This is a genomic window from Parvularcula lutaonensis, assembly GCF_014651915.1.
Classification (GTDB): domain Bacteria; phylum Pseudomonadota; class Alphaproteobacteria; order Caulobacterales; family Parvularculaceae; genus Parvularcula; species Parvularcula lutaonensis.
Genome location: NZ_BMXU01000002.1, coordinates 315,507 through 428,568, shown reverse-complemented (window position 1 = coordinate 428,568; position 113,062 = coordinate 315,507). Strand labels below are relative to the sequence as shown.

Here is a 113,062-nt window from a genome sequence, read left to right as displayed (position 1 = left end):
CCTCTATCACGTCGTCCTTGTCTAAAACGTCGCGGAGCAGTGCGGGCTCATCAGCCGTCGAGGGAATTTCTCCAGACCCCGCGAAAGCATCGAAATAGACCCTAGAAAAGCTCTGATTCTTGAGCGCAATATTGTATACCTTAAGGTACTCAGCGATAGCGTTGAGTTTTCTAGATGTATGCGTTCCGCCGAAAGGTTTCTGGGCCATGGCCCGTTAGAAACAAAACACGAACGCAGGTCAATCCTCTTACTCACTCCACATCCAAATAAAGCTCAGACCCCTTCTCGCGGTAGAGCTGGCTCATGTCCTCCATGCCTTTCTTCCGCTCGGCGTCGGACATGGCTTCGAGGTCGGCCTTCTCGTTGTCGCTCAGCCCACCTGCGTAATCGCGGACGTCTTGGGTGATCTTCATGCTGCAGAATTTGGGGCCGCACATGGAGCAAAAGTGGGCGGTCTTGTGGGCCTCTTTGGGGAGGGTCTGGTCGTGGAAGTCCCTTGCCGTTTCGGGGTCAAGGGAGAGATTGAACTGGTCCTCCCAGCGGAACTCGAAGCGGGCGCGGCTGAGCGCGTCGTCGCGGAGCTTGGCCGCGGGATGGCCCTTGGCGAGGTCGGCGGCGTGGGCGGCGAGCTTATAGGTGATGACGCCCACCTTGACATCGTCCCTGTTCGGAAGACCCAAATGCTCCTTAGGCGTCACATAGCAGAGCATGGCCGTGCCGAACCAGCCGATCATCGCCGCGCCGATGCCTGACGTGATGTGGTCATAGCCGGGCGCGATGTCGGTCGTCAGCGGGCCGAGGGTGTAGAACGGCGCCTCGCCACACTCGCGCAGCTGCTTGTCCATGTTCTCCTTGATCTTGTGCATCGGCACGTGGCCGGGGCCCTCGATCATCACCTGCACGCCATGGTCCCAGGCGATCTTCGTCAGCTCACCGAGGGTTTCGAGCTCTGCGAACTGGGCGCGGTCATTGGCGTCGGCGATGGAGCCGGGGCGCAGGCCGTCACCAAGGGAGAAAGTGACGTCATACTGGCGCATGATTTCGCAGATCTCCCGGAAATTGGTGTAGAGGAAGCTCTCCTTGTGGTGGGCGAGGCACCACTTGGCCATGATCGAGCCGCCGCGGGAGACAATCCCCGTCACACGATCCGCCGTCAGATGAATATAGGGCAGGCGCACGCCGGCGTGGACGGTGAAATAATCGACGCCCTGCTCGCACTGCTCGATCAGCGTGTCGCGATAGACCTCCCAGGTGAGGTCCTCGGCGATGCCGCCCACCTTCTCCAGCGCTTGGTAGATCGGCACGGTGCCGATGGGGACCGGCGAATTGCGCAGGATCCACTCGCGGGTGTTGTGGATGTTCTTGCCGGTGGAGAGGTCCATCACCGTGTCCGCGCCCCAGCGGGTGGCCCAGACCATCTTGTCGACCTCTTCCTCCACCGATGACGTGACGGCGGAGTTGCCGATATTGGCGTTGATCTTGACCAGGAAGTTCCGGCCAATGATCATCGGCTCAGCCTCGGGGTGGTTGATGTTGACCGGGATGACGGCGCGGCCCTTGGCGATCTCGTCGCGGACGAATTCCGGGGTGACGAATTCAGGGATGGCGGCGCCGAAGCTCTCTCCGTCAGCAGCGCGCAGGGCAGCACCTTCGGCCGCCTGCTTGCGGCCGAGATTCTCCCGGATGGCGACGTATTCCATCTCCTCCGTGATGATGCCGGCGCGTGCATATTCGAGCTGGGTGGCGAGCTTGCCGGTGAAGCGCTTCGGTTGCGGCACGTTGGGGAAGGCACGCGCGAGGTAGTCGCCTTTTGCGCCGCCATTGTCCTCAGGTTTCACATCGCGGCCGGTGTAGCTCTCGTGCTCACGCCGGGCGATCCACGGCGCGCGGACAGGGGGCAGGCCGCGCTCGACATCGGCGACGAAGCCTTCCTCCGTATACGGGCCTGAGGGATCATAGACCGGGAGCGGCGCTTCGCCTGAAGACGGGTGCAGGATGATGTCACGGACGGGGGCCTTCACGTCCGCGAAGCGGTCCGACTGGACGTAACGCTTGATCGATGAGGGGAGCGGGCCGGTGGTGACCTTCGGGGTCTCGAAATCGGATTGCTTGGTGGGCTTGTTCATGGATTGACCCCTTTATGCGTGGTCTGAGAAAGTGGTGAAGGTCGTGCCGCAGGCGGCGAGAAGCGCCGCTCTGCCCCAAGACAGAGGGAACGGGGGAGTGCCCCGGAATGTCGCGCAAGGCTGCGCGGCTTGGTCCATCATGGCCGTTCCTCCGCCGGTCTTAACCGGATCAGGTTCTAAGGGTGCGTCTCAACCCCTGAGTGGGGTGCCCCTCGGCGAGTGCGGGGAGTAGCGCTTCGCGCAGCGGGAAGCAAATGCGACTGTCAGCCGCCAGTGCCAGGGCGACAGGGCGCGGCGGGCTTATGCGGCGGCGGCCTTCGCGAGGCGGACCGCTCGCGCTGCCGCGCTCAGGAGTTCGCTGCGCCGGACCGGCTTGGCGACATAGCCGTCAAAACCGACACCGAGGAAAGCCTCGACGTCCTCGGGCATGGCGTGGGCAGTCACTGCAAGAACCGGGGGCATCTTGTCCTCGCCGCGCATGGCACGCATCCGGGCGAGGACTTCGGGGCCGTCGAGCTGGGGCATCGAGATGTCGAGGAGGACGACGTCGAACTCGGTCGCCTGGAACAGCTCGAGCCCATCGAGGCCCGAGGACGCCGTCGCGATCTTGGCGCCGGTCGGCGTCAGCAGGGTCTCCAGCACCTTGAGGTTCACCGCATTGTCGTCGATCGCGAGAATACGGCAGCCATCGAGGGGCTCGCTGGGGTCTTCGTCCGTAGCCTCCGGCACCGAGGCCAGGGACTCCCTTTTCGCCACCGGCAGGGCGAGGTCGATGATGAAGCGCGAGCCCTCGCCCTTCTTCGTTTCGACCCGCAGGGTGCCACCCATCGCTTCCACGAGGCCGCGCGTAATCGTGAGACCGAGGCCGGTGCCGCCGTAACGGCGGGTCGTCGAGCTGTCAGCCTGGGTGAAGGGCTCGAAAACGCGCTCGGCTTCCTCGGGCGTCATCCCGATGCCCGTGTCCTCGACGGTGATGAGGACATCATTGGTCCCGCGCTCTTCCACCCGGAGGGTAATGGACCCGGATTCGGTGAATTTGACGGCATTGCCAGTGAGATTGTGCAGGACCTGAACGAGACGGTGCTCGTCGCCGATGCGACGGTCCTGAAACCGATTGTCGACCTCCACACGAAGGTCGAGCCCCTTGCGCTGCGCCTCGGCGGCGTAGAGCGCGGAAACCTTTTCAACCACGTGACGGAGCGAGAAGGCCTCGGCTTCGAAGGCAATGCGGCCAGCCTCGATCTTCGACATGTCGAGGACATCGTTGAGAAGGACAAGGAGGAGGTCCGAGGCCTGCTGCATGACCTTGATCTTGACCTTGGCATCCTCGTCCAACTCTGCCTCCTCGAGTGCGGCAGCCATGCCGATGATGCCGTTCATGGGGGTACGGATCTCATGGCTGAGGGTGGCGAGGAAGTTGGTCTTTGCGGCGCTTGCCGCCTCGGCGACCTTGCGGCGCTGTTCAGCTTCGAACTGCGCGTTGCGCAGCTCGCGGCTTGTGTTCTGGTAGGTGCGGAAGGCCACGGCGAAATGGCCGATGAAGACCGCGGTCGCAAAAAGAAGCGAGCCCGTCGTGGCGAGCGAGACCTGCGGACCACCGAAAAAGGCCAGCAGTGGGAGAGTTACCGTGGTGATCGCGTGGGGAAGGAAGCTCGAGTAGAATGTCGTGGTCTCGTGATGCATGTGGAGCATCACGTGGACCATGCAGCCCGACAGCCAGAAACCGGCGAAAATCTTGAACCCCGGATCGGGGCTGAACCATGCAAGAACGCCAATACTGCCGTAGATGAACGAAGCCTGGATATTCGACAGGCATAGAATCACCATCTCCCGGGTGGACACCGGCTTGATGCGAAACTCCGGCAGGATACGGCGACGAAGGATTGTGTCGAAAGCCTGGCTGACCAAGAGGATACCCAGCCCGATCGCGGGAATCTTCCATCCGAAGCTGAGGCTTACGAAGCCGAAGCCGATGACCGCGATAATGATGCGGGTCGGCAGCTGCGCTTCACGGGCGCGCGCCGTTGCCTTGAGACTGGAAAGCCGTTCCAGCTCCCGGTTGCTGCTGCCCTGGTCCCCAGACATCGGTCCTCTCCTCGACACTCTAATGTTGCAGAGGAGCGTTAATCGCTACTGAACCCGGCGGCGAAAAGTTCACCTATAGCTTGAAGTCAACTTTCGAAAGGATCCTTCATCAGGATGACGTCTTCCCGCTCGGGCGAAGTCGAAACCAGCACCACCGGGCGATCCAGGAGCTCTTCGATCCGCCGGACATATTTGACCGCTTCGGCAGGAAGGTCGGCCCATGAGCGCGCCCCGGCGGTGGAGCCGCTCCAGCCGTCAAGCTCTTCGTAGATCGGCTCGGCCTTGGCCTGCTCGGCGGTGCCCGCGGGGAGGTAGTCGATCTCGCGACCGTCGATCCTGTAGCCGACGCAGACTTTAAGCTTCTCGAAGCCATCGAGGACATCGAGCTTGGTCAGGGCCACGCCGTCGATACCCGAGGTGAGCAGGCTCTGCCGAACGAGCGCCGCATCGAACCAGCCGCAACGGCGCTGGCGTCCGGTGACAGTGCCGAACTCGTGGCCGCGCTCGCCAAGCCTCTGGCCAATCTCGTCATGAAGCTCGGTCGGGAATGGGCCGGAGCCAACGCGGGTGGTGTAAGCCTTGACGATGCCGAGGCCGTAAGCCTGGCCCGCCGAGCCCATGCCCGTGCCGGTCGCCGCCTGGCCCATCACCGTGTTGGACGAGGTGACGTAGGGGAAGGTGCCGTGATCGACATCGAGAAGGACGCCTTGGGCGCCTTCGAAAAGGATGCGTTTGCCCGCCCGGCGTGCCTCTGCGAGGAGCTGCCAGACAGGGGTGGCGAAGGGCAGGAGCTGCTCCGCCGCATGGCGCAGGCTCTCCATGACCGAGGCGGGCTCGATCGGCTCGGCGCCGAAGCCTTTCCGGAGCGCGTTGTGGTGGGTCAGGAGGCGCTCGATGCGGCTCTCGAGACCGTCGAGGTCCCGCAGGTCGGCGACGCGGATGGCCCGGCGGCCAACCTTGTCTTCATAGGCAGGGCCGATGCCGCGGCCCGTGGTGCCGATCTTTCCGGCACCGGCGGCTTCTTCGCGCAGGCGGTCGAGCTCGCCATGAAGGGGCAGGATGAGGCAGGCATTCTCCGCGATAGCGAGGTTCACCGGCGTGATCTTCACGCCCTGGCCTTCGAGGCGCTCTTTCTCGCTGGCGAAGGCCACGGGATCGATGACGACGCCTGAGCCGATGACCGACAGCTTGCCTTCACGGACGATGCCGGAGGGCAAGAGCGAGAGCTTGTAGACCTTGCCGTCGATGACCAGCGTGTGGCCTGCATTATGGCCGCCCTGGAAACGCGCGACGACTTCCGCCCGCGCCGAGAGCCAGTCGACAATCTTGCCCTTGCCCTCGTCGCCCCACTGGGCCCCGATCACCGCGACATGCGCCATTGTTTCGCCACTCCTATCAGTCGCCTGCGCCCTAGGCCGATCACGCACGGAATGAAAGAAGCCTCCTGGCTACTTTTCAGCCATCGGGCCGCCGAAGGTTTCGGCAAAGAAGTCGCCTGTGTTCCAGACAGGCGTCTGCTCGACATCGGCAACACCGCGAATGACCTCCGTGTTGAGCGCAGCGAAGAGGGCGAGCTGGTCAAACATGACGAGATCGATCTCGTCAGAGGGCTGATGGTAATGGGTGGAAAGGAACTTGGGGAATTCCTCCGCCCCCTCGCCGCCGAAGCCGGTGAAAAGGAAGACCGACGGCACGCCCTGCTTGACGAAGCTGAAATGGTCGGATCGTGTAAAGATGCCCTGCTCCGGGATCGGATCGGGGACGAGCGGGATGCCGAGCCCCTCCCCTGCCCGCGCCACGATGGGGCCGAGGGAGGAGCGGTCGCTGCCGAACGCCACGAGATCGACGAAGGGGAACGTCAGGACCGGCATGTCGAGATTGATGTTGGCCACGACCTCCTTGCCCAGCAGGACAGGATTGCGGGCGAGATAATCCGAGCCCTGAAGGCCTTTCTCTTCCCCCGTCAGCGCTGCGAACATGACCGTGCGCTTGGGCGGGTTCGCCGCCAGCTCGCGGGCGGCTTCGAGGAGCGCTGAAACGCCGACGGCATTGTCCATCGCACCGTTGTAGATGCCGTCACTGCCATCGGGCTGGGGTTTCATGCCCACATGGTCGAGATGCGCGGTGACGACAACGATCTCGTTGGCAAGCTGGGCGTCCGTTCCCGGTAGGATACCGATGACGTTGGGGCTTTCGAAATCGGAGACCGTGTTGTCGAAGCGCATCGAGGCCTCGATGCCGAGATTGACGGCCTCCACCAAAGCTTCTTCCGAGGCGATCCCGGCCGTCACCTGCTCCCAGTCATGGCCTGCCCTCTCGAAGAGCTTGCGGCCACCTTCCGCGCCCATCACGATGGTCCCCGCAAGGCCGGGGGCTTCGGTCCAGGCCCGGCCGCCAGCACCGACCCAGGTGACGGGGTCCTCCGAAAGAGCACCCTCAGCATACCGATCGAAATTCCGGACGTTCTCTTCGTATTCCGGAGTAAGGATCTGGACCAGCCCGAGGGCACCCTGCTCCGCTGCCGTGCGGGCCTGCATGCGAGAAAAGGTGGCGCGCTCTTCGCTGCCGAGGAAGGACGGCGCGCCGCGGAACACGGCGACGATGGCACCTTCGGCTTCGATGCCTTCATAGTCATTGCGCCCGTGACGATCGGAAACGAGGCCAAAACCTGCATAGACGACGGGGGCGTTCTCGACCGAAGCCTGCTCGGTCCGGGACAGGCCGACGAACTCGAAGCGCGGCTCGAATGGCTCTCCGTCCACCGAGAACTCCGCCCCGCCATCGAGATTGGATGAGAACCTGCGCAGCGGCACCTTTTGATAGTAGCCCTCGGCCTGGGAGACCGGGTCGAGGCCCAAAGCGAGGAAGCGCTGGGCGATGTAGAGGGCTGCGAGCTCATGGCCGCGGGTGCCTGCCTCACGTCCTTCGAGGAGGTCATCGGCGAGGAAACGGACATCCGCCTCGAGCCTCGCCTCGGCTCCGGGCCACCTTTCGTCTTCGGCCATCTCGATGACTGCAGGCTCCGCATCAGGCCGGGCTGGCTCCGAACAGGCGGCGAGAGCCATCGCCGCCGTGCCCAGCATCACAAAACGCATACCGCCCTCCCGCGGGAACTTTCGGAAAAGCGGCGTAACACTCTTTGCTCCGGGGAACAGCTAAAGCCCTGTCATGCGCGGATGCGGCAGCTTGTGCAGTGCACCCGCGCGGCCTAGCTGGCGCGGATGGCCGCACCCGCTCCCATCTCGAAACCGACCCGCGCCGACTGGTTCGGATGGGGTATGGTGGCGCTCGGCGGCGGGTCCGCGCCCTCGGCGATCAATCTTGCCATCGAGACAGCACCGCCGACGGTGGTCGCGACGGTCAGGCTCTGGTCCGCAGCGGCGTTGCTTCTGGTCTACATCTTGGCAACCGGAAGGCCGATGGCCTCGCCGCTCTCGAAAGAGGGCCGTTCGGTCTGGCTCTACGCCATCGCGGCGGGGTTCATGGGATACGCCATGCCGTTCCTCCTGTTCCCCTACGCCCAGCTCCAAGTCAGCTCGATCATGGCCGGGATCGTGATGGCATTCCTGCCCGTCATGGCAGTCATCATGGCTGCGGCCTTTGCCGGGGAGCCCATGACCAGGCGGTCGCTCACCGGCGTGCTGGTCGGCTCGACAGGGGTCCTTTTCCTGATCGGTCCTGCCTTGCTCGGCGGGGCCAGCGGAACCGTGGCGGGCATCGTGATGCTGCTCATGGCCGTCTTCGGTTACGCGTCGCTCGGCGTCATCATGCGGCGGGCACCGGAGTTTCCGGCGCGCAGCTTCGCCGCGATGATGATGCTGGCGGCGGCGATCATGTCGACGCCGGCGATCTTCATCTCGGACCTCGAAGGCATCTCTGCCGCAAGCTGGGCGGCCATCGCCTATCTCGGCATCGTGCCGACAGGGATCAACGCGATCCTGATCGTCGCCACGGTCAGGCGGGCCGGTGCCGCCTTCCTGTCGACAAGCGCCTATGCCTCTCCGGTGCTGGCCGTCTTTTTCGGGATCCTGTTCTTTTCAGAGCCGCTTCACCTTTATCAGGTCCTCGGCCTACTGACGATCCTGACCGGCATCGCGCTGACCCAGAACGCCTTCGCAAGGCTTCAGAAGACCATCGTGCCGCGCATTGTCACAACGGCATTTCCGAACAGAAAAACGCGGTCACCGGAAAGCAGGCAGGAGGCATCTCCGCCGCGGGCGGATGCCTGATGGGCCGTGATCTCGGTCTTGCCGAGTTTTTTTGACCAGTAAGGCACCAGCATGGCGTGGAGAGATCCCGTGAAGGGGTCCTCGGGGATGCCGAGCTTAGGCGCGAAGAGACGGCTGACGATATCGGTCTTCTTCCCCGGCGCCGTGATCCCCAGTTCGGGCACCGGCAACGCTTCGATCGCAACCATGTTGGGCCGGACGGCGCGGACATCCTCCTCGGTGGGAAGAACGGCGAGCCAGAATTGGCCTTCAAGAACCTCGAGTGGCTCGGTTCCAATGGCATCCGCGAGGCTGGGCGGATTCTCGACCTTCTTGGGCATGTTGGCGGGCAGGTCGAGCGAATAGCTCTCGCCCTTACGGCCCACCGCCAGTGTCCCCGACTTCGTCTCGAAACGGATGCTTTCGGCTTCGATGCCATGTTCCGTGAAAAGAGCGAACCCCGACGCGAGGGTGGCATGGCCGCAGAGGGGAACCTCTCCACCGGGCGTGAACCAGCGAAGGTCGTAATAAGCGTGCTCACGCTGAACGAGGAATGCGGTTTCGGAGAGGTTATGCTCCTGCGCGATCTTCAGGAGCGTGGCGTCATCGTAGAACCGGTCGAGCACCATGACGGCGGCAGGATTGCCTGCGAAGGCTTTGTCCGTGAACGCATCGACGACGGTGAATTCATGCTCCGTCATGCCGCTTCACGCTCTGCCATGACCTTTTCATAGGCTTCGTTGATTGCTGCCATGCGGTGCTCGGCAATGGAGACGAGCTCTGCGGGCACCCCGCGGGCAAGCATGGCATCGGGGTGATGCTCCTTGGCAAGCTGGCGATAGCTTTTCTTGAGTTCATCCGTAGGCATATCATGTGCAACGCCGAGAACCGCATAGGGATCGTCTTCGTCAAGGCCCACATGGGCAGCTTTCACGCGGCGGAAGCAGGCTTCGGAAATGCCGAAGGCATCTTTGATCCGGTGCAGGAGCTCAAGCTCGCCCGGATGCAGCACGCCGTCGGCCATCGCGACGTGGAACAGGCAATCGAGCACGTCCTCGAGCACAGCCTCCTCGCCGCGGAAGAGGCGTCCGACCTGCTTGGCGTAGCTCGCATAGCCAGCCACATCGGCCTTGGCGAGATCGTAGACCAAGCGGACCTTGTGCTCTTCGGCTGGGGGGACCTCGAAGAAGTCACGGAACGCCGCGAACTCGTCCTCCGTGGCAATGCCGTCCGCCTTCGCCATCTTGGCGGAAAGGGCGATAAGCGCGATCGAGAAGACGGCGGCATCGCGACGGCGCTTCCTTTCTTCGATCGCATCCATGACGGCGCTGAGGGTCGCATCCCTCGCCGATTCAAGAATGGCGGCAATTCGTTCCCACAAGGTCATCGGAGCGTTCTGCACCAAGAACCATGACGGTTCCAACACCCGAAAATGACTGAGTGGACAGGATAGGGATGCCGGCGTGCCGCCGGGCGCTGGCAAAGGCGCTGGGCGGGCACGGGAGGAAGGGTATGTAGAAACCATGAGCATTCAAAGCCGCAACCCCGCCACCGGAGAGGTGCTGGAAACCTTCAGCGCCCTTTCAGACCATGCCATTGAGGACAAGATCGCCCGCGCCGCGGAGGGCGCCGAGGCGCTGCGCCTCCTGCCCGTGAAAGACCGGGCGAGGCTGCTCGAGAAACTGGCAGGCCTCCTGGAGGAAGGATGCGAGGATCTCGCGACAATCGCGACGATGGAGATGGGCAAGACCCTCGCCGCCGCGAAGGCCGAAGTGAAGAAATGCGCCTGGGTCTGCCGCTACTACGCCGAGCATGGACCCGAGTTCCTGCGCGATGACCCTGTCCAGATCGACGAGGGGTCGGCCTATGTCGCGCACCTGCCGCTGGGCCCGATCCTCGCGGTGATGCCCTGGAACTTCCCCTACTGGCAGGTCTTCCGCTTTGCCGCGCCCGCGCTGGTAGCGGGAAATCCCGGCCTCCTGAAGCACGCTTCGAACGTCCCGCAGTGTGCGCTGGCGATAGAGGATCTGATCAGGACGGCGGGTTTCCCGAAGGGCAGCTTCCAGACGCTGCTGATTGGTTCGGACAAGGTGGAGAAAGTGCTCCGTGACAAGCGGGTGCGCGGCGCGACGCTCACAGGCTCGGGACCTGCGGGATCCGCCGTGGCTGCACTGGCTGGCGAGGAGATCAAGCCGTCGCTGCTGGAACTCGGTGGCAGCGATGCCTTCATCGTCATGCCATCGGCTGACCTCGATGCGGCAGCGCAGGCTGCCGTGACAGGGCGAACCCAGAACAATGGTCAAAGCTGCATCGCCGCGAAGCGGTTCATCATTCATACGGAGGTCTATGACGGGTTCCGCGACAAGTTCGCCGAGCGGCTGAAGAGCTTGAAGATCGGCGATCCGATGGCGGAAGATACCGATATCGGGCCTCTCGTCTCTGCCGATGCCAGGGACGATATCCTCGAACAGGTCAAGCAAAGCATCGATGCTGGCGCGAAGCTCTCCTTCGGCGCGGAGAAGGTGGAAGTCGACGGCTTCCCCAACGGCGCCTGGTTCTCGCCGGGGATGATGGAAGACATTCCTGAGAATGCGCCTGCCTATCGGGACGAGATTTTTGCCCCTGTCGCGCTGATGTTCCGCGTACCAAACCTCGACGAGGCCATCGAGCTTGCCAATAACAGCGATTTCGGTCTCGGCTCCGCCATCTTCACCAAGGAGAAAAGCGAAGTCACCCACGCGGTACGGCGCCTCGAGGCGGGCGCGACAGCGGTGAACCGCATCGTCGCGTCTGATCCGCGGCTGCCTTTCGGTGGCGTGAAAACCTCAGGCTACGGACGGGAGTTGGCGAAGGACGGCATGATGGCGCTCGTCAACAAGAAGACCGTGACCATCAGCGGGCTGTAGCCTGTTGTTGCGCCCGGCGGCGCGGCCTCTAGGATCGCGCCGGACATCGGGGAGGCAGATTCGATGCTGACGACGACTCTCGCAGCCGCTCTCGCGCTGACGGCGCAGGGGCCCACGGACTACACGGTCGAAATTCTCTACCAGGAAAAACGGTTCCTGCTGAGCCGCACCTACCAGGTGAGCGAGGAGATTGACCTGCGCGATGGCTCCTTCGAGGTGCCTGACCCTGCCAATGGAGAGGGACCCCTCCTCTCTGGTGAGGTCAAGCTGCAGGGAGGCGAGGTGCTGGCGGTGATGGAAATCTGCGCGCCGGGATCCGACCCCTGCGAAGTGGCCGGTGAGCCAGAGTTGCGATTCTCTCTCGGAGCAAGGGCGACGATCCGGGAGAGCACGGGCCGTGCTGTCTGGCGTGTGGTCTTCAAGCCAAACTAAGCGCGGGGATTGAAGCCCTCGGGCGCCATCTCGAAGCCTGAAAACTCGAACCCCGGCGCCACGGTGCAGCCGACGAGGGTCCACGCGTCGGTGCTCTCGGCAGCCTGCCATGCGCCAGCGGGCACGACAGCCTGGGGGCGCTCGCCTTTGAGAATGTCCGGGCCCAGACGGATGTCCTCGTCACCGATCCGCAAGATGAGCGGCGCGCCTGCATAGTAGTGCCAGATCTCTGCAGCATCGACCCTGTGCCAGTGCGAGCGCTCGCCCTTGCGGAGGAGGTAGTAGATCGCGTTTCCGACGGATCGTCCGTCTACAGCGCGCGGGTCACGGAAGGTCTCAGCGAAATGGCCGCCTTCGGGGTGGGGCTGGAGACCGAGAGCTCGGATGATGTCGTCGGGGGTCGGTTTGGATCGCCTGTGTGCGACCAGAAATCGCTTGGCCCAGCGCGTGATCGCACCCGCAGTGGAGGTCCTGAACAGAAGCGTATGCAGCTCGATACGTCCACGCCGCGTATCGCCATTTTCCGCGAGGACTTCTGCGAACTCTTCCCACCCCGGATCAGTTCTGCCGGAATCGCGGCAGGCCTTCTGTGTGGCTGCAAAGAAATCACCCGCCGTGACAGCTTCGAGCAAATCGTCGTCACCGAACTCGAAGCCGAAAGCCTTCTCGACGTCCTTCACGAGATCGGCGTCGTCACCATCACCGACGATCCCAAGGTCGAGAAGCGTCTTCTCACCCATAATCCTTCAGCAGGCGTTGTTTCTGCCTGCCCCATTCGCGGTCTTTCTGGGTCTGGCGTTTGTCGTGGAGCTTCTTGCCTTCGGCGACAGCGATGTCGAGCTTCACGCGGCCGTTCTTGTCGAAGACCATCCGTAGGGGGACGATGGTCCGGCCCTGCTTCTCGACCGCGCCGACGAGCTGGTTCACCTGGCGGCGGTGAAGGAGGAGCTTCCTGTTCCTCTTGGGCTCGTGGTTCTCCCGGTTGCCGCCTGAATATTCGGGTATGTTGGCGTTGATGAGCCAGATCTCGGGGCCATTGGGGCCGTTCTCCGGCGCGCAGTAGCTCTCGGCGATGTTCGCCTTGCCTTCACGCAGGGCCTTCACCTCGGTCCCGGTCAGGACGATGCCGGCCTCGATCGCGTCGTCGAGCTTGTACTCGAAACGGGCTTTCTTGTTCTCGGCAATGAGCTTGCGCGTGGGTTCGGTTTTCTTGGCCATCAGGCGTCAGAGATCGAGCGTGGCCAGCGCCTCGTCAACCAGCCTGCGCGCTTTTTCATTGGCCGGGACCAGCGGCAGGCGCAGCTCCTCTTCAAGAAGCCCGAGCTTTGCCAGTGCATATTTCGCCGGTGCTGGCGAAGCATCGGAGAACATCGCGTCGTGGAGCGGCGTGAGCTGGTCCTGGATTTTCAGCGCCTCCGCATAGTCACCGCGCAGGCAGGCATCCTGCATCCGGGCGCAATGGGCCGGCGCGACATTGGCGCTGACCGAGATGCAGCCCTTCCCGCCCATGGCGTTGAAGCCGACGGCGGTGATGTCCTCGCCGGACAGGAAGACCATGTCTTCGGGGCAGGTGATCCGGTGCCGCGCCATGCGCGCGAGGTCGCCTGACGCATCCTTGAGCGCGACAACGGTTGGCAGCCTGGAAAGCTCGGCGATCAGGTCCTCCTTGAGGTCCGATGCCGTGCGGCTGGGCACGTTATAGACAATGAGCGGCAGGTCGGTGGCCTCGGCCAGCTTGGTGTAGTGGGCCAGCAGCCCAGCCCGTGACGGCTTGTTGTAGTAGCCCGTGGTGGCCATCAGCGCCTGCGCACCGACGCGCAGGCTTTCCTTGGCGAGGGTGATCGCGTCCCGCGTCACATTGGCGCCGACGCCCGCGATCACGGGGATCCGGCCAGCGGCGATGTCCACCGACATGCCGATCACGCCGATATGTTCCTCCTCAGTCATCGTGGCGGCTTCACCCGTGGTGCCGGCAATGACGAGCGCCTTGGTGCCGCCCGCGATCTGGCGTTCGATCAGCGCTTTCAGGGCCTTCTCGTCCACCTTGTCGCCGGAGAACGGGGTAACGAGGGCGACCATCGAGCCGGAAAGCCATTCGGGCGTCATGTGTTTCTCCTTCCGCGGAACGCGCGCGGGGCGAGGGCTACGCCCGCCAGCCTTTCCCCGCAAGTTCTCCGGAGTTTGATGCGAAGAAATGGATGCGTTGGCGCAAGATTTGATTCAGGATGGGGTCATGAGCTTGAGGCATCTCGTCACCGCTTTCGCGATCTTGTTCCTGGGCGCTGCCGCGGCGGCCCCTGCGCCCTCGCTCAAGCCTCCAGCGCCCGTGTCTCCCTATATCGCGCAGGACCAGGCGCAACGCCTGCGGGCCGTGTTCGAGAACCTCGACGACCGCCAGTACGAGGCGGCCCGAGCGGCCCGGATCGGGATCACCGATCCACTGGCCCGCACCATCGCGACCTGGGCGATCCTGCATTCCAACGATGAGACGACGACGATCGAGGAGATCGATGTCTTCCTCGATGCGCATCCAGGCTGGCCGAACCCGCTGACCCTGCAGCGCAAGGCCGAGCGGATGCTGGATGACGAGACCCCGACCTCGACGATCTTCACTTTCTTCGACACGCGGGACCCGATCACCGGTTTCGGCAAGGTGCATCTTGCCCGTGCACTGCTCGATCTGCGGCGCGAGGACCTCGCCCGGGACTATATCCGCAAAGCCTGGATCGAGCATAACTTCAACACATCCGACAGCCAGCAGATCCTCGAGCGCTATGGCCGTTACCTCACCGAAGAGGACCATTTCGCTAAGGCCGACCGGGCGCTTTTCCGCCGCTCGACGGGCGGAGTCGAAGATGTCCGCGGCCTGCTCAGCGAGACCCGCGCCAAGGAGGTGCAGGCGCGCTACGAACTGATCCGCGGGCGGCGACACGGCGTGATCCTGTTCGAGGCCCTGCCGCCGCAGAGCCAGCGCGATTCAGGTGTGCTGCATGCCATCGTCCGCTACCTGCGGCGGGCCGATCTCGAGGAAGAGGCGATCGAGCTTGCGGGCCTCGCCCCACTGAACCCCGAAAAACTGCGTGATCCCGATGGGTGGTTCTATGAACGCAAGCTGCTTGCGCGTTGGGCCCTTAAAGAGGGCCGGTTCGCGGATGCCTACAACCTGTCAGCCTATTCCGGCCTCGAACAGGGAGCGGACTTCGCCGAGGCGGAATTCATGGCCGGGTGGACAGCGCTGCGGTTCCTCAACGACCCGGCACGGGCACGGGCACATTTCGATTTCCTGACTTCAGGCGTGACTTCGCCGATCAGCCTCGCCCGCGGAAACTACTGGCTGGGCCGTGCCTACTCGGCCATGGGCGACGAGGTCCGGGCACGGGCACATTATCTCGTGGCGGCAGATTATCCCTATACATTCTATGGCCAGATGGCGATCGAGACGCTTGGCTCGGCGGCGCCGGTCTTCGCGTTTCCCGAGGCGGTCCCCGTCACGGATGCCGACCGGAAGGCCCTCGACGACCGTGACCTCGCCCGGGCGATGCGCATTCTCGACCATATCGACCAGAACCTAACCTTCCGGCGCTTTGCACTGGCGCTCGATGACCAGCTCGAAAACGAGGGCGAGGTTCGCGCCTATGCCGAACTTGTCCGGCAGGCGCATGAGTTCGACCTGATCGTCCGTGCAGGGAAGACGAGCCGCCGCAATGGTGCCGGGGTCGCCGAGGTCGTCTACCCCCTCGTCCCGGTGCCCCAGACGGCGACGGCCTTCGTGGAGGAACCCCTGATCCTTGGCCTCAGCCGGCAGGAATCGGAATTCAAGGTCGATGCCTACTCCTCCGCCCGCGCGAAGGGGATGATGCAGCTTCTCGATTCGACGGCGCGGATCACGGCACGGAAGGAAGGGATCCCCTGGGAACGGGATCGTCTGCTCACGGACCCTGTGTACAACATGACACTCGGAGCGGCGCATCTCAGCCACCTCCTCGACCGTTTCGGCGGCAGCTATGTCATGGTTCTGGCTGCGTACAATGCCGGGCCGCACAGGGTCGATGACTGGGTCGAAACCTATGGCGATCCGCGCGATCCGTCCGTGGATCCGATCGACTGGGTCGAACTGATTCCCTTTTCCGAAACCCGGAACTACGTCATGCGGGTTCTCGAAAACACCCAAGTCTACCGCTCACGGATCACCGACCTGCCGCTTGGCCTTCAGCTGACGGAAGACCTTACCCGAGGCAGCGCGTCGAGTTTCGCTTCGATCGGCCAACCGGTCCCTGCACCCAATCTGTGGCTGGCTGCCGATGTCTCGGGCCCGCCGATCATCACGCAGCCTCAGCTGGACCGTCACCCGATGGCGCTGGTCCGCGCAGAAGGGCTCATCCCGCCCGTTCCCACCGTCCCTCCGGCGACTGCCGCCAATAGGTGACCACAAACCCTTCGGCCTTCAGGGACTTCCAGCGTTCCCGCGCCTCAGGCGCATCCTCCGCCATGAACAGGAGCACCGAACGCTGGAAACGCTTCATGCCCTCGGCGGCCATGTCGGTGCCCGGCGTGAGGAAAAGCGCATCAGCACCATTTTCGGCTTCATCGCCAGTGGTCAGCAGGACGGGCTCCTCCGCACCGCTTGTCCCGTGCGGCAGGAAACTCTCGTCGCGATAGGTCCAAAGCGCCTCATCCAATGCCTCCATCGCTGCCTGGTCGCGGCACTTCACCAGTGCCCGCCAGCCCCGTTTCAACGTCTTCTCGAGAAGGCTCGGCAACACCTTTGCAGGCAAGGAGCGCTCGAGATGGTAAAAGAAGACCTCGCTCATGGTAAATCCGCGTTAGAGTTAACGGCTTCGCTTCCTTTTAGGTCTATCAACAATGGCGACCGACCGGGCAAGGGCACCGGACGGGTTGGAACGGGAGGCGCCTCGTGCAGAACAAACTTGGGCTTCAGAAGGGACGCGCTGCGGAACAGACGCCGCGCAAACGCAGGGTTTCCGTGACCGATATGCGCCGCATCGTCGTCTGGGCCGTCAGTGATGGCCGCGCCGGGATGGAGAATCAGGTGCTGGGCATTGCCGAAGCGATCCAGCGCCGCATCCCCGCGTCAATCGTTACCAAGCGGATCGAGATCGACCCCAAGTTCGAGAACCTCCCCCACTTCATGTGGGGCAACCCTTTCGAACGCCTGACCGAGGACAGCGACAAGCTGACCGCGCCCTGGCCCGACGTCTTCATCGGTTGCGGGCGCCGTGTCGTGCCTTTCGCGAAGGCTCTCAAGCAGCACTGCTTCACCGTGCAGACCCAGGATCCGCGGTCCAATCCCGAACATTTTGGCCTTGTCGTCCCGCCAGCCCACGACCGGCTCAAGGGCAAAGGCGTCATGCCGATCCAAGGCAGCCCGAACCGGCTGTCGAAAGAGCGCTTGAAGCTGGAAGGCCAGCTCCTCAACATGTCCCTGCCCCGGGACATCCAGTTCAAGACGCCCTATTGCGCGGCCCTGATCGGGGGTCCCTCCAAGGCCTATCGTTGGAACAGTGCCGCCGAGGATGCCATCGTCGGCGGCATCGCCGCAGCGATCCAGGCCGGGCATTTCGTTCTCGCAACGACCTCGCGCCGGACGCCGCAATCCTTTGTCGAGCGGCTCCGTTACAGCTTCAAGCCGTCAAAGCTCTGGCTTTGGGACGGCGAACCGGTGGGACCGATCGACAATCCTTATTTCGGGATGCTCGGCCTTGCCGAAAGGATCCTCGTCACGGAGGAGAGCGCCAACATGATTACCGAGGCAGCTTTCACCGGCAAGCCGGTGCATCTCCTGCCATTGCCGGGCGGTGGTGCGAAATGGCGCCGCTTCCATGAGGGCCTCGTGGCCCGCGGCGTGCTGCGACCCAATGCGACGCTCGGCGAGACCTGGACCTACCCGCCCCTGAGAGAAACCGACCGGGTGGCCGACGAGATCGTCAAGAAGCTCACGCTCCGCGGGGTGATCGAACCGGGCGCCTGACGCCCGCTGCGAACAAGACACAAAGAAAGCCCGGAAGCATCGCTTCCGGGCTTTCTTGTTGTGCGGTCCTCGGGAGAAGGACGGGCGGAGCGAGGCTCCGCCCGGTCCCGCTTAGAGGTTGGCGTTCAGGCCGATGAAGAAGAAGCGGCCGCGCGGACCAGCAGGGCGCGACAGCGAGCCGAGATACGGCTCTTCTTCGAAGGCGTTGTTGATACCGCCATAGACTTCGAAACGATCGCTGATTTCGTAATTGACCGAGAAGTCGTGGACGAAGGCACCGTCGTTTTCGATGATGTTGGCGAAGTTCGGATCGCTTTCGATGTCACGGTTCGTGATACCGACCAGGAGCTGCGAGCTCTCGTAACGACCGCGCCAGCCGAGGGTCAGGCTTTCACCGAGATCCCAGTCAGCGTTGAAGTTGACGATCCATTCCGGACGCGTCGCCTCGCCAAGGACGTCAAAGACATCGTCGGGCTGCGCCGGGTCGCGAACTTCCTCATTCTTGAGGAAATGCGTGCCTTGCGAGCTGACACGGACCGACGAGGCCATGCCGCCGACATCGGGCGTATCGAAGGAGTAATCGACGCGCCAGTCGAGACCCGAAGTCTCCACCGAGCCGAGGTTGATGAGGCCCGAGCGGAAGCCCGTGATGAAGCCATTGGTCGGGTCACGATCGATGGCGTCACAGAACGGGTTGTTCAAGTCCGGAAGGTCAACACAGTTCGAAGCGATCTGGAACGCGGAAAGCGAGTCGATCAGACCTTCGATCTCGATGTCGTAGTAGTCGAGGGTCACGATCAGGCCGTCCAGCGCGCCGCCGAACTCACCGGCCGGCTGCCAGACCGCACCGACAGTGAAGGTATCAGCCTCTTCCGGAGCGAGGTTCGGGTTACCACCGCTTTGACCCGGAATACGCGCCGAGACGAAGTTGGTGGAGTTGTACGAACCGATGTTCGGGATCAGCGCCGCACAGTTGGCAGCACGGAACTGCGAACCGGCGTTGATGAACTGCGGGTTACACGGATCGTCACCAGCGCCGATGAAGGCCGTGAAGGTCGGAGCGAACGCTTCGCCGATGTTCGGGACACGGACCGCACGCGACTGCGTTGCGCGAAGGGTCAGGTTCTCGAAGATCGACCAGCGGGCACCGACGTTCCAGGTGTCGGTTTCATCAAACGCGCTGTAGTCGGAGTAACGATACGCGCCATTGACCTCGATACGCTCAGCGAACGGAAGGCCTTCAACGACAGGAACGCGAATTTCGCCGAAGAATTCGTTGACGTCGTACTCGCCGCCCGACGGGTTCACCGGACCACCATTCGAACCAATGGTGCCGAAGGTCAGGCCAGCACGGGTCAGCGCGTCAGGCGTGTAGCTCGACTGCTCTTCGCGCCATTCGTAACCGATGGCGTACTGGATCGGGCCAGCGGGAAGCGTGAACCACGGCTCCGAGTCACCAGCGAGCGTCGCGAGGAAGTCACGCTGCTCGATGTCGTTGCGGTCGACAACTTCCTGGAAGATGAAGTCCGCCGCTGCACGGGTGATGGAGTTGTCGCCAAACAGGTTGACCGGAACACACTGTCCATCGCCCGGCTCGAAGGTCGAGATCTGGAAGTTCGAGTTCTGGGCCGGGAACGGCGAGGCCGGCGGGACCACGGCGTTGGGATCGATGTCCGAACGGCAGACAATGTCGCCGGTGTTCGGATCGACGACAGCGTCGATCGCGGCGAAATAACGGTCCTCGACACGGGCAAAGGACGAAATGTCCGCATCCGTACGGCCGTAGTTGAACGAGACCTCGTAATTCATGTTGAGGTCTTCGAAGGCGCCTTCGATGCCGCCGACGATCCGGAAGGTCTGGCGACGCGCAACCGGGTTCGAACGGGTGGTGGCGTCAAGGACGTCACGCGACATGACGAGGATCGGGTCGATGCCCTCGTTCTGCAGCTGTGTGATCTGGGCGCGCAGCGGAGCAGGGATGAACGGGTTCGCGAGATCGATCGGGATATCGTCGTTGAAGCCGTTGACCTGGTTCGATTCCTGGGTCCGCGTGGTGACGAACTTGGCATCGAAGAAGGCGTTCATCCAAGGCAGCAATTCGTACTCGGAACGCGTCTGGAAAAGCACGCGGTTGCTTTGCGGCAGCAGGATCTCGTCATCCGGCTCGGCCGAAACACCGTCACCGCCCTGGGCATCAAACGGCCCTGCGTAGATTTCGCCGACATCGAATGCGCGCAGAACGCCAGTCGAGCGCTCATAGAACTGACAGGTCGGGATGTTCTGCGAACCGATGGTTCTACAACCATCCTGGCCACCGCTGCTGACGACCTCGACAAAGGCGCTGGAGAAACCGGCCGTGTTGCCATCGCCGAGAGCGATCACGCCACCCGAAGAGGAAATCGGCAGGCGCTGGTCAACGAGCCAGACATTGCTGAAGGTCGGGTCAGCAGCGTCGCCGGTCGCTGGAGCGAGCCAACCACGGCCGAAGCCTGCGAAGTCGCGGTCGCCGGCGAGGATCGATTCGGTCTGCTGGTATTCAACCGCAAAGACTGTCGAGCCGCGGCCGTCGGCGGTTTCGAAGCCGTTGGCGATCGAAAGGAAGACTTCTTCCGCGTCACCATCGTCGGTCACGCCGGCCTGGGTACGGATTTCGAGGCCATCGAAATCGCTGGCGTCGCGCATGACGAAGTTGACGACGCCCGAAACAGCGTCTGCACCGTAGATCGACGATGCACCACCGGTCGACACTTCTACAGCGCCGAGCAGCGCGGTGGACATGGTGTTCACGTCGACAGCGGCGGTGCCTTCGATGCCGGCCACGTGGCGGCGGCCGTCTTCGAGAACCAGGGTCCGCTCTTCACCGAGGGCGCGGAGGTTGAGAAGCGATGCACCGAGCGGGGTGCCATTGAAGGCCGAGAATGAACCCGGAAGCGAAGCCTGCAGCTGCGGCGATTCACGCAGCAGGGCGGCAATGTCGATCTGGCCCGAGTCACGGATGTCTCCGCCGCCGAAGGCCACAACCGGGCCGGAGGCCTCGAGCGTGCCGTCGGTTGCAAGGCGCGAACCCGTGACGACGATAACGTCGCTATCGTCCACATCGTCTTGGTTGTCTTGCGCGATCGCGGTCGATGCCGTCGCGATGGCGATGGCACTGGCTGCGACGCCGAGATGAAGCATTTTCATACGGATAGTCCTTCCACCGTTCTGGTGACCAATGGCCGCAGGAAGGACGCGCGGGTGCGCGCCCCAACCTACCCCGGACCGAAGGTCACGTTGGTGTCATGTAACGAGAGCGCGGGGTTAACGCGCAAGGCTTTTGCTGCGCCGCGGAGCACCTGGCTGCGCCTTCCTGACAATCTGTTGCATTAAAGACACGAAATCTAAAGCAGCGGATTATAGCGCACTCTGCCGTAAAAATAGCAGACGGCTGCACTTCACGCTGCGCCGCACCAGAGCGCCCTGCGGATAGCAGTTTCCGGGATCGCCCCACTCCCTCGAACCGATCGCGGCCACGCGGGCCATCGGCAAAGGCGGCAGGGCACCGTCGGGCATCACCATTGCGCGTTTCAGCCGCTTGAAGGAATCGCACCCTGCCTTCACATAGCCGGTCTTGACGAATTCGAGGCTGACCATGGCAGAGACCAAGCACCGCAAACTCCTTATCATCGGTTCCGGTCCGGCGGGCTACACCGCCGCGATCTACGCGGCGCGCGCCATGCTGGAGCCGACGATCGTCCATGGCCTGCAGCCTGGCGGGCAACTGACCATCACCACGGATGTCGAGAACTATCCGGGCTTCGCCGAGGTCATCCAGGGGCCGTGGCTCATGGAGCAGATGCAAAAGCAGGCTGAGCATGTGGGCACCGAGATGATCAACGACGTCATCATCGAAGCTGACTTTTCCAAGCGGCCCTTCACCCTCAAAGGGGACAGCGGCGACACCTACACGGCCGATGCTGTCGTCATCGCCACCGGTGCGTCGGCGAAATGGCTCGGGCTTCCCTCCGAGCAGCATTTCCAGGGTTTCGGCGTTTCGGCCTGTGCGACCTGTGACGGTTTCTTTTACCGCGGCAAGAAAGTCGCTGTCGTTGGCGGTGGCAACACGGCCGTGGAGGAAGCCCTCTTCCTCACCAATTTCGCGGAAAAGGTCGTGCTCATCCACCGCCGCGACTCCTTGCGCGCCGAAAAAATCCTCCAGCAGCGCCTGCTCAACCATCCCAAGGTTGAGGTGCTGTGGAACCGCGAGGTGGAGGAAGTGCTGGGCGAGGAAGAGCCGCGCGGCGTCACCGGGCTGCGGCTCAAGTCGACCGTGGGCGAAGACACCATCGAGATTGACTGCCACGGCGTCTTCATTGCCATCGGCCATGCGCCGCAGACGGACATCTTCAAAGGCCAGGTCGAGATGAAAGACAGTGGCTACATCATCACCGCGCCCGACTCGACCGCGACCTCCGTGCCCGGTGTCTACGCGGCGGGCGACGTCACCGACGAGACCTACAGGCAGGCGGTGACGGCTGCGGGCATGGGTTGCATGGCGGCGCTCGAAGCGGAGAAATTCCTCGCGGCGCAGGAGGAGCTCGGTCAGCCTGCGGCGGTGGAACAGCACGTCGCCGAGTGATCGGGTCGCGTTGCGCGGAAACCTCTGCGCCGCCGCTTCCTCAGAAAGCGTCGCGCAGGCGGTCGATCGTCCGCTCGTCCGTGAGCTGGAGATGGAGCGGCGTGATCGCCACGTGCTTGGTCCAGACTGCGTGCAGGTCCGTGTCAGGAAGCGGCTCGCCAGGCTTCCCGCCGAAACCGAACCAGTAGTAGCGGCGCTGGCGCATATCCATCCGCTCTTCGACGAAAAGCTCGAGGTTTTCTCGCCGCCCCTGTCGCGCAAGCTTGACCCCGGCCACCTCCTCCGGAGGGCAGTTGGGAAAATTGATGTTGATGACGACATTGTCGTCCCAACCCTTGTCCAGGAGCTTCCGCAGGATGTCCGGAGCCAGCGCGGTCGCCGTTCCGAAGGGGGCCTTGTTGCGGTCGGCCCGTGCCTGGCTGAGCGCGACCGAAGGAATGCCGATGGTCATGCCCTGGAAGGCAACGGCGATGGTGCCCGACATGGTGACGTCTTCGGCAAGGTTCTGGCCGTTGTTGACCCCCGAAAGAATGAGGTCGGGCCTTTTGTCCTTGAGGAGCTGCTCGACACCGAGCTGGACGCAGTCCGTCGGCGTGCCATCCACAGCATAACGCCGGGGCGCGACCTTCCGGATCCGCAAGGGCCGGGTCAGGGTGATCGAGCGGGCCATGCCTGACTGGTCGACCTCCGGCGCGACGGTCCAGACATCGTCCGAGAGCTGGCGCGCGATCTCTTCGAGGGCTTCAAGCCCCGGTGCGTTGATGCCGTCATCATTGGAGCAGAGAATGCGCATGGGCCGTCCTTCGTCGCTTGAAGCCTCGTTAACCACTCACCGCGCAGGCTGCGCAAGGGTGGCATAAACCGCCTTGCCTTGGGCCAAATTCGGCCTTGCGGAGGACGCAGGACAATCCCCATATCGTCGCCCCATACCTTGGAGACCGCTGATGTTCGACGAGAAGAGCTTTGAAGACCTGATGCTGTCGGGTCTCGTGGTGTCCTCGCGCATGTGGCGCGTGGCCAGCGGACACCCCGGATCAAGCCGCGAGTTGGAGCGGATGGTCACGGAGAAGGTGAAAGCCGCGACCGAGGGCTATTGGGGCCTTGCAGCCGGCCTGATGACTGGCGACGCGAAGAGCTGGCAGGACCCGGCCGGAAAATTCGCCGAGCCGGGCCGCAAGACGCTGCGCAAGAACGCCAAGCGCCTCGCAGGCTACGGCAAATAGCCTCAGCCCGCCGAAATCACGTCTTTGCCCATCACGGGCTTGAGAACATCCGGCACGGCGATCGAGCCGTCCGCCTGCTGGTAGTTCTCGAGGATCGCCACCATGGTCCGGCCCACGGCGAGGCCCGAGCCGTTCAGCGTATGGACGAATTGCGGCTTCTTCTCGCCTTCGCGGCGGAAGCGGGCGTTCATCCGGCGCGCCTGGAAGGCGCGGGTGTTCGAGCAGGAGCTGATCTCCCGGAACTGTCCCTGCCCCGGCAGCCAGACCTCGATGTCGTAGGTCTTCGCAGCACTGAAGCCTGTATCGCCCGCGCAGAGCACCATCGTCCGGAACGGCAGGTCGAGGCGCTTGAGGACTTCCTCGGCACACGACGTCATACGTTCGTGCTCTTCGTCCGACTGCTCCGGCGTCGTGATCGAGACGAGCTCGACCTTCGAGAACTGGTGCATACGGATCATGCCGCGCGTGTCACGGCCAGCCGATCCGGCTTCCGCGCGGAAACACTGCGTCCACGCGGTCATGCGCTTGGGGAGTTCTTCTTCGGTAAGGATTTCGTCGCGCACGAGGTTGGTGAGCGTGACCTCGGCGGTTGGCGTGAGGTAGCGGCCATCCGTGGTCTTGAATGCGTCGTCCTCGAACTTCGGCAGCTGGCCCGTCCCCGTCATGGCGTCAGCGCCCACAAGCACCGGCGGCAGCACCTCATCATAGCCAAACTCCTCCGTGTGAAGATTGAGCATGAACGTCGCGATGGCCCGCTCGAGCTTGGCGAGATCTTTCTTGAGCACGACGAAACGCGAGCCCGAGATCTTTGCCGCGGCTTCGAAGTCCATCATGCCGAGAGCTTCGCCGAGGTCGTAGTGCTCCTTCGCGCCGTCAATCTGGCGCGGCTCGCCCCATTTGCGGACCTCGACATTGTCGTCTTCGTCCGCGCCATCAGGAACATCAGCATCGAGAACATTCGGGATCGGCAGGAGGGCAGCGTGCAGCTCGGCGGAGAGCCGGCGCTCCTCCTCTTCGAGGTCCTTGACCTTCTGCTTCAGCGCCCCGACTTCGGCCATCACGGCCTGCGCCGCGGCCTCGTCGCCCGACGCCTTTGCTGCGCCGATCTTCTTCGAGACCTGCTTTTGCTCCGCCTGCGCATCATTCATTGCCTTGACGGTCGAGACCCGCTTCTCGTCGATGGCGAGAATGTCGGCAGCCCGGTACTCGGCGCCGCGGCGTCTCATGGCCGCGTCGAAAGCCTCGGGGTCGTCCTTGATGGCGCGTAGGTCGTGCATGGTGGTCTCCGTTGGAGGCGCACCATAGTGGCGTGCGCCAAGCCTGCAAGCCTTGGCCTAAAGCGGTTTCGCGGTGATTTCGGGGAGCGCAGCGATCATCTCCGCCACGCTCGCATCGGTCGCCGGGTGGCGGAACCGTGGCGCGAGGTCCCTGAGCGGCAGGAGGACGAAATCCCTTTTCGCGATCCGGGGATGCGGCAGGGCCAGCTCCTCGCTCTCCACCACCTCATCGCCCATGGCGAGAAGATCGAGATCCAACGTGCGCGGAGCGTAGCGAAGCCTGGGATCCTCCGAACGGACCCGCCCGAATCGCGTCTCGATTGCTTGCAGGCCATGGAGAAACGGGAGCGGCATCAGCGCCGTCTCCACCGCGGCTACGGCGTTGGTGTATTCAGGTTCCGCCGGATCGGGCCAGGCCGGGCTCCGGTAGAGCGGCGAGAGCGACACCGCTCGCCCCAGACCCTTCAGTTCCTCGGCAGCACGCATCAGGATCTCGCGGCTCGGCATGTCGCGCCAAGGCTTGTTCGACCCCAGCCCGACCAGCGCCAATCTGAGCGCGTTTGTCATGTCGCGACCCCCTTGCTAGTTTCGCAGCCGATATTGATTCCATTTGTGATAACTCTCGGGCGGTATTGCATGACGGACTGGATGGGCCTTGATCCGGATGACAGGACGGCAGTCTTCATCGACGGTGCCAATCTCTACAAGACTGCCAAGACTTTGGGCTTCGACATTGATTACCGGAGCCTGCTGGCGCGGTTGAAGCGCGAAACCCGTCTCGTCCGTGCGCACTATTACACGGCCATGCCCGAGGACAAGGACGCCGATTACTCGCCGCTCCGGCCTTTGGTCGACTGGCTCGACTATAACGGCTTCACCATGGTCACGAAGACGGCGCGGGAGTTTGTCGGACAGGATGGCCGCAAGCGCTATCGAGGCTCGACGGATATCGAGCTCGCGGTCGACATGGTGATGATGGCCTCGAAGCTCGATTGCATCGTGCTCTTCACCGGCAATGGCGATTTCCGTCACGCAATCCAGCGGGCGCAGGAACAGGGCTGCCGCGTCATCTGTGTCTCCACCGTGGAAACCCAGCCGCCCATGGCCTCGGACGATATCCGCCGCCAGGCGGATCAGTTCGTTGACCTCACCGAACTCGAAGACGTCATCGCGAGGAAGAACGCGCCGCAAAAGAGCGAACAGGATGACGAGGACGCGTGACAGCCGCACCACCGCCTGAGGCTCCACAGGACTGCCCGCTGTGCCCCCGCCTCGTCGAATACCGCCTCGAGAATGCGCGGCTCGAACCTGACTGGTTCAATGGCGCCGTGCCTAGTTTCGCGCCCGAAGGAGGGGAGGAGGCTGTCCGCCTCCTGATTATCGGACTCGCACCCGGACGTACGGGGGCGAACAGGACCGGCCGCCCCTTCACCGGCGATTGGGCCGGAGACCTCCTCTATGACTCCCTGTGCAGGTTCGGGCTGGCCGAAGGGTGCTATGACAAGAGGCCCGATGACGGCCTCTCTCTCAAGCGAACCATGATCACCAACGCCGTGCGTTGCGTGCCACCGGAGAACAAGCCTGTGGGCAAGGAGGTCAACAATTGCCGGCCCTTCCTCCGCTCACGGATCGACAACTTGCCGAACCTCAGGACGATCTTGTGCCTTGGCAAGATCAGCCACGACTCCACGCTGCGCACACTGGGCCAGAGGGTGGCGGCCATGCCGTTCGGGCATGACACCGCATATGAAATCGAAGGGCCGAACGGCCCGCTCCTCTTGCGATCGAGCTACCATTGCAGCCGGTACAACACCTCGACCGGGCGCCTCACCCAAGAGATGTTCGACGATGTCATCGCAAAGTGTGCCGAGGATATCCGCTGATCAGGCGTCCACGTCACAGGTTGGATAATCGTAGTGCACGTCGAACCGCATGTTCTGGTCCGACCCGAAAACAGAGATCGCAAAGCGCAGCTCTTCTGACAGGGGGCGCGGCTGGCCTTCGACGAGGCCGAAACGAACGTCCTTCTCATAGGCATTGAGCTTCGCGACCATCTTCATACGGACAGGCTTTTCGAGTTTCTCCGTATAATGAGAGACGTAAGGCCCGTTACCATCGTCCCTTACGGTCAGGGTGATGCTGGTATGCCGCGAGATGTCCTTGTCAGCCAGCGAGATGGAGTTCTTCGGCAGGCCAGACAGCGTGTAGACAGTGATGGCCCCCTCCTCACTCACCTTCTCCAACGGTAGCTCAAGCCTCGCACGCACAGTCTCATAGGTGTGGCGTCAAGGGAGACGGAGTTGGAGCCGCCCTCATCGTCCCCCTTATCCGCCCCACCGTCGTCGGCGGAAGCGGCACCTTCTCCTTCGACAGGGTTGCCATCTTCATCGAGCCGCGTGGTTTTCTTTGTCTCGGGATCAATGCGAAGGCGCTGCGACTCTTCCCCGTCGGGGGTCGCGAAGTTCATCAGCACATCGACAGCACACTGAAATTCCGGAACCTCCGGACGCTCGGCGGCTGAGGCAAGAAGCGGGTCGGCGGACAGGATGTTGAAGACGAGCGCGATCATGTCATCAGCATGGCAGGCAAGGAACTTTATCGTCAATCGGAAAAACTGGACCTTACGAGATGGTTCACCGGACCGTGGCCGCGACCGAAACCGGGGGCCGAAGCAATCGCTTCGTGGACATAGGCAATGGCCCTGCCCGTCGCCTTCGAGAGGGGCATGTCCTGCGCGATCCCAGCGGCCAGCGCGCTCGATAGGGTGCAACCGGTGCCGTGGGTGCTCATCGTCGCGATGCGCTGGTTCTCGAACGTCACCGCTTTCCCGTCAGCCTCCACAAGCAGGTCTGTCAGGGTCTGCCCGTCGCCATGACCGCCCTTGGCGAGGACGGCCTGTGCGCCGAGATCCAAGAGCGCTTTGGCTGCCTTCTTGATCGTTTCATCACCTCCAAGCTTCAGCCCGCTGAGCGCTTCGAGCTCCGGCAGGTTGGGCGTGACAACACTGGCAAGCGGGATAAGCTGTTCCCTGAGGAAATCTGCCACCTCGCCTCTCCCGAGGCTGTCGCCGCTGGTCGCCACCAGGACCGGATCGACGATGACTGGAACGCCTGGCGCATCGGCAAGGCCAGCAAGGATGGCTTCGCCAGCGGCGACGCTGCCGACCATCCCGATCTTGATGGCATCAGCGCCGATATCGTCGAGGACGACTTCAATTTGCCTACGAATGATATCGGGAGGGACATCGTGCACGGCATGAACACACGTCGTGTCCTGCACTGTCACCGCGGTCACTGCCGTGGCGGCATAGGCGCCCATCGCGCTCACCGCCTTGATGTCAGCCTGAATGCCCGCGCCCCCACCGGAATCCGATCCCGCGATGATCAGGACGCGGCCTTTCATTCTGTCAGAGTGCTTTTCTGACGGCGCTGCAGATGTCGTCGACGACCTTGCGCACGAGCTGCTCGTTCTCGCCCTCCGCCATGACCCGGATCAGTGGTTCCGTACCCGATTTGCGGATCACGGTGCGGCCCTTGTCGGCGAGGGCCTTGTTGCCTGCGTCGATCGCCTTCCTGACGTCGTCCGTCTTGAGAGGGTTTTCGCCCGAAAACCGGACATTCTCAAGGATCGACGGGAAGGCGTCGAAGTTGTCACAGACCTCCGAGACGGGCCGGTCCTGTTCCGCCACGACGCGCAGGACATTGAGCGCCGTGATGAGGCCGTCCCCGGTGGTGGCATAGTCGGAAAGAATGACGTGTCCTGACGGTTCACCGCCAACATTCATGCCTCTCTCACGCATGGCCTCCACCACATAGCGGTCACCGACCTTTGTCCGTACGAGGCTCATGCCATGTTCGCCAAGGAACTTTTCGAAGCCCATATTGGCCATGACCGTGCCGACGACGCCTTCGCCGCGCAGCTTGCCCTGGCGCTGCAGCGACGTGGCAATCGTGGCGAGGATCTGGTCGCCGTCGATCAGGTTGCCCTTTTCGTCGGAAATCAGCACGCGGTCTGCATCGCCGTCGAGAGCAATCCCGATATCGGCGCGGTATTCGAGGACCGCCTGCTGCATCTTCTCGGGATGCGTTGATCCGCACCCGTCATTGATATTGAAGCCGTTCGGCTCGACGCCGATCGCCTTCACATCGGCACCCAGCTCCCAAAGGACCACTGGCGCAGTCTTGTAGGCGGCACCATTGGCGCAATCGAGGACCACGCGAACACCCTCGAGACTCAGGCGACGGGGCAGGGTCGATTTCGCGAACTCGATATAGCGGGGGCCAGCGTCGTCGATCCGCTTGGCTCGCCCTAGCTTCTCCGGCGTCGCGAGGCCGTCCGTCACCCCCTCTTCCATGAGGGCCTCAATCTCGAGCTCGAGATCGTCGGACAGCTTGTAGCCATCGGGTCCGAAGAATTTGAGGCCGTTGTCATGATACGGATTGTGGCTGGCCGAGATCATCACTCCGAGATCGGCACGCATGGAGCGGGTGAGCATGGCCATGGCCGGAGTCGGCACCGGGCCGAGCATCAGGACATCCATGCCCGCGGCAACGAAGCCCGCGCAGAGAGCGGGCTCGATCATGTAACCCGAAAGGCGGGTGTCTTTCCCGATGACAACCCGGTGGCGATGCTCTCCGCGGCGGAAGATCTTGCCCGCGGCCATGCCGAGGCTCATCACGCCCTGCGGCGTCAGCGCGCCCTGGTTCGACATCCCTCGCACGCCATCCGTGCCGAAGACCTTGCGTTCCCTGGGAGTCTCGTCGCCGCGCATCATTCTCTCTCGTTGTCCGGGAGGACGCCTATAAACCAAAGCCGTGAAGCTTAGAAGAACGCCGGATCAACTCGCGTTTCTCTTCAGGGCACGGGCCACCGCGAGGGCCTGCCGCGTCGCCGCGACGTCATGGACGCGGGTGTAGGTGAAACCGGCCTCCAGTCCACGCAAGGAGGCGGCGATACTGCCGCCGAGGCGCTCCGATGCGGGGCCATCCCGGTCCAGCGCGGCGATGAAACGCTTGCGGCTGGCCCCCAGAAGGGTGCGTGTGCCCAGTTCTGCGAACCGCTCCATCTCGCGAAACAGGGCGAGATTGTGCTCAAGCGTCTTGCCAAAGCCGATGCCCGGATCGGCAATGATCCTCTCCTTGGGGATACCGGCCCGCGCGCAGGTGGCGATCCGACTTTCGAGAAACCGATACACCTCCGAAACGACATCGTTGTAACGGGGTTCCTGCTGCATGGTGCCAGGCTCGCCCTGCATATGCATCAGGCAGACATGGCAGCCGAGCTTCGCAGCCAGCGGTGCGTTCTCGCCGCCAAAGCGAAGGGCGGTGACGTCGTTCCAGATGCTGGCCCCCGCGCCGATGGCGGCCTCGGCCACCTCCGGCTTTCGCGTATCGATGGAGAGGGGGACCCCAACCTCCCGGACCAGGCCGTCGATGACAGGAATGACGCGGCGGAGTTCGTCCTCCACCGGGACCGGCTCCGCGCCCGGACGGGTGCTTTCACCGCCAATATCGAGAACGTCTGCGCCCTCCTCGACCAGGGAGAGGCCGTGCGCGATGGCACGGCCCGGATCGAGAGTCTCTCCACCATCGGAGAAGCTGTCAGGCGTGACGTTGACGATGCCGAAGATCTGCATCGCCAACGCCTAGACGGCGCGAGCGTCTAGCGGAAGCGGCGGCGGACGAAGTCGATCGAGCGCCTGTCGCCTTCGCGTTGCGGGGTTCGTGCCTCATCCGTGGGGATGTCTTCAAGGAAACGACGTGGCGGCGCACGGTCCACGAAGTCCCGGCGTGCGGTTTGCTCCGCGTAGTCATAGTCAGGCGCTTCAGCGGAAGGCTCTTCGGCAACCTCGTCTAGCTCAGCCGGTTCGGCTGGTGCTTCCTCGACAGCTTCGCCGCCAAACTCTTGCTCCTCGAACTCGTCGAGAGCGTCGGCAACAGCCGCTTCGGCCGGCGGCAGGTCGTCATCTTCCATGACGTTGCCGCGGACCGCGCGCCAGATCAGGCCGCCAAACGCGAGCTCCATCGACAGGATGATCACGTAGGCAACGGCCGCAAGCCCCGCGAGAAGGATGCCGAAGACCACCTGTCCGCCTTCGGGCAGCACGGCACCAAGCGCCGAGACCGCAACGAATGCGATCATGAAGACGCCGTAGAGAAGAGCGAGGAGGACCGAGAACACAACCAGGCTGAAGAAGATGCGCCATGCATTGCCTCGGGTCGCCTTGAACGCCTCGATAAAGATGAGGCGGTTCTCGGCCGCAATTGCCGGAACGATGGCGATGGTGCGCAGGCTGACCCAGATCGTCGCGAGGATGAAAGTCAGGTAGCCCAAGACGATGGTCGTCACGGCGACCACTTCGTTCATCGTCGAGACGCCGAGAAGGACAAAGAGGATGATCGGGCCAGCAATACCGAGCACGAAGGCCTGGATCAGGACGCCGAGGATGTAGGAGCCTGCGATGGTGCGCAGCTCGCGTCCGCCAAAGCGGAAATAGAGGAAGCCCGACGGCCAGGAGCGGCGTCCGGCGGACACCTCGTAGATAACGGTCACCACCGGGGTCAGCGCGAAAAAGGCGAGGAACATCAGGATAATGCCGGCGGAAAATCCGCCAAAGATCATCATCTGCGCCGTGGCGGCGTCGCCTGCTTCGATCGAAGGCCAGGGGAGCGCGGCGATCGTCTTCACCGCGGTGCGGAATTTGGCGCTGACGCTGTCACTGAGGTCGAGTTCATATTCCTCGAACTCATCGACGCGCTCGTCGAGTTCCTCCATCTCGCGCTCGAACTCTTCGAATTCTCGCTCGAGTTCTGCCTCGATCTCCTTGAGATGCTCGGCCAGCCCTTCCATGCCGGTGCCGAGCGAAACCACGCCGCCAGCAAAGAGGGCAATGGTGACGAGGAGCGGGAACCAGCCCACCCGGATGACATTCCCGAGTTCTCTGAAGCCGAAAACGAATGCTTCCACGGCCGTTCCAACGACCGGAACTTTTCTATCCATCACCCACAGCCCCCGGATTTCGCGATTGCGCCTGCTAACGTTCCGTTAACATCGCGAAGTGTGATTGAAAACCGCTAAGCCGCGATTGGCTAACGCTTTCGTCCGGAAATGGCTCATTGAGAGGCGGGATCACGAAGGAAGCCATGGGATGAGGGGCAGGGCAACCGCGCTAATCCCGTCTAAGTCACGCTTCATGTGGAGCTGCCATGCCGCTGGTCTTGAGCGGCCCGAACCATTATCCATGCTTGCAGAACCCGCTTGCTGCGCTCCGCCGGGAAGAAAAAGGCCAGCCCGAGGGCTGGCCTTGAACAGAACTGGTGTGGGGAAGCTCAGGCCCCTTGGGGTTCTGCGCCACCGACCGGGCCATGGCGATGGCCAGCGGTTGGTACCGAGCTCGGCGGCGGGCCTTTCGGCTCGCTCGGCTCGTCGCGGTTGATCCGCTCGCCCCTCAGGAGCGCCTTGATCTCTTCGCCTGTCAGCGTTTCGTATTCGAGAAGCCCTTCGGACAGCGTGATCCAATCGTCGTGATTGGTTTCGGCGAGAATCTTGCGGGCATACTCATAGCCGTCATTGACGATCCGCTTGATTTCTTCCTCGATCACCTTGGCCGTGTCGCCCGAGATCGATTTCGAACGCGCGATCGACTGGCCGAGGAAAACCTCTCCGTCGTCCTCGGCATAGGCAATCGGGCCGAGCTTGTCGGACAGGCCATATTGCGTGACCATGGCCCGGGCCAGCTTGGTCGCCTGCTCGATATCCGAGGACGCACCCGAGGTGACGTTGTCCTTGCCGAATTTCAGTTCTTCGGCGACGCGCCCGCCCATCATGATGGCGATCCGGCTCTCCATTTCGATCTTGGACATCGAGAAGCGATCGCGCTCAGGCAGCTGCATGACCATGCCGAGGGCGCGGCCCCGCGGGATGATCGTCGCTTTGTGGACCGGGTCGGTCTTCGGCACGTTGAGGGCGACGATGGCGTGACCGGCCTCGTGATAGGCGGTCAGGGCCTTCTCTTCCTCAGTCATGACGGTGGAGCGGCGCTCGGCACCCATCATGATCTTGTCTTTCGCGTCCTCGAACTCCTTGTTCGTCACGATCCGCTTGCCGCGGCGTGCGGCGAGGAGCGCTGCCTCGTTGACGAGGTTGGCGAGGTCCGCGCCTGAGAAGCCGGGCGTACCGCGCGCGATGTCGCGGATTTTGACGTCGGGGCCGAGGGGCACCTTCTTGATATGGACGCCGAGAATCTTCTCGCGGCCAACGAGGTCCGGGTTCGGCACGACGACCTGACGGTCGAAGCGGCCAGGGCGCAGGAGCGCCGGGTCGAGAACATCCGGACGGTTGGTGGCGGCGATGAGGATGATACCCTCGTTGGCCTCGAAGCCGTCCATCTCGACGAGGAGCTGGTTCAGGGTCTGCTCGCGCTCGTCATTACCACCGCCGAGGCCTGCGCCACGGCTGCGACCGACAGCGTCGATCTCGTCAATGAAAATGATGCAGGGCGCATTTTTCTTGGCCTGCTCGAACATGTCGCGAACACGGCTCGCCCCGACGCCGACGAACATTTCAACGAAGTCCGAACCGGAGATCGTGAAGAAGGGCACGCCGGCTTCGCCAGCGATGGCGCGCGCCAGCAGCGTCTTGCCGGTCCCCGGAGGGCCAACGAGCAGCGCGCCCTTGGGGATCTTGCCGCCAAGGCGCTGGAAGCGCATCGGGTCGCGCAGGTAGTCGACAATCTCCTCGAGCTCTTCCTTGGCTTCGTCGATGCCCGCGACGTCATCAAACGTCACGCGGCCCTGTTTCTCGGTCAGGAGCTTCGCCTTGGACTTGCCGAAGCCCATGGCCTTGCCGCTCCCCGCCTGCATCTGCCGCATGGCGAAGAAAATGATGCCGAGGATGAGGAGAACAGGCAGCAGGTTGATAAGCACCTGCAGGAGAAGCGGGGCCTCCTGCTCGGGGATCACGTCCACCGAGACGTCGCTCTGATAGAGGAGCTCGGCTGCGGAGGCGCCCGAAGGCACATTGACGACGAAGCGCGTGCCGTTGTCGAGGACGCCGGTCACGGTGTCCTGTTCGATGCGCGCCTGCTCCACATTGCCGGCTTCCACCTTAGTGCGGAAATCGCTGTAGCTCAGCTGGGTCACGCTCTGCGCAGGGGTCGCGGACGAGAAGAAGTAGATGAGCATCAGGGCGACGACGAGCATCAAGCCCCAGACCATCCAATGGCGACCATTCATATGGCATTGTCCCTTCAAGACAGGCGTATCGGTCTACGCGCTGTCACTTAATATCTGATCACGTCCCCGGAGAAACGCTCAGCCAACAGCGAGCGTGCCCGGAACGTGCCGCTCACCGTAGATAAGAAGCTGTCACATTGCTTCCAACCGCTGAGCGCTTCCGTCACAGCACCCGTGGCCTGTTCGGGTAAATGGGTCAAAACGCTGCCCTCCGCGAGGCTGGGCAGCGTGGAGATGCGCTGCCGGGCCAGGGTGGAGGTGGCGATGTCCCGCGGCAGAAGCTGGCCGAGCGGGCGGAGATGGAGGCCCGAGGGGGCGTCATCGGGGACCTCGACGATGAAACGGCGGTCGTAGAGGTGCTTTGAGCTGGGCGGTGCCGGGATCGGTTCGAAGCCGGGGGTGCCGTCGGCGCGGCCGAGGAGAGCGGCGGGTTCGCGATAGACCACATCGACATACTCGCGACCGCTCTGCACCCCGGCGACAATCATGGCTCCAAACCGGACGTCAGGGGTGTCGAGGACAGGTTCGTCGAAGGTGATCGCCTCCGGGTCGATCGGACCAATAGCGCCGACGGCACGTTGTGCTCGCCTCAAGACGTTGTCGTCATCGGCGTGAACCGCTTCAAAGGCTCCGTCCCGCTTTTCGTAAGGCATGTTCCAGTGCACTTGGGTCTCGAGATCTGCGAAGCGGTTCACTGCGTGTTTGTCGGCAGTCTGGCATAGAGCAGCGGCCGTGAGCAGCTCCCGGTCCTCAAGCTCTGCCAGCAACTTTCGCACCCGAACCCGCTCAAACCGCTCGTCCTCATTGGACGGATCATCGACGAAGGGCAGTCCCTGCGTCTCCGCATAGGCCCGCGCCAAAGCCCTCCGCACGGAGAGCATCGGGCGGTGGAGGGTGATGAGCTCTCCCGGCCCTGCCGCGATCTTTCGCTCGGCCGGCATCCCGGCGAGGCCCCGGCCCGCGCCGCGGCGGAGGCGCATGAAGACGGTCTCGGCCTGGTCATCAGCGGTGTGGCCGGTGAGGAGATGCTCGATCCCCATGCGCTCGCAGGCTTGGCAGAGGAGGCGGTAGCGTGCCTCGCGGGCAGCCGCCTGAATGCCCGTCGACGGTTTCTCGCCGCGCCAGATCAGGGTCTCGTGGGGGATATTCCGTTCGCTGCAGAAGGTCCTGACCGCCTGCGCCTCGGCGGCGGAGCCCTTGCGCAACTGGTGATCCACCGTCAGTGCAACGACCGGGTGGCCTGCTTTCCAGGCCCAGTGGAGGAGCGCGAAACTGTCCGCGCCTCCAGAAACGGCAATGGCCGCCGCCTCACCGGGAGGCAGCGGCCAATCCAAAGAGAAGTCGTCTCTTAGTTGCAGGTCGCCTCACGCAGCGCGACCATCCGTTGCCGGAGCGTCGCGTCCATGGCGGAGTATTGCTGCAACCCGCGTTGCCAGACGCGGCAGGCCTCGGTCGTCTTGTCCGCCCGCGCGAAGGCCTGGCCGAGCTTGAGATGCGCTTCGGCCGCCCGGTCATTCTCGGGATAGTTGCGGATGAAGTCGAGGAAGGTCCGCGCTGCCGCGCCGAGGTCGCCTTGGGCAAGATAGGTCTCGCCAAGATAGTAGGTCGCGTCCCCTGCACGCTCCGAGTCCGGAAAATCTTCCTTCACGGCAAGGAAAGCGCGTTCGGCATCGGCATAGCGCGCTTCGAGCAGTGCCGACCTGCCAGAAGCATAGGCGGTCTCTGCACTGGCATAGCCCGTGACGGCGCCCTCCGTGCCGCTGACGAGGTCCACCGGGCCACCCACGGGATCGAGGCCGCCGGATTCGATCCCTGCGCTCGGAGCGCTTTGCGCGCCTAGGCCGATATCGCCTTCATATTCGGGATAGGCGAGGCTGACGAGCCGCTGCATCTGTTCTTGCTGCTGGCGCATCTGGAAGCTCAGGCGCTCCATCTCGCCGGTGAGGCGCTGGAGCTCCGCCTCCAGGGCACCGATGCGAACGAGGACGTCGGCATTGGCATCGGCGCTGAGCACGGTCGGCGCGCCGGCACCATCAGGGTTCGCGCCCTGGAAGCGCACGGGCGCGCCCGCCTCGCCGTCTTCGCCGAAGACCACGCCCTGCAGGTCCTGGAGCTGTTGTTCGATACGTTGCAGCCGCTCACGCGTGCGGCGGTCCTGGGCATCGGCCTCGACCGGCATGCTCGTGACTGCCAGCGCAAGGGCGCCCAGCCCCCAGAAAACTCGTTTCATTCTACGCCCTCCGGAATGATCTCGCCGCGGTTAACACAGCCCGCGGCGCTTGCGTAGTTCCAACGAGGACAGAAACGCTCGTGGGGCAAAGAAAAGCCCCGCTCCCCCGATAGAGGAAGCGGGGCCGCAGTGCGGATGGCTGAACCGGCTTAGAAACCAGCCGTGAATGTCAGCATCACCGAGTGACCGCTCGTCTCGAAGGTGACGCTGTCATTGAACTCGACTTCCGGTGAGGCGAGGTAATTGTACTGCAGCCCAACGCGGCTCGTCTAGCCGACTTTGACGTCGGCCCCGGCCTTGCCGATGAAACCGAAGCCCGTGTCATTGTCGACGTCCTCGAGGTTGTAGCTCGTAATCATCAGTCCGGCCCCGATGCCTGCATAAGGGCGGACCTGCGCATCAGCGGGCGCCGAATAGACCGCGTTCATGGTCAGTGCCGTGGTGCGGATGATCTGGTCGATGCAGTCCTCGCCCGACGGGCAATAGAAGCTGATCGCACCGTTCGAGAAGCCATCCCACTTCGCGGTATAGACGCCGACCTCGCCTTCCAGGGAGAACTGCTCGCTCATGCGGCGGCCAACGGCAAGGAACAGCGACGTCCGTGTGCTGACTTCGTTGGTGGTCGTTGCGCCGTTCGGATACTCCACATCGTCTGATGCGAGCGAGAAGGCGCCAACGCCCATCGAATAATAGGTCGAAGGCTTGAAGGCTTCGTCCTGCGCGTGCGCAGCCGAGAGCGCGAGGCCAGCGGCAGCCGCCGCGGCCAGAAGGGTGGTTTTTGTCATGATCGATTGCCCCGATTCAATGCTGTAATCCTCTTTCCTGTGGCGACTTAGCGCAAGACGAGGAAGTGCCCTGAGAAGACTTTCCGCTAAATTTCCCGGATTTACCCACCACTTGGCTCGGAACCCCGCTGACACCTGCTGCGAAGGGTGTTAGCGCCGGGTTCCACGATGTCTTTCGCACCCCACATCCAGATCCGGTCCTGGCTCAAGCAGTCCGCGGAACGAGCGGCCACCCTGACCAAGCTCAAAGTCTGGGGCCTTGCCGCTGTGCTCGGTGTGCTGACGGCTTACGGGGTCATCGGCTTCATCCTCGCCATCGAGTGGATCACGGAAGTCGCCTATGGAGAGCCCGGCTCGATGCTGGCCGAAGGGGCCCGGGCGCTCAGCCCGCTGCGCGCCTTCCTCGTGCCAGCCATTGGCGGAACCATCGTCGGCTTCCTGCTTTGGTGGTCGCGGCGCTCGGGCTGGATCCCTGACTTCCGCTGCCAAGGCGTGGCGGAGGTCATTGAGGCGCGGGCGAGACCACCGGGAGCCATCACCCTGCGCGGTGGACTCGTCAACACGGCCGTTTGTGCCCTGGCTCTCGGGTCAGGGTCGAGCGCGGGACGGGAGGGACCCGCTGTCCTTCTCGGCGGGTCGATTTCCGTCTTCCTGTCAAAGCAGTTCGGCCTCTCCGCCAAGGACAGCCGCACGCTGCTCGGCTGCGCGGCGGCGGCGGCGGTGTCGGCAGCCTTCAACGCGCCAATCGCGGGGGTTCTCTTCGCTCTCGAAGTGGTCCTGTCGAACTATGCCCTGTCGATCTTCGCGCCGATTGCCCTTTCCTCGATCATCGCCACGTTGATCGCCCGCTATCATCTCGGAGACCTCCACCGCTTCGTCATACCCGAGTATGGCGGCGCGGCGCCGCTCGATCTCGCGCTCGGCGGGTCCCTCGGCATCATCTGCGGGATCGTCTCGATTGCCTTCCTCGTGGTGGCTGCGTGGGGGCGTTCTTCGACCCGTTGGGCCGTCTCGAGACTCCACCTGCCGCCCGCCGTCCTTCCCGTCGTTGCGGGCATAGGCATGGGTGGGATCGGAATCTTTTTTCCGGAGGTCCTGGGCTACGGCTATCAGGCCACCTCCGAAGCGATCGCAGGCAGCTACAGCTTTTCGCTTCTCGTAATCCTCCTTGTCGTGAAGATATTCGCGATCGTTCTCTGCCTCTCGTGCCGTTTCGGCCAAGGCGTCTTCTCCGGCGGGATCTATCTCGGTGCCATGTCCGGGGCAGCGTTCGGGATCGTGATGAACCTGGCCTTCGGCAATCTCGTCGCGTCGCCTGCGTTCTTTGCCATGATCGGCATGGGCGCAGTTTCAGGCGCCATTATCGGCGCGCCGATCTCGACGACACTGATCATCTTCGAGCTGACCGGCGACTACACCATGACGGCAGCACTGATGATCGCCGTCGGCATCGCAACGGTCCTGACGCAGATCTTCTTCGGATCGAGCTGGTTCCACTACCAGCTCAACCAGCGGGGCTATGACCTATCCGAGGGGCCGCAAGGCGTCATTCTCCAGACGATCCGTGTACGGGACGTCATGCGCCCCGTTCCCAAGGATGCGATGCCGCTCGAGGAAGGCGTCGAACGCCTCGGCGCGAACCAGACCCTGGGCGAGGCCCTCGCGGTGATGGCCAAGCTCGACGTCGACGCCATGCCCGTCACCAAGACGAGGACCGACAACACCCTGGTGGGTATCCTGACGGAAAGTCGGGCGCTCAAGATCTACAACAAGGCCTTGGTCGAGAGCCTGATCGAGCACCATCGCTGAGGTTCCAGCTTGGTATGGAGGCTCGAAAGAGCGACAATGGCAAGATGGGAACGGTCGATTGGGAGCAGCTGCGCGCGCTGGCGCTCGGCCTCGGTCTTCCTCGTGTCGAAGAGACGACAAGCTGGGGCCAGCCGACAATCAAGGCGCACGGAAAACTCTGGGTTTTCTGGAGCCCGGCAGAGGATTGCCCGGTGCTGAAAACCATACCCGGCGAACGCGACCTGCTTATCGAGGGCGCTGCTGACGTGTTCTTCGTCACCCCGCATTACCAGCGCCATGACCTGGTCCTGATAAGGAAGAACGCGTTCGACCCCGAATGGACGAAACGCTACCTGCAGAAAACCTGGGAATGGATGGCGCCCAAGCGCTTCCTCAAGAAATGGAAAGAAGAACAGGCCGACAGGAACTAGTGCCGCCCGCCCATTAGGGCCGGCCGGATTCATGGAGGACCTGACACGCAAGGGCAGCCGAAAATCGTTCACCCCCCTTTTCACCCATGGCTGGAGGGGGCTAGCCAGTGCGCATGACCCAAGAACCACCGTTCCAAGTCCAGATCGTCCCCGTCACGCCGTTCCAACAGAACTGCTCGATCATCCGGGCCGCCAATGGCGACGCCGCCGTGATCGACCCGGGCGGCGAAGTGGACAGGATCGAAGAGGCCGCCAAGGCCATGGACGCCACGATCAAGAAGATCTGGCTGACCCATGGCCATCTCGACCACGCGTCCGGCGCAATGGAACTCAAGCGCCGCACGGGCGCGCCGATTGAAGGGGCCCATGAGGAAGAGGTCTTCTGGCTCTCCCAGATCGCCGAGCAGTCGAAGCGTTTCGGCATCGGGAATGAAGGCGAGAATGTCGTGCCCGACCGATGGCTCGATGACGGCGACACGGTGGAGATCGGCGGCGTGGTCTTCGATGTCTATTTCACGCCCGGCCACACGCCCGGTCATGTCATCTTCCACCAGAAGGATGCCAGGCTCGCCTTTGTCGGCGACGTTCTGTTCAAGGGTTCGATTGGCCGCACGGATTTCCCCCGCGGCGACCATGCGACCCTGATCAGGTCGATCACCGAAAAGCTCTGGCCGCTCGGCAATGATACCCGCTTCGTTCCCGGTCACGGGCCTTTAAGCACATTCGGCGAAGAACGGCGGAGCAATGCCTTCGTCGCTGACCACGTACTCGCAGGTGGCTAGAAGGCGCGCGTGAAAACCAGGGGCCCGGCGAACGCCCGCGCGTATGCGCTGTTCGCCCCGGAAGCTGGGGCTTCAGGAGCCGAAAGCAGGGATCAAACGTGAAGCTTTCCCTTGTCAGCCTCTTTTATGCCCTCGTCGCCTGTGGCGGCGCGGCATTCGTGCTGATGACCTTCTTCAAGCAGCTGATGCCGCCCGCCGACGTGCGGAAATTCTTCGGCTACTGGGCTGTGCTGGTGGCGATCTATTTCCTGTCGCCAAACCCGCTGGTGTTCTCGATCCTCGCCGTCGTCTTCCTGTTGGTCGTCGCGCGCAATTTCGACAGGCTTGAAGCCGGGGCGTTCTTCCTGATCCTCCTGCCGCCGGGACTGTTCCTTTTCGGCGACCTCCCCGCGGTGAACTACCTTCTCAGGATCAACTTCGCCTTCCTCGTCGCGATGATCCTGCTGACGCCCGTGGCGCTCAAATATTTCAGCCGGTCACCCCTGAAGGGCCTCGGCTCCGTCGACTTTGCGATGGTGATCGTCCTCCTGTTCATCCTTGCGCTGACCTGGCGCTCGACGACCTTCACCGATGCGCTGCGCGGCACCTTCGTCAATGGCATCAAGGTGCTCGGTATCTATTACGCGTTCAGTCGCGGTGTGCAGTCGCGGGAGCACCTGAAACGGGTTCTGACGGCTTTCATTGCCGCCGCGATCCTCGCCGGGGCGGTGGGGATCGTCTCTTCGGTGATCAACTGGGATTTCTTCGCCACCCAGGACACGCGGCTTTTTGACACCTTCATCCGCTACAAGGCGCGCGCGGGACGCCTGCGCGTGGCCGGACTCTTCGGCGGGGCCTATGCCGACCTTGGAACCACCCTCATGGTGGCGCTCATCGCGGCCGCTTTCGCGATCGCCAAGATCGAAAAGACGATGCTGCGCGTCGCCATCGTCGTCGGCTTCATCGCCGCGTGGTTTGTCACAGGCTCTCGCGGACCGATCATCGCCCTCGTCGCGGCGATGCCGGTCTTCATCCTGACACGGCCCAATCCCATGAAGAGCTTCTTCCTGCTCTTCGCAGCGGGAGCGCTGGGCCTCCTCGTCTTCTCCTTTACAGGACCGGGGCGCGAGTTCCTGGCTTACCTGCCATTCATCGGCACCGAGGGCGTCGGCGAAGTCACCTACCGGCAGCGGCTGATGGATGCGTCGTGGGAGGTCATCAAGCGCTGGCCGCTCTTCGGCAATCCGGACTTCGATGAGACCCCCTGGATGCAGCAGATGCGGCAGGGCGAGGGTATCATCGACGTCGTCAACGACTATCTGCGCCAGGCCATGACCTACGGCGTGCCCTTCGCACTGATCTACATCTGGGCACACCTGCGGCCGGTCTTCGCCAATCTCAGCCTCGCGCGCAAAGTCGACGACGCCAAGGATCGCGAGTGGCGGCTGATCGGCGGCAGCCTTGCTGCGGCATTGATGACCTACTCGTTGTCCTATGCGACGACGTCAAAGCGCTCCTTTGCCGACGAAATCGGCTGGATGCTGATCGGTCTCAACGTCGCCTATGCCCGGATTACCATCGCCGAGCGCGCCCGGCGGCGGACGGAGGAGGACGCGATCCCCCTCCCCGGCGGCCAGGTCGCCTATGCATAAGATCCGTCGATGATCCAGCGCGTTCAGCCCTATATCGTCAGTCACGCGCGCCGCTTCCTCGGACAGGGCGCGGTCGGCAAAGCGATGCGCATGTCGGCCACCGCGAGCATGTGGGTGGCCGGGACCATGGCGGCACTCACCTTCCTGAGACTGCTTTCCAACCTCGTTCTCGCGAGGCTCCTCGATCCGCTCGCCTTCGGCGTCGTCGCCGTAGCCGGCACCTTCGTCGTCGCCGTCCGTATGCTGTCGGACATCGGCATCCAGACCTCGATCGTCAGGAGCGCGCGCGGCGAAGACGAGCGCTTCCTGCGCACCATCTGGACCGTGCAGATCATCCGCTCCCTATTCATGGCAATGGCGCTCGTGGTGATCGCCGTCATCCTTGCCTTCAATCGGGAGAGGTTCGGGCCTGACAGCATCTACGCACTCGATGTCACGGCCTTCGTCGTGGCAGCCATCGGCGTGCAGATCGTCATTGACGGCCTCGCCTCCCCCAACAAGTTCGTTGCCCTCAGGAAGCTCGAACAGAAGCGGCTCTCCGTCGTCCAGATCGGCAGCCGCTTCGTCGATATCCCCGTGATGTTCACGCTCGCGGCGCTGGGTTTTGGGCCCTGGTCGCTCATCATCGGCCAGACAGTCAATTCCATCGTCCACGCCATCGCCAGCCACACCTATTTCCGCGGTCCGAAAATGGCGCTTGCCTGGGACCGCTCGGCATTCAGGGAGATCTTCCACTTCGGCAAATGGCTGATCCCTGCTTCAATCGCCCAAGTGGTTCTCCTGCGCGGCGACCAGTTCATCTTTTCGGCAGGCTTCACGTCCCTCGATTTCTCGCTCTACGTCACTGCAGGCATTTGGGTGAAAGCGATCGCAGAACTCGTGAACAAGGTGATCAACCAGGTCGCCTTTTCCGCAATCTCCCGCACCATGCGCGAAGACAGGCCTGCCGTCGCGCGGGTCTACAAGCGCTTCCGCATCATCGCCGAGATCGTCGTCATCGGGGCGTTCGCCGCGCTCCTGATCGGCCATGAATGGTTCTTCACCGTCTTCTACCCCCCCGCATTCGAACCGGCGGCGGAGTTCGTGCCGTTCATGTCCATGGCGCTCCTCTTCCTGCCCTATACGATCCTCAACCAGGTCTCGCTCTCGGCAGGCGACAGCCGCAGCTTCATGTTCATCAAGATCGCAGCGGCTCTCGCGGTGATCTTCCTCGTGCCTTACGTCTTCGACCAGTTCGGAAAGATGCCGGCGGTTCTGACCTTTGCGGTGATTGGCGCGTTCATGGTGCCGCCGAGCCTGTGGCTCGCCTCCAAGCACATGAAGCTCGATGTCCTGACGGAGATTCGCCTGCCGCTGCTTACCGCACTGGCCGGGTTCCTCGTCCTCGCCATTTACGGATAGGCTGAGCCGATCAGATTCCCCGTTGATTTGCGCGCCGGGCCTGATTAACGGCTCAGCCGTTTACGCGCGCTCCGGAGGACCGAACCCATGCCCAAACGCACCGATATCGAGAGCATTCTCATCATCGGCGCGGGGCCGATCATCATCGGCCAGGCCTGCGAGTTCGACTATTCAGGCGTGCAGGCGGTGAAGGCGCTGAAGGAAGAAGGCTACCGGGTCATACTGGTGAACTCGAACCCGGCGACCATCATGACTGATCCGGAATTCGCCGACGCCACCTATATCGAGCCGATCACCCCCGAATTTGTCGAGAAGGTCATCGCCAAGGAGAAGCCCGACGCGCTCCTTCCGACCATGGGCGGACAGACCGCGCTCAATTGTGCCCTCGCCCTCGACGAGCAGGGCATCCTCGAAAAGTACGGTGTGGAGATGATCGGTGCCCGCGCCGACGTGATCGACAAGGCCGAGGACCGTGAGAAGTTCCGCGTCGCCATGGAGAAGATCGGCCTCGAGAACCCGCGCTCGGCCATCGCATCCTCGCCGGAAACCAGAGACGAGAACGGCAAGCTGATCGGCTACGACCGGATCCAGGGCTACGCGAGCGCGATGAAGGCCCTTGAAGAGATTGGCCTGCCGGCGATCATCCGTCCGGCTTTCACTCTTGGCGGCACGGGCGGCGGCATCGCTTACAACAAGGACGAATACGCAGAGATCGTCCGCGCAGGGATTGAAGCTTCGCCGGTCGGCCAGGTCCTGATCGACGAGTCGCTCCTCGGCTGGAAAGAATACGAGATGGAGGTCGTTCGCGACAAGGCGGACAATTGCATCATCGTCTGTGCGATCGAGAATGTCGACGCCATGGGTGTGCACACCGGCGACTCGATCACGGTGGCTCCCGCCATGACGCTCACGGACAAAGAGTACCAGGCCATGCGCACGGCCTCGATCGAGGTCCTGCGCGAGATTGGGGTGGAGACCGGAGGGTCGAATGTTCAGTGGGCGGTCAGTCCCGAGAATGGCCGCCTGGTGGTTATCGAGATGAACCCGCGGGTATCTCGCTCCTCCGCACTCGCATCAAAGGCGACAGGATTCCCCATCGCCAAGGTCGCGGCAAAGCTTGCGGTAGGCTACACCCTTGACGAGCTGCGTAACGACATCACCGGCGGCGTCATCCCAAGCTCCTTCGAGCCGACGATCGACTATGTCGTCACCAAGATCCCGCGCTTCGCCTTCGAGAAATTCCCCGGCGCGAAACCACTTCTTTCGACCGCCATGAAATCCGTCGGCGAAGTGATGGCCATCGGTCGCACGTTCCAGGAGAGCCTGCAAAAAGCCCTGCGCGGCCTTGAAACCGGGCTTTCCGGCCTTGATCCGATCGCCGTGCCGGGCCTTGGCGGAGATGACGACATCGCAGCGCTGCGCAAGGCGCTGTCTGCTCCGACACCGGAACGCCTGCGGGTCGCTGCGCAGGCCCTTCGGATGGGTCTGCCCACAGAGCAAGTGCGCGCCGTCACGGCTTATGATCCCTGGTTCATCGAGCAGATGCAGGGGATCGTCGAGGCAGAGAAGGACATCGAACGCGATGGCCTGCCCGCCAATGCCGAAGGTCTCCACCGGCTCAAAGCCATGGGCTTTTCCGACAAGCGTCTCGCCCAACTCGCGGGCGGCACCGAAGAAGAAGTCCGTGAACTGCGCGAAAAACTGAACGTGCAGCCGGTTTACAAGCGCATCGACAGCTGCGCCGGTGAGTTCAGGGCCGCGACACCCTACATGTACTCGACCTTCGAAGCGAATGGCGAGGACGAAGCTGACATCTCCGACCGCAAGAAGGTGGTGATCCTGGGCGGCGGGCCGAACCGGATCGGCCAAGGCATCGAGTTCGACTATTGCTGCGTACACGCAGCTTTTGCCCTGAAGGATGCGGGCATCGAATCGATCATGGTCAATTGCAATCCCGAAACGGTGTCGACGGACTATGACACTTCGGACCGGCTCTATTTCGAACCCCTCACGGCGGAGGACACCTACGCCCTCATCCGCCGCGAAATGGAAAAAGGCGAGCTTCTCGGCGTCATCGTGCAGTATGGCGGCCAGACGCCGCTCAACCTTGCACGCCCGCTTGCCGATCTCGGCGTGCCGATCCTTGGTACCCCGGTCGAGGCGATCGAACTTGCCGAGGACCGCCAGCAGTTCCACGACCTCGTCCAGAAGCTTGGCCTGAAACAGCCTGCCGGCGCTACCGCGGCGACTCGCGAGGAGGTCTTCGAGGTTGCCGAGAAGATCGGCTACCCTCTCGTCACCCGCCCGAGCTTTGTCCTTGGCGGCCGGGCGATGGAGATCGTCCGGGACGAGCCGTCGCTGGCCAACTATCTCGACAAATCCAAGGTGCAGTTTTCGAAGAGCGCGCCTTTGCTGCTCGACCACTATCTCGACAACGCCACCGAATGCGATGTCGATGCGATTGCCGATGGCGAAGAGGTCTTCATCGCGGGCATTCTCGAGCACATCGAGGAAGCGGGCGTCCACTCGGGCGACTCGGCCTGCTCGCTGCCGCCCTATACTCTCTCGGCCGACATCATTTCGGAACTCGAACGGCAGACGAAGGCATTGGCGCTCGAGCTCGGCGTCAAGGGGCTGATGAATGTCCAGTACGCGATCAAGGACGGCGAAGTCTTCCTGATCGAAGTGAACCCGCGTGCATCCCGGACTGCGCCCTTCGTCGCGAAGGCGACGGGAGTGCCTGTCGCCCGGATCGGCGCGCGGGTCATGGCTGGCACCAAGCTGTCCGACTTCAAGCTCGAGAGGAAAACGCCTCAGCACACGGCCGTGAAGGAAGTCGTCTTCCCTTTCAGCCGCTTCCCAGGCGTCGACACGGTGCTCGGCCCGGAGATGCGGTCCACGGGCGAGGTGATGGGCATCGACGCCGACTTCGACAAGGCCCGCGCCAAGTCCCTGATCGCCGCCGGGACCAAGGTCCCGCTTGAGGGTTGCGTCTTCATCTCCGTCAAGGACGAGGACAAGGAAGGCATCACCAAGGCGGCGAAGCGTCTCGTCGACATGGGCTTCTCCCTCATCGCCACGGGCGGAACGGCGGAATTCCTTTCGGCAAAGGGGCTGCCCGTTCGCAGGGTCAACAAGGTCCTCGAAGGCCAGCCGCATATCGTCGACGAGCTCATCAACGGCACCGTCGACATGATTTTCAACACCACCGAGACCGCCCAGTCGATCGCCGACTCACGGTCGATCAGGACCACTGCGCTCCAGCGGCGTATCCCTTGTATTACAACGCTGAATGGTGCGCACGCCGCCGTGCGGGCTATCGAGGCCTTGCGCAGGGGCGGCCTTGAAGTGAAGCCTCTGCAGTCTTACAACCACTGATCCCTTCGCAGTCGCAATAGAGCGCCCGCGGTAACCCCGTGAGAGGTTTCCCATGGACAAGTTCCCGATGACCAAGGCCGGCTTCATCAAGCTGGAAGCGGACATCAAGCACCTGAAGACCGTCGAGCGTCCGGCCATCATCCAGGCCATCGCCGAGGCCCGTGCCCATGGCGACCTGTCCGAGAACGCCGAGTACCACGCCGCGAAGGAACGCCAGTCATGGATCGAGGGCCAGGTGCTTGACCTCGAGGACAAGCACTCACGCGCGCAGGTCATCGACGTTCAGTCCCTCTCCGGACCATCGGTCAAGTTCGGCGCGACGGTGACACTGATCGATGAGGATACCGAAGAAGAGAAACGCTATCAGATCGTTGGCGAACTCGAGGCCGACCTCAAAGAGAACAAGATCTCGATCTCATCGCCGATCGCCCGCGCCCTGATCGGCAAGGAAGAAGGCGACTCGGTCGAGGTCGCCGCACCGGGCGGCAGCCGGGTCTACGAGATCGACAAGGTCGAGTATATCTGACGGCCCACGGACGAAGCGGCAGGGAGCGTCCCGCGTGCTGATATCTCTCAAGCGCCGCTTCGTTTTCATCGCGAACCTCAAGACAGCCTCGACATCGATTGAACGCGTGCTCGCAAGGCATGCGGAGGTCGCCCTCGTGCAGAGCCGGTTCGGCAAGCATATGGGCCTGACCTCCGTGCTCGACCGGTTCGGCTTTCTCTTCGCAGAGGAGCCGTTCGAGCGCTTCTTCTCCTTCGCCGTAATGCGCGAGCCTGCCGAGCGCCTCCTCAGCCTTTACCGATCCCACCAGCACGAGCAGTTCAACGGCCGTCCCTCTCTTTCGACCAAGGGGATGAGTTTCGAGGCGTTTCTCGACGACTGGCTACCGGCGAACCAAGCCCAGGCCGAAAGCCAGTCGAGCCTTCTGCTCGACAAGCGGGGTCGTGCTTCCCTCACCCGGATCATCCGTTTCGAGGATCTCGACCGGGCATTTCCTGCGGTGAGGCGCGACATCGGTCTCCCATGGCCCATAGGCACACGGCTTCCGCGCCTCAACCCGTCCGCGGCACCAAGCATTGGCATCAGTGATGACGCCCGCGCGCGGATCGCGGCACTCTACCCCGAAGACACAGCCCTCTACGCCGCACTTGACCCGTAAAATCCCTGAGCCACGCTTAACTGGTCATTGACAGCCTCGCGCTAGGGTCGCGCCATACCGGAGGCGCAACCATGATCAGCACCTTGCTCGCCATCGACATATTCAATCGCCAGCTTGACGGCGGAGAGATGCGCACACCGGCGAAGGTCACCCGCGAGACTGACTATTTTCGCTCCCGGATCGGTTCGGTCGAGACGCCTGACGACCTGATCTCCGACTTCCGGCTGTACCGCTACGTGATGACGGCCTTCGACCTTGCGGACGCGGCTCCGCAAAAGGCCCTGGTCAAGAGGGTGCTGAGCGAAGACCCTTCTGCCGAGGGTTCGACCGCCGCGCGACTTGCGGACGCCAAATTCCGTGAGCTGAGCGAGGCCTTCGGCTTCGGAGTCGCGGGCAACCTGAAGCTCAAGCTTCCGGACTTCCTTTCCGAGGTGGAGAGCCGCTACACTCGGGTTTCAGCAGAGCTAAGCATCGGCGAGACAAGCAACGGCGCGCGGCTCGCTGCCTATTTCGATCGCAAGATCCCGGACGCGGGTTCCTGGTACGAGATCCTCGCCGACAAGCCGATGAGGGAAGTCGTGTTCACGGCGCTTCAGATGCCCGACGCGATGCAGACCCTCGATGTCGACCGCCTCGCGCAGGAGCTCGAACGGCGCTTCGCATTTGAGTTCTTTCAGGATGCGGAAAAGCGGGAAGAGTTCATCCGCCGCTTCGCCATCTTCAGTGACATGAACAATCTGAGCACCAGCACGCCCGGAGCTGGTGCCCTCTCGCTCCTGACGGCAGCAAGCCGGGCCAACCTCCTGCTCTAGAAATGGCGAACGCCCCCTGGCCGGGGACAGGCCAGAGGACGCTCCTGTTCCAAACAAGGCATGGCGGAGGTCACGCGCCGAGGGGGAGAAGCAGGGAACTCCGCCGATCCGCCTAGTTCAGAACAGCCGGCCACTGATCATCGGCCTTCGCGATGAAGCCATCGGTGTCGGCGAGCCAGCGCTTTTCGATCGAATCATTGAAATTGAGGTAGAGCTTGCCATCGATGACATTCGCATTGCGCGGATTGCCGGGAGCAAGCTTGCCCTGCGCGATGGCCCAGGCGCAGTAGCCGCCATATTGCGGGGCGTATTCTTCCGGGGCTGCCTCGAAACGCGCGAGATTCTCGGCGCTTGCGAAGCGGAACTCCGCACCCTGATAGGTGGCCGAAAATTCGCGGCTGCCCTCGATGCCTTCGCCATCAAAGAAGCTGACAGCATCATAGCCGCCCACAGCGACATTGTTGAGAAGGCCGGTATGAATAGGATCGGCTGCATTGGCGGCAGACGGAACAAATGATGCGGCTGCGAGGCCGACAATGGCAGCCGAGAGAAACTTTTTCATGGTCAGTGCATCCTGTTGTTAGCCTGATGCCCTTCTGTTCGGGGCGCTGGCCAAACGGTTACTGACTACGTTCAGTAAGCGGGACTCCAGAGCCGCCACAGAACGATGCCGAGACCGATCGAGGCCAAACCATAGAGCCAGAGCAGGCGTTTGAGCGGAGGCACGACCTTCTGCGCAAAGCTGCGATGCTGCCTGTACATGAACAGCATGGCGATGGCCGAAACCGTGAGGAACGCGCCGAAGACAAAGAAGAAGGCCGCGAACCTGAAGCTCCCTGCCTCCACCATCACCGCAACGCCAATGATTGCCCGGATGACGGCTTCAAGCGCGTTCGCCTGAGGCGTGGAGGCGAAGCCTGACAGGAATCGCCAGGCGAGCTTCGGTCTGGCTATCGCTATGATACCGAGGACGAAGAGATAGATGATCGCGAGGGCAACGATGAACTTCGCGATGAGCGCGACCGGATCCACGCCTTTCAGCCCGTGAACCGGTTCACGATCGGATAGCGCCGGTCGCGCCCGAAATACCGTGTCGAGACTTTCGGTCCCGGCGCAGATTGCCTGCGTTTGTATTCCGCCCTGAACAGCATCGTCTGGATACGGCGCACCAGCTCCTCGTCAAAGCCGCGTGAAGCGATCGCGTCGACGCTCGCCTCTTCCTCGACCAGGCCATGAAGGATCGCATCGAGCACCTCGTAGGGCGGGAGGCTGTCCTCGTCTTTCTGGTCTTCACGAAGCTCTGCTGACGGAGGTTTGGCGATGATCGCCTCGGGGATCACTTCTCCGCCTGGGCCCAAGGCCCAATCCGGCTTGTTCGCGTTGCGCCAGCGGGCGAGCCTGAACACATCGACCTTGTAAACATCCTTGAGCGGATTATAGCCGCCATTCATGTCGCCATAGAGCGTGGCGTAGCCCACTGCCATTTCCGACTTGTTGCCGGTGGTGAGCATCATCGAGCCGAGCTTGTTCGAGATCGCCATCAGCGCGGTCCCGCGAAGGCGCGACTGGATGTTCTCCTCCGCAAGGCCCGGCTGGCGACCTGCGAAGATGCCCGCCAGCATCCCGGTCATCGCTTCGACCCCCGGCTCGATCGGGATGGTGTCGAGCCGCGTCCCCAGTGCCTTGGCGCAGGCTTCGGCATCGGTCATCGACGCTTCGGACGTATAGCGCGAAGGCAGGCGGACGCAGTGCACATTCGCTGCGCCCAAAGCATCGACGGCGATGGCGGCGACGAGGGCACTGTCGATGCCGCCGGATAGTCCCAGGACAACCTGACGGAACCCGGACTTCAACACATAGTCCCGCGTTCCGACCAGAACCGCTTCGTAGACCAGCGCCTCGTCCTCGGGCCAATCGGCATATTCCGACCTGCTGACCTGCAAGGAGCCATCGTCCTTGACGATGTCGAAGCCCTGCACCTTCTCGACAAACAGCGGCAGTTGGCCTCGGACCCGGCCCGCGCTCACGGCGAAGGACCCGCCGTCGAAGACCAGCTCGTCCTGCCCGCCCACCTGATTGACGAAGAAGAGGGGCAGGCCGGTCTCCAAGGAGCGCGCCTCGGCATGGTCGCGCCGCTCCCGTTTCACATTCCTGCGGAAGGGCGAGCCATGCGGAGCGATGAGCATGTCGGCGCCTGCTTCTTTCAGACGCCGGCTCACATGCGGGAACCACATGTCCTCGCAGACCATGAGGCCCAGCTGCCAGCCACGGAATTTCAGCGCCTGCGGGCTCGGACCAGCGGCAAAGGTCCTCGGCTCGTCAAAGGGACCGTAATTGGGAAGATGCACCTTGCGCGCAACGCCTGCGACCTTGCCCCGGTCAAGCAGGAGTGCCGCGTTGTAGGGCCGATCGGCATGCCCGTCGTCCTTCCACGGACATCCCACAATCACGCCCGGACCATCGACGGTCTTCTGCGCCAGCGCTGCCGCTGCCTTCATGCAGGCATCGACATAACTCGGGCGCAAGACCAGGTCCTCGGGCGGATAGCCTGAGACCGACAGCTCCGGGGTCACCACCAGATCAGCGTCGCCAGCCTCTGCCCGCGCATCCAGGATTTTCGCGGCATTGCCGGACAGGTCGCCAACAACAGGGTTGAGCTGCGCCAGGGCGATCCGCAGCCGCTCAGGCATCAATGGCTTCCTCGATCGCCAGCGCCATGGCGAGAGCACGGCGACCCGCCTGGCCCGGAACGGCCGGGCTGACACCCGACCTCACCGCGGCAAGAAAGCTTTCGGTTCCAAAACCAAGCGGGTCCTTCAAGGCCAATGGCAGGTCGTCACCAGAGAAATCGGCCGCCACCGGCTCCGGCGTGGTGTTGGCGACTTCGCGTTTCAGGAAGTCGAGATGCACTTGGCCGTCGAGATATTCCATCCTCAGGTCACGCACCGGATCATCCTCAAGCCGCGAAGCGATGAGCCGCGCCTGCACGCCGCCAATATCGAGGGTCACGTCAACATAGTCGGCGAAATCACCCTTCTCCTTGCGGCTCTCGATCCTGAGGATGTCGGCGTCCGAACGTCCGGTCAGCTGGGCCAGCAGGTCGAGATCGTGGATCATCAGGTCGAGCACCACCGAGACATCCCCAGCGCGGGGGCTGTAGCGGTTCATCCGGCGGGACGTGACCTTCTGGGGCACCTCGCGGTCAAACAACCCGAAAGCGGCAGCGACATAGCGCTCCTGATGACCCACCTGAATGAAGACACCCTTCGCCTCGGCGGCCTCGATCAGGGCGTCGGCTTCGTCCACCGTCATGGCGATCGGCTTCTCGACCAGCACGTGCTTGCCGGCCGCGATCGCCTTCGCGGCAAGCGATGCATGGGTCGTCGCGGGCGTCGCGATGGTCAGGACATCGACCTGTGCAAGGAAGGCATCGTAATTATCAAAGCCCTTCGCGCCGAACTTGTCGGCACGCTCCTTGGCGCGCTCAATATCGTGATCGTAGATCGCGACGAGTTCCGCGCCCTCGGTCTCGGCGTATTTGTTCGCGTGGTAGCCGCCAAAGACCCCGGCACCCGCCACGCCAGCTTTCAGAACGTCTGTCATGCTGCTCCGCCTATCATTCTTCTCGCAAGGCCGCGCCTCACGGTTGGTCACCAATGATGAGGAGCGGGCCTAGAAGCAAGCCCCCCGTTAAGACTTGCGTAACGGTGTCCACAAATTGCCTCAGTTCTTGCGCAAGGAAGCCCCAATAGGCTGCAAGGACCTTGCGTGGTGGTAAGGTGGGTTGGAGGTCTCGAGGATGCGTATCCCGTTTCCAAGTGCGAGAATGTGTGAAGAAGCCTGGGCCGAGGCGCTGGAAGGGCTTCGCGTGACCCTTCGCGGCCGGGTGCTGGCGGAGGTCCAGCCGAACCCGTTCGCAAGGCCCCTGCCCTGTCCGATCGAGAACGCAGGCCGCACGGCGAAGATCCTGCGGATTTTCTAAGCAGTCACCCTGACTTGGGTCCCCGGCGGGTTTGGGCTATTGCGCTCACCTGTCGGAGGACACGCCATGAAGGAAACCGGAGAGTTTCACCGCGCAAGTCAGGCCCCTGCTGAGGATTACACGATCCCGCAGGACTGGGAGAGCTACACCGACGAAGAGCATGCGACCTGGGACACGCTTTACAAGCGCCTGATGGAGGTGCTTCCGGGACGGGCCGACAAGGCCTTCCTTGAAGGGCTCAAGGCGCTCGACCTCGGGAAAGGCGGCATCCCCCATTTCGAACGCATGTCCGACGAGCTCGAAGCACTCACAGGATGGCGCGTGGTTGCCGTTCCGGGCCTCGTTCCGGATGAGGTCTTCTTCGACCACCTTGCCAACCGGCGCTTCCCGGCGGGCAATTTCATCCGCAAGCCGGACCAGCTCGATTACATTCAGGAGCCCGACGTCTTCCACGATGTCTTCGGCCATGTCCCGATGCTGTCGAATCCGGTCTTCGCCGACTACATGCAGGCCTATGGCCAAGGCGGGCTCAGGAGCCTCGATTCGGGCTGCCTCAAGAACCTCGCCGCACTTTATTGGTACACGGTCGAATTTGGCCTCATCAACACCGATGAAGGCATGCGCATCTACGGCGCCGGCATCGTCTCATCGCCGGCTGAGAGTGTGTTCAGCCTCGAAGACCCCTCGCCGAACAGGATTGGCTTCGACGTCGATCGCCTGCTGCGGACGGATTACCGCATCGACGATTTCCAGCAGACCTATTTCGTCATCGACAGCTACGAAGACCTGCTCGAGAAAACGCTCCGCACGGATTTCGCGCCGCTCTACGAGGCCCTCCGGGACGAGGGCCACGCGTCGAGTTACGAATATTCCCCGGCAGACGTTCTGGACACGGACAAGGTTTTCAACCGCGGCACCCAGGCCTACGCCAATCGGGGCGGACGGTTCGCGGCCGAATAGGCCTAGCCGGCAAGACGCTTGAGCAACGGAACCTGTCTCAAACCTAGCACGAGAGCAGTCGTCAGCAGGAACGTGAGCACAAGGATGCTCGCGCCCGTCAGAAGACCCGGCGCGGGAGCGTGGCTTTCGAGCTGCTTGAGGACGATGAGATGCGCGGCGAAAATTCCTAGCGTGGCGGGTGCCAGGCGCCGCGACCATTTCGAAAGCAGGTTCCGCGGCAGGGCAAGTCGCCGAAACAGGAAGAACATGCCGATACCGAACGGAACCGTGCCGATCGCAAAATCGTTCTCCGTAAACGGAACACCGAACCCGAACCGGAAGAGGCAAAGCTCAGCTGCGGAAAGCGTAATCCCCGCCATCGCAAGCATAGCCGCCTTTTGCCACGAGAGCTCGAATCCGCTGCGTCGCGCCCACAGGCCGAATGCGACGAAAACTACCGGGTAGAACGGGAAGACACGCGAAAGCTCTGGTGTCCGCAAGTCGGGAAGCCCGGCGACTGGAGCGTATGAGCCCAGAAGCAGCCCGCCTGCGAAACACACGGCACCGAGCACCATGATCGTTCGCATGCTAACGTATTGGGCCACCAGATGGACGGCCACGAGGCTCGCGCCGAGCGAGCTCAGGAACCAAAGATGGTAGCCCTCGCCCCCCTCGGCCAACAGCCAGAACCAGGTCTTGAGGTCTGCGGGATTGTTCAGAACACGGCCGAATGTTTCGGTTGCAACCAAGTAGATCAGCACCCAGATGACATAGAGCGGTAACAACCTTCTGACCGCGAAGCGCAGGACCGGGCGCAAGGAGCGCGTGCGGCCGTAAAAGTAACCCGATGCGATCAGGAAAAAGGGGACGACCCAGCCGAAAGCCACGAAGAAGGCGCTGCCAACAGAGGCGAAATCGCCATAGATCCGGTAGTCCTGATGCGCTGCGATCACGAGAAAGCACGCAAGGACACGTCCAAAGGCCATCCCCGCGGCCCGGTCCAGAGGCTGCTTCAAGCCTGCCTCTCCCTGTGCTGGCGCGATCGGAGAGGTCATTGCTGCGCTGGGGACAGTGTCCGACATCAGGCTTCCCGTTTCGGGCCAAGCACCAAAAGAGCGCTGGTCCCCTTTGCGGAAGGCTTCACAAGATATGCCAACCGCCTGCCCCCGCTCGAGAAATTCTCTGGCGGATCCGATGACTCGAGTCCACGGCGTTCATCGACACTTAGCCCTTTCTTGATAGCCACAACCTCTAGCTGTGGGAGCCGCCATGAAAGGCATCGTCTTCACTGAGTTTCTCGACATGGTCGACCAAAGTTTTGGCCCCGAAACGACAGATAGAATTCTTGACGCCTGCCACCTCGATAGTGGCGGCGCCTATACGGCGGTGGACATCTATGACGGGAGCGAGCTGCATCTTCTCGTTGGTGCGCTGAGCGACCGGACCAAGCTTTCGGTCGAGCAGCTCCAGCGCGCCTATGGACGCAAGCTGTTCAGTCGGTTCGAAGAGGTGCACCCCGAGATCTTCAGGCGCTACCGCTCGGCATTCGAGATGCTTTCCCGCGTCGGCGGCGAAATCCATCGGGACGTCCGCAAGCTCGACCCGAATGCCGCCCTGCCGCATCTCTCCGCCGAGCGTCCTTCCGATAAGGCCCTCATCCTGACCTACCGGTCGCGCCAGAACATGCCCTCTTTCTGCCGCGGCCTGATCGAGGGCTGCCTGCTCCACTTCGGTACACCTGCATCGATCCGGCAATTGGACCTTGGCACCGTCGGCGGGCTCCCCTCCCACCAGTTTATCATCGAACAGGACTAGGGCATGAGGGAGGGAGCGGCGGTGAAGACCGGCTACGTCGCACGCCAGCGCTACGAGCGCGAACGGGCGGCGAGGCTGAGAGCGGAAAAGCTCCTGGAGGAGCGCTCGCTCGAGCTCTACGAGGCCGCGCGAACGAAGGAGCGGTTTCTCCGGAATATCAATCATGAATTCCGTACACCGATGAATGGAATCATCGGGCCCGCGCAACTGCTGCAGGCAGAGAACATCCCCGAAGCGGTCCGCGGCTGGGGTGACATGATAGAGCGGTCCGCGCGGGAACTCCTCGAATTTCTTGAAACCGCCATCGAAATGGCACGGGTGAACGGAACATGCTCCGAGCAGGAAGCCGATGTGCCCGACTACACCCCCCTTATTCTCATTGTTGACGACAACTCCGTGAACCGCATGGTCGCCAAGGCTGCCGTGGAGGCGATCGGTATGCGGAGCGCGCAAGCCGAAAATGGTGCTGAAGCCCTGAACCTCTTGGCAGAACAGTCACCGGACGGAATTCTGATGGACCTCCAGATGCCGGTGATGAGCGGCCAGGAAGCCATCAAGGCGATCAGGTCCAGCGGCGAAGCATGGTCCAGGACGCCAATCATCATATTGACAGCCAACGCCGATCCGGACGGACCGCAGCTTGCCCAGGCGATGGGTGCGGATGGCTATATGACGAAGCCGATTGCCGTCCGGCACCTGCAGGATCGCCTCCGTGAACTGACGAAGGTGAAGGTCTCGTTGCGGGACTGTCTGGCCTAGGCTGCCTGTCGCTCGCGCACCGCGCGGAGCTCTTCTGCCAGCGTGAAGGCCAGCTCCAGCGCCTGGCTGGCATTGAGGCGAGGATCGCAATGGGTGTGGTAGCGCTTCGAGAGCGCCTCCTCGTCAATTGCCTGCAATCCGCCGAGGCACTCGGTCACGTCCTGGCCGGTCATCTCGAAATGCACACCGCCGGGATAGGCGCCCTCTCCCCGAACGAGGTCGAAGAACTGCTGAACTTCTCCCAGAACAGACGAAACCTTTCGCGTCTTGTAGCCATTGTCGGCCTTGATCGTGTTGCCGTGCATGGGATCCGAAGACCAGACGACCGTCCGGCCTTCCTCCTGCACCCGGCGAACCAGTCCGGGAAGGTGCTGGCTGATCTTTTCGGTCCCGAAACGGGAGATCAGGACAATCCGCCCGGCCTCGTCATCAGGGTTCAGAATATCGAGGAGCTGGATAAGCTCATCAGGCTGCATGGTCGGCCCGCACTTGATGCCGATGGGGTTGGCGATCCCGCGACAAAACTCGACATGCGCACCGCCGGGCTGGCGGGTCCGGTCACCGATCCAGACCATGTGGGCGGAGGTGTCGTAGTAATCGCCACTGGTGGAGTCTGTCCGGGTCAGCGCCTCTTCATAGCCCAGAAGAAGAGCCTCATGACTGGTGTAGAACTCGACCTCGTTGAATGCCTTGGTGTAGCTCGTTCCAAGCCCGCAGGCGTCCATGAAGTCCATGGCGTCGGAGATCTTGTTGGCAAGCTCCGTGTAACGCTCATTCTGCGGGCCGCTGGCGAATTCCAGGTTCCAGCGGTGCACGTTGCGAAGGGACGCATAGCCCCCTTTGGCAAAGGCCCGGATCAGGTTCAGCGTCGCCGCCGACTGGCCATAGCCCTTGAGAAGCCGCTGCGGGTCGGGAATGCGCGCCTCGGCCGTGAACTCCGAGCCGTTGATGTTGTCGCCGCGATAGCTTGGCAGGGTGACATCGCCTTGCGTCTCGGTGGGCGAGGAACGCGGCTTGCCGAACTGGCCGGCAATCCGTCCGACCTTCACCACCGGCACGGCCGCGCCATAGGTCAGGGCGACGGCCATCTGGAGCAGCACGCGGAAGGTGTCGCGAATGTTGTCGGCTGAGAACTCCTTGAAGCTTTCCGCACAGTCCCCGCCCTGCAGGAGAAACGCTTCCCCGCGGCTGACCGCCGCCAAGCGCTCCTTCAGCGAGCGCACCTCGCCGGCAAAGACCAGCGGAGGATAGCTCGCGAGCTCTTTCTCCACAGCTTCAAGAGCCGCGGGATCGGGATAGTCGTCCGGAATGTGCTTCGCCGGCTTCGCGCGCCAGCTTGACGGATGCCACATGACCTTACTCCTGGCCTTTGACGCTAATGGCCTGAGAGCACTCGTGCAACGCCTGCGCCGCGCGAAATTAACCGATCCCTCCAATCATGTACGGCGCTGCACCCAAGAGGACCCAGACAGCGCAGGCGAGAAGCAGCCCGGCCGCTGCCAGCCTTGGCCCATGAAGTCGCGACCAGAGCAGGATCCCCGACAGGCTCATGAGCAACAGCGCCCCCGCAATAGCATCGATCAGGAGGATCCAGACGACGCCGATGCCGTGTCCCATATGAAGCTCCTTGAGGAGCGCGAGGAAGGAATACCCCGTCCGCTCGAGGGCGACCAGGTTGGCCGCGGGCACGTAGCTCGCCTCGATCGCTGCGTTGGGGCCACGGAACCGCATGTCCCAGCGCTCCACAGGCTTTTGCTCCGTCCCCTCGAAACTGACAGCCTCGATCCTTGGGGCTTTGCGCGAGGCGGAAGGTTCCTGGATCACCCCATAGGTCGCCTGCACCCACGCCGCAAAATCGTCTCGGCTCTCAAACGGCATCCCTTCGCGAACGAACTCGACCGAGGACACCTGAGGCGTGCCCACCTCGATCTTCATCACGTTGCGATGGTTCAGGAGGATCCCCGAAAACCCGAGCACCACGAACATCAGCGCTCCGAAAAGCCCGGTCCAGGCGTGGGTCCGCTTCAACCAGAGCAGGAAGGTCCCGCGCTGCAGCTTCTCCGGGAGAAAGGGGTGGAGCTTCCGCCTCTTGGTTTTCGTCGGTTCCATCGTCGTCATCGCAAGCCCGCCAAAGAAGAATTCCTTGCGAGTGATTATCATGAGCATTCGCGGCAGGAAAGGGCGTTGGCGGTGTCCTGCTTCGCGGCCTCGCCTTGGGGCTCGCCACGCTCTACTTCGCAAAGCCGAACAGGAGGAACAGGTCCATGCCCGTCAACGCCTACGCCGCCATGGAAAAAGGCGGGAAGCTCGAGCCGTTCGAATATGAGTTCGGCGACCTGGGATTCGACGAGGTCGAACTCGAGATTGAAAGCTGCGGCATCTGCCACTCCGACATGTCGATGATCGACAATGAGTGGGGTTTCTCTACCTACCCCCTTGTTCCCGGACATGAAGTTGTCGGAAAGGTGACCAAGACTGGTGATGGCGTGAAGGCCGTTCAGGTCGGCCAGCGCGTTGGCCTCGGCTGGTTCGCCGAGAGCTGCCGACGATGCCGCCCCTGCCTTTCTGGGCACCACAATCTCTGTACCAACTCCACCGCCACCATCGTTGGTCGCCATGGCGGCTTTGCCGACAGGGTCCGCGCGTCGGAGCTCTGGTGCATCCCGATCCCGGACAGCGTGGACGCTGTCACCGCCGGTCCCCTCTTCTGCGGCGGCGCGACAGTCTTCAACCCGCTGGTCCAGTACGAGGTGAGTCCGATGGACCGGGTCGGCATCATCGGCATTGGTGGCCTTGGCCACCTCGCCTTGCAGTTCGCCCGCGCATGGGGATGCGAGGTCACCGCTTTCACCACCTCGGACGACAAGGCGCAGCAGGCAAAGGACCTTGGCGCGCACCACGTCGCCAACACCCGCGATGAGGGCACGCTCAAGAAACTGCGTGGCAGCTTCGATCTCATCCTCAACACCACGGCGGTCGGCCTTCCGTGGAGCGACTATGTGGGGGCGCTCTGTGCCAAGGGCCGCTTCGTGAATGTCGGCGGCAATGTCGAAGAGCCGATCTCGGTCGGTGCCTTCGACCTGATCGGTCAGGAAAAGAGGGTCGGCGGCTCGGGCCTCGCCCCGCCTGTCATCATGCAGCGTATGCTTGAATTCTGCGGCCGCCACGGCATCGCACCGATCACCGACCGGTTCTCGATGGACGACTGCAATGACGGGATGCAGCATTTGCGGGATGGCAAGGCGCGCTACCGTGTGGTTTTGACGCGACAGCCATGACTTCGACTGTGCTTTTCTAGTCACGAAGGACGGACTTCTCTGTCCTCAACAAGTCCTCACCCCGTCAGCCCTTTACAGGGGCGGGGACCCGTCGTAGTGCCCGCGTTTCGTGGGCGCAGCCTGTTTTCAGGATCAAGGTCAGACGTCCGCGACTGCCGATTGGCGTCTTGCTTGCTCTGCCCGTTTCGCGAGTTAGGCGCTTGGAAAAACCGACCGCAAACGTAACGACCGACAGATAAGCGAAAACGATCAACGCATGAGTTCTGAAAACGACGTCCAGGAAGTGGACGCCGAGGCCCAGGAGCCGACCCAAACCGAGACCGAAACGACCCAGGCCGAAGCGGACGCTCCGGCTGAGGAAGGCGTCGTCGCCCACGACGCGCCTGTCGAAGTGAAATTCGCCGATCTCGGCCTCGACGAGAAGCTTCTCAAGGGCATCATCGACGCCGGCTACGACACGCCGACGCCGATCCAGGCGAAAGCCATTCCCGAAGCGCTGAAGGGCCGCGACGTCCTCGGCATCGCGCAGACAGGGACCGGCAAGACCGCCGCCTTCACCATTCCGATGATCCACCGCCTGTCGCGCGGCCGCGCCCGGGCGCGCATGCCGCGCAGCCTGGTCCTTGCCCCGACGCGCGAGCTGGCGGCACAGGTGGCCGAGAGCTTCGAGAAATACGGCAAGTACCACAAGCTCTCGATGGCGCTGCTGATCGGTGGCGTCAGCTTCAAGGACCAGGAGATCGCCCTTACCCGCGGCGTGGACGTCCTGATCGCCACGCCGGGTCGGCTTCTCGACCATTTCGAGCGCGGCAAGCTTCTCCTCACCGGCCTCGAGGTCATGGTGGTCGACGAGGCCGACCGGATGCTCGACATGGGCTTCATCCCCGACATCGAGCGCATCTTCAACCTGACGCCGTTCACGCGGCAGACCCTGTTCTTCTCCGCGACCATGCCGCCGGAGATCACCCGGCTGACGCAGCAGTTCCTCTCCGCGCCCGCGCGCGTCGAGGTCAGTCGCCCGGCACAGACGGCGGACACGATCACCCAAAAGATTGTCCGCCTGCCGAAGAACGATGACCGCCTCAAGCGCGCGACTCTCCGTAAACTGATCGACGACGCCGAGGGCCTCCAGAACGGCATCATTTTCTGCAACCGGAAGAAGAACGTCGATATCGTCGCCAAGTCGCTCCAGAAGCACGGCTACAATGCCCGCCCGATCCACGGCGATCTTGCGCAGTCCTTCCGCATGGAGACGTTGCAGAAATTCCGCGATGGCGAGCTCAAGCTGCTCGTCGCCTCCGATGTCGCGGCTCGTGGCCTCGACATCCCGGAGGTCAGCCACGTCTTCAACTTTGCCGTCCCGGTGAACTCGGACGATTACGTCCACCGCATCGGCCGGACAGGCCGCGCCGGCCGCAAGGGCACTGCCCTGATGATGGTCACGCCAGCGGACGAGAAGGCCCTGGACGCCGTTCTCAAGACCACGGGCATGGATTCCATTGACGAGCTCGACCTCAAGGAGTTCTTTGAGAGCTACAAGGACGATGAAGGCGACCGGGGCGGTCGCGGCAAGCGCGACAGGTCCGACCGTTCCGAGCGAGGAGAGCGCTCAGAACGCGGAGGACGGGGACGCCGTGGCCGCCGCGACGAAGTCCCTGCCATGCAGCACGCGGACAACGTCAAAGGCTTCGGCGACCACGTGCCAGACTTCATGAAGGTCGCCTGAACTCGTCAGGCGAAGCCGCGTCTGGATATCGACCAACCCGAATTCGCCGATATCCCTCAGGGTGCCTTCTCCTCCCGAAGCTCGCGACCGGCACAAACAAGCAAACGGCTCCGGCGGAGAGCTCGGTTACTCAGCCCCTCGCACCGCCTCGAGGATCGTCTCCACCGCGGGCCTGTTACGATAGCTCTTGTCGTTGGTGGCGTAATCATCCTCATAGAGCTTGGCCTCCACGACACCGTTCTTGTCGACAATAAAGACCGCCGGGTGCGGAATGCCGTGGACCCGGCTGCCCGGGCGGTGCTGTTCGTTGAGGATCCCGAAGGCCTTGATGATCTCCGAGCCCTCGTCCGAGATCAGGGCAGCGTCGATGCCCATTTTCTCCGCAAACGCCATCTGCTTCGCCGGCGTATCATAGCTGACGAAGATCAGCGGACGGCCTTCTTTAGCGAATGCCCGAGCCTCAGCATCAAGCTCCGCCACCTGCTTCTTGCAATAGGGGCACCAGTCGACCGAGCGGACGAAGACGATCGTTGCGCCCTCCTCTCCCGTGGCGGCCTCAAATCGTTCCGCCGCCGGAATGGTGGAGCCCACGGCAGGGCCAAGATCCGCGCCGAGCGCGAGCGAGAGAAGAAAAGCGAGAAGCATGGCAAAAACCCCGAAATGTCCGGACGGATCTTCGGGGCCTTGGCGTAGGAAGTTACCGCCGCGCCATCACCTTTTTCGCCGCAGCTTCGACAAGGTGATCGCCCGCGCTGAACACCGGCCAGTCGGTCTGGTTGCGGAACCAGGTCATCTGGCGCTTGGCAAAGCGTCGGGTCTCCTGCGCCGCCATCTCGACGGCCTCCCCTTCCTCGAGATCGCCGCGGATGAATGCAGCGAGTTCAGGAACGCCCAGCGCCTTCATGACCGGCAGGATTGGAGACAGCCCGCGCGCCATGAGAGCCCGGACTTCCTGGACCGCCCCCTCTTCCATCATCTTGAGAAAACGCCGGTCGCAATTCTCGTAAAGCGTCTCGCGCGGCGGCAGCAGGCACGTTTCAAGGAACGGCGCGTCAAGCGGTTTGCGCCGCGGCTCCTTTTGCCAGTCAGACAGCGGCCTGCCCGTCGCTTCGAGGACGGCTACCGCGCGGACATGGCGCTGGCGGTCATTCGGCTCCAGTCGTTCCATCGCCGGATCGGCTTCAAGCAGCTTCGTCCTGAACGCGGCCGGGTCAGCATCGAAGGCCACGCCCGCCCTGACGCTCACCTCTTCAGGCACCTCCGGGATCGGCGAGAGCCCCTCAGTCAGGCTCTTGAGGTACAGCCCCGTGCCTCCACAGATGACGGGAATGGCACCCTCAGCCCGCAGCTTCTCGATGATCGGAACCGCTTCGGACACGAAACGACCCGCGGAGTACCTCTCGGACCCATCGACATGACCGTAGAGATGATGGGGCACGCTCCGCTGATCGGAGGCCGTGGGCCTTGCCGATAGAATACGGAGGTCGCGATAGACCTGCATCGAGTCAGCGTTGATGACCTCTCCACCAACCATCCGGGCGAGCATCTCCGCAGCGGCGGATTTGCCTGAAGCCGTCGGGCCGCCGACAATGACGACAGGGGGGCCACCTTGCGCGCTCATGCTCTGATCTCTAGCTGACGCGAAACGGAGTTTTCTATGACCGACGCCGCGCACCAGACCATCAAGTCCGAAATCGAAGCCAATGACGTGATGCTCTTCATGAAGGGCTCGCCCCAGTTTCCGCAGTGCGGTTTCTCAGCTGCGGTTGTACAAATCCTTGATTATCTTGGGGTTCAGTACGGGTCCATGAACGTCCTCGCTGACGAGGATATCAGGCAGGGCATCAAGACCTATTCCGACTGGCCGACGATTCCGCAGCTTTATGTCAAAGGCGAGTTCGTCGGCGGCTGCGACATCGTCCGTGAAATGTTCGAAAAGGGCGAGCTGCGTCCGTATCTGCAGGAAAAAGGCGTCCTCGAAGCCGCCTGATCCGGCTTCGGGCATCTTCGCATTCCGTGCGCCCAGGCAGGTAACCGCTTGGGCAGCGATTATTGCGCGCGGAATCAACAGCGCTGGCCAGCTTCACGACCGGGTCTTAAGGATCGGCCAACCTCCACGATCTCAGTCAGGCTCCGGAGCAAGACCGAGGCCGGCCCCGGAGCGCTTCGATCAAGGTTCGAGATCGCAGGGCTGCTCGATCATGCAGACCGACGGATTCCATGGGAGCCGGAACCACCAGGGGCAGGGACACGGATCGTCCTCGGTGCCGGTAGCTGCCGCGATCCCGAGGGCCGCGAAACCACCGAGCATGCTGGCCGCGACCCCGGCCAGCACAACCTTGGCCGCGCGCTTCTTCATCATCAACATCAGTCGCCTCCTCTTTGTTGGCCAAATGAGGTTGTCGCGACCGCAGTTCAGGCGCAACCTGAACAGAATCTCAATGGCAGTTGTGATTCAGTATCTTGGCATCTCGACACATCAAGCCGCGTCGGCCAAGAAAAAAGCCCGGCGCAAGGGCCGGGCTTTCTCGAGATTGTTTTGGCTTCGAACTTACGAAGCGTAGTATTCGACCACGAGGTTCGGTTCCATCGTCGCCGCATACGGAACTTCGGAGAATTCCGGGACGCGGACATAGGTCGCCGTCATCTTCTTCGGATCGACATCGATGTAGTCGGGGATGTCACGCTCGGCGAGCTGGAGCGCTTCGAGGACGAGAGCCATGTTCTTGGACTTCTCGCGGATCTCAACGACGTCACCCGGACGAAGCCGGTAGGAAGGGATGTTGGTGCGGCGGCCGTTCACCAGGACATGGCCGTGGTTCACGAACTGGCGGGCGGCGAACACGGTCGGCACGAACTTGGCGCGGTAGACCACGGCATCGAGGCGCGACTCGAGAAGACCGATCAGGTTCTCCGCGGTGTTGCCCTTGGCACGCGCGGCTTCGGTGTAAAGACGCTCGAAGTGCTTCTCGGAGATGTTGCCGTAATAGCCCTTGAGCTTCTGCTTCGCCATCAGCTGCTGGCCGAAGTCCGACAGCTTGCCGCCACGGCGCTGGCCATGCATGCCGGGCTTGTAGTCACGGCGGTTGATCGGGGATTTGGGGCGACCCCAGATGTTCTCACCGACCCGGCGGTCGATTTTGTACTTGGCGGAAATCCGCTTCGACATTTTTCACTCTCTAGGCCCGGCTCCGGTCCGTCGCCCCATGCGACAGACGATCTCAACGGCGGTTTCCCGGGCTTCCCGTCTTGAAGAGCGGGTCAGTAGCAGGCCAGAAGGGACCGTCAAGTGAGAGGAGACGGGAATGAGGGCTTTTCTGATCGGCGCTGCGACGATTGCGCTGCTGGCGGCATGTGACGACGGGCCTGCGGAGGCAACCTCCCAGGCGCCCCAGACCACAAGGCCCGAAATTGCGCCCGCGCCCAACGCACGATCCCTACCCCAGGCCCTCAAGGACGGCGACGCCCAGCCGGTGCAGGTCGTGGGCACCTATCTGCGCCGGATCGAACTTCTCGACGACAGCGGACCGAAGATCCAGGCCGTCATCGCCGTCAACCCCGAGGCCGTGTCCCAGGCGCAGGCGCTCCAGCAGGCTGCCGCCAAAGGCGAGGAACCCGGCCTTCTCTACGGGCTCCCGATCCTCGTGAAGGACAACATCGAGACGACAGAGATGCCGACAACGGCCGGCTCGATGGCGCTGAAGAGCAACATGACCCGGCGTGACGCCCCGGCAATCGCCCGGCTGCGCGAGGCCGACGCCATCATCCTGGGCAAGACGAACCTTTCCGAATGGGCGAATTTCAGGTCGTCGCAATCGGTCTCGGGCTGGTCCGCCGTTGGTGGCCTCAGCCGCAATCCCCACGACCTCACCCGCAACACCTGTGGCAGCTCGTCAGGCTCGGGCGCCGCGGTCGCGGCAGGCCTTGCCTGGGGTGCTCTCGGGACCGAAACGAACGGCTCCGTCATTTGCCCCTCGGCCTCGAATGGGATTGTCGGCTTCAAGCCCACGGTGGGCCTTGTGAGTCGCTACCGCGTCGTCCCGATCTCGCCGAGCCAGGACACGATCGGCCCGATGGCTACCAGCGTTCGCGACGCGGCCATGATCCTCACCGCCCTCGCAGGTAGCGATGACAACGACCGTGCCACTGAAGAGGCCGACGCGCGCAGGACCGATTACGTCGCCGCGCTGGAGGGCGCTTCGCTCGAAGGTCTCCGCCTCGGCGTTCTTCGCTGGGCGCAGTCCGATGACCCCCGCGAGCAGGCCGTCTTCGAAGAAGCCCTCCGCCGCGCCGAGGATGCCGGGGCGATCCTCGTCGATATCGACGCCTTTCCGGGCGAGGTGAATGGGGGCGATGCGTTCACCGTCCTCAAGGCAGAGTTCAAGGCCTCGCTCAACGAGTACCTCGCCGACGCTGCACCCGAGGTCGAGACCCGGACGCTCACCGACCTCATCGCCTTCAATGAAGCGAACAAGCGCGAGATGGCCCTGTTCGGCCAGGACATTCTCATCGACAGCGACGCCATGCCCGGCCTTGATGACCAAGGGTATCTCGATGCCGTTGCCGCTATCCAGAAGGGCACACGAGAAGACGGCATCGACAGGATGCTGGCCGAGCATGGAGTCGACCTGCTTGTTGCCCCGAGCTTCGGACCGGCCTTCAAGATCGATCTCGTCCGGGGCGATGTCATCGCCAACAGTGCAGGCGCTGGCTGGACTGCCGCGATCGCCGGTTACCCGCACCTGACGATCCCGATGGGCAACGTCAAAGGCCTGCCGCTCGGCTTCTCGATCATGGGCACGAAATGGGATGACGCCGACGTCCTCGCGGCGGGTCACGCGATGGAACAGGTCCTTCCTCCGCGGCTCGTGCCGACCTTCCGTAACGGAATCGAAAGCGACCCCGTGGTTAATGAGGCCATTAAAACGAGTCTCTGAGGGCCCATGTCCCAGGATCCACTGCTGAACGCACCGGACTTCTTCCCCGCCACGCGCGAGAACGCCCTCGCGCGGGTCGAGGCCTTCCAGCCCCAGATGGGTGAGGTCTATGCGGAAGAACGGAACTTCGACTACGGACCGGAGAAGCGGTTCAACGTTTCCTGCCTCTCGCCCTATCACAGCCATCGCCTCCTCCTCGAAAAGGAAACGATCGCCGCGGCGCTCGAGAAGCATTCCGACAGGGAAGCCGAGAAGTTCATCCAGGAAGTCTACTGGCGGACCTACTTCAAAGGCTGGCTTGAACACCGTCCGTCAGTCTGGACCCGGTACAAATCCGCCGTGAAGAGCCAGCTCGAAGGCCTCTCCGGCGGCCAGAAGAAGGCCTATGACCAGGCCGTCGCTGGAGCAACGGATATCGAGTGCATGAATGCCTGGGCTCAGGAGCTGACATCGTCAGGGTATCTGCACAACCATGCGCGCATGTGGTTTGCATCGATCTGGATTTTCACGCTCCGCCTGCCGTGGATGCTTGGTGCGGATTTCTTCTACCGCCACCTTCTCGACGGCGATGCCGCATCGAACACCCTCTCCTGGCGGTGGGTCGCGGGGCTCCATACTCCCGGCAAGAACTATGTCGCCACCGCCTCGAACATCCGCAAGTTCACCGATGGCCGCTTCAATCCCGAAGGTCAGCTTGCTGAAGACCCGGCGCCGCTGGAAGATGACTGGAACGGCGAGCCCGGCTCGCTCCCCGTCCACGAAACGCCGGCGAAGGGGATGAGGACGCTCCTTCTGCTTCATGAGGATGATCTCGATTTCGAAAGCCTGCCTCTCGACGGGCTGGATCTTGCGGGGGTGGCAGGGATTACCGTCACCGACGACCGCTCGCCCCTCGGCGCCAGTGAGAAGGTGAAGCAGTTCAGCATTGGCGCAGTCGAGGACGCCCTTAACCGCGCTGACGACAACCTGCCGGTTGACGCGGTGAAGCTCGCAAGCCCCTCTTCCGCTCTCGATCATGCCAAGGACATCGGCGCGACGCAGATCATCTATCCGTATGCACCGGTCGGGCCCGTCAAGGACCGCCTCGACGCTGCTCGTGCGCAATGGGAAGACGCCGGCCTGAGTGTGCGGGCCATGCTCCGCCCATATGACAGCGACGCTTGGCCTCACTGCTCGAAAGGCTTTTTCAAGCTGAAAGAAAAGATTCCTATGCTGATGAGTGCCTGGCGCTAGCCGAGCTCTTCTGCCAGCCTCTTCCCAAGCGTGTGGCCACTGACCCACGCGCTCTCCACCCGCGGCGCGATATGCCAGTCGCCACAGGTGGCCAATCCCGCATCAAGGTCGAGGCCATAGTCACCGGGCGCCGCTTCGGTCACGCGTGCGTAGCGCCAGCGGTGCACCATTGTCCCCTCGGCTTTCGGAAGGCCCGGCACCTGCTCGCGCAGGGCGGACATCAGTGCGTCACTGACATCGTCGGGGTCGTCTTCGAGATGCGCTTCGGACCATGCCTCTGTGGCGTGGACCACGAGCCGCCCGCCCGGCTCCCTCCCAGGCTTGCTCGCCTGGCGGAAGATCGCGTCAATTACCGGGTCCTCCGGCATCGACGCATCGAAGCCCGGATCCGCATCCTCTCCGAAACCCACCATCAGGGTCCAGCAGGGCGCCATCCTCGCCTTGTCCGCGGCGATCTTGAGAGGCGAAGTCTCGGGAAGGAGCATCGCAGCCTGTGGCGCAGGAGCGGCGATAACGACGAAATCCGCATCGGCCACCTGATGACCCGAGCGGGTCACAAGATCGAACCGCCCATCACGCCCCTGGACCGGCTGCCCGAGTTCAAGACCGAACTCGGCGCCGAGGGCGGTCGCCTCATGCTTGACCATCGCGCTCATCCCCGGCACGCCGACGAACCACTCGGCATCGTGCTGCAAGGTTCCGGCTTTCAAAAACCGCCCCTCCCACTGCGCCGCGATACCTTCGCCCATCCATCGCTCGACCTGCGCCCTGAACCGCTGGTCGCGGGCTGTGAAAAAAGCCGCTCCGTGATCGAAACGACCCATGGAGCTCCTGCGCGTCGAGCACCTGCCGCCCGGACCGCGCCCCTTGTCGCCCAGCCTGACATCGAGTCCCGCACGATGCAGCTCACGGGCGCAGGCGAGGCCTGCGATACCCGCACCGATGATGAAGATGGAAGGCACGGCCATAAGGTCCCCTTTCACCAAGGGACCTATACCGCTTCCCGCTCAAAGAAAGCCGGTCAGAACCGGTAGGAATGCCGCAGTCGCTGGACGAGCAGTGGCGTGGTCGAAGGCTGCATGTCGACGGTCCAGATCGGATTTGGTCCGACCTTCGCGACGAAACGCTCCTCGGTGATCCGGTAGCCCTCGGCCTCGATCAGGATCCACAGCTCAGCTTCCTCATCCGCCGCGGCAACCTTGGTGATGATGCGCAGCGTGCCATCGCTCTCATCATAGTCGATCTCGGCGCCGGACGTGCGGAAGATGTTGTAGCGCTTGCCCGTTTCGGGGTTCCAGAGCTTGCCCACAAGGCGGTTGCGGCGGATCATCTCGTCGATGTCCTGTTTCAGCCCGTTCGGGAAGTCGATCTTGATCCGGAGCTGGTAGTATTGGCCCTGGCGCTGCACCGCGACAGGCACGAGCTGCGCCCCGCCGATCCGTGCAGGCTCCGCGAAAGCCTCGTCGAAGTTCATCATCTCCGGTGACCTGGTTTCCTCGGCAGGCGCCTCGAGAGGAGCACCGAGGTCAGCCGGGGCAACTGTCACGAGAACAGCGAGCGCACCAAAGCCCTGTGCGAAAGCGCCGCGAAGGGTCGTCGGCTGGGTGAAAACGACGGATATCGCGCCAATCGCCATGAGCAACAGCATCACGCCATAGAGCGGAACAGAGGATATGCCGAGCATGCTCGTTACTTCGATGACCCAGCGGTTGATAACATAGAGGGCTGAAGCCTCGCGCTGCTGGACGAGATCGACGATGACCGCAGCCGCAATACCGAGCGCTGAAGCCAGGCCGAAGCCAATGACATTGACGGGACCGTAGTCCCTGTCGGCATATGCACGCTTGCCGTCACCGTAAGTCATGTCCGGAAGATCCCACTAACCCTTACTGATACCTTAACACAAAGAGGCATCTCGGCAATCGCGGACGCGCGATTCAGGTTTCGGGAAAGGGCGTTGGTTCCAGGCCCTGTCCGCCAAGGTCGCGGAACAGCCGGTCATGGCAGGTCAGCACGATGATCTGGGTCTCCTCGGCCACCTCGTGCAAAACGCCGAAGAGCTTTCGCGCCCGGCTGTCGTCTGCGTAGCCGAGTGCGTCATCGAGGATGACGGGCATGGGGTTGCCGCGTTCGGCCATCAGCCTTGCGAAGGCCAGCCTTGTGAGGATCGCGATCTGCTCTCGCGTTCCCGCCGAAAGACTGCGGACATCCTCGGGCTGCCCCGGCCGCTCAAGTTTTTCCGGGTTCCATTCGCTATCGAAACGAAGCCGGGCGTCACCGAATACCCGTTCGAGCATCGGGTCGAGTGCCTTCATCACCGGCGCGACGATCGTCTCGCGACGGGTTTCTTCCTCCTCTGCGATGAGGTCGACGATCAGGCGGAGCGCACCGCGGCGCTCCTGAAGTTTGGCCAGCCGCTGTTCTGCGATGGCCAGTTCGTCGGCGAGCTCTGCAAGCTCGGCCTCGACCCCGTCGGCGTAGAGACCCTTCAGCTCAGTTTCGATCCGGACAATGTCCTTACCGAGACTCTCGCTCCGGCGCCGTTCGTTCGCTTCCACACCGCGCAGGCGTTCGACGTCCTTCTCGGCGCGTTTGACGTCCCGGAGCGCTTTTTCGATCGCCTCAATCTGCAGGCGGCGAGCGCCGATCCGGCTCTCCACAGCTGCGATCTCCTCGTCGAGCTTCTTTCTCGAGGCCTCCTGCTCGGCTTCGTCGCCAAGATCAGCGTCGAGCGCCGCTGCTTCGCGACGCATCACTTCGAGTTCCAAGGCAGCTTGGGTGCGCTTGTCAGCCAGCTGGTCGAGAATTTCGGAGAGCCTCCTTTCCTCTTCTGCAGCCGCCCGTTCTGCCTCCGCCGCCTTCAGAAGGGCCTGTTCAAGCTCAGGGCGACCCTCGTCAGGCGCGGCACCCTCCGACGCGCCCTCCTCAAGCGTGCCGATCCGCACCCGCAGTGCATCGATGCCATCGGGCGCCAGGCGACGAAGCTCCCGGCGCGCCGCGTCACGCATCGCCCCGGCACGGATCCGGGCGTCTTCCCGGTCCTGCGCCTCCGAAAGGCTCGTGACGTTCATTTCGGAAAACAAACGGTCCCTATTCGCCTTTGCAGTCTGCACCTCCTCGCGGAGAGCCTCGCGGCCGGGCAAAGCGAGGGTCATCACCGTGCCGGCCACACTGATCCGTCCCTCCCCCGAAATACGGGCGCCTTGCCCTGCACCAACCTCCACACCATCGACCGAGACCGGGCCGCCGCTCTCAACGGTCAGTTCCGGCGAAGCTGCGCTCAGCCTCGCCTCGGCCCGGTCAACCGCTTGTTCGGCCTCGCGGAGCCTGTTGAGGTCGATCGGCGGCTGGGAAGCGACCTGCTCGATCTCCACTAGGGATTTAGCCGCCTGCTGCGCTGCGTCGAGATTATCCAGCAATTGCTTGCGTTCGCTTCGTGCCCGCCTCGCATTGTCGATCCGCTGCCAGCGATCGAGCTTTTCACGGATCACGGCCGACTGCTCCTGCGCCGCGGCGCGCTTTCGCCGTGCGGCCTCGCGGTCTTTCTTGGCCATACCGCGATCCTGTTCCAGTCCGTCCAGCGCATGCGCGGCCATACCGGCTGTTTTTCTCAGCTCGCTCAGTCGCTTGACCTTATCTGCCAGTTCCTGCCGCCGCTCCTCCGCGCGCTGTTGCTCAAGGCGATCCCGCTCGATGAGTTCCTCGGTATGACCACGCTCGGAGCGCAACCGCTCGCCATCGGCGGCCCTTTTCTCCGCCTCGGCCAGCTCTGCCCGGCGCCGGGCGGCGTCCTCCGGATCGTCAAGCGACGCGAGTTCGGCGCGCTTCGCCGCGAGCTCGTCCCGGAGCTTTGCCGATCGATCGACCCGTGCCTGCGCCGCCTGGAGGCGCTGCCTTAGCGCCCCAACAATGGCCTCGGCTTCGGCCAGCTTGCCCGTCGCCTTGCGGTTCTTCGGGGTCTCCAACGCCTTCAGCGCTTCGGTTGCCGCTGCAGCCACCTTCCTGGCATCGTCGGAGCCGCTGATCGCGGACACTTCCCCGGCCAGAAGGCTCGCCATGGTCTCGGCCTGCTCGCGCGTCGCGCTGGTCTTGTCCTGGGTGACAATGCTCCGAAGGCTGTCGCCCTGCCCGACCCACAGAAGGCCGGTCGGACCCGCCTGCATTTTGTCCGCCCCAAGAAGCGCCTTGAGCCGGTCATCGGCGTCGTCGCCAAGCAACGAGGCCCCGCCCGAGAGAAGCTCGAGCCGTGTCATCGAGCCCTTCCGGCCCTCGGCAAAGCGCTTGGCGAGGCGGTATCGCTCGCCTCCCGCCTCAAAGGCAACCTCAACGAATGGATCATCCGTCGCTCCATGGGAGCGCAGGCTCCCCGCCGTTTTCTGCTCTCGTGAGCTGTCCTTGACGAAAAACGCGAAGCGCAGGGCATCGAGGAGCGTGCTCTTGCCGAATTCGTTTGGCGCGGTCAGGACGTTGAGGCCCGGCGCGAGATCCTCGAGGGCAATCCCTTCGGGTCCGAAACGACGCACGTTCCGCAGGCGTATGGCATTGATGCGCATCGCTCAGTCCCTCAGCATCCTGTCAAGGAGCCGCAGCGCTTCGGCAGCTTCCGGATGGCCGTCCATGGCGATCAGCCGGTCAGCCACCCGGCGCAGCATGCCGTCGCCCAGGCGTTCATCGAGATCAGCCTCGTCGAGGCGCGTCTCCACGCCCGCCCAATCCACCTCGAGCGTGAAGAAGCGCCCCTCCTCCAAAGCCAATTTCTCCTCGAGCGCGGCTCGGTCGGCAAAGGACACCGCACCGGTGAGCTTCAGGCGGAGAAGCGTCCGGTCGAGAGCCCTCTGATCGGGCAGATAGCTGTCGATCGACGAGAGGTCTTCGAGAACAACCTCGTGGCGCAGCCAGTCATAGATCCCGGTGGCATGGGCCACCGGCTTGTTCGGCGTGTCGAGATCGACCACCAGGGCATGGCCCTGGTCGTTCTGCCTGAAATTATCGGGCTCGGGCGTGCCGGGATACCACGCCCGTGGCCCGGCTTCGCGCATGCCGTGCCAGTCGCCGAGCGCGAGATAGGCAAGACCCGCTTGGTCAGCACGGTCCTTGGCGATCACCGCACTGCCATCGGCGCGGGAGCTGAAATCCTGCACGCTGCCATGGGCGAGGCCGATCAAGGTCCCCTCCCCTCCGAACCAGGCTGTCAGGTCCCGGCCCGGTCGCTTCGAATGCCACGGGGCTGGGAGAAGCGTGATCCCCTGCTCCATCTCCTGGGGAACAGCCTCGGTCAGCAGGCGAACATTCTCGGGGACTCCGAAAGCACGAAGACGGTCCCAGAGACCTTCTTCCTTCGCCGGATCGTGGTTCCCCGGAAGAAGCCACCAAGTGAGATCCGAAGCATCCGCCATCCGGTCGAGGGGCTGGCGCAGCACCCGATCCGCCGGGACTTCCTGGTCCCAGACATCACCAGCCACGAGGACATGGGACGCGCCTTCGTCACGGGCCAGCTTCGCGATCCTCTCCGGGATGGCCTGCCGAGCCTGCTGCAGGAGCGCGGCCTTTTCGGGTCCGAAACGTCCGAAAGGCTTGCCGAGCTGCCAGTCAGCCGTATGGACGAAACGGAAGCCCATCAGTTCGGCAGCGGGTTGCGCTTCGCATAGGTGGTGAAGAAGGCGAGGAACGCGGCATCGGGACGGCGCGGCGCCTCCTTGGTCAACGCCCAGCGCTTCCATTCTTCCAGGACCGCGTATTTGTCATAGCCGGGGAACATTCGCGCAGCCTGTTCGAGAGCGTAGGAGCTCACCTCGAGATCAGATGGCTCGCAGGGCTTCTCGATTGGCTTGGGTGCATCGGCACGTGCTGGCTGGACGCTCTGCTCGGCTGGAGCTTCGATCTCGACGCGCTGGCGCCGCGGCCTGCCCTTCGGGCGGAAGAGGACCATGGGGTTCCGCTTGCTGATGGCGGCACCGAAACCCGCCGAGGCGATCAACCGCGCACCGTCGGAGTGGGGATCGTCGACCACCACGAGATCATATTCCGGGATCGGCTGCCGGGTCTCGATTTCCCGCAGCGCCGATTTGAATTTCGCCGGCCGGTCTTCCGAGCCGACCTTCGTCTGCAGCTTTTTCAGCCCGATATGGAAGAAACGCTGGTTGCCGCAATGGACCCGCGCAATCTCATAGAGCCGGCGCTCGATCGGCGAGAGCTGGAAGTAGTGGCTGTCATAGGTGAGGATCTTCTGGTCCTTGATCAGCGCCCGGTAGAGCCAGTCGCAGAGCCGGACCTTGACGCGGTTGAGGCGCTTTTGGCCGTCCGCCGTCTTCGTGTAGCTCATCTTCGCCTCGGAGACCCAGGAGAAGAAGCCGTCCTCCCCCTCCCCGCCAGCTTCGATATTGGTCTTGATCTGAGTGCCCTGCAGCCTTTCCAGTGCGCCGTTGATCCTCTGGTAGCTGCGGGCCGAGCGGTTACCGCCAATCACGCGCAGGAAGTCGTGGGCCGTGAAGCTGTATTCCTGGCTCGGCGTCTCCTTGCGCTTCATCTGGCTGACCAGCAGGCTCGCGATGTAAAGCAGGATTTCCTTGTCATAGATTGTGGCGACACCGGTCTGGCTCGGGCGGACTTCGATGGACACATAGTCGTCCGAATAGGTGATCGGCTGCATGCGGCGCCCTTTGGAGAGGGCGAAAAACGGGAACGCCATTACCGAGCGTTCGCCCTTCACCTGACCATGGAGGGGACTGTCGAGGCAGGCGAGGCTCATTTGTTCAGCCATCGGGGCTCTCCGGTTCGAACGTGACCCGTCATTCGGAGCACGCACGCATAGAGAGTCCACGATTCGGGTTCGTGTCTTCAGGGATTCATCCCCAAAAGCACGAGAGACTGCGTGCGATCCTGCGGTTGTACCACGGCGGAAAGGCCAGGAATCCCGAGCTTTCTCGGGAAAAGGGGACGTTCCTTCGCCTCTCTCGTGCTTTCAAGGACGAATCGGCTCGTTTATCCGTGAAAGCACGAAGCTAGCTTTCGGTCATTGAGTCGTTCACGCCCGAATCGTCCGGCCCGCTATGCTGCGGAATTTTCTCCTCCACCCCAAAAACCCCGGCAAACGCCGATTAAGGTGGTTATCTTGGTTTAGTTCTTTAACGCCGGCGTAAGGCACTGGATTCATTAGGCCATACCCGGTATTGCGACCGTGATATCACGAACATCCGTCCGTCATTCCACGAAAAGACTGTCCGTGAAGACACGACCTTGTGGCGGTGAAAGCACGAGCAGAGGTGCACGGGCTATCCCTGAAACCACGAGAAGACTCCGCGTCTCGAATCGTGGTGCTTGCGCTCGCTGCAGTTTTCGGTCCTTACTCGCGAAAACTGCAGCGGGAGATGAGCCGAGCATGGATCAGCAGAATACGCCGGGTGTCGCGACGCTGGATACGATCAGCAGGCTGGTCAACACGGCAGATGGAATCATCGGCTCCATGCGCGACGTGGCCGATGACCGTGTCGCCGAGACCGGGCCTCGCCGTTACCGCCTGACCGAGGCCGCCCAACTTGTCGGCCGCTCGGTGGATGCGATCCGCAGGGCCGAGGCTGCTGGCGACCTGCCGAAGCCCGAACTCCGCGCGTCGGGCCAAAGGGCAGGGTACACGCTTCATGAAGTGAACCGGATGCGCGAGCATTTCGGCACACGGCCGTCGCGCGCACCGGAGGACCCGCCGGTCATCCTCGCTGTTCAGAACTTCAAGGGCGGGGTGGGGAAGAGCACCATCTCCGCCCATGCTGCGCAATATTTCGCTGAGCGGGGCTACCGGGTCCTGATTGTCGATACCGACAGCCAGGCATCCACCACCACGCTCTTCGGTTTCAATCCGGATGTCGATATCGAGACCGACACGACACTCCTTCCTTACCTGATCGCTGACCGGTCTGACGGGATCGGTTACGCCGTTCGCCCCACGCGTTGGGACGGCCTCGACCTCATCCCGGCGAATCTTGGGCTTTATTCGGCTGAGTACATTCTCAGCCAGCAGGTGAAGGGAGATGTTTCACGTCTCTCCCGCCTCAAGGCAGGATTGATGGAAGCCGCGGCAAGCTACGACGTCGTCATCATCGACCCGCCACCGGCGCTCGGCATGATCTCGCTTTCAGTGCTGCAGGCGGCGACCGCGATCCTCATCCCGACACCGCCGAGTTCCATCGATTTCGCGTCCACCGCGGCTTATCTCGCGATGCTCGAAGAGGTGGTCGAGGCACTGAACACGCAGACGGCCAATCCGGTCGAGTATAGTTTCGTGACGCTTCTCGCGACCAAGGTTGTTGAGCAGAAGGGCGCTCACGAAGTCATGCGCGACGTGATGGGCAGGGCTTTTTCAGGGTCGATCCTGCCGACAGCGTTGCTCGATTCAGCCGAGTTCGACACCGCGTCGGTCGAAATGCGCACTGTTTTCGAAGCCACAGGAGGTCAGTCGCGCACGGCACGCCGTTGCCGCAACAACCTCCTTGCCGTGATGCACGATCTCGAGGTGAAGGTCCGCCAGACCTGGCCGAGCCATCGCTCGAAACTGCGTCAGGAAGGAATCGCCTGATGGTATGGGCGTGCACATGTGCACGCTTTGCCATTGTGCACATGTGCACAGCCAATCACCGTGCACATGTGCACACCGCAGAAGGGGACTGAGCCCATGGCCCGCAAACGCGCCCGAATCCTCGCCGACGCCATCAATGCCCGCCTCGAAAGCAGCCAAAAGCAAGAGCGCGAGGCCCCGCGACGCGAGTACACCGCCGAGCGCGAGAGCCTGATCTCCGAAGCCTCGGAAGGCCGGCTCCGCAATGGCAAGCTGCGCCTGGTGGACCCTAAAGAATGCCGGATGTGGGAGGGTCACAACCGCCTCTATGACCTCCTGACCCCTGAAAGCTGCAGCGACCTGATCAAGTCCATCAAGGCCGTCGGGCGTCAGGAAATGCCTGCCATCGTGCGGCCCCTGTCCGGCGGGAAATACCGGTACGAAGTCATCTGCGGCGCACGCCGTCATTTCGCGATCAGTCACCTCCGCGAGGCCGAGCACCGCAACGACATCCTTTATCTTGTCGATATTCGCGAGATTTCGGACGAGGAGGCCTTCCGCCTCTCCGATCTCGAAAACCGGGAGCGCGAGGACATTTCCGACTACGAGCGCAGCCGGGATTATGGCCGGGCGCTCGATGCTTACTACGATGGCAACAAGTCCCTGATGGCGGAACGCATTGGCGTCGATCGAAGCTGGCTTAGCCGCTATCTTCGCATCGGGGAGCTTCCGCAGGCCATCCTCGATGCCTATCCCGATGTCCGCGACATCGGCATCCGGCACGCGGCCGAGCTTTCGCCGCTCTTGGCGTCCGAAGCTGCACCTTTCGTCCTGAAGGCTGCGGCTGATCTCGCCGAGGCTCGTGCAAACGGGGACAGGAAAAGTGCTGCGCAGGTTCTTGCAGCCCTCAAATCCGCCGCGAAGGCCCCCAAACAGAAGGACATGGACACGATCCTCGACGGGGAAGGCCGCACGCTTCTTACCGTCGAACGCCGCGCGCGGACCCATGTCCTCACGATTCCCCGCGGCCAGCTATCCGACAAGAAGGCTGTCCTCAAAGCGATCGAGGACGCGCTCTTCTAAGCGTCGTCCCTCTTCACCGAGCGGTCGAGCGCCGCATAGGCGCTCTCGAGGACCCGGTCGATTTCCTCCACATCCACCGCCGCGCCGGTGGGGATGTCGGTCGTGTTTTCGCGGACTGCCTGGAGCGAGGTTGCATTCTCTGCGAGATAGACAAGCCAGCGTTTGCGGCTCGTGGCTTTGCGGACAATTCCCAACCCCTCGAGCCGCTTGCAGAGCCTTGCCGCGGCTTGCCTCGTCAATCCTAGCGTTTGCCCGACATAGCGCGGGGTCAGCGCATGAACTGTCCCTAAAAGCACGACCGCTTCCTCAAGCCGGCTGTCCGAACGCGTCGGCGGGAGGAGAGACCGCCACCGTCCGAAATCCCGCTCCAGCGCCTGGAGCCTCAGGAGGCTTTGCCGTGCTTCCTCGGCAAGTCCCGTAACAAAGGCCGCCTGCCAATCGGGGGCATCCTCGCGCGGGAGCGCCAAGGCGGAGCAGGGCAGGGGCCAGCCGGTCAGCGCGGCCACGCGCAGCGGCGTTTCCATGGCGAGATCGCCCGGAGGCAGGCCCTCTGCCAGGAGCCGAGCGATCTGATTCGTGATTTCGGGGACGTTAGCCACCGGCTCACGCGTCAGCCTCGGCCGCCAGAGACGGAGGGCGCCGCCCCAAAACCGGCGGGCCGCTGCTTCTTCTACCGACGGCGCCCCTGAAGGGACGCCCGCGGCCATGGCGAGAAGATCCTCCTGGGAGACAGGCGCTGCCCCTCGCGAGTAGAGGCGGGCGACGACCCTTGCCGTCTCATGGCTGAGCCACAGCGAACGCAAGGCAGAGCGGTCGATTGCTGCCGATAGCTGTCCCAAGTAATACCCGCAGGATGACCAGACAGAGGGATCGAGATTTGCCATAAGGAACCGCTCTATCAGCCATCGGTTCCTCTGTCGCGACATTTCCGCCTGTGGAGAGATCGGCGCAAATCGCCTCGTGTTTTCGAGGACAATTCGTGCTTCTCTTGCGCTGCAACATAGAGCCTTCCAAAGAGAGCCATGGAACAACCTACGCGTCGCCCCGCCCAGCCATCCTTCTCGTCCGGTCCATGTGCCAAGCGCCCCGGCTGGTCGCCTGCATGCCTGTCGAGCCCGACCCTTGGCCGCTCGCACCGTTCCTCGATCGGCAAGGCGCGGCTCAAAGAAGCGATCGACAAGACCCGCGCGGTTCTCGAGGTTCCCGCTAGCCACCTTATCGGCATCGTGCCCGCGTCCGACACCGGCGCCGTGGAGATCGCCATGTGGAACCTTCTCGGTGCGCGGCCCGTCACGACCCTCGCTTGGGAAAGCTTCGGCCTCGACTGGGTCAAGGATGCGGTCGACGAGCTCAGCCTCTCCCCGACCGTCTTGCAAGCCGACTACGGCGACATCCCCGATCTCACGAAGGTCGACCAGGGCCACGACATTGTCTTCACCTGGAACGGAACGACCTCGGGGGTGAGGGTTCCGCACGCGGATTGGATTTCCGACGACCGCGAGGGCCTGACGATTTGCGATGCCACCTCGGCAGCCTTTGCGCAGGATCTTCCCTGGGAGAAGCTCGATGTGGTCACGTATTCCTGGCAGAAGGTTCTGGGCGGCGAGGCCCAGCACGGCATCCTCATTCTCGGGCCTCGTGCTATTGAGCGCATCAACAGCTACCAGCCCGAATGGCCTCTGCCCAAGATCTTCCGTCTCAAGAAGAAAGGCCAGCTCAACGAGGGCATTTTTCGCGGCGAGACGATCAACACGCCATCCATGCTTTGTGTCGAGGATTATATCGACGCGCTCGAATGGGCGGAAAGTCTCGGTGGTCTTTCGGCCCTGAAAGCACGAGCCGATGCCAACCTCGAAGCGCTCGAAAGCTGGGTCGGGAGGACCGGCTGGGTCGATTTCCTCGCAGAGAAGCCGATCCGGTCGAACACTTCTGTCTGCCTGAAGGTTACCGATCAGCGCGTTGCTGCTCTGCCTGCGGAGGAACAGCAGGCCTTCATCAAACGGATGACAAAGCGCCTCGCTGATGCCGAAGCTGCCTATGACATCGCAGGATACCGTGCGGCGCCTCCGGGCCTTCGCATCTGGTGTGGGGCGACGGTCGAAACCGCCGACATCGAAGCCCTGACACCGTGGCTTGACTGGGCCTTCGCCGCCGAAGCCGAAACGCTCTGACCGACCAAGGGAAACACAAAAATGGTCAAGGTACTGATTTCCGACAAGCTAGGCGATGACGCCGTCCGCATCCTCGAAGCCCGCAAGATTGAGGTCGTCTTCAATCCCGACCTCGGCAAGGACCCTGCCGCGCTGAAAGAGGCGCTGCAGGACGTGGACGGCCTCGCCATTCGTTCTGCCACCAAAATGACGGCGGAGCTTATTGAGGCTGCGCCAAAGCTCAAGGTGATCGGCAGGGCAGGGATCGGTGTCGACAACATCGACATCGATGCCGCCACCGCAGCCGGCATCGCGGTGATGAACACCCCGTTCGGAAACGCGGTCACCACGGCTGAGCACGCCATCGCCATGATGTTCGCCGTCGCCCGGAAGATTCCGCAGGCGGATGCTTCGACCAAGCAGTCGAAGTGGGAGAAGTCGAAATTCATGGGCCGCGAGCTTTTCGGCAAGACTCTCGGCCTCATCGGCGCAGGGAATATTGGCGGTATCGTCGCCAGCCGTGCCCAGGGACTGCGCATGAAGGTCATCGCTTTCGACCCCTTCCTGTCGGAGGAGAAGGCCAACGACATGGGCGTTGAGCTCGTCTCCTTGAACGAGCTTCTGCAGCGTGCGGACTTCATCAGCCTCCACACCCCGCTCAACGACAAGACGCGCAACATCATCAGTCGCGAAGCGCTGGAGGTCATCCGGCCTGGCGCGTTCATCATCAACTGCGCCCGCGGCGGCCTGATCGATGAAGACGCTCTGGCCGAAGCTCTCGATGACGGCCGGGTGGCCGGCGCTGCCCTTGACGTCTTTGCGGAGGAGCCGGCGAAAAACCATCCGATCTTCGAGCGCGAGAATGTCGTTGTCACGCCGCACCTCGGTGCATCGACCCGGGAGGCGCAGGAAAACGTCGCCGTCCAGATTGCCGAGCAGATCGCGGACTACCTCCTCACTGGTGCGGTGCAGAACGCACTCAACATGCCGTCGGTCACCGCCGATGAAGCGCCCAAGCTCAAGCCGTTCATCAATCTTGGCGAGAAGCTTGGCAGTCTTGCAGGCCAGCTCGTCGATGGAGCGATCACTGGCATCTCCGTTCGCTTCGCAGGGCATGTCAGTGAGCTGAAGGCCGGGCCCATCGTCTCGGGCGTGGTTTCCTCGGCGCTCAAGCCGCAGCTCGCCACGGTGAACGCGGTCAACGCGACCAGCCTGGCCAAGGACCGCGGCATCAGCATCACTGAGGAGAAGACCGAGACCTCGCCCAACTTCGGCAGCACCCTGACGGTGAAAGTCGAGACGGCCAATGGCGCCTTCTCCGTCACTGGCGCGCTGTTCGGCGGAGAGCCGCGGATCGTCAGGATCGGGGACGTCAGGCTCGAGGCGAGCCTTGCGCCCAACATGCTCTTCGTCATCAATGAGGACAAGCCGGGCTTTATCGGCGCCCTCGGCGATGTGCTCAGCGATGCCAAGGTGAACATCGCGACCTTCAACCTTGGCCGGCAGGAGGCTGGGGGGGAGGCCATGGCGCTTATTGCCCTCGACCAAGAACTGTCGGACGATACGCTCCGAGCCATCAACGCTCTGCCGCAAATCAAACGGGCCGCGCCGCTGAAGTTCTAGATGACGAACACCCACGCCGTTCTCCTTCTCGGCCCTCGGGCGCCCGAGGGCATGGCCATCGCCATGCGGCGGGTGGAGATCGCGCCGATCGACCTGTCGGACGAGGCGTCCGAGGTCCATCTGCCGGAGGAACAGGCGTGGCGCGTGGCCAAGGCGCTGAAGGACAATGGCGGCTTCGACGTCGCCGTTGTCCCGCTTGAAGGCCGGGAGAAGCAGCTTCTCCTTTGTGACATGGACTCGACCATTGTCGGTGAGGAAACCCTTGACGAGCTGGCCGAGGCATTCGGTTTCGGTCGCGAGGTGGCCAAGGTCACCGACAAGGCTATGCGCGGCGAGATCGCGTTCGATGAGGCTCTGCGTGCACGGGTGGCTCTATTCAAGGGCCTCAGGATCGACGCCGCCGCGCAGGCGCTGCGCGAAAGGCTGACCATCAACAAGGGCGCCGAGACGCTTGTCCGGACCATGCGGAAGCGGGGGGCACGCTGCGCCCTGGTCACCGGCGGCTTTGACATCTTTGCCGCGCCGGTGGCTGATCGGGTGGGATTTTCCGAGACCTACGCCAACCGTTTGCGGTCCGAAGACGGTGTCCTGTCAGGGGTCGTTTCGGAGCCGATCCTTGGACCCCAGGCCAAGAAAGAGCGTCTCGACGCTCTTTGTGCCGAGCTTTCCCTCAACACGGGCCAAGTCATGGCGGTCGGTGATGGCGCCAACGACCGGGACATGATCGCAGTCGCCGGGATCGGTGTCGGCTACCGCCCCAAACCCGCCCTCGAAGAAGTGGCCAATGTCGTCCTTCGTCATGCGGATCTCACGGCGCTTCTTGCGATCCAGGGGATCCCGCAAAGCGACTGGTCTGCATAAGGACAAGCCGCGTCAGAACAAAGGCCATCGCGCCGCCTGCCAGCGCGAAAAGAAAAGCGCCGGGTGTGCCGCTGATCCAGTCGAGCCAGGCCGTCAGGGCCAGCGAGACGAGAAGGGCGGCCAGGACAGGCACCCGGCCTGTTCCGGGCACCAGCAGGCCAACGACGACCGGCAGAACGAGAAGGCCCGCGATTCCTTCGCCGGTCAGGACGATGGCCCTGATGGAGTCCCCGGCAGCGGCAATCGCCATCGCTGAGACTGCCGCTGCCGCAGTCGCGAACCGAGCCATGGCGAGGCGCTGCCGGCCGTTGCTCCGTGGCCGCAGCTTCACGAGGCCGTTTTCGGTGGCCACTGCCGAGACGGCGAGAAGCGCGCTGTCCACGGAGGAAAGAATGGCGGAAATCATCGCGCCCGAAATGATAACATAGAGCCAGGCCGGGAGGATCGTTCTCGCAAGGCTCGTGAAATAGCCATCGCCCCCATCAAGGCCCAGGCCCAGTCCCGGACCGACCAGGCCGAGCAGGACGGGCACCATCCCGATCGCCAGATAGATGCCTGCGCCAAGAAACGTGCCGCGCCGTGCCGTCTCCGGCGACTTCGCGCCCAGGGTCCGGGCGATCACCTCCTGGCTGACGATTGTCCCGAGGATCGGCAGCGACCAGAGCTCGATCCGCTCGAGCCAGCTTTCCCCTTCCTTGCGCATGGACAGGGCACCCTCGGGGATCGCCGCGACGGCGGCGCCCAGGCCACCTGCGAAGTCGATGACAAGGAACAAAAGCACGAGCAGCACGAGGATGATCACCGCGCCCTGCAGGACATCGGTGATCACGTCGCCCTTGAGCCCGCCAACCCACGCATAGACAAGGACGATCGCCATGCTGGCGACCAGCATCAACGGAACGCCCAGCCCTGTCGCCTCGGACAGGATGATCGCCAGCGCGCTGAGCTGCGCTGCTGCCCAGACGGTGGCGCTGAGCGCGGTGAAACAGGCGGCCGCAATCTCGACCTGCGGCCCGAAGCGCGACCCCAGAAAGCTCGCGAGGGTCATGTGGCCCTCCTGCCGGAGCCGGTAGGCGATGAAGGTGCCGAGCGCCACCAGCCCGAAGGCATAGCCGAAGGGCTCCACCCGCGCGCCCGCGAGGCCATCTGAGGCCACCTCGGCCGAGGTGGCGATCACGGTTTCCGCTGCGAACCAGGTGGCGAAGATCGAAAAAGCGATCTGCCAGACCCCGAGCGTCCGTCCGGCAACGAGGTAGTCGGTATCGGTCTTTGTCCCGCGTGCGGCCCAGGCGGCGATACCGACTTGCAGGAGAACGTAGAGGCCAAGGAACAGGGCGGTCATGGCCGTGCCGTTTCTGTCGGCATGGGACCGGAAGCAAGCGAAAAGGCGAGGGCGGGGCAGTATCCGGGACCGATCGGTTCCGGCCGGTCCTCTGCCCGCGGGGACCAACGGGGCACGATGGAACCCGGCCCGGCAAAGCGGGACCGTACGGCGAAGGGAAGCCCGGGCGCGCATGGTCTCGCGCTCTCAGTATCAAACAAACGCGCAGGATCATCCGCGCCCGGCAGTGCCTTTGTGCGAGGGGCCGACGCCAGGGGAGGGGACCTTCAGGCCCTCACCGGCAAGGATCAGCACTTCAAGCCCTCGGCACGTCACCCGGCAAATGCCGAGGCCATGTCCTCTCGGTCCCTCAGCAAACGGAGCGTCACTCCGCCCAGATGCGCGCAAGCACCGCCCCACGAGCCGTTCCGCGACGACCGGTCCGTCCCTTCATGCCGTGGGGGCAAGGAGACGATAGCGGAAGCGGGAAGGGCGGGAATAAGTTGTCCGATGCTTCTTCGCGTCGAGCTGACGCCTCTTTGCAGCGGCGAAGCAGCCGCGCGCGCCGTGCCGTCTAGGCTAAAAAACCCTCCGCCTCCGTCGCTTTGCCATCTCGTCGTCGCGTTTCAGCCGGGCGAGTTTCAGGCGCTCCTGCTTCAGCTTGAGGCGAAGAAGGGCCTTGGGACCTGCGGTGGGTTTTCTCGGGCGCGGCATGGGGAGAGTCTAGCGGCGCGCGGCAAGGCGGGGATAAGGCGGATCGCAGGCGTCTTCCGCCCTTTTGCGTCAGAGCGCGGCCTTGAGGTCAGCGAGGAGTCTCTCCACCCGTTTCTTGTTCACACCGAGATCGGAATAGCCGACGCGGCTGCGCGAATAGATGGCGAGGGTAGAGCCCTCCGGGTGCGGAAGGACAGCGATGTCGACATCGTCCTTGAAGATGACGACCTTCGCGACATAGGCGATGCGGCCTGCTTCCTTGGAAGCGGAGACGTTGCTTGTGCCTTTCGTGTTCTCGATCACCTGCAGGAGCTTGGCGAAGACTTCGTCCGGACCCTGCGTGAAGACAGGGGCGATGGCGTCCGGTGTCTCATTGGCGAGCCAGCCCTCCGGTGCAACGAGATACTGGTTCGGTTTCGGGCTTTTCTGGACGTTCTGAAGGTCAAGCATGACGGATTCCTTTTGAGGGGTGGCGCAGGCGGCCATGGCGAAAGCAGCGAGGACAAAAAGTATACGGAGCATTTTCCTGCAGCCATCGCCTCCCCGTTTTCCGCGCAGGAAGGCGGGAGGCGCCAGCCTCAACCCGCGAAAGCCTTCTCGATGACGTATTCGGCCGGCTTGGCGTTGGAGCCTTCGGTCAGGCCTGCTTTCTCCATCAGCTCGGCCGTGTCCCGGATCATCTCCATCGAGCCGCAGATCATGGCGCGGTCGGTGGCGGGATCGAGCTTGGGCACGCCGAGGTCATCGAAAAGCTGGCCGTTCTCGACCAGCGTCGTGATGCGGCCCGTATGCGGATGGTCCTCGCGGGTGCAGGTGGTGTAGTGGCGCAGCTTGCCTTGGGCCATCTCACCGATGAGCGGGTCGTTGATGAGGCCTTCGACCATCTCCACCGAATAGGCGAGCTCGTTCACCTGCCGGCAGGTATGGGTCACGATGACTTCGTCGAACTTCTCGTAGGTTTCGGGATCGCGGATCAGGCTGGCGAAAGGGGCGAAGCCGGTGCCGGTGGAGAACATGTAGAGCCGCTTGCCCGGTGTCAGGGCATCGAGAACCAGCGTGCCCGTCGGCTTCTTGCCAAGGAGGATTTCGTCGCCCGGCTGGATCTTCTGGAGCCTTGAGGTGAGCGGGCCATCGGGAACCTTGATCGAGAAGAATTCGAGCTCTTCGTCCCAGCTCGGGCTTGCGACCGAATAGGCGCGCAGCAGCGGCTTGCCGTCATCCTGCAGGAGACCGATCATCACGAACTCGCCCGAGCGGAAGCGGAAGCTCTGGGGGCGGGTGATGCGAAACTTGAAAAGACGGTCGGTGTAGTGATGCACCGACAGCACCTTCTCGATCGTGGCGAGCTTGGGGTTCACTTTCGGCGCGAGGGCGGCGGCAGTCTGGCTCACAGGCAGGTCTTTCTCGTTCGTTCTTTTGCGGCGCACATAGAGGTTCGCGGCGCGGGGCGAAAGAGGTTCGCGATCCTCTTAAGGGTGTTCAGAGATTCTCTTCGATGGTTCTCGGCCCCGGTCCTTCTGCCCGCAGCTTGTCTTCGGGATTATAGAGCGGACAGTGATCCATCGACAGGCAACCGCAGCCTATACAGCCCTCGAGATAGTCGCGAAGCCGCTGGAGGCGCGTGATCCGGGCGTCGAGATCGCCCTGCCAATCCGTGGCGACGCGGGCCCAGTCGGCCTTCTTCGCCGCTCGGTCATGCGGGAGAGGGGCAAGCTTCTCTTTGACCTCCTTCAAGGAAATGCCGATCGCCTGGGCCGCCTTGATGATCCCGAGGCGGCGGAGGGTCGCGCGGTCGTAGCGGCGCTGGTTGCCCTCGGTCCTCCATGAACGGATCAGCCCCTCGCGCTCGTAGAAATGCAGTGCGGAGACCGACAGCCCTGCGCGGGCAGCGGCTTCGCCGGGGGTCAGTGCTTTTGGCAGCGTCATGGCTTGACCTCAACAAAGGTTGAGGTTCCATAGAAGGGTCTCCGCATCTTTGTCGAGAGGAGACCCCCCGCGATGCTGAAGCCCCCTGACATGACACCGAAACCCCAGCTCCGTCCGCGTGAAGCTGCGAAAGCCCGTGCGCCATGGTGGAAGGCGATTGGCCGGATGGGCCAGCTGGGCCTGCCGTGGAAGTGAGAACCAGCCGGTTCCGCCGCCGCCCGGTTGCCGCTAGGGCCCCGCCTGTCAGGAGGCCCGACATCCGTGCTCTACATCAACGATGCCCTCGCTATTCAGGAGCATGAGCTGGAGGAGCAGTTCATCCGCGCGTCCGGTCCTGGCGGGCAGAACGTCAACAAGGTCGAGACGGCGGTGCAGCTTCGTTTCGACCTTTCGAGGAATTCTTCCCTCCGGGAGGACCAGAAAGAGCGCCTGCGGAAGATCGCGGGCCGTCGCCTGACCCAGGATGATGTCATCGTGTTGGAGGCAAGCGCGAACCGCTCCCAGAACGCCAACCGCCAGGAAGCACGGCGCCGCCTCGCCCAGATGATCCGGGAGGCCCTGCCGAGGCCGAAGAAACGCCGTCCGACGCGCCCGACCCGCGGTTCTGTCGAGCGGCGGCTGAAGTCCAAGGCCCGGCGCGGGCAGGTCAAGGCGAACAGGCGCCCGCCTTCGCGCGACGACTAGCTTGGCTTCCGCGCCGAAGGGTGCATCTTACCGCCAAAGTTTTCAGGAGAGATCCATGAGCATCAGTTTCGACAACCGCGTCGCGATCGTCACCGGCGCGGGAGCGGGGCTTGGCCGCAGCCACGCGCTGGCCCTTGCGAAGCGGGGCGTGAAAGTGGTCGTCAACGACCTCGGCGGCTCTGTCTCGGGTGAGGGCGCCTCGTCCGAGGCTGCGGAGAAAGTGGTCGAGGAGATCAAGGCCGCGGGCGGCGAAGCCATCGCCAATGGCGCGTCCGTCACGGACCCCGACGGCGTCGGCGCGATGGTCGAGCAGGCGATGTCCGCCTACGGACATATCGATATTCTCGTGAACAATGCCGGCGTCTTGCGTGACAAGAGCTTCTCCAAGATGACTCTCGAGGATTTCAGGTTCGTCCTCGACGTGCACCTGATGGGCTCGGTCACCTGCACCAAGGCGGTCTGGGACCACATGCGCGAGCGCGAGTACGGACGGATCGTCATGACCTCGTCGAGCTCGGGCCTCTATGGGAATTTCGGCCAGAGCAACTACGGCGCGGCCAAGATGGGCCTCGTCGGCCTGATGAACGTGCTGCACATCGAGGGCGCAAAGAAAGGTATCCACGTCAACACCCTCGCACCGACCGCAGCGACGCGGATGACCGAAGGTCTGATCCCGGAGGAAATGCTCAAGCTGATGACGCCGGAGTCCGTCACCGCGGCGCTTCTCTATCTCGTCTGCGACGAGGCACCGTCGCGCCTGATCCTCGCCGCCGGGGCAGGGGGCTATGCCGCGACCCGGATCACCGAGACCGACGGCATCTCTCTCGCGCCTGATCATCAGACGCCTGAGGAGATCCAGGCCAGGATGGAAGAAATCCTCAGCGAGGATGGCGAGCAGATGCTCGAAGACGGCTCAGGCCAGACGATGAAGTTCCTGCAGAAGGCGATGGCGCGGGGCTAGTCGACGGGTAAGCACTGTTGCGAAAAGGGCGCGCTCCTCGATGGAACGCGCCCTTTTTACTTGTGCGCGTTGACTCCTCCGCAGTCCTCCGCCATCGAGCGCGGGAATTCGGCAGCGTCGTGCTGTCAGAGAAAGGTCAGAGTGATGACGAAACGTCTGCTCCTTGCGCTTGGAGGCGCACAGAACATCTAGCTCCCTGACCGGTGCACGCCGCGAGGGGAAAACAAATCCCTTCGGAGGTGGTCATGAAGAAAACAGCCCCCATCCGCACCCGGCCGTTTGGCTGGATGACCGATATCATCTTTCCCGCGATCGAGCGGGAACCCCGTCGTCTTGCCGTTTGGCTGGCGGCGACGCGTCCAGAGTGGCACTTCGCAGCGATGGCCTTCGCACTCCTCGATGATGAGGAGCGCAATGCCGATGTGGAGGCGATGCTCTTTGTTCGGACGAAAAAAGAGATCCTCGCGGATGTCGCGCCCTCGGCGGACCCGCGTCTGATTCGCCTCTGCGATAAGCTCAAGGGTAGAATCTGGCGTCCGCCGACCTACCGGCGCCTCGCCGAGCTGGTTGAGGACAAAGAGGCGGCGCGCCTCCTGCTTCGCACACGGTCGATTGATCGTCGCAGGGTTTTGGCGCTCGCGCGGGTTCCGGCCACCTTCCGCTGCCCGGCCGTCTTCGCACGCCTGCACCGGATCTCGGACGCCGAGAAAGTCGTCTTTGCCGTCGGACTGGTCGAGAGGATCCGGCCAGATCTTGGACGCGCTGGCGTGCTGCGGAGCCTCGCCCAGACCCGGTCCAAGACCTCGCTGGAAGCGTGGGCGAGGGGCCATTTCCGCGAAGCGAGCTTTCCCGATCCGCCGTGGCCCGGGACAGCGAAGCTGAAGCCGCTCGCCAGCTGGCAGGCGGTGGAGAAAACTGCGATCCGGTTCCGGAACTGCATCCGGGACTATGTGCGCGAGGTGCGCTCGGGTTCGCACTATCTCTACCTCTTCGAAGATGGCGATGGCCTGACGGCTGTGGTCGAATTCGTCCGCGTGACCGATGGTCTCTGGGTCGTTGATGAGATCAACGGGCCCGACAACAAGCCACTGTCGCCTGCACAGGAGGCAAGGGTGGTCGCCGAGGCGTCGGAGGTCGCGCTGGCGGTGCCCGCGGGCTCCCGGGGCGTCCATGTCTGGACGGACCCGTCTTATTGGTAAGAGAAGGGACGGAGCCGTCCGGCTCCGTCTCCGCCCCCTTTAATCCCACTCAAAACCACTTGTGGTCCTCTGCGGTCTGAAAGAGGACTGTCGATGAACGCTGCTTCTATTCTCTCGCCGTCGCAGAACGCGGCCGTCATCCCTGCCAAGGGTCTTGGACAGGGCCTGCGTCAGAACGCTGGCCAGCAGCAGGGCGGGGAGGGTGCCGAGGCAGCCTTTTCGCAATTGCTCGTCGCCGTCGAGGAACTCGCCGCGCAAGGCACGCAGGTGATCGCCGAGAACGCGGCCGCCGCCCGACTCCAAGGACAGGGCCAGCCTCTCAAGATCCTCACCGAAGCAGGACCGGCGCTTGGTCGCGACCTCACCGGCGTCGCCCAGAGCGCCGTCGCCACCGTGGCGCGCGCTCTGCCTACTGACAAGCCGATCGGCCAGATCAAACAGGGCTCCCCCCTCGACCAACTGATCCAGCAGCAGACCCAGCAAGGCGCCGAGCGTCGCGAGGTGCTGCCGCTCAGGCCCCTCGTCCAGCCTGGACAGGCCCCTGTCCAGAACCCGGCCATGATGCTTGCTGAGGAAGCCGAAGCGGCCCTCATCAACCGCCAGACCGCGCCCGCCGTGAAGCTCGAAGGCCAAGTCGCCTCGATGCCGCAGGTCGAGGCTGCCCTTGCGCAGCAAAGCTCCGGCGAGACCTCGAACCCCGTCGTCCGCCAGGTCGCAACAAACCTTCAATATGTCGCACGCGGAGAGATGGAGCGCGTTCGCTTCGACCTCTTCCCCGAGGAGCTTGGCCGCGTGCAGGTCCAGATGCAGAAGACAAACGGCGCCACCCGCCTCGTCATCATCACCGAGACGGCCCAGGCCTTCGAAGCGCTCGCCCGCGGTGCCCATGGCCTTCAGCAGAGCCTGCAGCAGGCAGGCTTCGATGCCGATGACATGCGCTTCGAGCATCGCGATGGCGAAGGCGGCCAGCGCGAACAGCAGCAGGCTGACGAACGCCGCGAGCGCCATGAGAGTCGGCGCGGCTTCGACGAAGCCCTCGATGACGAGCGCCGCGAGGTCATCATCCGTCCGGCCATCAGTTCCGAAGACCGCCGGGTCTTCCTCTAGGATTTTGCGAGAGCACCCATGAGCACCATCACGCCGATCCAGCAGAACCCCCTGGCAGCCGAGACCGAAAGCCCGAGCCGTGCCTCCATCGCGCGCCAGGCGCTGACGGACAATCTCGATACCTTCCTCACCCTGCTGACAACCCAGCTCGAGAACCAGGACCCGCTCCAGCCGATGGACACGAACCAGTTCGTCGACCAGCTGACCCAGTTCTCCGAGCTCGAACAGGGGGTGGAGACCAACCAGACCCTGACCGAGATCGCCCAGGCCGTCGGTGCCGGCGACCGTCAGGAAGGCGTGGCGCTGCTCGGCCGCACGGTCGAGGCGCGGGGCGACATCTTGCCGCTCAATCCCGGCGGCACGCAGTTCGCCTATGAGATCACCCAGCCTGCGAAGAATGCCGAGATGCGGATCTTCGACCAGGGCGGCAACCTCGTCGCCCAGTTCCAGGTGAATGGCGATATCGGCCGCTACAACGCGGCATGGGACGGCACCACCCTGACCGGCTCCATCGCCGGGCCCGGTCTTTACAAGGCCCAGGTGGTCTCGCTCGACGATCCGAAAAACGCGACCCTGACCGGGGAGATCCTGTCCGGCGGCACGGTGCAGGAGGTGCGCTTCGAAAATGGCGCGACCAAGCTCGTCCTCGATCAGGGAATGATTATCGACGCGGATGATATTCAGCGCGTCGGCGTCTAGATCCTGCGAAAATTTGCCAAGCGCAGCGCCGGTTTTGGACGATCGGCGCGCAATTCAGATTTCACGCCCAAGCCCCTTCCCAAGCCCGATTGATCCCACTATTTCCCTCCTCCCACCGGGCGGTTGGCCTTCCGTGAGGGGCGTTTCCTCAGGTTACGGCCTTTTCGGAAGCCAGCCGCCCGGCGTGCCCGAGGAACCATCATGGTCTCATGCTTCTGTGCCCCCAGAGCATGATCGACCGGGACCTCGGTCGGCGGCCGGTGCTTCCTCCCCCCTGACATCCGCACCGGCCGCCTCCCCTTCCCTTGAAGCGGCCTTTTAGAGATGACAGAGGGCGCCCATGCGCCTGATCCTTCCCGTTCTCGTCGCCATCCTGCTGCTGTCCGGTCTCGCATTCGGCCAGACCATCGATCCCGAGGTCCGCGCCGGGATTGAGGCGCGGCGGGTCCAGCTCGAAGCCATCGAGAGCCTCCTTCGCGAGGATCCCCGCGAGGCCGACCTTGTCGCGCTCAGCGAGGAGGTTCGGCGGCTGCGCCAGGAGGCAGCGCTCGCCGAAGCGCCTGTCGCCCGCCAGATCGATGCCTTGAGGGCAGAACTCGAAGCCCTCGGCCCGCCGCCGGCGGAGGGCGAGCCGGCCGAGAGCGAGGACATCCAGCGCGAGCGCAGGCGGCTCAACCAGCAGCTCGCCGAAGCCGAAGCCGCGCGGGCGCAGATCGCTCTCAACATAGCGGCGGCCGAACGGCTCGCCGGGCGAATTGCCGAGCTGCGGCGCGAAGCCTTCACCGAAGACCTCTTCGCGCGCACGCCGTTCCTCATTTCGCCAGAGCTTTGGACGGATGCCCTGCGTGGGTTCCAGGAGGGATACGGCAATGCGGTGGCCGCCTACAGGGGCTGGTATGACAGCACATCGGAGCGTGGCCGCCTCGATGTGGCGTTCGGTTCAATCATTGGCGCGCTCGTACTGGCCATTGCCCTCCTCGTTCCGGTGAGGCGTGCGCTCAACAGGCTCATCGCCAAGAGGATCGCCGGGCTTGAACCTTATCCCTCCCGCCGGGTCATCCTTGCCGCCGTTCGGACCGCCGCGAGCGTCCTGCCCGGAGTGCTTGGCGGCTTCTTCCTCTACGAGGCGCTGCGGCTGAACGGTGCCATCCCCGAGGAGGGCGAGGTGCTCGCGCGGGCCATCTGGTTCGGCTTCATCGTCCTTCTCCTGGCCGACGGCGTCGCCAGTGCCGTCTTCGCGCCGCGCCTGCCTGCATGGCGTGTGCTGCGCCTCGAGACGCGCAGCGTCTTCGTCATACGGGGGCTGTTGCTGGGCTCCGCCGTGGTGATCGTCGTCGACCGCGTGCTGATCCGCGGTGCAGAGGTCTTCGGAGGCTCGCCTGCGCTGACCACCGTGCAGGAAGGGTTGGTCTCGATGACCCTCGGCATCCTGCTCTTCCTCCTCGCCCGGGACAGGTTGTGGAGCAGGGGGGAAGACACCGGGGCCGAGGCGGCAGGTCCTGCCCGGGTGATCGAAGGAGAGGCGCCCCCCGGTGCCCCCGAGGCGCCGGCGCGCGTCGTCGCACCGGCAGAAACATCGAGGGAGGAACCGCGCAAGGCGCGCACGAGGATCAGGGTCTTCGTCCGCATCCTGGCCGTCATCGCCGTCCTTGCCCCGCTGGTCGGATATACTAATCTCGGTTATTTCATCGCGACACGGACCTTCGCGCTGTTCGCTCTCTTCGGCCTCGTCTGGTCGCTGCGGGCTCTCATGCGCGAGATGGTCCGTCTTGCCGACCGGAAATTCTCCTCCAAGGCGCTCGAGGAAGCCGAGGGCGACGAGCGGCTGCTGCTTTCCTGGATCGGGATCATCATCGACCTTCTCGCGCTTGCGGTCTTCGTGCCGCCAGCCCTCCTGATCCTCGGTGCTGCCTGGGCCGATGTCAGGGGCTGGATCGTCGACGCCTTCATCGGTTTCGAGATCGGCAATGTGCGGATCAGCCTTGCCAAGATCCTGACTGCAGTCGCGATTTTCGCCCTGCTTCTCTGGCTGACTCGCCAGGCGCAGAAAGCGGCCGAAACCCAGATCTTCCCGCGCTCACGCATGGACAAGGGTGTCCAGAACTCGCTCCGCACCCTGATGGGCTATATCGGTCTTGTCATTGCCTTCGCGGCCGGCGTGGGCACGCTGGGCTTCGACCTGTCCAATCTCGCGATCATTGCCGGCGCCCTGTCTGTCGGCATCGGTTTCGGGCTTCAGTCGATCGTTAACAACTTTGTCAGTGGGCTGATCCTGCTTTTCGAGCGGCCGATCAAGGTTGGTGACTGGATCATCACCAGTTCCGGTGAGGGAATCGTCAAGCGGATCTCCGTGCGCTCGACGGAGATCGAGACTTTCGACCGCTCCTCGGTCATCGTGCCGAACTCCGAGCTCATCTCCAGTTCGGTCACCAACTGGACCCATAAGGACCGCATCGGCCGGATCATCATCAATGTGGGCACTGCCTATTCGTCCGATGCGAAACGGGTGATCGAGATCCTCGAACAGGTGGCCAGGGAATCGACCGACATCCTCAACTACCCGGCACCCTTCGTGGTGTTCGAGGATTTCGGTGCGTCGAGTCTCGATTTCTCGCTCAGGGCGTATATCCGGGACGTCTCCGAATCGCTCCGTGTCAGAACGCGCCTCCGGGTCGCGATCCATGAGCGGTTCCGGGAGGAGGGGATCGAAATCCCGTTCCCACAACGCGATATCAATATGCGCGACCTGCCCGAGGACTTCTTCGACCGGGCCTTCCCGCCGAAACCGGGCGATCCTGCCTGACGATTATTCCTCTGTAGGCGTCTCTTCGTCCACGGTTTCGACGTAGCTGTTCTCCGCCGCGGCGCGGGCCTCGGCCAGCATGTCGTCGAGGGCTGCCCGGTCATAGAGCCTTCCTCCCGCGATCACGCCCGCCGGTTTCCTGAGGACGGAGAGGTCCGCGAGCGGATCGCCCTCGACGATTACGAGGTCGGCGCGCAGGCCTTCCCTGATCTGGCCGAACTCCTCCGAGGCATCTAGGAATGCGGCAGCCTTCCGCGTCGCAATGTCGAGGATTTCCTCCTCTGTGAAGCCCGCGTCCCTGAAGCTCGCCATCTCGTCATGGAGCGAGAAGCCCTGGACGATGAAGGGGTTCGGCGTGTCCGTGCCGATCAGGACCGGGGCACCTTCGTCATGCAATATCTTCACGAAGCGCAGCTGCTTGTCCCGTGCGGCGTTGACCAGTTCCGGGGTCAGCCACGGCCTGGAACGATCGGCGCTCCCCTGCCACCAGTCCCGGATGCCCTTCGCCACATAGGCCCCCTGTTCGCTTTCGAAGAAACGCTCCGTATCCATCATGTCGCGGTAGCGGTTGATCGAGACCTCGAGGGTGGCGGAATTGGCGACGCCCTTCTCGGCGAACTTCCGCGCCAGGTCCCGCATCTTATCTTCGTCGGCGGCGGCCCAGCGCTGGAGATAGTCCCTGCGGCCATCGCCGCCCTCGTAACCGTCAGGCAGCAGAGCATTGTGCACGTCTTCGAGATGCTCGAGGCTGTCGACTTCCAGGGCGATCACCTCCTCGACAGTCATGGCGCGCGGGGTGTGGGTGTAGATCTTCATCCCCTGGGCCTTCGCCTCGGCCACGCCGGCGCGATAGATCTCGGGTGTCATGGTCTCGTAGAGCTTCACGGCGGTGAAACCTGCTGCCTTCTGGGCACGGACGGCCCCGCGCATCATCTCCGGCGAGGTGACGACAAGGGACTGATCGCCCCATACCGGCTCGGGCCCGTCGGTCAGCGGGCCGGGCGTGTAGACCCTCGGGCCGGGATAATCGCCATCGGCCGCGCCGCGGTCGAGGCTGACCGTCTGCACCGTGCCCCAGAGGTTGCGCACCGTGGTCACGCCGTTGGCGATATAGAGCGGGCCCTCCGCCTCACCGAAATGGTGGACATGCATGTCGACAAGACCGGGGATGATCGTCAGGCCCCCGGCGTCGATCACGGGCATGCCCCGCGGGATGTCGAGATCGGCGCCAACGGCGCTGATCCGCCCGTCCTCGATAAGGATCGTGCCGCGTGCGATCGGGTCGCCGGCCATGGTGAGGAGGCGGGCACCGGTGAGCGCGAAAGTCCCTTCGGCCTCACCCAGCGCTGGCTTGCGGGCGGGGCTGGCTGGCACCTCTTCGGTTTCGTCCTCCACGTCCGCGGTCTTCTGGCTGGCAACCTTCTCAGGACCCGCAGCGCCTTCGTCATCCCCTTGGAAAATATGCCATTCCACGCCGTCACAGGCAGCAAGAGCGAGGGCGCTGATCCCCAGAAGCGCCGCTGATATCCTGTTCATGAGAAGCCTCCCAGACCCCTGACTGTGACAGGGTCCCAGAGGCTGGCTGGCGCCGCAAGAAGCGCCCGCAGTCGGATCAAAGCGTCAGGCTGCGCTGGCCGGTGCGGTAGACGTAGTTGATGACCTCAGCCACGGCCTTGAAGAATTGCGGCGGGATCGGCTGGTCTTCCTCGATGGCGGCGTGAAGCGCGCGGGCGAGGGGCGGGTTCTCGATGACCGGCACGTTGTGCTCGTTGGCCTTGTCGCGCATCTGGAGCGCGATGAGGTTGCGACCCTTGGCGATGCACACGGGCGCGTCGCCTTCTGACGGGACATAGCGCAGGGCGACCGCGTAGTGGGTCGGGTTCATGATGAGGACCGTCGCGTCGGGGACCTTGGCGATCGAGTCCCGGCGCTTCTTCGAGCGGCGGATTTCGGCCATGCGCTGCTTGATCTGGGGGTCGCCTTCGGTCTGTTTGAACTCGTCCTTGACCTCCTGCTTCGTCATCCGCTGCTTCTTCTTGTATTCCATCTGCTTCCAGATGACGTCGATGACGGCGATCAGCACCATGACGACGAGGACAGCGGAGAGCAGCTTGATGACCATGCTCTGCATACGCAGAGGAATCTGGTTGAGATCGTAGCTCGCCATCGCGGTGAAGTTCTCGAGCTCGTTCATGGTGAAGAGCGCGACCACGCCCGTCACCACAGCAACCTTGGTCAGGTTCTTGCCGAGCTCGACGAGGCTGTCCTGGCTGAAGATCCGCTTGAGGCCCTTCATCGGATTGAGACGCTCGGCCTTCGGCTTGATGCGGTCGACGGCGAAGACCAGCGCGTTCTGGCCGAAGGCAGCGAGAAGGGCAGCTGCTGCAAAGGCGAGGAAAAGCGGCGACATGGCCGCGAAGATCTTGAAGAACAGCTCGCCCAAGACCGCCGTCACGTCATAGGTCGTCTCTTCGACACGGATGTCGTGCACGGACGCCACGAAGGGCGACATGGACGCCGACATCGTCCTGACCAGGGGCGGGCCAGCGAAGGCGATCAGCAGGATCGTCGCGATCATCGATGTGAGGGTCGCGACCTCCTTGGAGACCGGGACGTCACCTTTCTTGCGGGCATCCGCTAGCTTTTTTGGGGAGGGTTCTTCTGTCTTCTGGCTTTCGTCCGGCTGCTCGCTCATGCGCCCTCCATCACGAGAAAGGCGCCGTCAGCCAGGTCGAGAATGCGGCCCGGAATGCGGCAAGCACCGGCCCGATCGCATAGGCGAGGACATACATCCCCCCGAGGATCGAGATCGGCATGGCGACGAAATAGAGAGGCAGCGAGGCGAGCATCCTGTTGGTGAGACCCACGCCGAGGTTGAAGATGAGCGACAGGAGGATGAAAGGCGCTGCCATCTGGACCCCCAGGGCGAAGACCCCGGCGAAGACCTTCACCAGGCCCTCCGCCGCGTCGCCCATATTCGGGAAACCGCCGAGCGGGATCACGTTGTAGCTGATCGCGAGGGCGTCGATCATCAGGTAATGCATACCGCTGACGAAGGTGAAGAGGATCGCGCCGACCACGAACCACGCGCCGAGGATCGAGCTTGCTTCCATGAGCGGAGCGCCCGAGGCGAAGATGTTGGACAGCGAGGTCAGCTGCGAGGTCATCTGGCCCGCGATCTGGGGCGCCGCGAGGAACATCCGCATGGCTCCACCGAAGATCAGCCCGGCGACGATCTCGGAGATCATGGCAAAGATCACCTCGCCAAAGCCGTTCAGGAAAGGCAGGCGATGGGCCACCGTGACGGAAATGATGAGCGAGATCGAAGCTGCGATCCCGAGGCGGATCCGGGGACTGACATAGCTCTCCCCGAGGCCCGGCATCAGCATGCAGATCGTCCCGATCCTGGCAAAGGTCAGGAGAAGCACCGTGAGCTGATCGGACGCCCCAGAGAGCGGTATCTCAACCATGCCGACGCTGCGCCCTCCTGAATTCTTCCAGATGGGGTCCGCATGCCCTCACCAGGCGCTTGCGGTCCTCAGGCAGGAGGTATTCAGAAGCGGTCAGCAAAGCGTTAAGACGCTTATTCGTGCAGTGGTTGTCCGACCATCGCTCCCGCGGAGCGTGTGGCATCGGGCCATCCGTCTCGATGCAGTGGTTGATGACGTCGTTCACCACGGACACCGCGCGGGCGTAGACCTCGTTGCCGAAACCCACGAGATCCGCATCGGACGGGAGCGCAAAACGCGCGACCTGTAGGATGGGGCCTGCATCGACCTTTGCCGCCATTTCGTGTGCCGTGACGCCGAACTCATGGGCACCGTTGAAGATCGCGAAGGTCAGGCCGTGGGCGCCGGGATATTCAGGCGGCCCGGGATGGACGTTGATCGGCTGGGGCCGCAGGCGGTCCAGGATCGTCTTGGGCACGATGACCCCTGTCAGGAAGCTGATCAGCCTTGTCCTGTGCCCGCCGCTCCGCGTTGCGAAGTCCAGCCCCGCGACGCTCGACACCCAGACGGTCTCGAGATCGGGCTTCACGCTGGCGACGTGGGCGCGGAAGGCTTCGCCCTCGGCCTTGCCGCAGAGGAAGATGATCCGCCGGTCGAAGCTCATGCGATCTGGTCCACCGTCTTGATAGCGACCGAGCTGTGCAGCTCATTGTGCGAAATGACGGGCACAGATGGCGCTGCGCGTTCGAGCAGCGAACGGACGAAGGGGCGGGCATCGGCCGAGGTGAGGATCACCGGCATGATGTCCGCGTCCTTGTATTTGTGCAGGGTCGCGCGGGCGGCGGTGATGAACTCCTGCACCTGGTTGGGCGGCATTGCGAAGACACGCTCGCCGCCTTCCCCGCCCTGCAGGCTCTCGATGAAGCAGCGCTCCCAACGGCCCGACAGCGCGATGACCGGCACAAAGCCGTCCTCGCCCTGGACCGAGCTTGAAATCTGCTTCGACAGGCGCTGGCGCACATGCTCGATGATCGGCTGCGGGTTGCGGGTCCAGCCGGTCGCCTCCGCCACCGCTTCGAGGATCGCCGGCAGGTTCCGGATCGACACCCGCTCGGCCAGAAGCCCCTGCAGCACCCGCTGCAGCGCGACCTGGCTCAGTTGCCCCGGCACGATGTCGGAGAGCAGCTTGCGGTACTCAGGCTCCAGCGTTTCGATCAGCTTCTGCATCGCCGAATAGGTCAGGAGGCTCGGCAGGTGGTCCTTGATCGTCTCCGAGAGGTGGGTGATGAGCACGCTGTCAGCGCTGACGACGGTGTAGCCCTTGCCCTCGGCTTCTTCAGCCTGCGCTTCGGAAATCCAGCGCGCGGGCATGTCGAAGCTCGGGTCCCGCGTCGGCTCGCCGGGCATGTCCACATCGGCACCGGTCGGATCGATGGCCATGACGCAGCCGGGACGGACGATGCCCTTGGCCACTTCCACGTCCTGCACGGAAATTCTGTATTCGTCCGGCGGCACGTAGAGATTGTCCTTGATCCGGACGGGGGGCAGCAGGAACCCGAACTCGCTGGCAAAGCGGCGGCGCAGGCTCTTCACCTTGTTCGGCAGGCCGCGCTCGGGGTTCGAGATCATGGTCAGGAGGCGCGAGCCCACCTCGAGCTGCAGGTCCTCGATCTTGAGGCTCTCCTCGGCGGGGATCTCCTTCGGCGCGACCTGGGTCTCCTGCTGCGCTTCGAGGATCGCCGCGGCGGCTTTCTTCCGCTTCGGCATCAGGACCCCGCCAATGGCGATCGCCGCGCCGATGCCGACAAAGGGCAGGAACGGCAGGCCGGGGATGAAGCCCATCACGGCCATCATGCCTGCCACCATGAGGAGCGCCTTGGGATACTCGCCCAGCTGCGCCATCACCGCCTTGTCGGTGGAGCCGACGTTCCGGCCCTTGGTGACAAGGAGGCCCGCGGCGAGCGAGACGACCAGCGCCGGGATCTGCGAGGCGAGGCCGTCGCCAACGGTCAGCGTCGTGTAGGACGACGCCGCCTCGCCCATGGTGATCCCCATCTGCGCAACGCCGACGATGATGCCGCCGATGATGTTGATGAAGACGATGATCATGCCCGCCATGGCGTCGCCGCGGACGAATTTCGACGCACCGTCCATGGAGCCGAAGAAGGCGCTTTCGTCTTCGAGCGTCTTCCGCCTGTCCCGCGCCTCGACATCGTCGATCAGGCCCGCGGCGAGGTCGGCGTCGATAGCCATCTGCTTGCCGGGGATGGCGTCGAGGGTGAAGCGCGCGCCGACTTCCGCGATCCGGGTCGCACCCTTGGTGATGACGATGAAGTTGATGATGACGAGGATCGCAAAGACGATCAGGCCAATGACGTAATTGCCCCCGATCATCAGCTGGCTGAAGCCATAGATGACCCCGCCCGCGGCATCCGTCCCTGTGTGCCCATTGGCGAGGATCAGGCGCGTCGAGGCGATGTTCAGCGCCAAACGTAAGATTGTCGCGATCAGCAGGACGGTCGGGAACGAGCTGAAATCGAGAGGCTTCTCGATCCACAGCGCGACCATCAGGATAAGGATCGAAAAGGCGAGGGAGAAGGTCAGCCCGACATCCAGCGCCCACGCAGGCAGCGGCGCGAACAGCACCACCAGGATACCGATAACCCCGAGCGCGAAGACCACGTCCCGGTTCGAATCATTGCCGATCAGGCGAAGCGCTGCGTCCACGTTTATCGTCCATCTGCGCGTGGGGCAGCTTCTGCCGCCCGGAAAAAGAGGGATGTTCCCGAGCGGCAGTGGAGCGATTTGAGTTTAAAGGGGGTTTATGTGGGGTGGGGCGAGCTTAGTCTGCGAAAGCAAACCGTTTTCGGTGCCGGGTCTTTGTTAAAATGATCTGCGCCTTGGGATCTTGTTTCGACAGGCGGAAAGGTAAGAAATAGTCCTGTCCCAAATCAATCTTGAGCTGCCTCAAAAGCGGTCCGTCCTGCTGTCCTGAGAGAATGACGATACCTTCTGGATGAAGGATATCGCGGGCGCCATGATTTGCCCGTAGTCGCTTCATGTAATCGTGTTGTCGAGCGACCGCTTGGATCGCAGATCGATGGACCGGCTTTTCGAGCATCAGCTTCAGAAAGCGAACGAGTCGATCCGTGCCGCCCTTGGGTTCAAAGATGCTGTTTATCTCGTCGACACCGAATCCCTCCCAAATATTCCTAGGGTAAGGAACGTCCCGAAGAATCCACAAAGCGTTCTCTCGCCCTTCAGCAGACACACCTTGTTTCTGATCTCTATTTTTTCCGGGACGGATGAATGGGGGCACTGCGCGAAGCAGCCCAAGGCTGCATCGCCCGGTGCTTTCGTCAGCAGACGCAAGGATGCAGACGCTGCCGACGGCCTCCGGAGGAATCATCTAACCGGTTCCAACGCTGAACTTGACATCGTGATCGTGAGGGCCAATCCGAAAATCGAGGCGGCCCCGCGGGAAATTCAAAAGTTGACGGAGAGCCGCCTCAACCTTTGTTCCGAGTACCGACTTCTCATTTGATTCTAGCTCGCTTAGAGTCAGGCGCCGCGTCCGCGGCGCATCAATTAATTCGTCGACGGCCTGCCGAAAAATAAATGGAAGTTCTCGAACGAGAACGTCCTGGCCGCCTGCTGCGATCGTAATTGCTCTCTGGATTTCAGGGATTTCGCGGTCCAACATGATCTGCTCCGGCAAGTGCCGCCAGAAGAGACTTCCGTTGGTTTAAGCCGAAACTAAGCCGACCTACGGATAGGATAGAGCAGATGATTTGCCTCGAGCGCAGTCGAGATTTGTTCGGCGACGGCCTTCGCAACGGGCGGAGGGAAAGCGTTTCCAACTTGCCTGTAAGCGCTGGTTTTCTTCCCGGCGAATTGCCACTCACGAGGAAAGCCTTGAATAAGAGCAGCCATCGGCACTGTAAGCCGAGGCATCCCAACGAAATCCCGCTCGGGTTGTTCCGGCGCGATGGACTTTCCGTTTACGCCCAACGTAGCCCATGCGGCGCGTGCACGTGTTGGGCCTAGGTCTGGACCGCCGTGTTTTTTGGAGCCGCCTACCAAGGTCGGTGCAATATCGTCCGCCGCTTGAGCCCACGCTTCCGCACCTCGCCATCCGTTTGACGCCATCAGTTCGTGCAGGGTCTCACCAACGGTCGGTGCGTCAAACGGATTGGGCTCGGGCCATTTGAAGCCATCCGCCGCCCAGTTTTGGAGGCCGACGATAACGACGCGGGGCCGAAGTTGCGGGACGCCGTAGTCAGAAGCACTCAGAAGCCGCCATGCCACTTGGTAATTCATCGACTTCAGTTGTTTACGGAGGCGTTCGCGATAGTCCTCGAACACCGCGCCCATGAAGCCACGAACGTTCTCAATCATGATCGCTGAAGGGCGAACTTGATCGATGATCTCTAGCATTCGTGGAAAGAGGTTCCTTTAGCCTGATTCCCCGAGCTGTTTGCCGGCTACAGAAAAGGGGGGGCATGGAAGCCCTCCCGCCAATAGGTCTGCGCCTTTATAGGGTTCAGGGTCGAAATCGTTCATATCGGCACATTCGACGCGCCAACTTGGACGGTTGAGCAAAAGAGTATCGCATGCGTCTCGATCTATCTCGACCAGACACTCGTGCTGGAAACCAGCAGCCTCAAGGCCGAGGGCCTGACCTCCCGCTCCAGCGCATACTTCCACTGACGTCAGCGGCATGGCTACCCCTCAAAAAAGAACAACTAACGAACATTGGCTACGGGTTCAAGATGGAAACGTTCGGGAGGTTCGCCGATTCGGTCCAGCGCAACTTATCCCCGCCACCCCAGACCTCCCGCATAATCACCCCGCTTCCTCCCATGCTGGGACGGTCCGGACGTCGCGGTTTCTGGTGGGGGGACGGTGCTCGGGTGCTGGCGGGATGACGTCCGTCAGTGGCTCGACGAGAGCTTAAAGTGCTCTGTGGGCCTCTCGCTAAAGCGCCGGGAGCGGACGGTGCGTTCGCGCACATACACATAGACTGGAGCGTGGACGGACCGTCCGCTCCAGTATCCCAGGTTTCCCCGGAATGTCCGCGTGCCTGAGCCCTCTCCTCGTCGGTTAGTTCGCCATCAGGCGGGCGAGCTGGGCCAGCAGGTCTTCGGGCAGGCAGGGCTTCACGCAGACCGCCGAGCGGTTGTAGCGGCGCAGGATCTCCGCCCGCTCGCCGTGACCGGTGTGGAAGAGGAAGGGCACGCCCCGGCTCTGGAGGATGTCCGCAGCGGGGAAGACCTCCTCGCCGTGGAGGTCGAGATCGAGGATCGCGCCGTCGATCTCTTCCGTCGCGAGGATGTTCAGCGCTTCGGACAGGCTGCCTGCCGGACCGATGACATCGGCGGAGGCGTTCTCGAGGGCGTGCTGCATCTCCAGCCCCACGATGATCTCGTCTTCAGCGACCAGGATCCGTTTGCCGGAAAGGGCGGAGCCGTCCTTGTCATCCCCTGTCCCCGGCCGCGAGCCCGCCGATGCGGGGGACCCCGCCGAGAGAAGATAGTCCAGGGATGCAGGACCGGAGGCGATGATGCCGCGGATCAATTGGATGCCCATTACGCTTTCGCCCCCTTCATGCCGTGGCGCGGGAATTCGAGTTCAAACACCAGACCAGCCTCGTTCCACGTCCGGGTTTCCTTCCCGAAAAGCTGGCGGATCGCCGATGTCATCATCAGGGTCCCGAAGCCCCCCGAAGACGAGGCGCGCTCCGGCGGTTTTTCGATTTTCGGTCCGTCGCGCTCCGACCAACGGAGCTTGACGAGTTCGGTACCCTGTTCGGACATGACCGTCTTCCAGGAGAGGTCGACCTTGCCGTTCCGGTCTGAAAGAGCGCCATACTTGCTGGCATTGGTGGCGAGCTCATGGACCAGAAGCCCGACGGGCGTCACCGCCTTCGCAGGCAGCTCGACCGGAGGGCCATCGAACGACACCTTGGTGCGTTCGGCATCGCCATAGGGCGCCAAGGTGGCTTCGAGGAGTTTCTTCATGTCCACCATCTGGAAGCCATGTTTTCCCTGGGAGATCGCATGGGCGAGGGACAGCACATGGATCCTCGCGCGGATCGAGGCAACCACCGCCGCGACGTCGGTCTGGTCGCGTGCAGCGAGCCCGACGATCGACAGGATCACGGCAAAAAGGTTCTTCACGCGGTGGTTCAGCTCCTTGACGAGGAGCTCCGACGTCTCCCTCGACCGGCGAAGCTCGTCGGCTTCCTTCGCCGCGGCTTCAACGAAGGCCGCGCGCCGCTCAAGCCAGACGGCAAGACCGACAGTGCCGACGATGATGAGGGCGAGGATGAAAAGAAGGGGACGCGTCACGCTCTCCGTCCGCTCCGCCCGTGCGACCGAGGCGCCAAGAGCCATTTCCTCCTGCGTCTCCAGTCTGGTGATCGAATCGCGGAACTCTCCCATCAGATCCTTGCCCAGCCCAGAATTCACCACGGTCATGGCTTCCTCATGCCGGCCTTGGCGGGTCAGGCTGACTGTCTGCTCGAGTTCGGCCAGCTTCTGCTCCGCGAGGGACCGGAGCTGGCCCAGCGTTGCTGTTTCCGCTTCGTCCGTCCCGCCACCCATCGCTTCGGACAGTCGGTCGATCGCCGGGACCCAGGCCCGCGCGCTATGGTCATAAGGCTCAAGATACGACTCATCCCTGGTGAGGAGGTAGCCACGTTGCCCGGTTTCGGCATCGACCCCGGCGCGCAGGGCCTCGCGCAGCAATTTCAATGTGTCTCTGCTGTCCTCGGCATGGAGCCGGGCATCGCGCTCAACGCTGCGGGTATAGATCAAGGCGACGCCGGTGAGGATCAACGACAACGCCCCCAGCGCGAGCAAAAGTCTTGATGGTGCCAACATGTCGGGGAACCATTTCCGTGCCCAGATCGCGGCCCTTGGCCTCATGGTCGTATCGGACATTTCAACGCGTTCCTCGGGCAAGAGCCGTTTATTCGCGGGCATTTAGGTCGCGATAGCTTCGAGGCCACGGCGAAATCAAAGGGATTGCGCTGACGGGAATTCTCAAACGAACGGGTCTTGTGCCTCCTGATGGAGGCTACCCGTGAGATTGCGCCAAAGGCAATGGCGTTGATCGCCGGAGAGCCTGGCTCGCCTTGATTCGCGCCCTTCGCGTTGTTCCGGACTGTCTTCCGGTTCCGGGACGGCAAGGAGCAGCGCCGGTTACGGCGCCTGGTTGCGGATGATCTTGTCGCCGACCAGCGAGGCGTAGTTCGAGACCTGCTGGAAGGTCAGCGGCAGGCACAGCACGATGGTCAGGAAAATGGCCGCGAATTTCGGCACGAAGGTCAGCGTCATCTCCTGCACCTGGGTCAGCGCCTGGAACAGCGCGACCCCGAGGCCCGTGACCGTACCCGCAATGAGGGGAGGACCGCAGATGATCATTGCGGTGATGAATCCCTCACGGATGATCTGGATGACGTCCGCTTCTGTCATTAGACAGGCATTCTCATGATTTCCTGGTAGCTCTCAATCATTTTGTTCCTGATTGCGAGCGCCGTCTCGACAGCCAGCTCGGCTTTCACCGTGGCCTGAACGACTTCCTGAAGAGAGGCCTGGCCATGCATCGCCGCCATCGAGGCCTGCTCCGATTGCTGCACGGTCTGGACCTGCTGCATGGCGGTGGATTTCAGCGCCTCGGTGAAGCTCATGGCCGGTGCGGCCTTGAGGTCCGTGGCGGCTGCGGGGCGGAGCTGGACGCCGCCGACCTGGCTTGCGTTAATCGCTGCAGTGGCTTCGATCATCGTCCGTGTCCTTAGCGTTCGAGGAGAGCCAGGGTGGCCATGGCCATCCCGCGCGCCTGTTCGATCACGTTGAGGTTCGCGTCATAGGAACGCGTCGCCTCGCGCATGTCGGTCATTTCGATCAGCGGGTTGACGTTCGGCACCTTGACGTAACCGTCCGCATTAGCCGCAGGGTGGCTGGGGTCGTAGCTGAGCTTGAAGTCCCCCGGATCGGTGCCGATCTTCTTTACCCCGACAACGTCCGCGCCGAGATGGCGGTCGAAGGTCGGCTCGAAGACGATGGTCTTCCGGCGGTAAGGATCGGCGCCCGGCGCCGAGCCGAGCGAGTTCGCGTTGGCGATGTTCTCCGAGACCATCCGGACACGCAGGGACTGCGCTTCAAGGCCGGAGGCGGCGATCTTCATCGTGGCGGAAATGGCGTCCATCGGTCAGATCCCTTAGCTGCGCGTCGACAGCACGGCTTTCAGCATGCTGACGTGCTTCTTCATGAGCTGGGTGGTGAGCTGGTAGTCCCGGCCATTGTCCGCAGCCTTGATCATCTGCTCTTCCAACGTGACTTCGTTGCCCGAGGGGGCGACCTCCCAACCCTGCACGCGTGTATCTTCACGGAAAGTGGTGTTGCCGAGATTTGCGACCATGTGGTTGCCATGGGTGGCGAGCATGCCCGCAGGCTTCACGGTGCGAAGGGCTTGCGAGAACGTCTTGAGGTCCTGGGACTTGTAACCCGGCGTGTCCGCATTGGCGACGTTCTGTGCGAGGAGCGTATGACGCACGCCAAGATAATCCATCTTGTGGGTCATCGTCTGGAACAGGCTGATACCGTCGATCATGGTGCGGGAATTCTCCTCACGCGGGGTCGCTCCCGGTCAGGAAATCAGCGGGCGTTTAAACCCGGATAAAAGCGATCGGGTCAAACCGGGCGTGCTTTCAGAAGGAGAGCCCATGAGCGAGAGAAACGCCGCCAGCCGCGCCATCGACGAGGCAGCCTCGCGCCTGCGTGGCCTGCCGGGTCCTGTGTGGGAGGGCGAGATTGCTTCCGCCCTCGGAATGGTCCTCAAGGTCCGTGGCCTTTCGGGCGTCCTGTCTGCTGGCGACCTCTGCACGGTGGAGCGTCGCAACATGAGCCCGCTCAACTGCCAGGTCGTGGGTGTCGAGCAGGACCATTCGCTGCTGATGAGCTTCGCCGACACCGAGGGCGTCGCGGCCGGCGCGCGCGTGACTTTTCCCGAGAAGAGGTTCCGCATCCGGGTTTCCGATGGCTGGCTTGGCCGGGTGATCGGTCCGATGGCCCAACCGATCGACGGCAAGGGCCCGCTTCCCGAGGGTCCATTTGCAACGCCCCTCAAGGGCACGCCGCCGCCCGCCTTCTCCCGCCGCCGGGTGGGCGACATGGTGGAGACAGGGGTCAAGGCGATCGACGCTTTTACCCCGATCTGCCGGGGCCAGCGGATGGGCATCTTCGCCGGCTCGGGTGTCGGCAAGTCGACGCTACTTTCGATGCTGGCGCGGTCGAGCGCCGCCGATGTCAACGTCATCGGGCTGATTGGTGAGCGGGGGCGCGAGGTGCAGGAATTCCTGCAGCGCGACCTTGGCGAGGAGGGGCTTGCGCGGTCGATCGTCATCGTGGCGACCTCGGACGAAAGCCCGCTCGCGCGGCGCCAGGCGGCTTACCTCACCATGGCCGTGGCCGAGGACCAGAGGAAGCGAGGCCGTCACGTCTTCTGCATGATGGATTCGGTGACCCGCTTCGCCCATGCGTTGCGGGAGATTGGTCTTGCCGTGGGCGAGCCGCCTTCGGCCCGCGGCTTTCCCCCTTCCGTGTTCGGAGAGCTGGCGCACCTGCTCGAGCGCTCCGGTCCCGGCATGGGCGAGCAGGGTGACATTACCCTCGCCGCGACGGTGCTGGTCGACGGCGATGACCATGAAGATCCCGTGGCGGATGCCGTGCGCGGTATCCTTGACGGGCACCTGAAGCTGACACGGACGATCGCGACGCGTGGGCGCTTCCCGGCGATCGACGTGCCCGGATCGGTCTCGCGGCTCGCGCCGGACTGCTACCCCGACCCCGCAGACGCCGAGGTCGCGGCGGAGGCCCGGCGGCTCATGTCGGTCTATGAGGAGAAGCGGGACATCATCTCGATCGGCCTCTACAAACAAGGTTCCGACCCCGAAACGGACCTTGCAGTAGAGAAGGTTCCGGGCCTCGAGAAGTTCTGCAGCCAGGATCGCCACGAAACCGTGCCCGCCAAGGAGGCCATGGACAGGCTGTACCAGCAGCTGCGCGGTGGCCGCGCCGGGCAGGGTGGCGCTCCGCAGCCGGACGAAGCCGGAGCGGGAGCGCCAGTCGGTGGCGGGCTCAGGCGAATGCCGCCAGCCGAGATCGTCGAGACGCCATAAGGCATCCCGACGCCAGGGGTCCTTGGAAAGGGGTCCTCAGAACCGCCAGGCCAGGTTGACCTCGACCACGTGATCCGTACGGGCGGCGGTATCGACCGCTGCCGCACGGGCTGCGAAGGTCATGGTCTCGCTGGTCATCAGTTCGAGGCTTGCCGAGCCGAAGACGCCCATCCGCTCCGCGTTGCCGAACGGATTGCGCAGATTGACCGCGTCCGGAACGACGCCAAAGAGAAGCGCGTCACCGACAACAGAGGCATAGCCGAGCTCATCACTCGTGCCCGCAACCGGGCCTGCTTCGAGCGTGAAGCGGCCGAGGCCCAGCTTCTCGGGAAGCGCGGTTTCGGCCCTGATGCCCGCATATGCGGAGAAGCCCTGGATCGTCCGGTCACCGACCGATCGGTCAAGCAGCCCCTGGCTACCGCTTTCGTCGAAGGCTTCAAGGTCAAGCTCCGTGCTCGCGACGCGGGCGATGCCGTGGAGTTCCACCGGGCCGAAGGCCTTGGTGTAGTCGGCCTCGACGACAACTTCACGCATGGACGAACGGCTGCTGCTCGTCACCACTGGCTGGTAGACGAAACCTGTCTGGCGACGGCTTTCCTGGTCCGTGACGGTGTTCGTTGCCGACAGGGTGTAGGTCATCGGGCCATGGAACATCGTGCCATAGAGGGTCAGCGACTGGGTTTCGTCATAACTGTCCGTGGTCAGCCGCTGGCGGCTGAAGCTGCCGCGGGTCATCGCAGCGCCCATCGCCATGGTTTCGCCAACGAGATAGTCAGCACCCATGGTGAAAATCGCCTCGCCCGGTGCGAGGCTCAGGCTTCTCGGCACCATCTGCCGGGCGGCATCGAGCTGCCTGCCTGCGGCGAGGAGATCGCTCCATGAGCCTTCGGAGAAGCTGAAGACTGACAGCTTGCTCGCGCCGAGCTCGACCCCCGGAAGGGTCTGGAAGCCAAGCCCGCCATTCTGGCCAGCGAAGCTCGCCGACTGGAAGGGATCGATTAGCTGGCCCGATCCTGTGAGGCCGAGCTTCAGCGCCTGCACGCGGCTCGTGACAACCCGGCTCGACGTGGTGCTCACCTGTTTTGACGAGGCGGAGCGGGCGAGAGGCTCGGCATAGCCGTAGAGCTTGGCGTTGAAAGTGGCGATGGCGAGATCCGCGACGATGGCATGGGCCGGCGAGGTCGGGTGGATATCGTCGTAGAAGAGGTATCCGCGCGGACAGGCCGAAAGCTTCAGCCCGTCGCCGAGGCAGTTGCCTGTCGTTCCCGCCCCCGGCTGGACATTGGTGAAGCCGTAAACACCGCCGCCATTGAAGAGCGCGTCCTGCCGCACAAGCTCGAAGAGCCGCGCCGCAGGCACCACCGCAAGGATGCTCCCAGGATTAGCGGCTTCGTAGGAGAGGGCGCGGTCGCGAAGCAGGCTGTTATGTGCCTGGGACAGAGCGTTGAGCGCGAAGCGGTCGCTGGTGAGGATGTTCGCGGGCGTGTCGCCGACATTCGGAACGTCGAGCAGGAAGAAATACCTGATCCCGCCATCGTCTATGTAGTCGATCGCTTGGAAGATGTTGTTCACGACCCGCGTGAAGTCTGTTTCGCCAGCGAAATAGTCGTTTCCGCCTGCGGATATTGTGGCGTAGTCATAGCGGCTTGACCGGAATGTCCGTCCAAAGAAGCTCTGGTCCCGGAAGTGTTTCGCCTGATCGACGACGCGGAAGGCCGCGAAGTTCGACAGGAAGCCGAGGCCTGAAAGAAGCCCGGTATCGACATCGCTGCTTGGACGCCCTGACAGCGCACCGCCATGGGCGAAGTTGTAGGGCTTCGACGTCCTCGTGAAGTACGGCCCGATGAGACCGGCATTGAGCCTCTGCAGCTCCCCTGTCGAGCGCCAGGAAAGATAGTCGGTCCACAGATAGCCATTGGAGAACCGGCCGTCGAAATAGTCCCCGCCTGCAGCAATCCCGAGCGTGAGATTGTTGACGTTACCCGTGTCCGACAGGCTGTCGCCGAAGCTGTAGACCTGTTGCGCTTGGGCGCCCGTGCAGGTCGCAGCAAGCGCAGCGCCCGCGAGAAGAGCCCCGCGGAGTCTCCTTTTCGTCAATCCCATGACTGAGTTTGCCTCCCGACTTCATTGTTGTTGCAGGAAGAGTGCGGCACGCAGCCATTGCGACAAGGCTCTTGCGCCGCAGCATGCTTTCGGAGTCGAAACCGCTTCGAGGTCGCAGAGGTTTCAGCCATCCGTGCGCGGAATTCCGCGCCTGCGAAAGATGCCTGGAGCTTGCGGACTAAATCACAAGAATTGCTCTTCGCGTTTGCACATCACAGTTTCTGCAGCGATATCAGGGTCATGAATGACAGCGTCCGTGCCCTTTGGGCCGTCTACAGATCAAAAGACCCTGCTGCGCCGGGCGAGCCTCCGGCCGTTCTCCATTTCTGTGACAACGAAAAGGACGCTGATATCTGCGCGCGCCTGGTGGTCGAGGGGCGCAAACGCGCCACAGCCTGTTCTCTCGCCGAGCTTGCCATCACAGGGGATCCTGTTCCGAAGCCGGGCGACCTCGCGGTGGTCACGGACTGGGCAGGGGAGGCGCAATGCGTGATCCGCACGCGGTCGGTGCAGATCCGCCGCTTTGACGATGTGGACGAGACGTTCGCTCGCGAAGAAGGCGAGGGCGACCTGACACTCTCATGGTGGCGCGAGGCACACGAGGCCTACTACCGCCGCGTGCTGGAAGGCTCGGAGCACAGCTTCTCGGGCGATCTGGAAATCGCCTGCGAGCGTTTCGAAGTGGTTCTGAAAGCCTAGAACAGGTTCCGGGCGCTGAGCGTCGAGGGATCGATGCCAATGATGCCGTTGCCGCCACCGCCGCCGCCATCACCGAAGATACCGAACAGGGCGAGGGTGTTGGACACCGGGCCCGACGTGCCGTTCTTGATATCGTATTGCAGGGCAAAGCGCTGCAGGAACTTATCGAGCTTGGCCGGGTCCTTGAAGTCCTCGATGTCGAAGCGGTCTTCGAGGAGGATCTTCAGACGATCCGGGTTCTGGGTCGCCACCGCATCAGGCAGGCCAAGGGCAGTGAACACCACCTCCCGCAGGGCCTTGTCCCCGAGGACGGAGAACCAGTTGGACACGCCCGGTAGCTTGCGCTCGCCGTAAACGGCGAGGCGCACGGCGATGTTTTCCTCGCCAAGGCGCTCTTCGAGCTGCACGCGCTCATACTTGTCGATGACGCCCTCGACGAATTCCGGATTCTTCACGTTGAAGTCGCCCACCTCGGCAAAGGCAAAGGCGCGGGCGAAGTTGTTCCACTTGCGATCGACGAGCTGGTTCGACAGGGCCTTGGGATCCTCGACACCTTCTTCCAGCACCTTCTTGACGAGGGCGCGGGCAAAGATCTGGCTCTCGAGGTCGAAGGCCGTCAGTGCAAAGCGGTAGAGGCGGTCATCATTGACGAACTCCTCGGCCGTGGAAATCTTGCCGATATTCTCGCGGAAATACTGGGACTCGCGCGCAACGACAGGATCCTTCTCGATTGCCTCGACGCGGCGATCGAAGGTTTTTTCGACACTGAGATAGTTCGTGTAGGTCGAGACCATGGTTCAGGTTCCTATCGCGGGGGCTCGTTCAGTGGGCCGCTTCGAGACTCTTTCCGCCCAGGCGTTCCTGAGCTGCGGCGTGGAAGGCGCGGTTTTCCGCCTCCAGTTCCTTGGGAACGTCACGTTCGTTCGCGGCTTCCGCGGGCGTGAGCTCCAGAAGCGGGTGCAGCTTCACGAGTGCTTTGTAGAAGTCGCGCAGGTGGACCATGTCCATCGCTTGGAGGAGCGACGCGCGTTCGTCGTCGCTTTCCATATGGGTGAAGACGAACGCGCCGAGCTTGGACGCATGGCGGAGCATCTGGTCGTCGCAGCCCGAGATCAGGAGCATCTGGATCGCGAAATAGAGTCGGCGGATCGGCGTCTTGGCGTCTTCAGGCTGCAGCACGTATTTGCCGCGAAGGACCTGGCCGAAGCTCGAGACGGTGATCGTGTTCCTGCGGTCACCATTGGTCAGTACGCAACCATTGACGATGATCCGCTCATGTGGACGCAGGCGAAGTCGAAGGCCCATCGCTGTTATCCCGCTGCTTGCTGTTGTGGCTGCTCGGGTTCGGCAGCTTGGTCGGCAGCCGGAGCGGCGGCCTCGGTTTTCTGTTCCGGCTGCTGGCCCGCGAGGCCCCGGATGATGTTGCGGTTGATTTCGAGAAGTGGCTCGATCGTTTTCTGACCGGAGATCACCTCGGGGGTGTGGCGGTCGACAAAGAGAGCCAGGGAAATGATCCCGGCCTTGAGCTGCGCGGGAAGCGGATTGTCCTTGTAGGCGCAGTCGAACATCAGCTCGCCCCAGAGCTTCTGGTTCCTGCTGAGTGCGTCGAGTGCTGCCGTGGAGAGGGGGAACTTGTCTTCCCGAGAGGCGCGTTCCAGCTCGCCGGTCACTTGGAGGAAGACCTTGCGCTCGATCTCGCGCGGTTCCTCGGTCTCGGTGATGGTCTGTTTGTAGGCCTGTTTCGCCCGTGCCCTGCCGTACATCTGAACTGTTCTCGTCCTTATAATCTTGGCTTCTACCGAAGATGGGGTGATGCCCGGGGAAGACCCCCGGGCATCGAAGTCAGTCTACCGATTAACGGAAGAGCGAGAGGAGCGTCTGCGGACGCTGGTTGGCGATCGAGAGAGCCTGGGTCGCCAGCTGCTCTTGCACCTGGAACGACTGCAGACGGCTCGATTCTTCCGTCAGGTCGGCTTCCGTCAGCGCTGCGACACCCAGCTCGAGGCTGTCCGTCAGGTCGCTGAGGAAGTTTTGGCGGCTGTCGAGGGTCGATTCGAAGACACCCACGACGGTCGAGGCGATGTTGACGCGGCTGATGAGCGAGTCAGCAACCACAAAACCGGCCTGGACGTTGCCAGTGGCCGGGTCAGCGACTTCGATCTGGCGAGCAACGGCGCGGAAGCCGGAGTCGTCAGCGAAGGCGCGGAGGTTCTGGTCGGAGAAGACCGCACGCTCGAGGATTTCCTGGGCCGAGCCGAACGCGATACCGCCAGCGGTGACCGTACCCGTGCCGTACTCAGCTTGCGAAGCTTCGTAGTCGAGCGGGGCGCCAGCACCCGGAGCCGCCGTGATGTCGGCGATCTGGATGACGTCCTGCGAGGTGTCCGAACCGATCTTGCCGAGGTTGGTGGCGGTGATGCCGACCGAAGCCAGGAAGTCGATGTCGTCCTGCGTGCCGTAGAAGGTGAATTCGTTGGCCGCTTCCGTACCGCCTTCAGCGGTCAGGATGGAGTCGGTCTGACCAGCAAGGTCAACAGCGCCGTCGCCATTGACGTCGAGACGGTCAGCGAAGCCCGAGTTGAAAGCCGCATAGAGGCTGTCGAACTGGGTCTGGGCCTGGGCAGCGGTGTAGGCGCCCTGGGCAACACCAGCGAGCTCGATGGAGTCGAGGTTCTGGCCCTGCAGGGTGAACGTCGACAGCTCGAACGAGCCGTTGTCGCGGGTGATCGTCGTGGTGATCGTGGTGGTGTCGGTGCCTGCGAGCAGGTTCACACCGTTGAACGACGTGGCGTCGATCTGGCCTTCGATCTGCTCGACGACCTGGCCGATGGCGAACTGAACTTCGTTCAGCGCGGTACCGGTCTGGGCGGTGGTGAGCGCCGACTGGATCTGGTTGATGTCTTCGGTGATGCCGTTGAGGCCAGCCGAAGCGGTTTTCGCCGTGTTGACGCCAACCGTGAGGTTGTCTTTCAGGCCGTCGAGAACGGCGACGTCGCCTTTAACGGTCTGGGCGACGAGGAAGAACGCCGGGTTTTCTTTCGGCGAACGCACTTTCAGGCCGGTCGAGATGCGGTCCTGGGTTTCCTGAAGGTTCGACTGAACCGTGCGAAGGGTGCGAAGTGCGGTTTGCGCAGACGCGTTGGTCAGCAGTGATGCCATGATTGGGCTCCTTGGGTTCTCAAGTTAGACAGGAGCGCCTTCTGACGCCGAAAGCAGTGCGGTCCCTCACGAACCGCGTGCACCGACATCTGTAGAGAAGTGAGATTAAGCGCGGGTGAAACCACAGTTCGATTTTCCGCGGGCGGATTAACCACGTTGAAAACGAAAAAGGCCCCGGGGAAGAACCCCGGGGCCTCCATCATCTGGGAGAATTCCCTGACGATTAACGGAAGAGCGAGAGGAGCGTCTGCGGACGCTGGTTGGCGATCGAGAGAGCCTGGGTCGCCAGCTGCTCTTGCACCTGGAACGACTGCAGACGGCTCGATTCTTCCGTCAGGTCGGCTTCCGTCAGGGCAGCAACGCCGAGCTCAAGGCTGTCGGTCAGGTCGCTGAGGAAGTCCTGACGCGAGCTGAGGGTCGATTCGAAGACACCAACGATCGTGGCCGAGATGTTGACGCGGCTGATCAGGGTGTCGGCGACGACGAAGCCAGCTTGGACGTTACCGACGGCCGGGTCAGCGACTTCGATCTGGCGAGCAACGGCGCGGAAGCCGGAGTCGTTCGAGAAAGCGCGGAGGTTCTGGTCGGAGAAGACCGCACGCTCGAGGATTTCCTGGGCCGAA

105 protein-coding genes, 2 pseudogenes and 1 riboswitch (1 of these 108 running past the window's edge) are annotated in these 113,062 nt (G+C 63.1%); of the genes and pseudogenes, 41 read left to right on the top strand and 66 right to left on the bottom strand.

Annotation, left to right across the window (positions count from 1 at the left end; translation table 11 throughout):
* The 5 genes from tcmP to IE053_RS10330 form a co-directional block, all read right to left on the bottom strand.
* On the bottom strand, positions 1-208 hold the start of the coding sequence (tcmP, locus tag IE053_RS10350) for a three-Cys-motif partner protein TcmP (protein ID WP_189575665.1). It extends 659 nt beyond the left edge of the window; the window shows 208 of its 867 coding nt (coding positions 1-208); it begins with the start codon at positions 206-208; its stop codon lies off the left edge, out of view.
* 43 nt (positions 209-251) lie between these two features.
* On the bottom strand, positions 252-2,126 hold the full coding sequence (gene thiC, locus IE053_RS10345) for a phosphomethylpyrimidine synthase ThiC (protein WP_189575663.1): 1,875 nt from the start codon (positions 2,124-2,126) through the stop codon (positions 252-254).
* Between the two features lie 129 nt (positions 2,127-2,255).
* Positions 2,256-2,349: riboswitch (TPP riboswitch) on the bottom strand.
* A gap of 77 nt (positions 2,350-2,426) precedes the next feature.
* Positions 2,427-4,211: an ATP-binding protein gene (locus IE053_RS10340; protein ID WP_189575661.1), complete on the bottom strand. Its 1,785-nt coding sequence runs from the start codon at positions 4,209-4,211 to the stop codon at positions 2,427-2,429.
* 86 nt (positions 4,212-4,297) lie between these two features.
* A complete protein-coding gene (locus IE053_RS10335) occupies positions 4,298-5,590 on the bottom strand; it encodes an adenylosuccinate synthase (protein WP_189575659.1) in 1,293 nt (430 codons plus the stop codon).
* Positions 5,591-5,659: 69 nt separating this feature from the next.
* Positions 5,660-7,306 (bottom strand): M28 family peptidase, encoded by a 1,647-nt coding sequence (locus IE053_RS10330; protein WP_189575658.1) that lies wholly within the window; start codon positions 7,304-7,306, stop codon positions 5,660-5,662.
* Between the two features lie 126 nt (positions 7,307-7,432).
* Between IE053_RS10330 and IE053_RS10325 the strand changes: the two genes are divergently transcribed.
* Entirely contained in the window at positions 7,433-8,440 is a 1,008-nt protein-coding gene (locus tag IE053_RS10325) for a DMT family transporter (protein WP_189575657.1), read from the top strand.
* Here the strand turns inward: IE053_RS10325 and IE053_RS10320 are convergent.
* Both IE053_RS10320 and IE053_RS10315 read right to left on the bottom strand, forming a co-directional pair.
* Positions 8,335-9,120 carry a PhzF family phenazine biosynthesis protein gene (locus IE053_RS10320; protein ID WP_189575655.1) on the bottom strand — a complete coding sequence of 262 codons (786 nt, stop codon included), beginning with the start codon at positions 9,118-9,120 and terminating at the stop codon, positions 8,335-8,337. The genes IE053_RS10325 and IE053_RS10320 overlap by 106 nt on opposite strands.
* Entirely contained in the window at positions 9,117-9,806 is a 690-nt protein-coding gene (locus tag IE053_RS10315; protein ID WP_189575653.1) for a J domain-containing protein, read from the bottom strand. The genes IE053_RS10320 and IE053_RS10315 overlap by 4 nt, the downstream gene beginning before the upstream one ends.
* Before the next feature lie 136 nt (positions 9,807-9,942).
* Here IE053_RS10315 and IE053_RS10310 point away from each other — a divergent pair, with 136 nt between their 5' ends.
* Both IE053_RS10310 and IE053_RS10305 read left to right on the top strand, forming a co-directional pair.
* Positions 9,943-11,325 carry an NAD-dependent succinate-semialdehyde dehydrogenase gene (locus IE053_RS10310; protein ID WP_189575651.1) on the top strand — a complete coding sequence of 461 codons (1,383 nt, stop codon included), beginning with the start codon at positions 9,943-9,945 and terminating at the stop codon, positions 11,323-11,325.
* A 63-nt stretch (positions 11,326-11,388) separates the two neighbouring features.
* Positions 11,389-11,757 (top strand): hypothetical protein, encoded by a 369-nt coding sequence (locus IE053_RS10305; protein ID WP_189575649.1) that lies wholly within the window; start codon positions 11,389-11,391, stop codon positions 11,755-11,757.
* Here the strand turns inward: IE053_RS10305 and IE053_RS14675 are convergent.
* The 3 genes from IE053_RS14675 to dapA form a co-directional block, all read right to left on the bottom strand.
* Entirely contained in the window at positions 11,754-12,185 is a 432-nt protein-coding gene (locus IE053_RS14675; protein WP_373302883.1) for a cupin domain-containing protein, read from the bottom strand. The genes IE053_RS10305 and IE053_RS14675 overlap by 4 nt on opposite strands.
* A 304-nt stretch (positions 12,186-12,489) precedes the next feature.
* Positions 12,490-12,975, bottom strand: a complete 486-nt coding sequence (gene smpB / locus IE053_RS10295; protein ID WP_189575645.1) for an SsrA-binding protein SmpB — start codon at positions 12,973-12,975, stop codon at positions 12,490-12,492.
* A gap of 6 nt (positions 12,976-12,981) precedes the next feature.
* Positions 12,982-13,863, bottom strand: a complete 882-nt coding sequence (dapA, locus tag IE053_RS10290) for a 4-hydroxy-tetrahydrodipicolinate synthase (protein ID WP_189575636.1) — start codon at positions 13,861-13,863, stop codon at positions 12,982-12,984.
* Positions 13,864-13,990: 127 nt separating this feature from the next.
* Here dapA and IE053_RS10285 point away from each other — a divergent pair, with 127 nt between their 5' ends.
* Positions 13,991-16,183 carry a lytic transglycosylase domain-containing protein gene (locus IE053_RS10285; RefSeq protein WP_189575634.1) on the top strand — a complete coding sequence of 731 codons (2,193 nt, stop codon included), beginning with the start codon at positions 13,991-13,993 and terminating at the stop codon, positions 16,181-16,183.
* On the opposite strand, the gene IE053_RS10280 is transcribed toward IE053_RS10285, so the two are convergent.
* Entirely contained in the window at positions 16,134-16,568 is a 435-nt protein-coding gene (locus IE053_RS10280) for a DNA polymerase III subunit chi (protein WP_189575633.1), read from the bottom strand. The two genes, IE053_RS10285 and IE053_RS10280, sit on opposite strands and share 50 nt — an antisense overlap.
* Before the next feature lie 104 nt (positions 16,569-16,672).
* Here IE053_RS10280 and IE053_RS10275 point away from each other — a divergent pair, with 104 nt between their 5' ends.
* Entirely contained in the window at positions 16,673-17,746 is a 1,074-nt protein-coding gene (locus IE053_RS10275) for a mitochondrial fission ELM1 family protein (RefSeq protein WP_189575631.1), read from the top strand.
* A gap of 111 nt (positions 17,747-17,857) precedes the next feature.
* Here IE053_RS10275 and IE053_RS10270 read toward each other — a convergent pair whose 3' ends face one another.
* Positions 17,858-20,929 carry a TonB-dependent receptor domain-containing protein gene (locus IE053_RS10270; RefSeq protein WP_189575629.1) on the bottom strand — a complete coding sequence of 1,024 codons (3,072 nt, stop codon included), beginning with the start codon at positions 20,927-20,929 and terminating at the stop codon, positions 17,858-17,860.
* Positions 20,930-21,139: 210 nt separating this feature from the next.
* Positions 21,140-21,391 carry a hypothetical protein gene (locus tag IE053_RS10265; protein WP_189575626.1) on the bottom strand — a complete coding sequence of 84 codons (252 nt, stop codon included), beginning with the start codon at positions 21,389-21,391 and terminating at the stop codon, positions 21,140-21,142.
* Here IE053_RS10265 and trxB point away from each other — a divergent pair.
* Entirely contained in the window at positions 21,378-22,364 is a 987-nt protein-coding gene (trxB, locus tag IE053_RS10260) for a thioredoxin-disulfide reductase (RefSeq protein ID WP_189575624.1), read from the top strand. The two genes, IE053_RS10265 and trxB, sit on opposite strands and share 14 nt — an antisense overlap.
* Positions 22,365-22,404: 40 nt before the next feature.
* Here the strand turns inward: trxB and surE are convergent, their stop codons facing one another.
* Complete coding sequence (gene surE, locus IE053_RS10255) at positions 22,405-23,157, bottom strand: 5'/3'-nucleotidase SurE (RefSeq protein WP_189575623.1); 753 nt, start codon at positions 23,155-23,157, stop codon at positions 22,405-22,407.
* A gap of 151 nt (positions 23,158-23,308) precedes the next feature.
* Here surE and IE053_RS10250 point away from each other — a divergent pair, with 151 nt between their 5' ends.
* A complete protein-coding gene (locus tag IE053_RS10250; RefSeq protein WP_189575621.1) occupies positions 23,309-23,587 on the top strand; it encodes a hypothetical protein in 279 nt (92 codons plus the stop codon).
* Between the two features lie 2 nt (positions 23,588-23,589).
* On the opposite strand, the gene serS is transcribed toward IE053_RS10250, so the two are convergent.
* Both serS and folK read right to left on the bottom strand, forming a co-directional pair.
* A complete protein-coding gene (serS, locus tag IE053_RS10245; RefSeq protein WP_189575619.1) occupies positions 23,590-24,864 on the bottom strand; it encodes a serine--tRNA ligase in 1,275 nt (424 codons plus the stop codon).
* Positions 24,865-24,921: 57 nt separating this feature from the next.
* A complete protein-coding gene (gene folK, locus IE053_RS10240) occupies positions 24,922-25,431 on the bottom strand; it encodes a 2-amino-4-hydroxy-6-hydroxymethyldihydropteridine diphosphokinase (RefSeq protein ID WP_189575617.1) in 510 nt (169 codons plus the stop codon).
* 69 nt (positions 25,432-25,500) lie between these two features.
* Between folK and IE053_RS10235 the strand changes: the two genes are divergently transcribed.
* A complete protein-coding gene (locus IE053_RS10235; protein ID WP_229786174.1) occupies positions 25,501-26,085 on the top strand; it encodes a LabA-like NYN domain-containing protein in 585 nt (194 codons plus the stop codon).
* Positions 26,082-26,747, top strand: coding sequence for a uracil-DNA glycosylase (locus IE053_RS10230; RefSeq protein ID WP_189575615.1), 666 nt, complete (start codon positions 26,082-26,084; stop codon positions 26,745-26,747). Before IE053_RS10235 ends, IE053_RS10230 begins: the two co-directional genes overlap by 4 nt.
* Here the strand turns inward: IE053_RS10230 and IE053_RS10225 are convergent, their stop codons facing one another.
* From IE053_RS10225 to IE053_RS10180, 10 genes are all read right to left on the bottom strand, one after another.
* Positions 26,748-27,098, bottom strand: a complete 351-nt coding sequence (locus IE053_RS10225; protein ID WP_189575613.1) for a hypothetical protein — start codon at positions 27,096-27,098, stop codon at positions 26,748-26,750.
* Positions 27,095-27,469, bottom strand: coding sequence for a hypothetical protein (locus IE053_RS10220; protein ID WP_189575611.1), 375 nt, complete (start codon positions 27,467-27,469; stop codon positions 27,095-27,097). Before IE053_RS10220 ends, IE053_RS10225 begins: the two co-directional genes overlap by 4 nt.
* Positions 27,466-28,266, bottom strand: a complete 801-nt coding sequence (gene thiD, locus IE053_RS10215) for a bifunctional hydroxymethylpyrimidine kinase/phosphomethylpyrimidine kinase (protein WP_189575609.1) — start codon at positions 28,264-28,266, stop codon at positions 27,466-27,468. The genes IE053_RS10220 and thiD overlap by 4 nt, the downstream gene beginning before the upstream one ends.
* A 4-nt stretch (positions 28,267-28,270) precedes the next feature.
* Complete coding sequence (gene glmM / locus IE053_RS10210; protein WP_189576933.1) at positions 28,271-29,635, bottom strand: phosphoglucosamine mutase; 1,365 nt, start codon at positions 29,633-29,635, stop codon at positions 28,271-28,273.
* A 66-nt stretch (positions 29,636-29,701) separates the two neighbouring features.
* Positions 29,702-30,499: a dihydropteroate synthase gene (folP, locus tag IE053_RS10205; protein ID WP_189575607.1), complete on the bottom strand. Its 798-nt coding sequence runs from the start codon at positions 30,497-30,499 to the stop codon at positions 29,702-29,704.
* A gap of 26 nt (positions 30,500-30,525) precedes the next feature.
* The gene (locus tag IE053_RS10200) at positions 30,526-31,863 is read right to left on the bottom strand and encodes a hypothetical protein (protein ID WP_189575605.1); all 1,338 of its coding nucleotides are present in this window, start codon (positions 31,861-31,863) and stop codon (positions 30,526-30,528) included.
* Between the two features lie 329 nt (positions 31,864-32,192).
* Entirely contained in the window at positions 32,193-34,097 is a 1,905-nt protein-coding gene (ftsH, locus tag IE053_RS10195; RefSeq protein WP_189575603.1) for an ATP-dependent zinc metalloprotease FtsH, read from the bottom strand.
* 47 nt (positions 34,098-34,144) lie between these two features.
* A complete protein-coding gene (tilS, locus tag IE053_RS10190) occupies positions 34,145-35,431 on the bottom strand; it encodes a tRNA lysidine(34) synthetase TilS (RefSeq protein ID WP_189575601.1) in 1,287 nt (428 codons plus the stop codon).
* Positions 35,432-35,445: 14 nt separating this feature from the next.
* Complete coding sequence (locus IE053_RS10185) at positions 35,446-36,327, bottom strand: tetratricopeptide repeat protein (RefSeq protein ID WP_189575593.1); 882 nt, start codon at positions 36,325-36,327, stop codon at positions 35,446-35,448.
* Between the two features lie 269 nt (positions 36,328-36,596).
* Entirely contained in the window at positions 36,597-37,112 is a 516-nt protein-coding gene (locus IE053_RS10180; RefSeq protein WP_189575591.1) for an outer membrane beta-barrel protein, read from the bottom strand.
* Positions 37,113-37,280: 168 nt separating this feature from the next.
* On the opposite strand from IE053_RS10180, the gene IE053_RS10175 reads away from it, so the two are divergent.
* The 9 genes from IE053_RS10175 to IE053_RS10135 all read left to right on the top strand — a co-directional run bounded on the left by IE053_RS10175 (position 37,281) and on the right by IE053_RS10135 (position 48,498).
* Positions 37,281-38,921, top strand: a complete 1,641-nt coding sequence (locus tag IE053_RS10175) for a chloride channel protein (protein ID WP_189575589.1) — start codon at positions 37,281-37,283, stop codon at positions 38,919-38,921.
* A 14-nt stretch (positions 38,922-38,935) separates the two neighbouring features.
* Positions 38,936-39,331 (top strand): MmcQ/YjbR family DNA-binding protein, encoded by a 396-nt coding sequence (locus IE053_RS10170; RefSeq protein WP_189575587.1) that lies wholly within the window; start codon positions 38,936-38,938, stop codon positions 39,329-39,331.
* A gap of 113 nt (positions 39,332-39,444) precedes the next feature.
* Positions 39,445-40,113: an MBL fold metallo-hydrolase gene (locus IE053_RS10165; RefSeq protein WP_189575584.1), complete on the top strand. Its 669-nt coding sequence runs from the start codon at positions 39,445-39,447 to the stop codon at positions 40,111-40,113.
* Positions 40,114-40,211: 98 nt separating this feature from the next.
* Complete coding sequence (locus IE053_RS10160; protein WP_189575583.1) at positions 40,212-41,744, top strand: O-antigen ligase family protein; 1,533 nt, start codon at positions 40,212-40,214, stop codon at positions 41,742-41,744.
* Positions 41,745-41,753: 9 nt separating this feature from the next.
* Positions 41,754-43,145, top strand: coding sequence for an oligosaccharide flippase family protein (locus IE053_RS10155; RefSeq protein WP_189575581.1), 1,392 nt, complete (start codon positions 41,754-41,756; stop codon positions 43,143-43,145).
* A gap of 87 nt (positions 43,146-43,232) precedes the next feature.
* Entirely contained in the window at positions 43,233-46,523 is a 3,291-nt protein-coding gene (gene carB / locus IE053_RS10150; RefSeq protein ID WP_189575579.1) for a carbamoyl-phosphate synthase large subunit, read from the top strand.
* Positions 46,524-46,575: 52 nt separating this feature from the next.
* Positions 46,576-47,049, top strand: a complete 474-nt coding sequence (gene greA, locus IE053_RS10145; protein WP_189575571.1) for a transcription elongation factor GreA — start codon at positions 46,576-46,578, stop codon at positions 47,047-47,049.
* Positions 47,050-47,083: 34 nt separating this feature from the next.
* Positions 47,084-47,686: a sulfotransferase family 2 domain-containing protein gene (locus IE053_RS10140; RefSeq protein WP_189575569.1), complete on the top strand. Its 603-nt coding sequence runs from the start codon at positions 47,084-47,086 to the stop codon at positions 47,684-47,686.
* 71 nt (positions 47,687-47,757) lie between these two features.
* The gene (locus tag IE053_RS10135) at positions 47,758-48,498 is read left to right on the top strand and encodes a DUF1217 domain-containing protein (protein WP_189575567.1); all 741 of its coding nucleotides are present in this window, start codon (positions 47,758-47,760) and stop codon (positions 48,496-48,498) included.
* Between the two features lie 112 nt (positions 48,499-48,610).
* On the opposite strand, the gene IE053_RS10130 is transcribed toward IE053_RS10135, so the two are convergent.
* The 4 genes from IE053_RS10130 to IE053_RS10115 all read right to left on the bottom strand — a co-directional run bounded on the left by IE053_RS10130 (position 48,611) and on the right by IE053_RS10115 (position 52,101).
* On the bottom strand, positions 48,611-49,060 hold the full coding sequence (locus IE053_RS10130; protein WP_189575565.1) for a YHS domain-containing (seleno)protein: 450 nt from the start codon (positions 49,058-49,060) through the stop codon (positions 48,611-48,613).
* A gap of 71 nt (positions 49,061-49,131) precedes the next feature.
* On the bottom strand, positions 49,132-49,530 hold the full coding sequence (locus IE053_RS10125) for a hypothetical protein (protein WP_189575562.1): 399 nt from the start codon (positions 49,528-49,530) through the stop codon (positions 49,132-49,134).
* Positions 49,531-49,535: 5 nt separating this feature from the next.
* Entirely contained in the window at positions 49,536-51,188 is a 1,653-nt protein-coding gene (locus IE053_RS10120) for an NAD+ synthase (protein WP_189575560.1), read from the bottom strand.
* On the bottom strand, positions 51,181-52,101 hold the full coding sequence (locus IE053_RS10115; RefSeq protein ID WP_189575558.1) for a Gfo/Idh/MocA family protein: 921 nt from the start codon (positions 52,099-52,101) through the stop codon (positions 51,181-51,183). The genes IE053_RS10120 and IE053_RS10115 overlap by 8 nt, the downstream gene beginning before the upstream one ends.
* A gap of 223 nt (positions 52,102-52,324) precedes the next feature.
* Here IE053_RS10115 and IE053_RS10110 point away from each other — a divergent pair, with 223 nt between their 5' ends.
* Positions 52,325-52,480 carry a hypothetical protein gene (locus tag IE053_RS10110; RefSeq protein ID WP_189575556.1) on the top strand — a complete coding sequence of 52 codons (156 nt, stop codon included), beginning with the start codon at positions 52,325-52,327 and terminating at the stop codon, positions 52,478-52,480.
* A 66-nt stretch (positions 52,481-52,546) separates the two neighbouring features.
* The gene (gene phhA, locus IE053_RS10105) at positions 52,547-53,440 is read left to right on the top strand and encodes a phenylalanine 4-monooxygenase (protein WP_189575554.1); all 894 of its coding nucleotides are present in this window, start codon (positions 52,547-52,549) and stop codon (positions 53,438-53,440) included.
* Positions 53,441-53,442: 2 nt separating this feature from the next.
* Here the strand turns inward: phhA and IE053_RS10100 are convergent, their stop codons facing one another.
* Positions 53,443-54,435 carry an acyltransferase gene (locus tag IE053_RS10100; protein ID WP_189575553.1) on the bottom strand — a complete coding sequence of 331 codons (993 nt, stop codon included), beginning with the start codon at positions 54,433-54,435 and terminating at the stop codon, positions 53,443-53,445.
* A gap of 253 nt (positions 54,436-54,688) precedes the next feature.
* Between IE053_RS10100 and IE053_RS10095 the strand changes: the two genes are divergently transcribed.
* Entirely contained in the window at positions 54,689-55,234 is a 546-nt protein-coding gene (locus IE053_RS10095) for a heme NO-binding domain-containing protein (protein WP_189575551.1), read from the top strand.
* Between the two features lie 3 nt (positions 55,235-55,237).
* Entirely contained in the window at positions 55,238-55,993 is a 756-nt protein-coding gene (locus IE053_RS10090) for a hybrid sensor histidine kinase/response regulator (RefSeq protein WP_189575549.1), read from the top strand.
* Here the strand turns inward: IE053_RS10090 and IE053_RS10085 are convergent.
* Both IE053_RS10085 and IE053_RS10080 read right to left on the bottom strand, forming a co-directional pair.
* Positions 55,990-57,345, bottom strand: a complete 1,356-nt coding sequence (locus IE053_RS10085) for a class II 3-deoxy-7-phosphoheptulonate synthase (RefSeq protein ID WP_189575547.1) — start codon at positions 57,343-57,345, stop codon at positions 55,990-55,992. The genes IE053_RS10090 and IE053_RS10085 overlap by 4 nt on opposite strands.
* 67 nt (positions 57,346-57,412) lie before the next feature.
* The gene (locus IE053_RS10080; protein ID WP_189575545.1) at positions 57,413-58,159 is read right to left on the bottom strand and encodes a PepSY-associated TM helix domain-containing protein; all 747 of its coding nucleotides are present in this window, start codon (positions 58,157-58,159) and stop codon (positions 57,413-57,415) included.
* Between the two features lie 98 nt (positions 58,160-58,257).
* Here IE053_RS10080 and ahr point away from each other — a divergent pair, with 98 nt between their 5' ends.
* Both ahr and IE053_RS10070 read left to right on the top strand, forming a co-directional pair.
* Positions 58,258-59,271 carry an NADPH-dependent aldehyde reductase Ahr gene (gene ahr / locus IE053_RS10075; RefSeq protein ID WP_189575543.1) on the top strand — a complete coding sequence of 338 codons (1,014 nt, stop codon included), beginning with the start codon at positions 58,258-58,260 and terminating at the stop codon, positions 59,269-59,271.
* Positions 59,272-59,527: 256 nt separating this feature from the next.
* The gene (locus IE053_RS10070) at positions 59,528-60,997 is read left to right on the top strand and encodes a DEAD/DEAH box helicase (RefSeq protein ID WP_189575541.1); all 1,470 of its coding nucleotides are present in this window, start codon (positions 59,528-59,530) and stop codon (positions 60,995-60,997) included.
* Between the two features lie 126 nt (positions 60,998-61,123).
* Here IE053_RS10070 and IE053_RS10065 read toward each other — a convergent pair whose 3' ends face one another.
* Both IE053_RS10065 and miaA read right to left on the bottom strand, forming a co-directional pair.
* Positions 61,124-61,642, bottom strand: coding sequence for a peroxiredoxin family protein (locus tag IE053_RS10065; RefSeq protein WP_189575540.1), 519 nt, complete (start codon positions 61,640-61,642; stop codon positions 61,124-61,126).
* A 52-nt stretch (positions 61,643-61,694) separates the two neighbouring features.
* Positions 61,695-62,618, bottom strand: coding sequence for a tRNA (adenosine(37)-N6)-dimethylallyltransferase MiaA (miaA, locus tag IE053_RS10060; protein WP_189575538.1), 924 nt, complete (start codon positions 62,616-62,618; stop codon positions 61,695-61,697).
* A gap of 36 nt (positions 62,619-62,654) precedes the next feature.
* Between miaA and grxD the strand changes: the two genes are divergently transcribed.
* Positions 62,655-62,987 carry a Grx4 family monothiol glutaredoxin gene (gene grxD, locus IE053_RS10055; protein WP_189575536.1) on the top strand — a complete coding sequence of 111 codons (333 nt, stop codon included), beginning with the start codon at positions 62,655-62,657 and terminating at the stop codon, positions 62,985-62,987.
* A gap of 180 nt (positions 62,988-63,167) precedes the next feature.
* Here grxD and IE053_RS10050 read toward each other — a convergent pair whose 3' ends face one another.
* Together IE053_RS10050 and rpsD are read right to left on the bottom strand one after the other, a co-directional pair.
* Positions 63,168-63,365, bottom strand: a complete 198-nt coding sequence (locus tag IE053_RS10050; RefSeq protein WP_189575534.1) for a hypothetical protein — start codon at positions 63,363-63,365, stop codon at positions 63,168-63,170.
* A gap of 183 nt (positions 63,366-63,548) precedes the next feature.
* On the bottom strand, positions 63,549-64,166 hold the full coding sequence (gene rpsD / locus IE053_RS10045) for a 30S ribosomal protein S4 (protein WP_189575532.1): 618 nt from the start codon (positions 64,164-64,166) through the stop codon (positions 63,549-63,551).
* Positions 64,167-64,302: 136 nt separating this feature from the next.
* Between rpsD and IE053_RS10040 the strand changes: the two genes are divergently transcribed.
* Positions 64,303-65,934, top strand: a complete 1,632-nt coding sequence (locus tag IE053_RS10040) for an amidase (RefSeq protein WP_189575524.1) — start codon at positions 64,303-64,305, stop codon at positions 65,932-65,934.
* Between the two features lie 6 nt (positions 65,935-65,940).
* Positions 65,941-67,167: an FAD-binding domain-containing protein gene (locus IE053_RS10035; protein WP_229786172.1), complete on the top strand. Its 1,227-nt coding sequence runs from the start codon at positions 65,941-65,943 to the stop codon at positions 67,165-67,167.
* On the opposite strand, the gene IE053_RS10030 is transcribed toward IE053_RS10035, so the two are convergent.
* The 5 genes from IE053_RS10030 to IE053_RS10010 form a co-directional block, all read right to left on the bottom strand.
* Positions 67,164-68,135 (bottom strand): NAD(P)/FAD-dependent oxidoreductase, encoded by a 972-nt coding sequence (locus tag IE053_RS10030; RefSeq protein ID WP_189575522.1) that lies wholly within the window; start codon positions 68,133-68,135, stop codon positions 67,164-67,166. The two genes, IE053_RS10035 and IE053_RS10030, sit on opposite strands and share 4 nt — an antisense overlap.
* A gap of 53 nt (positions 68,136-68,188) precedes the next feature.
* Positions 68,189-69,031 (bottom strand): hypothetical protein, encoded by an 843-nt coding sequence (locus IE053_RS10025; RefSeq protein WP_189575519.1) that lies wholly within the window; start codon positions 69,029-69,031, stop codon positions 68,189-68,191.
* Positions 69,032-69,104: 73 nt separating this feature from the next.
* Entirely contained in the window at positions 69,105-71,720 is a 2,616-nt protein-coding gene (locus tag IE053_RS10020) for an AAA family ATPase (RefSeq protein WP_189575517.1), read from the bottom strand.
* Between the two features lie 3 nt (positions 71,721-71,723).
* Positions 71,724-72,785, bottom strand: a complete 1,062-nt coding sequence (locus tag IE053_RS10015; RefSeq protein WP_189575515.1) for a metallophosphoesterase family protein — start codon at positions 72,783-72,785, stop codon at positions 71,724-71,726.
* Positions 72,785-73,927, bottom strand: a complete 1,143-nt coding sequence (locus IE053_RS10010) for a replication initiator protein A (protein WP_189575513.1) — start codon at positions 73,925-73,927, stop codon at positions 72,785-72,787. The genes IE053_RS10015 and IE053_RS10010 overlap by 1 nt, the downstream gene beginning before the upstream one ends.
* Before the next feature lie 618 nt (positions 73,928-74,545).
* Between IE053_RS10010 and IE053_RS10005 the strand changes: the two genes are divergently transcribed.
* Together IE053_RS10005 and IE053_RS10000 are read left to right on the top strand one after the other, a co-directional pair.
* The gene (locus tag IE053_RS10005) at positions 74,546-75,736 is read left to right on the top strand and encodes an AAA family ATPase (protein WP_189575511.1); all 1,191 of its coding nucleotides are present in this window, start codon (positions 74,546-74,548) and stop codon (positions 75,734-75,736) included.
* 96 nt (positions 75,737-75,832) lie between these two features.
* On the top strand, positions 75,833-76,798 hold the full coding sequence (locus tag IE053_RS10000; protein ID WP_189575509.1) for a ParB/RepB/Spo0J family partition protein: 966 nt from the start codon (positions 75,833-75,835) through the stop codon (positions 76,796-76,798).
* Here the strand turns inward: IE053_RS10000 and IE053_RS09995 are convergent.
* On the bottom strand, positions 76,795-77,682 hold the full coding sequence (locus tag IE053_RS09995) for a MarR family transcriptional regulator (RefSeq protein WP_189575507.1): 888 nt from the start codon (positions 77,680-77,682) through the stop codon (positions 76,795-76,797). The genes IE053_RS10000 and IE053_RS09995 overlap by 4 nt on opposite strands.
* A 138-nt stretch (positions 77,683-77,820) precedes the next feature.
* On the opposite strand from IE053_RS09995, the gene IE053_RS09990 reads away from it, so the two are divergent.
* From IE053_RS09990 to serB, 3 genes are read left to right on the top strand one after another with little or no spacing between them, the layout of a single operon-like run.
* A complete protein-coding gene (locus tag IE053_RS09990) occupies positions 77,821-78,969 on the top strand; it encodes a phosphoserine transaminase (protein WP_189575505.1) in 1,149 nt (382 codons plus the stop codon).
* A gap of 21 nt (positions 78,970-78,990) precedes the next feature.
* Positions 78,991-80,571: a phosphoglycerate dehydrogenase gene (serA, locus tag IE053_RS09985; RefSeq protein ID WP_189575503.1), complete on the top strand. Its 1,581-nt coding sequence runs from the start codon at positions 78,991-78,993 to the stop codon at positions 80,569-80,571.
* Positions 80,572-81,432, top strand: coding sequence for a phosphoserine phosphatase SerB (gene serB / locus IE053_RS09980; protein WP_189575501.1), 861 nt, complete (start codon positions 80,572-80,574; stop codon positions 81,430-81,432).
* Here serB and IE053_RS09975 read toward each other — a convergent pair.
* The 4 genes from IE053_RS09975 to soxR all read right to left on the bottom strand — a co-directional run bounded on the left by IE053_RS09975 (position 81,380) and on the right by soxR (position 85,393).
* Positions 81,380-82,774, bottom strand: a complete 1,395-nt coding sequence (locus IE053_RS09975; protein ID WP_189575499.1) for a sodium:solute symporter family transporter — start codon at positions 82,772-82,774, stop codon at positions 81,380-81,382. The two genes, serB and IE053_RS09975, sit on opposite strands and share 53 nt — an antisense overlap.
* A gap of 762 nt (positions 82,775-83,536) precedes the next feature.
* Entirely contained in the window at positions 83,537-83,917 is a 381-nt protein-coding gene (locus tag IE053_RS09970) for a DUF1499 domain-containing protein (protein WP_189575497.1), read from the bottom strand.
* Positions 83,918-84,045: 128 nt separating this feature from the next.
* Positions 84,046-84,825, bottom strand: a complete 780-nt coding sequence (locus tag IE053_RS09965) for a ferredoxin--NADP reductase (RefSeq protein ID WP_229786236.1) — start codon at positions 84,823-84,825, stop codon at positions 84,046-84,048.
* 121 nt (positions 84,826-84,946) lie between these two features.
* On the bottom strand, positions 84,947-85,393 hold the full coding sequence (gene soxR / locus IE053_RS09960) for a redox-sensitive transcriptional activator SoxR (RefSeq protein WP_189575493.1): 447 nt from the start codon (positions 85,391-85,393) through the stop codon (positions 84,947-84,949).
* A 72-nt stretch (positions 85,394-85,465) separates the two neighbouring features.
* Here soxR and IE053_RS14585 point away from each other — a divergent pair, with 72 nt between their 5' ends.
* The 7 genes from IE053_RS14585 (at position 85,466) to IE053_RS09930 (ending at position 92,846) form a co-directional block, all read left to right on the top strand.
* A complete protein-coding gene (locus IE053_RS14585) occupies positions 85,466-85,588 on the top strand; it encodes a hypothetical protein (protein ID WP_268249062.1) in 123 nt (40 codons plus the stop codon).
* Positions 85,589-85,654: 66 nt separating this feature from the next.
* Positions 85,655-86,077, top strand: coding sequence for an alternative ribosome rescue aminoacyl-tRNA hydrolase ArfB (gene arfB / locus IE053_RS09955; RefSeq protein WP_189575491.1), 423 nt, complete (start codon positions 85,655-85,657; stop codon positions 86,075-86,077).
* Between the two features lie 55 nt (positions 86,078-86,132).
* Positions 86,133-87,038, top strand: a complete 906-nt coding sequence (locus tag IE053_RS09950; RefSeq protein WP_189575489.1) for an SDR family oxidoreductase — start codon at positions 86,133-86,135, stop codon at positions 87,036-87,038.
* Positions 87,039-87,283: 245 nt separating this feature from the next.
* Complete coding sequence (locus tag IE053_RS09945) at positions 87,284-88,237, top strand: hypothetical protein (RefSeq protein ID WP_189575487.1); 954 nt, start codon at positions 87,284-87,286, stop codon at positions 88,235-88,237.
* A 93-nt stretch (positions 88,238-88,330) separates the two neighbouring features.
* Positions 88,331-89,344, top strand: coding sequence for a flagellar hook-length control protein FliK (locus IE053_RS09940; RefSeq protein WP_189575485.1), 1,014 nt, complete (start codon positions 88,331-88,333; stop codon positions 89,342-89,344).
* An 18-nt stretch (positions 89,345-89,362) separates the two neighbouring features.
* A complete protein-coding gene (locus IE053_RS09935) occupies positions 89,363-90,043 on the top strand; it encodes a flagellar hook assembly protein FlgD (protein ID WP_189575483.1) in 681 nt (226 codons plus the stop codon).
* A 340-nt stretch (positions 90,044-90,383) separates the two neighbouring features.
* On the top strand, positions 90,384-92,846 hold the full coding sequence (locus IE053_RS09930; RefSeq protein ID WP_189575481.1) for a DUF3772 domain-containing protein: 2,463 nt from the start codon (positions 90,384-90,386) through the stop codon (positions 92,844-92,846).
* A 3-nt stretch (positions 92,847-92,849) separates the two neighbouring features.
* Here IE053_RS09930 and IE053_RS09925 read toward each other — a convergent pair whose 3' ends face one another.
* From IE053_RS09925 to flgB, 13 genes and pseudogenes are all read right to left on the bottom strand, one after another.
* Positions 92,850-94,382, bottom strand: a complete 1,533-nt coding sequence (locus tag IE053_RS09925) for an amidohydrolase family protein (RefSeq protein ID WP_189575479.1) — start codon at positions 94,380-94,382, stop codon at positions 92,850-92,852.
* 76 nt (positions 94,383-94,458) lie between these two features.
* Complete coding sequence (gene flhB, locus IE053_RS09920) at positions 94,459-95,541, bottom strand: flagellar biosynthesis protein FlhB (RefSeq protein ID WP_189575472.1); 1,083 nt, start codon at positions 95,539-95,541, stop codon at positions 94,459-94,461.
* A 10-nt stretch (positions 95,542-95,551) separates the two neighbouring features.
* On the bottom strand, positions 95,552-96,316 hold the full coding sequence (locus IE053_RS09915; protein ID WP_189575470.1) for a flagellar biosynthetic protein FliR: 765 nt from the start codon (positions 96,314-96,316) through the stop codon (positions 95,552-95,554).
* Positions 96,309-96,959, bottom strand: a complete 651-nt coding sequence (locus IE053_RS09910) for a formyltransferase family protein (protein WP_189575464.1) — start codon at positions 96,957-96,959, stop codon at positions 96,309-96,311. Before IE053_RS09910 ends, IE053_RS09915 begins: the two co-directional genes overlap by 8 nt.
* Positions 96,956-99,022 carry a flagellar biosynthesis protein FlhA gene (gene flhA / locus IE053_RS09905; protein ID WP_229786171.1) on the bottom strand — a complete coding sequence of 689 codons (2,067 nt, stop codon included), beginning with the start codon at positions 99,020-99,022 and terminating at the stop codon, positions 96,956-96,958. The genes IE053_RS09910 and flhA overlap by 4 nt, the downstream gene beginning before the upstream one ends.
* 115 nt (positions 99,023-99,137) lie before the next feature.
* A pseudogene (locus IE053_RS09900) lies at positions 99,138-99,998 on the bottom strand (NaeI family type II restriction endonuclease).
* Between the two features lie 53 nt (positions 99,999-100,051).
* Positions 100,052-101,017: pseudogene (locus tag IE053_RS14670) on the bottom strand (DNA cytosine methyltransferase).
* A 381-nt stretch (positions 101,018-101,398) separates the two neighbouring features.
* Positions 101,399-101,884 carry a response regulator gene (locus IE053_RS09885; RefSeq protein ID WP_189575459.1) on the bottom strand — a complete coding sequence of 162 codons (486 nt, stop codon included), beginning with the start codon at positions 101,882-101,884 and terminating at the stop codon, positions 101,399-101,401.
* On the bottom strand, positions 101,884-103,281 hold the full coding sequence (locus IE053_RS09880) for a CHASE3 domain-containing protein (protein WP_189575457.1): 1,398 nt from the start codon (positions 103,279-103,281) through the stop codon (positions 101,884-101,886). Before IE053_RS09880 ends, IE053_RS09885 begins: the two co-directional genes overlap by 1 nt.
* A 219-nt stretch (positions 103,282-103,500) precedes the next feature.
* A complete protein-coding gene (locus tag IE053_RS09875; RefSeq protein ID WP_189575455.1) occupies positions 103,501-103,773 on the bottom strand; it encodes a flagellar biosynthetic protein FliQ in 273 nt (90 codons plus the stop codon).
* Positions 103,773-104,081, bottom strand: a complete 309-nt coding sequence (gene fliE, locus IE053_RS09870; RefSeq protein ID WP_189575453.1) for a flagellar hook-basal body complex protein FliE — start codon at positions 104,079-104,081, stop codon at positions 103,773-103,775. The genes IE053_RS09875 and fliE overlap by 1 nt, the downstream gene beginning before the upstream one ends.
* 11 nt (positions 104,082-104,092) lie before the next feature.
* Positions 104,093-104,506, bottom strand: a complete 414-nt coding sequence (gene flgC / locus IE053_RS09865) for a flagellar basal body rod protein FlgC (protein WP_189575451.1) — start codon at positions 104,504-104,506, stop codon at positions 104,093-104,095.
* Between the two features lie 12 nt (positions 104,507-104,518).
* The gene (gene flgB, locus IE053_RS09860; RefSeq protein ID WP_189575449.1) at positions 104,519-104,911 is read right to left on the bottom strand and encodes a flagellar basal body rod protein FlgB; all 393 of its coding nucleotides are present in this window, start codon (positions 104,909-104,911) and stop codon (positions 104,519-104,521) included.
* Between the two features lie 112 nt (positions 104,912-105,023).
* Here flgB and IE053_RS09855 point away from each other — a divergent pair, with 112 nt between their 5' ends.
* Positions 105,024-106,478, top strand: coding sequence for a FliI/YscN family ATPase (locus IE053_RS09855; RefSeq protein ID WP_189575447.1), 1,455 nt, complete (start codon positions 105,024-105,026; stop codon positions 106,476-106,478).
* Between the two features lie 36 nt (positions 106,479-106,514).
* Here the strand turns inward: IE053_RS09855 and IE053_RS09850 are convergent, their stop codons facing one another.
* The gene (locus tag IE053_RS09850; RefSeq protein WP_189575445.1) at positions 106,515-108,581 is read right to left on the bottom strand and encodes an SGNH/GDSL hydrolase family protein; all 2,067 of its coding nucleotides are present in this window, start codon (positions 108,579-108,581) and stop codon (positions 106,515-106,517) included.
* Positions 108,582-108,821: 240 nt separating this feature from the next.
* On the opposite strand from IE053_RS09850, the gene IE053_RS09845 reads away from it, so the two are divergent.
* Positions 108,822-109,280: an ASCH domain-containing protein gene (locus IE053_RS09845; protein ID WP_189575444.1), complete on the top strand. Its 459-nt coding sequence runs from the start codon at positions 108,822-108,824 to the stop codon at positions 109,278-109,280.
* On the opposite strand, the gene IE053_RS09840 is transcribed toward IE053_RS09845, so the two are convergent.
* From IE053_RS09840 to IE053_RS09820, 5 genes are all read right to left on the bottom strand, one after another.
* The gene (locus IE053_RS09840; RefSeq protein ID WP_189575443.1) at positions 109,277-110,074 is read right to left on the bottom strand and encodes a DUF1217 domain-containing protein; all 798 of its coding nucleotides are present in this window, start codon (positions 110,072-110,074) and stop codon (positions 109,277-109,279) included. The genes IE053_RS09845 and IE053_RS09840 overlap by 4 nt on opposite strands.
* A 28-nt stretch (positions 110,075-110,102) precedes the next feature.
* Positions 110,103-110,585, bottom strand: a complete 483-nt coding sequence (locus IE053_RS09835) for a flagellar biosynthesis repressor FlbT (RefSeq protein ID WP_189575442.1) — start codon at positions 110,583-110,585, stop codon at positions 110,103-110,105.
* A gap of 5 nt (positions 110,586-110,590) precedes the next feature.
* Positions 110,591-111,043, bottom strand: a complete 453-nt coding sequence (gene flaF / locus IE053_RS09830) for a flagellar biosynthesis regulator FlaF (protein ID WP_189575441.1) — start codon at positions 111,041-111,043, stop codon at positions 110,591-110,593.
* A gap of 91 nt (positions 111,044-111,134) precedes the next feature.
* A complete protein-coding gene (locus tag IE053_RS09825) occupies positions 111,135-112,439 on the bottom strand; it encodes a flagellin N-terminal helical domain-containing protein (protein ID WP_189575440.1) in 1,305 nt (434 codons plus the stop codon).
* Positions 112,440-112,662: 223 nt separating this feature from the next.
* On the bottom strand, positions 112,663-113,062 hold a 400-nt coding region (locus IE053_RS09820), incomplete at its 5' end, for a flagellin (protein WP_268249061.1).

What these genes read in the sequence shown, in the direction of transcription:
- thiC (WP_189575663.1), bottom strand. Translation starts at nt 2,126, where the DNA reads ATGAACAAGCCCACCAAGCAATCCGATTTCGAGACCCCGAAGGTCACC.
- IE053_RS10340 (WP_189575661.1), bottom strand. Translation starts at nt 4,211, where the DNA reads ATGTCTGGGGACCAGGGCAGCAGCAACCGGGAGCTGGAACGGCTTTCC.
- IE053_RS10335 (WP_189575659.1), bottom strand. Translation starts at nt 5,590, where the DNA reads ATGGCGCATGTCGCGGTGATCGGGGCCCAGTGGGGCGACGAGGGCAAG.
- IE053_RS10330 (WP_189575658.1), bottom strand. Translation starts at nt 7,306, where the DNA reads ATGCGTTTTGTGATGCTGGGCACGGCGGCGATGGCTCTCGCCGCCTGT.
- IE053_RS10325 (WP_189575657.1), top strand. Translation starts at nt 7,433, where the DNA reads ATGGCCGCACCCGCTCCCATCTCGAAACCGACCCGCGCCGACTGGTTC.
- IE053_RS10320 (WP_189575655.1), bottom strand. Translation starts at nt 9,120, where the DNA reads ATGACGGAGCATGAATTCACCGTCGTCGATGCGTTCACGGACAAAGCC.
- IE053_RS10315 (WP_189575653.1), bottom strand. Translation starts at nt 9,806, where the DNA reads ATGACCTTGTGGGAACGAATTGCCGCCATTCTTGAATCGGCGAGGGAT.
- IE053_RS10310 (WP_189575651.1), top strand. Translation starts at nt 9,943, where the DNA reads ATGAGCATTCAAAGCCGCAACCCCGCCACCGGAGAGGTGCTGGAAACC.
- IE053_RS10305 (WP_189575649.1), top strand. Translation starts at nt 11,389, where the DNA reads ATGCTGACGACGACTCTCGCAGCCGCTCTCGCGCTGACGGCGCAGGGG.
- smpB (WP_189575645.1), bottom strand. Translation starts at nt 12,975, where the DNA reads ATGGCCAAGAAAACCGAACCCACGCGCAAGCTCATTGCCGAGAACAAG.
- dapA (WP_189575636.1), bottom strand. Translation starts at nt 13,863, where the DNA reads ATGACGCCCGAATGGCTTTCCGGCTCGATGGTCGCCCTCGTTACCCCG.
- IE053_RS10285 (WP_189575634.1), top strand. Translation starts at nt 13,991, where the DNA reads ATGAGCTTGAGGCATCTCGTCACCGCTTTCGCGATCTTGTTCCTGGGC.
- IE053_RS10280 (WP_189575633.1), bottom strand. Translation starts at nt 16,568, where the DNA reads ATGAGCGAGGTCTTCTTTTACCATCTCGAGCGCTCCTTGCCTGCAAAG.
- IE053_RS10270 (WP_189575629.1), bottom strand. Translation starts at nt 20,929, where the DNA reads ATGAAAATGCTTCATCTCGGCGTCGCAGCCAGTGCCATCGCCATCGCG.
- trxB (WP_189575624.1), top strand. Translation starts at nt 21,378, where the DNA reads ATGGCAGAGACCAAGCACCGCAAACTCCTTATCATCGGTTCCGGTCCG.
- surE (WP_189575623.1), bottom strand. Translation starts at nt 23,157, where the DNA reads ATGCGCATTCTCTGCTCCAATGATGACGGCATCAACGCACCGGGGCTT.
- IE053_RS10250 (WP_189575621.1), top strand. Translation starts at nt 23,309, where the DNA reads ATGTTCGACGAGAAGAGCTTTGAAGACCTGATGCTGTCGGGTCTCGTG.
- serS (WP_189575619.1), bottom strand. Translation starts at nt 24,864, where the DNA reads ATGCACGACCTACGCGCCATCAAGGACGACCCCGAGGCTTTCGACGCG.
- folK (WP_189575617.1), bottom strand. Translation starts at nt 25,431, where the DNA reads ATGACAAACGCGCTCAGATTGGCGCTGGTCGGGCTGGGGTCGAACAAG.
- IE053_RS10235 (WP_229786174.1), top strand. Translation starts at nt 25,501, where the DNA reads ATGACGGACTGGATGGGCCTTGATCCGGATGACAGGACGGCAGTCTTC.
- thiD (WP_189575609.1), bottom strand. Translation starts at nt 28,266, where the DNA reads ATGAAAGGCCGCGTCCTGATCATCGCGGGATCGGATTCCGGTGGGGGC.
- glmM (WP_189576933.1), bottom strand. Translation starts at nt 29,635, where the DNA reads ATGCGCGGCGACGAGACTCCCAGGGAACGCAAGGTCTTCGGCACGGAT.
- folP (WP_189575607.1), bottom strand. Translation starts at nt 30,499, where the DNA reads ATGCAGATCTTCGGCATCGTCAACGTCACGCCTGACAGCTTCTCCGAT.
- IE053_RS10200 (WP_189575605.1), bottom strand. Translation starts at nt 31,863, where the DNA reads ATGGATAGAAAAGTTCCGGTCGTTGGAACGGCCGTGGAAGCATTCGTT.
- ftsH (WP_189575603.1), bottom strand. Translation starts at nt 34,097, where the DNA reads ATGAATGGTCGCCATTGGATGGTCTGGGGCTTGATGCTCGTCGTCGCC.
- IE053_RS10185 (WP_189575593.1), bottom strand. Translation starts at nt 36,327, where the DNA reads ATGAAACGAGTTTTCTGGGGGCTGGGCGCCCTTGCGCTGGCAGTCACG.
- IE053_RS10180 (WP_189575591.1), bottom strand. Translation starts at nt 37,112, where the DNA reads ATGACAAAAACCACCCTTCTGGCCGCGGCGGCTGCCGCTGGCCTCGCG.
- IE053_RS10175 (WP_189575589.1), top strand. Translation starts at nt 37,281, where the DNA reads ATGTCTTTCGCACCCCACATCCAGATCCGGTCCTGGCTCAAGCAGTCC.
- IE053_RS10170 (WP_189575587.1), top strand. Translation starts at nt 38,936, where the DNA reads ATGGAGGCTCGAAAGAGCGACAATGGCAAGATGGGAACGGTCGATTGG.
- IE053_RS10165 (WP_189575584.1), top strand. Translation starts at nt 39,445, where the DNA reads ATGACCCAAGAACCACCGTTCCAAGTCCAGATCGTCCCCGTCACGCCG.
- IE053_RS10155 (WP_189575581.1), top strand. Translation starts at nt 41,754, where the DNA reads ATGATCCAGCGCGTTCAGCCCTATATCGTCAGTCACGCGCGCCGCTTC.
- carB (WP_189575579.1), top strand. Translation starts at nt 43,233, where the DNA reads ATGCCCAAACGCACCGATATCGAGAGCATTCTCATCATCGGCGCGGGG.
- greA (WP_189575571.1), top strand. Translation starts at nt 46,576, where the DNA reads ATGGACAAGTTCCCGATGACCAAGGCCGGCTTCATCAAGCTGGAAGCG.
- IE053_RS10135 (WP_189575567.1), top strand. Translation starts at nt 47,758, where the DNA reads ATGATCAGCACCTTGCTCGCCATCGACATATTCAATCGCCAGCTTGAC.
- IE053_RS10130 (WP_189575565.1), bottom strand. Translation starts at nt 49,060, where the DNA reads ATGAAAAAGTTTCTCTCGGCTGCCATTGTCGGCCTCGCAGCCGCATCA.
- IE053_RS10120 (WP_189575560.1), bottom strand. Translation starts at nt 51,188, where the DNA reads ATGCCTGAGCGGCTGCGGATCGCCCTGGCGCAGCTCAACCCTGTTGTT.
- IE053_RS10115 (WP_189575558.1), bottom strand. Translation starts at nt 52,101, where the DNA reads ATGACAGACGTTCTGAAAGCTGGCGTGGCGGGTGCCGGGGTCTTTGGC.
- IE053_RS10110 (WP_189575556.1), top strand. Translation starts at nt 52,325, where the DNA reads ATGTGTGAAGAAGCCTGGGCCGAGGCGCTGGAAGGGCTTCGCGTGACC.
- phhA (WP_189575554.1), top strand. Translation starts at nt 52,547, where the DNA reads ATGAAGGAAACCGGAGAGTTTCACCGCGCAAGTCAGGCCCCTGCTGAG.
- IE053_RS10095 (WP_189575551.1), top strand. Translation starts at nt 54,689, where the DNA reads ATGAAAGGCATCGTCTTCACTGAGTTTCTCGACATGGTCGACCAAAGT.
- IE053_RS10090 (WP_189575549.1), top strand. Translation starts at nt 55,238, where the DNA reads ATGAGGGAGGGAGCGGCGGTGAAGACCGGCTACGTCGCACGCCAGCGC.
- IE053_RS10085 (WP_189575547.1), bottom strand. Translation starts at nt 57,345, where the DNA reads ATGTGGCATCCGTCAAGCTGGCGCGCGAAGCCGGCGAAGCACATTCCG.
- IE053_RS10080 (WP_189575545.1), bottom strand. Translation starts at nt 58,159, where the DNA reads ATGCTCATGATAATCACTCGCAAGGAATTCTTCTTTGGCGGGCTTGCG.
- ahr (WP_189575543.1), top strand. Translation starts at nt 58,258, where the DNA reads ATGCCCGTCAACGCCTACGCCGCCATGGAAAAAGGCGGGAAGCTCGAG.
- IE053_RS10070 (WP_189575541.1), top strand. Translation starts at nt 59,528, where the DNA reads ATGAGTTCTGAAAACGACGTCCAGGAAGTGGACGCCGAGGCCCAGGAG.
- IE053_RS10065 (WP_189575540.1), bottom strand. Translation starts at nt 61,642, where the DNA reads ATGCTTCTCGCTTTTCTTCTCTCGCTCGCGCTCGGCGCGGATCTTGGC.
- miaA (WP_189575538.1), bottom strand. Translation starts at nt 62,618, where the DNA reads ATGAGCGCGCAAGGTGGCCCCCCTGTCGTCATTGTCGGCGGCCCGACG.
- grxD (WP_189575536.1), top strand. Translation starts at nt 62,655, where the DNA reads ATGACCGACGCCGCGCACCAGACCATCAAGTCCGAAATCGAAGCCAAT.
- IE053_RS10050 (WP_189575534.1), bottom strand. Translation starts at nt 63,365, where the DNA reads ATGTTGATGATGAAGAAGCGCGCGGCCAAGGTTGTGCTGGCCGGGGTC.
- rpsD (WP_189575532.1), bottom strand. Translation starts at nt 64,166, where the DNA reads ATGTCGAAGCGGATTTCCGCCAAGTACAAAATCGACCGCCGGGTCGGT.
- IE053_RS10040 (WP_189575524.1), top strand. Translation starts at nt 64,303, where the DNA reads ATGAGGGCTTTTCTGATCGGCGCTGCGACGATTGCGCTGCTGGCGGCA.
- IE053_RS10035 (WP_229786172.1), top strand. Translation starts at nt 65,941, where the DNA reads ATGTCCCAGGATCCACTGCTGAACGCACCGGACTTCTTCCCCGCCACG.
- IE053_RS10030 (WP_189575522.1), bottom strand. Translation starts at nt 68,135, where the DNA reads ATGGCCGTGCCTTCCATCTTCATCATCGGTGCGGGTATCGCAGGCCTC.
- IE053_RS10025 (WP_189575519.1), bottom strand. Translation starts at nt 69,031, where the DNA reads ATGACTTACGGTGACGGCAAGCGTGCATATGCCGACAGGGACTACGGT.
- IE053_RS10020 (WP_189575517.1), bottom strand. Translation starts at nt 71,720, where the DNA reads ATGCGCATCAATGCCATACGCCTGCGGAACGTGCGTCGTTTCGGACCC.
- IE053_RS10015 (WP_189575515.1), bottom strand. Translation starts at nt 72,785, where the DNA reads ATGGGCTTCCGTTTCGTCCATACGGCTGACTGGCAGCTCGGCAAGCCT.
- IE053_RS10010 (WP_189575513.1), bottom strand. Translation starts at nt 73,927, where the DNA reads ATGGCTGAACAAATGAGCCTCGCCTGCCTCGACAGTCCCCTCCATGGT.
- IE053_RS10005 (WP_189575511.1), top strand. Translation starts at nt 74,546, where the DNA reads ATGGATCAGCAGAATACGCCGGGTGTCGCGACGCTGGATACGATCAGC.
- IE053_RS10000 (WP_189575509.1), top strand. Translation starts at nt 75,833, where the DNA reads ATGGCCCGCAAACGCGCCCGAATCCTCGCCGACGCCATCAATGCCCGC.
- IE053_RS09995 (WP_189575507.1), bottom strand. Translation starts at nt 77,682, where the DNA reads ATGGCAAATCTCGATCCCTCTGTCTGGTCATCCTGCGGGTATTACTTG.
- IE053_RS09990 (WP_189575505.1), top strand. Translation starts at nt 77,821, where the DNA reads ATGGAACAACCTACGCGTCGCCCCGCCCAGCCATCCTTCTCGTCCGGT.
- serA (WP_189575503.1), top strand. Translation starts at nt 78,991, where the DNA reads ATGGTCAAGGTACTGATTTCCGACAAGCTAGGCGATGACGCCGTCCGC.
- serB (WP_189575501.1), top strand. Translation starts at nt 80,572, where the DNA reads ATGACGAACACCCACGCCGTTCTCCTTCTCGGCCCTCGGGCGCCCGAG.
- IE053_RS09975 (WP_189575499.1), bottom strand. Translation starts at nt 82,774, where the DNA reads ATGACCGCCCTGTTCCTTGGCCTCTACGTTCTCCTGCAAGTCGGTATC.
- IE053_RS09970 (WP_189575497.1), bottom strand. Translation starts at nt 83,917, where the DNA reads ATGCTTGACCTTCAGAACGTCCAGAAAAGCCCGAAACCGAACCAGTAT.
- soxR (WP_189575493.1), bottom strand. Translation starts at nt 85,393, where the DNA reads ATGACGCTGCCAAAAGCACTGACCCCCGGCGAAGCCGCTGCCCGCGCA.
- IE053_RS14585 (WP_268249062.1), top strand. Translation starts at nt 85,466, where the DNA reads ATGCTGAAGCCCCCTGACATGACACCGAAACCCCAGCTCCGTCCGCGT.
- IE053_RS09950 (WP_189575489.1), top strand. Translation starts at nt 86,133, where the DNA reads ATGAGCATCAGTTTCGACAACCGCGTCGCGATCGTCACCGGCGCGGGA.
- IE053_RS09945 (WP_189575487.1), top strand. Translation starts at nt 87,284, where the DNA reads ATGAAGAAAACAGCCCCCATCCGCACCCGGCCGTTTGGCTGGATGACC.
- IE053_RS09940 (WP_189575485.1), top strand. Translation starts at nt 88,331, where the DNA reads ATGAACGCTGCTTCTATTCTCTCGCCGTCGCAGAACGCGGCCGTCATC.
- IE053_RS09935 (WP_189575483.1), top strand. Translation starts at nt 89,363, where the DNA reads ATGAGCACCATCACGCCGATCCAGCAGAACCCCCTGGCAGCCGAGACC.
- IE053_RS09930 (WP_189575481.1), top strand. Translation starts at nt 90,384, where the DNA reads ATGCGCCTGATCCTTCCCGTTCTCGTCGCCATCCTGCTGCTGTCCGGT.
- IE053_RS09925 (WP_189575479.1), bottom strand. Translation starts at nt 94,382, where the DNA reads ATGAACAGGATATCAGCGGCGCTTCTGGGGATCAGCGCCCTCGCTCTT.
- flhB (WP_189575472.1), bottom strand. Translation starts at nt 95,541, where the DNA reads ATGAGCGAGCAGCCGGACGAAAGCCAGAAGACAGAAGAACCCTCCCCA.
- IE053_RS09915 (WP_189575470.1), bottom strand. Translation starts at nt 96,316, where the DNA reads ATGGTTGAGATACCGCTCTCTGGGGCGTCCGATCAGCTCACGGTGCTT.
- IE053_RS09910 (WP_189575464.1), bottom strand. Translation starts at nt 96,959, where the DNA reads ATGAGCTTCGACCGGCGGATCATCTTCCTCTGCGGCAAGGCCGAGGGC.
- IE053_RS09885 (WP_189575459.1), bottom strand. Translation starts at nt 101,884, where the DNA reads ATGGGCATCCAATTGATCCGCGGCATCATCGCCTCCGGTCCTGCATCC.
- IE053_RS09880 (WP_189575457.1), bottom strand. Translation starts at nt 103,281, where the DNA reads ATGCCCGCGAATAAACGGCTCTTGCCCGAGGAACGCGTTGAAATGTCC.
- IE053_RS09875 (WP_189575455.1), bottom strand. Translation starts at nt 103,773, where the DNA reads ATGACAGAAGCGGACGTCATCCAGATCATCCGTGAGGGATTCATCACC.
- fliE (WP_189575453.1), bottom strand. Translation starts at nt 104,081, where the DNA reads ATGATCGAAGCCACTGCAGCGATTAACGCAAGCCAGGTCGGCGGCGTC.
- flgC (WP_189575451.1), bottom strand. Translation starts at nt 104,506, where the DNA reads ATGGACGCCATTTCCGCCACGATGAAGATCGCCGCCTCCGGCCTTGAA.
- flgB (WP_189575449.1), bottom strand. Translation starts at nt 104,911, where the DNA reads ATGATCGACGGTATCAGCCTGTTCCAGACGATGACCCACAAGATGGAT.
- IE053_RS09855 (WP_189575447.1), top strand. Translation starts at nt 105,024, where the DNA reads ATGAGCGAGAGAAACGCCGCCAGCCGCGCCATCGACGAGGCAGCCTCG.
- IE053_RS09850 (WP_189575445.1), bottom strand. Translation starts at nt 108,581, where the DNA reads ATGGGATTGACGAAAAGGAGACTCCGCGGGGCTCTTCTCGCGGGCGCT.
- IE053_RS09845 (WP_189575444.1), top strand. Translation starts at nt 108,822, where the DNA reads ATGAATGACAGCGTCCGTGCCCTTTGGGCCGTCTACAGATCAAAAGAC.
- IE053_RS09840 (WP_189575443.1), bottom strand. Translation starts at nt 110,074, where the DNA reads ATGGTCTCGACCTACACGAACTATCTCAGTGTCGAAAAAACCTTCGAT.
- IE053_RS09835 (WP_189575442.1), bottom strand. Translation starts at nt 110,585, where the DNA reads ATGGGCCTTCGACTTCGCCTGCGTCCACATGAGCGGATCATCGTCAAT.
- flaF (WP_189575441.1), bottom strand. Translation starts at nt 111,043, where the DNA reads ATGTACGGCAGGGCACGGGCGAAACAGGCCTACAAACAGACCATCACC.
- IE053_RS09825 (WP_189575440.1), bottom strand. Translation starts at nt 112,439, where the DNA reads ATGGCATCACTGCTGACCAACGCGTCTGCGCAAACCGCACTTCGCACC.